The organism is Lentzea albidocapillata subsp. violacea (genome assembly GCF_900100275.1).
In the GTDB taxonomy this organism is placed as follows: Bacteria; Actinomycetota; Actinomycetes; order Mycobacteriales; family Pseudonocardiaceae; genus Lentzea; species Lentzea violacea.
Genome location: NZ_FNET01000008.1, coordinates 168,799 through 281,063 on the forward strand (window position 1 = coordinate 168,799; position 112,265 = coordinate 281,063).

A 112,265-nucleotide genomic window follows, 5' to 3' on the forward strand; every position below is an offset into this window, starting at 1 on the left:
ATGGGCGCACGATGTGCGAACGCCGGACAGACCCCTGCCTGGGACGAGGGGTCTCACCACCCACCTTAGCTCGTTCCGCGACCACTTATCGGGTGGCTTGAGCGCGGCTGTGGTGGCCACCATGTGCGCGTGTCAAAGAGAGAGATCAGGGCTGACTACGACGATCAGTCCATCGTGGTCTACCAGGCCTATTCGCCCGCGATCGCCGACCCCGCCGTGGCCGCGCAGCGGTTCGTGCCGCCGTTCAGGCTGGAACGGATGACGTGGATCAAGCCGTCGTTCCTCTGGATGATGTACCGCTGCGGCTACGCCCGGAAGGAAGGCCAGGAACGGGTGCTGGCCGTCCGCATCACCCGTTCGGGGTTCGATTGGGCCGTCTCCAACGCGGTCGAGAGCAGCATCAGGGGCAAGCCGCCGGTGCGCGTGCAGTGGGATCCCGAGCGCGGGCTGAACCACGAGGCGCTGGAGCACCGCTCCATCCAGATCGGGCTGACGCGCGAAGCCGTGGACATCTACGTCAACGAGTGGACGATCGGCATCACCGACGTGACGGCCCTCGCGCGCGAGATTCACGAGAAGGTGCGTGCGCGTGATCTGGACGGAGCGCGCGCGTTGCTGCCCGTGGAGCGGCCTTACGGAACCTCCACGGCACAAAACGCATAGTTAGGACATGCGCGCACTCGTTGCTGCTGGGTTGGTGCTGGTCGTCGCGGCGTGCTCGTCGCCGGAACCGGGCGGCAACGCGCCGTCGAAGGCGCCGGCGCCGCAGGGCCTGAAGGTCGAGGAGATCGCGGGCGGCTTCCAGCACGCCTGGGACATCGGGTTCCTGCCCGACGGCTCGATGCTCGTCACCGAACGCCCCGGCGGCGTCAAGCTGGTCAGGAACGGCCAGGTCACGCCCGTCGACATCGACCTGGGCGACCTGCAGGCGCGTGGTGAGGGCGGCCTGATGGGGCTGGTGATCCACCCGGACAACGAGCGCTTCACCGTTTGCTACAACACCTCGCGGGACGTGCGGCTGGTGACGTTCCGCCTCGACGGCACGAAGGCGACCAGGACGAAGGACCTGCTCACCGGCATGCCGTCGAACTCCAGCGGGCGGCACTCCGGCTGCCGGCCGACGCTGGCGCCGGACGGCTCGATGTTCGTCGCGACCGGGGACATCGCGCAGGCCCGCAACCCGCAGGACCGCACGAGCCTTGGTGGCAAGGTGCTGCGGATCGACCCGGAGACGGGTGAGGGCGCGGCCGGCAACCCCTTCATCACCTCGGCGAACGCCAACGAGCGCCGCGTCTACTCCTACGGTCATCGCAACGTGCAGGGTGTGGTGTTCCGGCCGGGTGGCGACCAGATCTTCTCCAGCGAGCACGGCCCTGACGTCGACGACGAGGTCAACCTGGTGCGGAAGGGCGCCAACTACGGCTGGGACCCGTCCCAGGGCGGCACGCAGACCCGGTACGACGAGAGCGTGCCGATGACCGACCTGGAACGGTTCCCGGACGCGGTGCCGGCGGTGTGGTCGTCGGGGTCGACGACCGAGGCGATCTGCCAGGCGGCGTTCTGGAACGGCAAGCTCGCGATCACCGCGCTGAAGGGCTCGAAGCTGCTGCTCTTCACGCTCGACGCCGCCGGCAAGGTGCAGAACGTGAGCATCCCCGAGGAGCTGAACGACACGTACGGCCGGCTGCGCGCCGCCCGCACCGGGCCGGACGGGGCGCTCTACCTCACGTCGTCGAACGGGACGAACGACAAGCTGCTCAGGCTCACCGGGAACGGCTGAGCCCGGCCGAGCCAGGCTTCACTGGAAACCATCGCGCCGGCATCGCCGAGGTCGGCGCACTTGTCGTGATCCTCGAACGTGCACCGCGCTGAGGTGGATGCGGATGTGACGCACCGCCGGCACGCGATCATCGAACAGAGGCGATCAGAGCCACCCACTCCAGGACGTCGAGCGCGAGCGGCAGGTCGAGGACCGCTATCGCCTGTTCAACGCTGCCAGCACCGACCGAACGGCCTTCTGGTCGTCGTTCATGCCGCCGGGAAACGCCTGACACTCCACGCTGGAGCCGTCCAGAAGGAAGATGTGCAGACCGTTTCTCCACCTGGGCAGCACGTTGGGGCGCAGGTACTCGACCCGCGCGATGTCCTGCCAACGCAGTTCGACGGTCTCGATCAGGTTTCGCACCACGACGCCATCAGGACCGATCTCGACTCCGATGTGCCACACCCGCCACATGCCGAGCCCGGAGAGGGGAGCGGCGATGCACAGGAAAGCCACCTGACCGAAGCCAGGTGTGCCGAATATGACGAAGAACAGCGCCGCCAGCACCGGCATCCCGGTCACGAACAGTCCTGTGCTGCGGTAGCGCGGCTGGACGTGGTTGACCCTTTCCCCCACACCGGGACCGTACCACCGAGTCCACCGTCTAAGTGGTCGGCGACAGATCGCGATCACCAAGGCCGCTGGTGTCATCAGCTGTTGTCACGGCCTCGCCCTCGCGGCATGGAACCCCGGTGTCCGGTTCATCGAGGGAGCTTCACTACGACTGGAACAAGTACCGCACGCTGGTCCGTGACAAGAGCATCACACCCGTGATCGCCCGCCGTGGAACCGAACATGGCTCCGGGTCGACTCCGTAGTTAGGAGTTCTAGGAACGGCTGCGCAGCTTCGGCTTGTGCTCCATCGCCGACAACCCGTTCCACGCCAGGTTCACCAGGTGCGCCGCGACCTCGTCCTTCTTGGGCTTGCGCGCCTCCAGCCACCACTGCCCGGTCAGCGCGACCATCCCGACCAGCGCCTGCGCGTAGAGCGCGGCGAGCTTGCGGTCGTAGCCCTGCCTGGCGAAGTGCAGCCCGAGGATGTGCTCGACCTGCGACGCGATGTCGTTCAGCAGGGACGAGAACGTGCCGGAGGACGACGCGACGGGCGAGTCGCGCACCAGGATGCGGAACCCGTCGGTCGAGCCCTCGATGTAGTCGAGCAACGCGCAGGCGGCCTGTTCGAGCAGCTCACGCGGGTGCGATCCGCCGTCCAGCGCGTCGACGATCTGGTCCATCAGGCGCTGCATCTCGCGGTCCACGACGACGGCGTAGATGCCTTCCTTGCCGCCGAAGTGCTCGTAGACGACGGGCTTCGACACGCTGGCGCGGGCGGCGATCTCCTCGACCGAGGTCGCGTCGAAGCCCTTCTCGGCGAACAGGGCCCGGGAGACGTCCAGGAGCTGCTCTCGGCGTTCCTTGCCCGTCATCCTGACCCTGGCCATCGAGTCAGCCTACAAAGGTCACTTCCTGGCGGTGATCCTGGCCAGGCGCTGTTCGCTCGGCCAGCGGACGTGCGTCGCCCAGCCGAGCTTCTCGAACGTCCAGATCACGCGGGCCGAGATGTCGATCTGGCCGCGCCTCACGCCGTGCCGTGCGGAGGTCGGGTCGGCGTGGTGCAGGTTGTGCCATGACTCGCCGAAGCTCAGGATCGCGAGCGCCCAGACGTTGGCCGACCGGTCGCGGGCGGCGAACGGGCGGTCGCCCACCATGTGGCAGACCGAGTTCACCGACCACGTCAGGTGGTGCAGGAACGCGACGCGCACCAGGCCGGCCCAGAAGAACGCCGTCACGCCGCCCCAGACCGACCACGTGACGAGGCCGCCGAGAACGCCCGGCGCGGCCAGCGAGATCGTCGTCCACAGCACGAAGTGCTTGTCGACCCACACGATGTCCTTGTCGGCCAGCAGGTCCGGCGCGAAGCGCTGGTGGTTGGTCTTGTTGCGCTCGAACAGCCAGCCCATGTGCGCATGCCAGAAGCCCTTGGCCAGCGCCGCGGGTCCGGTGCCGAACAGCCACGGCGAGTGCGGGTCGCCCTCGCGGTCGGAGAACGCGTGGTGGCGGCGGTGGTCGGCCACCCAGTCGATGACGGGACCCTGCAAGGCCATCGAGCCGGCGATCGCGAGCGCGATCTTCAGCGGGCGCTTGGCCTTGAACGAGCCGTGCGTGAAGTAGCGGTGGTAGCCGGTCGTCACGCCGAGGCCCGAGAGGTAGTAGAACGCGACGAAGAGCGCCACGTCGACCCAGCCGAGGCCCCAGCCCCAGGCGAAGGGAACGGCGGCCAGCAGCGCGAGGAGCGGAACGACGACGAACACGTACACGCCGAACTGTTCGGCGTGGTTGCGCCGTTTTCCGAGCAGGGGTTTCGGGCCGAGGTCCGCGGCCCGGTCCATGGTCGAAGTCATCCGGAAACCTCTGGGGGGTGAGGGGTTGACGTACCTACGCGACCGTAACTTACGCAAGCGTAAGTTAGGCTCCCCTGCTTCGCTACACCCGGCGTGGAAACTCATGGACAGTTCTCAGGAACAGCCCGCTGTGTCGCCTGGAATCGAGACCTCGACCCGGCATCATCGAACGATGGCCAGCCGCAAGATCATCCGGATCACCGTGACCTCGTTGCTCGTCGTGCTCGTGCTGGTCACAGCGGCTCTGGGCGGCGTCGGCTGGTACTACAGCGGCGAGCTGCTCGAACCGGAGGAGGTGCCGCGGCGCTACCCCGAGACGGCGCTGGGGGTGGACGACAGGAACGTCGTCCTCGCCGAATCGAAGCTCACGCTGCAACGCGGCACGTTCGGCATCGTCTGGCCCGGCGGCACCGCGAAGGTCGGCGACATCGCGTCGACCAGGAACGGCCGCGTGGAGCGCCCTCTGCTGGAGGGCACCGCACCGCCCGAGGGCACCAAGGTGCGCATGGAGACCGGCGTCTACGAGGGCAACCCGAAGACGTCGCTCGGCCTGGTCTTCAGCGACGTCGCGGTGCCGGGCGAGCTCGGCGACATGCCCGCGTGGTTCGTTCCGGCGGCGAAACCGGACACGTGGGTCATCACCGTGCACGGCCGTGGCGCGTCGCGTGAAGAGGCACTGCGGGTGGTTCCGCAGTTGCACGGCGCGGGGTTGCCCGTCCTGCTGATCACCTACCGCAACGACCCCGGCGTCCCGAAGTCGCCGGACGGCCTCTACCACCTCGGCGACACCGAATGGCGCGACGTCGAGGCCGCGATCAGGTACGCGCAGGGCCAGGGCGCGCAGAAGGTCGTGCTCTACGGCTGGTCGATGGGCGGCGCGATCGTCGGCCAGACGCTCGCCCGGTCCGGCCTCGCGGCGGCCGTGAGCGGCGTCGTGCTCGACTCCCCCGTCACGAACTGGACGCAGACGCTGAACCTGCAGGCGGAGAACCGGGGCGTGCCGACGTGGCTCACGCCGGTGGCCGAGGTCGTGTCCGGCTGGCGCGCGGACATCGACTTCGACCGGTTCGACCTGGTCCGCAACCCGCCCGCGCTCAAGCCGCCGACGCTGCTCATCCACGGCTCGGCGGACGGCACAGTGCCCGCCCAGTCGTCGCGCGACCTCGCGACCGCGGCGAACGGGCTCGGGTGGCCGCTGCAGTACGTGGAGATCCCTGGCGCCGACCACACGTCGGGGTGGAATGTGGCGACGGACACGTATCGCACCGCCCTGGGTGACTTCCTGACCAGGTCAATCGGCGCGAAGCCGTGATCTTGAACTGAGCCGAGTGAGTGGTGGTTGGACACGAAGAGGACCACTCGTGACAACATGTGCCCTGAGCGGACGTGAGTTCGCTCATTCCGCCATGGTGTAAAGGCAGCACCTCTGATTTTGGTTCAGATGGTCCAGGTTCGAATCCTGGTGGCGGAGCTGGGCACGAGTCAGTGTGGTCTTTGGGAGGTGCGAAGCTGCCCGAGGAAACGGTCGACGAGCAGGGCAACGTGGGCCACCGCCATCACGAGATGTCCGACGCGTGGCTGGTGGGTCGCGCGAGCGAACTCGTCGCCGTGGCCCAGAGCAGCCACCTCGCCGCGCAACTGGACGCGGCCGCCGAGATCGACCGCATCCTCGCCGAGGCGCAGGGCCGCGGTGAGCCCCGCATCGTCGCGCAGCTGCTCAGAGCCGCGGCCGTGGTCAGGCTGGTCACGCCGGGCCTCGTCGACATGTCCGATCCGCAGCTCGACGAGATGCTCGCCCACTGCCGCCGCCACGGCCTGATCGTGCTGGAGGCGGACGCGCGGGCGTTGCGCGGCCGCCGGTTCCTGCTGGGCAACGCCGAGGACAAGGCGCTGACCGAGATCGCGTCGGCCCTGGCGATGATGCTCGACGAGGTACCCGAGGTCGACCCGGTCTTCGACAAGCGGATCTGGGACCAGCTGCTCGCCACGACGCTGCAGGACATCGCCCTGGTGCTGACCCAGCTCGGCGTCTACGAGATGGCCGACGACGTGCTGGCGGGCGCGAACAACGCGCTGCGCGAGAGCGGCCAGCCGCACCAGATCTACGTCCACCTGGTCAACCGCGCCCGGCTGCGGATCGGCTGGGGCCTGCGCCTCGAACGGGTGAACCTGCACGACGCCGCGCACGAGCAGTTCAAGGTCGCCTCCGGGCTCGCCGAGGCCGCCGAGGTGCCGTTCCGGCAGTCGCTGCACCCCGGCCGGCGTGACCTCGACGCCGCCGAGCAGGTGCCGATCCTCGGTGCCGCCCACGCGCTGACGAACCCCAGGGAAGGCCACCTCGACCGGCTGTGGTCGTTGCGCGGCCTGTCGATGTACGCGCGGGAACTGATCATCGTCGCGATCGCGCTGGCCCGGTGCCTGGTCGAGGCGAACCGGCTGGACGACGCGCTCAAGGTCCTCGACGACACGCGCACGCAGATGGAGCACGACACGTCGGAACCGTCGCTGGTGCTGTCGCTGGAGCGCGAGTACGCACACCTGCACGGTCCACACACGACGTCGGCGCTGCAGGCCTACAACGCGGCCTTGGAGCTGGAGCTGTGGCAGATGCGGGAGTCCCGCGTGGCCACGCTGCAGACGCGCCGTGAGCACGAACGGCTGACGCGGGCGCACGGCCAGATCGCGCAGCAGGCGTTGCAGGACCCGTTGACCGGGCTGCCGAACCGCCGCGCGCTCGACGACAAGATGGGCGAGCTCATCGCCGGTCAGGTCGATCCGTTCTCCATCGCGCTGGTGGACCTCGACGGGTTCAAGGGCGTGAACGACCGGCATTCACATGCCGACGGTGATGATGTTCTCCGGGTGATTGCCAGCACACTCCGGCAGGCCCTGCGGGGTGACGACATGGTGGCCCGCTACGGCGGTGACGAGTTCGTCGTACTGCTGCCGGGCGCCCCTCTGCACGCCGCGGAAGCGGCACTCGGCCGGGCCGTGGATGCCGTGGCGGGCTTGCCAATCGACCTCTCCCGGGGAGTGACGCTGTCGGTCGGTGTCATCTCGCTGCGGCCACGCGAATCCGCCAACCAGGCCCTGTCAAGGGCGGACTCGGCGATGTACGTGGCGAAGCGCCAAGGTGGCTGCCAGGTTGCGGCCGTGGCCGGGGAGCCCTCCGCGGAGGCTTAGGCTGGTCGCGGACTTCGAAACACCCAGCCTGTTAGGGAGAGCATTGATGCTCGAGGGCCCTGTCAGCACGGTCGTGCTCGCCGCCGGGGAAGGCACCCGCATGCGGTCGTCCACGCCCAAGGTGCTGCACCGGATCGCCGGCCGCTCACTCGTCGAACACGCGGTGCGCGCCGCGGCCGGCACAGACCCCGACCACCTGGCCGTCGTGGTCGGTCACGGCCGAGAAGCCGTCACCGAGCATCTGGAGACCCTCGCCGCGACGCTGGGCCGCAAGGTCACCGTCGCGGTGCAGGCCGAGCAGAAGGGCACCGGGCACGCCGTCTCGTGCGGCCTGGCCGAGCTGCCGCACGACCTGGCCGGCACGGTGATCGTCAGCTACGGCGACGTGCCGCTGCTCGACACCCAGACGTTCACCGCGCTGCTCGCCGAGCACCGGTCCGCCGGCAACGCGGTCACCGTCCTGACGGCCGTGGTGGAGAACCCCACCGGATACGGCCGGATCGTCCGCGACGCCGACGGCACCGTGCAGCGGATCGTGGAGCAGAAGGACGCCGACCAAGCCGAGCAGCTGATCAACGAGATCAACTCCGGCGTCTACGCGTTCGACGCGGCCGTGCTGCGAGACGGCCTCTCGCGGTTGTCCACCGACAACGCGCAGGGCGAGCTCTACCTGACCGACGTCCTGGGCATCGCCCGCGGCGACGGCAAGCGCGTGGGCGCGCTGATCGCGTCCGACCGCTGGCTGGTCGAGGGCATCAACGACCGCGTGCAGCTCTCGGCCGTCGGCGCCGAGATGAACCGCCGCATCGTCGAGGGCCTCATGCGCTCCGGCGTGACCGTCGTGGACCCCGCCTCGGTGTGGGTGGACGCGGACGTGCAGGTGGGCCAGGACGCCCTGATCGAGCCGAACGTGCAGCTCCGCGCGGGCACGGTGATCGGCTCCCAGGCGACCGTCGGCCCGGACACCACACTCTCCGGCGTGACGGTCGGTGCCGGTGCCTCCGTCGTGCGAACCCACGGCAGCGACTCGGTGATCGGCGACGGCGCGTCCGTCGGCCCGTTCGCCTACCTCCGCCCCGGCACCTCCCTGGGCGTGAAGGGCAAGATCGGCACGTTCGTCGAGACGAAGAACTCGCAGATCGGCGACGGCTCGAAGGTCCCCCACCTGTCCTACATCGGCGACGCCACGATCGGCGATCACAGCAACATCGGGGCAGCATCGGTGACCGTCAACTACGACGGCGTGAACAAGCACCGCACGATCGTCGGATCCCACTGCCGCACCGGCTCGGACAACATGTTCGTAGCGCCGGTGACCGTGGGCGACGGCGCGTACACCGGCGCGGGCACCGTCCTGCGCCGCAACGTCCCACCGGGCGCGCTGGCCGTGTCCGGAGGCCCACAGCGCAACCTCGAAGGCTGGGTAATCAGCCGTCGTGAAGGCACGGCGGCCGCTCAGGCGGCAGCCGAGGCCCTGGCGAAGCAGAATGCCGACGAGAACACAAAGGAGGGTCGCTGACCGTGAACCCGCAGATGCCCGGCACACCGAAGAAGAACCTGATGCTCTTCGGCGGGCGCGCCTACCCGGAGTTGACGGAAGAGGTCTCGAAGCACCTCAACGTCACGGTGACCCCTCAGTCGGCCTACGACTTCGCGAACGGCGAGATCTTCGTCCGCTTCGAGGAGTCCGTCCGAGGCTGTGACGCCTTCGTCATCCAGTCGCACACCGCACCCATCAACCAGTGGCTGATGGAACAGCTGATCATGGTCGACGCCCTGAAGCGGGCCTCCGCCAAGCGCATCACCGTGATCATGCCGTTCTACCCGTACAGCCGCCAGGACAAGAAGCACCGCGGCCGCGAGCCCATCTCCGCCCGCCTGGTAGCCGACCTGTTCAAAACCGCAGGCGCCGACCGCCTAGTGTCAGTCGACCTGCACACCGCCCAGATCCAGGGCTTCTTCGACGGCCCGGTAGACCACCTGTGGGCCATGCCGCTCCTGGCGGACCACATCCGCGGCAAGTACGCGGGCCACGAGATCACCGTCGTCTCCCCCGACTCAGGCCGCACCAAGCTGGCCGAGAAGTGGGCGGACACCCTGGGCGGCACCCCCATCGCGTTCATCCACAAGACCCGCGACCCCCTCCGCCCGAACGAGGTCGTCTCCAACCGCGTGGTCGGCAAGGTAGAGGGCCGCCTCTGCATCGTGATCGACGACATGGTCGACACCGGCGGCACAATCGCAGGCGCGGTGAAGCAACTCCTCAACGAGGGCGCCTCCGACGTCGTCATCGCCGCCACACACGGCATCCTCTCCGGCCCCGCAACCCAACGCCTGCAGGACTCGGGCGCCCGCGAGGTCGTGTTCACCGACACGCTGCCAATCCCAGCGGAGAAGCGCTTCCCGAACATGACCGTCCTGTCCATCGCACCGCTCTTGGCACGAGTGATCCAGGAAGTGTTCGAGGACGGCTCCGTAACGTCACTGTTCGACGGCAACGCCTAACCCAACGGCTTAACGCGACGCCGGAGGCGAGCCGTCCTTACCGCGCGGGCCAGGCGGTGGGGTCCCATCACGAGTCGCGCCATAGCTCTTGCTGCACCCAAGAAGGGAGGTCAACCCGACACGCTTTTCGTCCACTTGACACCCCTCCTTGCATGTGGCCCGCTCTTGGCTCGGCTCGTGATGGGACCCCACCGCCAACGCAACCCTCTAAGCAACAGGCAGCCGCCCAAAGCAACAGGCGTGCCATCAACCCGCCCGTGGCGTGGACCCCCTGATCAGATTGCCGGGGTCTGGGGCAGAGCCCCAGGGAAAGCACGCAACGCAAGGTCGCCGCCCGCAAGGTGACCACCCACAAGAGTCGCGGCACGCAAAGGTGACCACCCGCCCGGTCGCGTATCGCAGGCCCCCCCGTCCGGTCGCACGTCGCAAGCTCGCCGCCCGCAAGGCGACCACTCCCGCCCGGTCGCGCCCCGCACACCGACCACCCGCAAGGTCGCCGCCCGCAAGGCGACCACCCGCAAGCCCGCCACCCGCAAGCCCGCCGCTCACAAGGTCGCGGCCCACTAGCCGCCCACTAGCCGCCCACTCGCCGACCCCGCAAGCCCACCAATCACCCACCCCACAAACAACCCACCCCCCGACTTAGCACCCCACCCACCCCCTCACCTACACTGGTCGGGTTGCCTCGGCGAGGGCGAGCTTTCCAGCTCAACGTGATCGACGCGGTGGCTCGATGCCGCGCGTGTTGAAGTCATCCGTGTGCTGCTCGCCACCGCTGGCCACCCCCCTAGCTGATCCGCTCATACTTGTGCACCGCCCCGACGTACAAGGCCAGACTTGTAAGGAGTACCCCACCGTGTCCGAGGTCCGTCTCGCCGCTGAGCAGCGCACTGAATTCGGCAAGGGCGCCGCCCGCCGTACCCGTCGCGCCGGCAAGATCCCCGCGGTGCTCTACGGCCACGGTTCCGACCCGAAGCACCTGGCCCTGCCGGCGCTCGAGTTCGCCCGTGTCGTCCGTGAGCACGGCCAGAACGCTGTCCTCACCCTCGCCCTTGACGGCGAAGCTGAGCTGGCGCTCACCAAGACCGTCACCACGCACCCGATCAAGAACTACATCGAGCACGTCGACCTGCTGCTCGTGAAGCGCGGCGAGAAGGTCACCGTCGAGGTGCCGCTGGTCATCTCGGGCGAGCCCGCTTCGGGCACGCTGCTGACGCAGGACCTCAGCACGATCCAGATCGAGTCCGACGCCATGAACATCCCGGAGCAGATCGAGCTGTCGATCGCCGGGGTCACCGCGGGCACGCAGATCCACGCCAGCGACCTGATCCTGCCGGCCGGTGCCGTGCTGATCACCGACGCCGACGCGCTCGTCGTCGCCGTGAACGAGGCGCCGTCCGCGGCGCAGCTCGAGGGTGACGAGGCCGCTCCGGCCGAGGCCACCGAGGAAAGCTGAGCCCCATCACGTCGGGCCGAAACGACGGCGCGTCACCTCCTCACAAGGGGGGCGGCGCGCCGTTGCCGTACCTGCGGCCCGCGGACGTCCGGTCGAAGACCTTCCGCCGCAAGCGGCAGGGTTACGACCCGGACCAGGTGAACGAGTTCCTGCAGATCATCGCCGACGCCCTGGCAGGTCGTCTCCGCCTCAACCCGGACCACGTGCGCACCGTCAGGTTCGCCACGGTCCCGAACGGCTACGACCCGCTCAGCGTCGACGGCGTCCTGCATCTGCTGGAGTTCCAGGTCCGCAACGGCATCGTGCCGCCGACGGGCCTGAGCACCGGCGAGGACCTGCGCGCACGCAAGCTCCCCAAGTCCAGCACCGGTTACGATCGTGCCGAAGTCGACGCCTTCGTCATCCGTGCCGCGGCCAACCTGGACGGCCGGGGTGCCATGACCTCCACGGAGGTCCGCAACACCCGGTTCAGCACCACGTCCGGCCTGCTGGGCAAGGGGTACCAGGTGCAGGCCGTGGACACGTTGCTGGACGATCTCGAGCAGGAGTTGCGGTTCCGTGGACGCTGACCTCGCCCTCATCGTCGGGCTGGGCAACCCAGGCCCCCGGTACGAGGGCAACCGTCACAACATCGGCTTCCTGGTCCTCGACGAACTGGCCGCCCGCGTCGGCGGCAAGTTCAAGGCCCACAAGTCAGGCGCCGAGATCGTCGAGGGCAGGCTGAGCGGCCACCGGGTCGTGCTCGCCAAGCCGCGCAGCTTCATGAACCTCTCCGGCGGCCCCGTCGCGAGCGCCGTGAAGTTCTTCAAGCCCACCACCATCGTCGTGATCCACGACGAGCTGGACCTCCCGTTCGCCGCCATCCGCATGAAGCTCGGCGGCGGCGACAACGGCCACAACGGACTCCGCTCCATCACGAAGTCCCTGGGCACCAAGGACTACCACCGCGTCCGCTTCGGCGTGGACCGTCCGTCCGGCCGCCAGGACCCGGCCGACTACGTCCTGAAGGACTTCTCGACCGTCGAGCGCAAGCAGCTCGCACTGGAGATCGACCGGGCGGCGGACGCGGCCGAGGCCCTCGTGACCAAGGGCCTCGAAGCCGCGCAGAACAGCTTCCACTGAGCAGCTACACCAGAGCGGCCGCCGCCGACCGCCTGAGCTTGCCGGACGGCGTCTTCGGCAGCGTCCCCGGCGGCTGCACCACCACCGCGAACGGCCGCAGCCCCACGGCGTCCACCACCCGAGCCGTGACCTGCTTGGCCAGATCCTTCTCGGCCTCGGCGTCCCCGGCCCGCTTCGACTCCACCACGACGGCGAACCGTTCGCGCTGCGTCCCGGCGTCCAGTCGCACGGCGACGGCGTTGCCGGCGCGCACCCCGTCCACCGAGCAGGCGGCACGCTCCACATCGGTCGGATAGATGTTCCGGCCGCCCATGATGATGACGTCCTTGCGGCGCCCGCAGACGACCACCTGGCCGTCCTCCACCACGTACCCCAGGTCCCCGGTGGACAGCCACCCTTCGGCGTCCTGTGTCGCCAGTGGACCGTTCACGGTCAGGTAGCCGGGGGTGACGGCCTCGCCGCGGATCTGGAGCTCACCGACGTCCCGGACGCCCAGCACCTCACCGGAGTCGGACACCACCCGCAGTTCCAGCCCCGGCAACGGCGGCCCCAGCAACGGGAACGCACGCCCGTCCGGTGCGGGCACGGCCTTCTTGTCCGCCTCCACCGCGTCGGCGTCCACCACGTCCACCGACAGTCCGGTGAACAGAGGCGCGAAAGCCACACCCAGGGTGGTCTCCGCCATGCCGTAGGCCGCGAGGATCGACTCCGGCCGCAGCCCGAACCGCTCCCCGGCGTCCACGAACGACCGCACGGCCGCCGGGTCGATCGGCTCGGCGCCGTTCAGCGCCAGCCTCAACGAGGACAGGTCGAAGGAATCGGACGAGGAAGCGAGCCGGCGCGCCACGATCGCGTAGGCGAAGTTCGGCGCGGCCGTGATCGTGCCGCGGTGCCGGGTGATCAGGTCGGCCCACAACGTCGGGCGGGACAGGAAGTCGACGGGTGTGACCTTCACCAGTTCCAGACCGAACAGCATCGGGACGGTCAGGAACCCGACCATGCCCATGTCGTGGAACAGCGGCAGCCACGAAACCATGACGTCAGAGGCGGGATCCAGCGCCGCCGCGACGCGCATGCCCTCGGCGTTCGACATGAGATTGCGGTGCGTGATGCGCACCGCCTTCGGATCGGCGGTCGATCCACTCGTCAACTGCAGCAGTGCCGTGGCATCCTCGGGGGTGGGAACAGGAGCAGCGATCGGTTCCGCATCGAGTTCGGAGAGCAGTCTGTAGGGCACTCCGTGCTGGTCAAGGACGGCAGCCAGAGCATCGAACGGGCTGCCGAGCAGGACCAGATGCGAATCGATCATGGCAAGCACCCGCAGCGTGTCCTCGGCCCACTCGGCCAGGTCGGTGCGTGGTGTGGGTTGATGCAACATCGTGACGCTGCCACCACACAGCCATGCGGCCTGCACGGCTGGGGCGATCACGGCTGGTTCGGCGGCGAGCACGGCGATCGCGGTGCCCGGCGCCACGTCGAGCGCACCGGCCATCCGCCGGGCGCGTTCGTGCACCTCGGCCCAGGTCCGGCGGACCGGCACGGCGGGTTCACCCGTCGTCATGCCCCTGTCCCCGCCGCTGGTGGCCGTCGCCAGCATCACATCCACGAACTGACTCATGTTCGCGATCGTAGTGGCGCCGTTTGGTCCATCAGGGCGAAACGTTATGCCACATGAAACGCGATACTCCCCAGTACAGGTACGCAGGAGGAGGTCATTGGTGGATCGGGGCGGCCCCGGAGCGCAACATCGTCTACCCGCGCATCCGGCACCTCTGCTCTCCGCGCAGGACGTGGCCCTGGTCGCGTTCCACCGTCCCCCGCAAGGTCAGCGCGGGTACGACGCGGCTGAGGTGGACGCGTTCCTCGACCGGGTCGAGGGCACCATGAAGAGCAAGGACATCCTCACGCGCGAAGACGTGCTCAACGTCAAGTTCAGCACCGCGACCCGGGACCCGGGCTACGACGTGAACGAGGTCAACGTCTTCATGGAACTCGTGGCGGACACACTGCGGTCCACTCCGCAACGCCGGCAGGCCTCAGCGCCCGCCCAGGGCGCGCACGCCACGTCGCAGGCGATGAGACCCGCGGTGCGGTTGTCGCCCGACGACGTGGCCGCTGTGCGCTTCCACAAGCCGAGACCGGGGACCCGCGGCTACCACGAGGGACAGATCGACGCGTTCCTCGACCGCATCGAGCAGACCCTGCGCGGCAGGGACAACCTGACCGCACAACAGGTGCAGGACGCCGTGTTCGGCGAGACCGCGCCCGGCACGTTCGGCTACGACGAGGAAGACGTCGACACGTTCCTCGACCTCGTGGTGCTGATGTTCGAGACCGCGCCACCGCCCCGCAACCCCGGCCCCCCGACGACGCAGCTCCCGCAGCAGCAGCAACGGCCGCAGCAGCGTCAGCCGGATCCGAAGCCGCAGCAACGCACTCAGCAGCCGCCCCAGCAGCTTCCGCCCGCCCAGCAGCCCGCGCTGCAGAAGGCCATCGACTCGCCGAAGCTCACCGCGGCGGACATCCGCAACATCGCGTTCCACCGCCCTCCCCGCGGCCGCCGCGGCTACCAGGAGTCCCAGGTGGACGCGTTCCTCGACCGCATCGAGGCGACGCTGCTCGGCCAGGACAACCTGACCGCGAAGGACGTCCGCGACATCAGGTTCTCCCGTCCGTTGATCGGCCGGCGCGGCTACGACGAGACCGAGGTGGACGGGTTCCTCGGCCAGATCGAGCAGCAGCTCTCCGGACCGGTGCGCAGCAGCATGCCGTCGGTCAAGTCGTGGAAGGACCTGCGCCAGCTGCGGATCCCGCAGGCGGCGTCCGGGCAGCGCGGCTACCGCACCGCGCAGGTCGACCGGATGCTGGAGGAGATCGGCGTCGCGCTCGACGGCATGCTCGGGGCGACCGCCGAGGAGGTCATGAAGGCGCGCTTCAGCTACGCGCTGCTCTCCGGCCAGGGCTACGACACGTCGTTCATCGACGAGCTGCTGCCCCTGCTCGCCGCCGAACTACGCCGCAAGGGCAAGTAGACGCCGTCAGCCCTCGACGGCCTCGGCCGCGGCCATCCACTGAGCCTCCACGTCGGACTCCTCCGCCAGCACGGCACGGAGCTCGGCGTCGAGCTTCAGCAGCCTGGCGGAGTCGGTCGCGGCGTCGGCGAGCGCCGCGTGCAGCTCGGCTTCCTTCTTGTGCAGCACCTCGAGGCGCCGCTCCAGCCGTGCCAGCTCCTTGCGGGCGGCACGCTGGTCGGCGGCGTTCGAGGGCGCCTTGTCCGGGCTCGCGCCGACAGCGGACTCCCTGTCGCGCATCGAGTCGCGGCGCTTCAGGTACTCCTCGATGCCACCGGGCAGCTCGGTCAGCCCGCCGTCGCCGAACAGCGCGACGACCTTGTCGCACACGCGCTCGACCAGGTAGCGGTCGTGCGAGATCACGACGAGCGTGCCGGCCCACGAGTCGAGCAGGTCTTCCAGCTGCTGCAACGTGTCGATGTCCAGGTCGTTCGTCGGTTCGTCGAGCAGCAGGACGTTCGGCTCGGCCATGAGCAGCCGGCACAGCTGCAGCCGGCGCCGTTCGCCACCGGACAGGTCGGAGACCGGCGTCCACTGCTTCTGCGACGAGAACCCGAACCGCTCGCCCAGCTGCGACGCCGACATCTCGTACTTGCCGAGCACGACGCGGCGCGCGATCTCCTCGATCGCCTCTAGCACGCGCATCGACCCGTTGAGGTCGAGCAGCTCCTGCGAAAGGTGCGCGATCTTGACCGTCGAGCCCTGGATCCGCTTGCCCGTCTCGGGTTCGCGCTCACCGGCCAGCAGCTTCAGCAGCGTCGTCTTGCCCGATCCGTTGACGCCGACGAGCCCGATCCGCTCGCCCGGCCCGATCCGCCACGTCAGGTCGCGCACCAGCACCCGGTCCGGAATGGACAGTGTGGCGTCCTCGACCTCGATGACCGTGCGGCCCAGGCGCTTCTTCGCGAACGCCAGCAGCTCGACGTTGTCCCGCAACGGAGGCACGTCGGCAATCAACGCCTCCGCCGCCTCGATCCGGTAGCGGGGCTTCGAGGTGCGCGCGGGCGCGCCGCGGCGCAGCCAGGCGAGTTCCTTGCGCGCCAGGTTCTGCCGCTTCTCCTCCAGCGTGTCCGCGAGCCGCTGCCGCTCGGCGCGCGCGTAGATCCAGTCGGCGTAGCCGCCCTCGTACTGCTCGACCTTGCCGTTCACCACTTCCCACGTGCGGTTGCAGACGGTGTCGAGGAACCACCGGTCGTGGGTGACGACGACGAGCGCGCACCTGCGGGCCAGCAGATGCTCCGCGAGCCACCGCACGCCCTCGACGTCGAGGTGGTTGGTCGGCTCGTCCAGCACGAGGAGCTCGAGGTCCTGGATCAACGCCGCCGCGAGCACGACTCGGCGCCGCTCGCCACCGGACATCCGCGACACCACGGAGTCGAGGCCCAGCGCCGTGATGCCGAGTCCGTCCAAAATGGACCGGACGCGGGCGTCGGCCGCCCACTCGTGCTCGGCGTCGAACCCGAGCGGGTCGATCACCGCGTTGCGCACGGTCGACCCGTCCGGCAGTTCGGTGCGCTGCGTCACGACGGCCATCCGCAGGTCGCGCGACCGCGACACGCGGCCGTCGTCGGCGGGCTCCACCCCGGCCAGCACCTCGAGCAGTGTCGTCTTGCCACCGCCGTTCAGGCCGACGACACCGATGCGGTCGCCTTCGTTGACGCCGAGCGACACGCCGTCGAGCAGCGGCCGGACGCCGAACGACTTCGACACGGACTCCAGGTTGACCAGGTTGGCCATCAAAACCTCACGACTAGTAAGAAACTGCCCGATGCAGGCTACCCAGCGGGACCGAAGCCCTCGGTCACGCGTGTACCTCGGGCGGCGTCGGCTTGGGCTCTTCAGTCGCGATCACCCGCGCTCCGGGCACCGGTCCGTGCGCCACGCGCACCGTCCGGCACACGCCCGCACCGGCAAGCTCCGCGGCCACGCGGACCGCCGCGTCGCCGTCCTCGCACAGGAACGCCGTCGTGGGGCCGGAACCGGACACGATGCCGGCCAGCGCGCCCGCGTCGACACCCGCGCGGAGCGTCCGGCGCAGGTTCGGGCGCAGCGAGACCGCGGCGGCCTGCAGGTCGTTGCCCAGCAGCAGGGCGAGTTGCCTCGGGTCACCGGAGGACAGACCCTCCAGCACCGCCTCGACCGCGCCGACGCGCGGCGGGTCTCCGTCCGCGCGCAGGCGGTCCAGCTCGTCGAAGACGTCCGGAGTGGACAGTCCGCGGCGGTCGAACGCCAGCACCCAGTGGAACTGGTGGCGGCCCAGCACGGGCACGATCCGCTCGCCGCGGCCGGTGCCCAGGGCGGTGCTGCCGTAGAGGGCGAAGGGGACGTCCGCGCCGAGCTTCCCGGCCAGCGCGGCCAGTTCGTCGCGGCTGATGTCCAGGCGCCACAAGGACGACAGGCCGACCAGCGCCGCCGCCGCGTCCGCGCTGCCGCCCGCCATGCCGCCCGCGACGGGGATGGCCTTGCGGATGACGACGCGGACCTTGGGGTCGTCCGCGTCCTTGCCGACGTGCGTGGCGAGCAGCTGGACCGCACGCCAGGCGAGGTTCGAGGCTCCGGTGGGCACCTGGTCGGCGCCCTCGCCGTGGACCTCGACGCCTGGCTCGTCGGCGACCGCGACCGTGACCTCGTCGACCAGCGACAGCGCCTGGAAGATCGTCACCAGGTCGTGGTAACCGTCCGGGCGCACGTCACCTACGGCCAGGTGCAGGTTGACCTTGGCCGGGACGCGAACTGTGACCGGGGGAGGAACGACTGCGAGCACCATGTCAGCGTACGGGCGTTCTGGGGTCCCGGACTCCTCCCCCGGTCACTGTCGCGGTCAGACCGGGATGACCGAGCCGTTGAAGTTCTGCTTGATGTAGTCCTTGACCTGCTGCGATCCGAGCAGTTCCGCCAGGTCGCGGACGCGCTTGTCGTCCTTGAGCTCGGTGCGGGTGACCAGGCCGTTCGCGTTGGGGTTGCCCTCGGCCTTCTCCAGCGCGAGCGAGTCGGTGGCCGGCTTGAGGCCCGCGTCGATGGCGTAGTTGCCGTTGATCACGGACGCGTCGGTGTCCTCCAGCGACCTGGGCAGCTGGGCGGCCTCCAGGGGCACGAACTGCAGGTTCCTGGGGTTCTCCGCGAGGTCGCGCACGGTCGGCTGGTCGACGGCCTCGAGCTTGATCAGGCCGCCTGCCTCCAGCAGCTTCAGGCCGCGCGCCTCGTTGGTGGCGTCGTTGGCCACCGCGATCTTGGCCCCGTTCGGGAGCTCGTCGAGCTTCTTGACCTTCTTCGAGTACAGACCGAGCGGCTCGACGTGGACCGGCTGCACCCACTCGACCTTGGCGCCGCTCTCGTTGGTGAACGTCTCCAGGTACGGGACGGTCTGGAAGTAGTTGGCGTCGAGCGACCCGTCGACCAGCGCCGTGTTCGGCTGCACGTAGTCGGTGAACTCGACGACCTCGATCTTCAGACCCTTCGACGCGGCGAGGTTGTCGGCCACGTACTTGAGGATCTGGGCGTGCGGGACCGGCGAGACGCCGACCTTCAGCGTGTCGGACGCGCTGCCACCAGACGAGCAAGCGGACAGAGCGGTCAAACCGGTCAAAGCAACTGCGATCAGGGCAGCACGAATACGCATGACGTTCCTTTTGAGAAATTGCTACGGGTCAGACGGAGGCGTGCCGGCGCCGGTCGGCGGCAGCGGCGGCACGGGTGAAACCGAGCTGGATCACGGTGGTGAGCACGGCGAGCCACGCCACGGTGCTCCACAGGATCCGGTCGTTGAAGCGCTGGTAGCCCTCGCGGATGGCCAGGTCACCGAGGCCACCGCCACCGATCACGCCCGCCATCGCCGAGTACCCGATCAGGGCGATCACGGTGACGCCGATGGCGTTGATCAGCGCGGGCAGCGACTCGCGGATGAGCACGCTGCGCACGATCTTCAACGTCGAGGCGCCGGTCGTGATCGCGGCCTCGACCACGGTCACGTGCACCTCGGACAGGATGTTCTGCACGAGCCGCCCCACGAACGGGATCGCTCCCACGGCCAGCGGCACGATGACCGCCGTGCTGCCGATGGAGCCGCCGACGACGAGGCGGGTGACCGACGTGAGCGCGACGAGCAGCACGATGAACGGCATCGAGCGGCCCAGGTCGGTGACGAAGCCGAGGACCCTGTGCACCGCGGCGTTCGGCCGCAACCCACCCTTGGCGGTGAGCTGCAGCCAGACACCTACGGGAACTCCGAAAACTGTGGCGATGACGGTCGAGACGCCGACCATGTAGAGCGTCTCGCCGGTGGCCTCGACGAGGAAGCTGACGACGTCGGACCAGGGTGTTGCAGACCTCACGCAGCTACTCCCTGGGGGCCCTTCAAGGACCTCTGCACGGAGCCGCCGGCCTCACCGATCCACTCCAGAGCGGAGTCCGAGCGCTCGCCGTTCAGGCCGAGCCGGAACCGCGCGACCGGCGTCTCGCCCAGCCGCGTGAGGCCGCCACCGACGATGTTCAGCTCGACGCCGAACCGGTGCGAGGCCTCGGGCAGCAGCGCGCCGACCGCGGCGAACCCGACGAGCACGACGTCCGCGACGCGGTCGTAGCTGCTCTCGTTGATGGGGTTGAGGTCGACCGCGGGCAGCAACGCACTGCTCGTGCGGCTCGCGACGTCGTTGACCAGGTCGAGCACCTTGCCGTGCTCGACGACACGACCCTGCTCCAGCACTGCGACGTCATCGCAGATCTTCCGGACCACGCCCATGTCGTGCGTGACGACGAGCACGGTCACACCCAGCTCAGCGCGCGCACGGTCGAGCACGGCCAGCACGGAACCGGTGGTCTCCGGGTCCAGGGCGGACGTGGGTTCGTCGGCGAGGAGAACGCTGGGGTTGGCGGCGAGGGCGCGCGCCACGGCGATGCGCTGACGCTGCCCGCCGGACAGCTGGTCGGGGTACGAGGCGGCCTTGTCGGTGAGCCCGACGAGGTCCAGCAGCTCGCCGACCCTCGTCCGACGCTGCGGCCCCGGGATGCCCGCGGACTCCAGCGGCAGTGCGATGTTGCCGGCCGCCGTCCGCTGACGGAGAAGCGAATCCCCTTGCGGCACAACGCCGATCTGCCGGCGAGCGGCCCTGAGGGCCGACCCGTCGAGGCTGGTGATGTCAGTGCCGTCGACGCGGATCGCACCCGAGTCGGGCCGCTCCAGCAACGCGACGCAACGAGCGAGCGTCGACTTGCCGGCGCCGCTCGGGCCGACCACGCCCAGCACGGTGCCGGACTCGACGTCGAGGGTCACGCCGTTGAGGGCACTGACGCCCTGGAAGGACTTGGTGAGGTTTTCGACAGTGATCACGTCTGCTCCACGGCTGCGCGCGACGGCACACATTCCGTTCGTGACGGACGTGCGCGGTCGAAGGTTCTGCTCAGGTGTGTGCGCCACTCGATGACTGAGTGCGCGTCAGAGGACTTTGAGAAGGCGCCTTAGACGAGGTGGCGACGACATGCAGAAGACGAGCGACGGCACTGGTCGATGACTCGACGGCGCGTCAGCATTCGCACGGTACCCATGGTGCTCCTCCATCGGTCCTGGCGTTAGCACCTGCCCGCATCCAGCGGGTGGTTGCTGCGACGTCGTAGAGCCAGGTCTCTCAGTCGCTCCGGATGGCAAGTAGCAGTCAACCGGACGGACGTTCGGTTGCGCAAGCCAAAACCGGATTCGTTCGACAGATCACACTGTTGGCCGATGGATCCCCGGCCTAGACCTCGGCGATCCGGATGAAGTCGATCACGCTCAGCTGCTCGCCCCTGACCTGGGGATCGATGCCCGCTTTCGCGAGCAGCTCGTCGATGTTCCCGGGGTTGCCAGCCCAGCCCCTGAGCGCGGCCCGCATCGTCTTGCGGCGCTGGGCGAACGCGGCGTCGACGATCTGGAAGAGCTTCTTCCGATCCACTGTGGACAACGGCTTCTCGTGCCGCTGGAACGAAACGAGCCCCGAGTCGACGTTGGGCGCGGGCCAGAACACGTTCTTGCCGACCGCGCCGGCCTTCTTCGCCTCGGCGTACCAGGCGAGCTTCACACTGGGCACGCCGTAGATCTTGTTGCCGGGCTTGGCCGCCATGCGGTCGGCCACCTCCGCCTGCACCATCACCAGACCCTTTTGCAGGCTGGGGAGCTCGGCCAAGAGGTGCAGCACGACCGGGACCGCGATGTTGTAGGGCAGGTTCGCGACGATCGCGGTGGGTTGCGCCGGCAGGTCTTCTTGGGTGACTTTCATGGCGTCCTTGAGGACGACGTGGAGCTTGCCTGCGTTCTCCGGGTCCATCTCTTGGACCGTTTGCGGGAGGCGGTGGGCCAGGGGCGGGTCGATTTCGACTGCGACGACCTTTTTGGCGCTGGGGAGCAGGGCGAGGGTCAGGGAGCCCAGGCCTGGGCCTACCTCCAGGACTATGTCGTCTTGGGTCAGGCCTGCTGCGGTGACGATCTTGCGGACGGTGTTCGGGTCGTGCACGAAGTTCTGGCCCAGCTTCTTGGTCGGGCGGATGTCCAGCTCTGCGGCTAGACGGCGGACTTCGGCAGGTCCCAGCAGGCTCACTTGGGCATTCTCTCAGGCTTGGTGGTGGAGGGGTGGGCTGGGACCTTGCTGGTGGGCGCTGGTGGATGTCTGGGCGCCTGGCGGGTCGGCTTGCGGGGGCGGGCGGGTGTCGCCCTGCGGGGCGGGCGGGTTGGGACCGTGCGGGTCGTCTTGCGGGGACGGACGGGTGGGCATCGCGCGGGTCGGCTTGTGTGGGCATGTCACGTTCCAGCGGGGTGGTCACCTGCCCTGGGAGTGGTCGCCTTGCGTGGGTGGTCCCTCGGGCAGTACCGGGCCGGTGCCGGTCATCGCCGCTGCGCGTCGATAGCGATTGGGGCTTGACCTTGAGCCTCTGGCGGGATGCTTGACGGCCGGAAAAGGCCGGGCTGAAAAGCGCCCGGCCGTGCCCATGAGGGGAGCATCCCGCCCACTCAAGGTCAAGCCCCAATCGCCGGGGTTGGTTGCGTCATCACCGCTTCACCAGCAAGGAGAGGTTCACACGCCTCGGCTCCGCCATCGCCGTGGGCGGCAGGGCGGCTCGGCTCCGCCGTTGCCCGTTGTGTGCGGAGGGACGCCTCGGCTCCGCCATTGCGTTGCGCGGCAGGGTGGCTCGGCTCCGCCGTTGCCCTTCGCGCGCGGAGGGACGCCTCGGCTTCGCCGTTGCGTTGGGCGGCAGGGTGGCTCGGCTCCGCCATCGCCCTGCGCGAGTCTGCGAGCCGCATCCGCCTGCCGCATCTCGCCCGCCGCTTGCCCGCCCCCTCTGCCACACCTTGCCCGCTACTCGCTCTACTCCGCCGCGCGCCCGATACCCGCTCTGCCCCGCCTGATCTCGCCGTGTGCCCAGCAACGACTAAGGCCGCCCGTGGCGAACCAGGGCGGCCTCAGTCAGGGGGATGGAGAGAGCGTTTACGGCAGGCCGAGCTTTGCGCGGCAGCCCGGCCATGCGCCGTACGTGCCGCCTGCGCGGTCGCGCAGCTTGGTCGCGGTGGCGATCTGCTGTTCGCGGGTCGCCTGGTGCGGCAGCTGCGCGTAGGCGGTGCCGCCGTTCGCGGCCCAGGTGCTGGCCGAGAACTGGAGGCCGCCGTAGTAGCCGTTGCCGGTGTTGATGGCCCAGTTGCCGCCCGCTTCGCACTTGGCGAGGCGGTCCCAGACTTCGCCGTCCGGGATCGGCTTGGTGCCTACGGTGATCTTCTTGGGCTTCGGCTCCTTGGTGATCTTGCCGCCGATCTTCTCGCGGCTGATCTCCTTGCCGTTCTTCACCGTCACGCGGTAGGTGCTGGTCTGCTCGCCCGGCGTGCCGGGGTCGGTGACGGTCTGCTGGCCGCTGGCCATGTTCGGGTCGTTGGTCTTCTCGACCGGCGGGGCTACCGGCTCGTTCACGTTGATGACCGTGACGCCGGTGCGGGAGATGTAGACCTCGGCGCCCGTGGCCAGCTTGACGTCCGTGCCCGAGGCGACGGCGTCTTCCGGGCCGAGGGAGAGGTTCTCGCTCTTGAGCAGTTCGTCGACGGTCAGTGCGGTCGTCTGGACCTCGCGGACCGGGTTCGCGCCGTCGAACAGCTTGATGTTCTTGCGGGTCTTGACCTCGACGCTCATGCCTTCCAGCGGCACGTCGTGCGTGCCGGGGGCGGACATCCAGGCGCCTTCGAGCGGCACGCCGAGTTGCTTGGCGGCCTCCTCGACGGTGACGGAGCGGACCCAGTCCTCGCGGGCCTGGCCGTCGATGCTCATCTTGAGCAGCCGGCCGCGGTCGAGGCTGATCTTGCCGCCGTCGGAGATCGGGGCGTTCAGCGACGGGGACAGGGCGTCGTGCTCACCGACGACGATGCCTTCCTCCGCCAGGACCTCGCCGACCGTGCCCTCGTAGGAGTGGACGGTCTGCATCGCGCCGTCGACCTCGACGGTCAGCGACTTGTCCATCGCCATGGCGGTCACGCCGCCGCCGGAGATGGACACGAGGACCGCCGCGACGGTGCCCTTGAGGAAGCGGCGCTTCCACGTCGAGGCTGCCTTGACGAGGACCTGCGGGTCGTTGAGCTCCTCTTCCTCCGACGGGAGGACGAGGGGCGGCATGATCGTCGTCTCGGCGTTGATGAGACGGATCAGCTCGTCCACGTCGACGTTGGCCGAGGCGAGCAGGTCGTCGGCGTCCGGGCCGAGCACCTCGAGCACGTCCGCGGGCGTGATGGTCAGCGCACCGGCGGGGAAGCTCGGGTGGGGATCAACGACGCCGACGGCCGTGCCGCCGACCGGCGTGAACCAGTCGGTGTCGTCGTTGAAGTCGTACGGAGCAGCAGCTCTGTCGCTACCAGACAAGGGTCGATACCTCCATTGCGGAAGCTGTGAGGCCACCGCACAGTTGGCGTTGACAAGATCATTCGAGTTGGAGCTCGAAGGTTCCCGGCAACTCCTCCTACGTGGTCTCGCTTCTTCGCGCTTCTGGCTTCGGTCCCGCCCCGACTGCGGGCGTGCTCCGAACCGACAAGGTCGGCTCAGGTGGCACGGTCACGGGACAGTAACGGGGTCACCGACGTTGCGCAAACACCCCCGCCGATGTTGTGACCTCAGTCACCCCATGGAGGTAGGAACCCTGTACTCCGTTCGCTCTAAGTCGCATTTCAGTGCTCAAGCCCGAACACTCGTTGAGCAGTACGGGTGACGGCGACGCAGAGTTCAGAAAGATCTTCGCCACGCAGCGTAGCGAGATCGCGGACTGTGTAATTCACACAATAAGGTTCATTTGGACGTCCACGATAGGGATGGGGCGTCAGGAACGGCGCGTCCGTCTCGACCAGGAGCTGATCCTGCGGGACCAGCGCGGCCGCTTCCCGCAGCGCACGGGCGTTCCTGAACGTCACCGGGCCCGCGAACGACAGCACGTACCCCGCGTCGACGCACCGCCGGGCGAAGTCCGCGTCGCCGGAGAAGCAGTGGAACACCACAGTGGACGGTGCGCCCTCGGAGTCGAGGATCTTGAGGATGTCCTCGTGCGCGTCCCTGTCGTGGATCATCAACGGCTTCCCGACGCGCTTGGAAAGGTCGATGTGCCAACGGAAGGCCTCGTGCTGCGCGGCCGGCGGCGAGTAGTCCCAGTAGTAGTCCAGACCGGTCTCGCCGATCGCGACCACGCGGGGCAGCACGGCCAGCCGCTCCAGTTCGGCCTTCTCCTCGTCACCGAACGAAGAGGTGCGCGTCGGGTGCACGGCGACCGCCGCGTAGACCCGCGAGTCCCAAGTGGACGCCTCGGCGGCCCACTGCGCGGCCTTCAGATCGTCCGCCACGGTGATCACGTGCGAGACGCCGGCGGCCTCTGCCCGATCGAGCAGGACGGCCACGTCCGCGGCATCGGAGGCACCACACGCGTCGAGGTGTGTGTGGGCGTCGATCACCGGTGCCGGAAGAGCTTCCGGCACCGGTGGTCGTTCACGCTTGTCCGCCACTACTCGGTGACGATCGGGGCCCACTCGGGCCCGGTCTCGCCCAGCGTCACGTCGAGCTTCGAGAACAGCGGCGACGGCTTCTGCAACGGCCGGCCGACCTCGAGCGGCATGGACTCCCACTTGGCCTGCTCACCGGCGTAGTCACCGGTCAGCACCGGGTACGAGCGCTCGGGGATGTCCAGGTCGGTGACCTCGGTCATCTCCGGCTGCGCGGCCCACACGCCCGTGCCACCCAACGCCTCATGCACCTTCTGCGCCGAGTGCGGCAGGAACGGCGTCATGAGCGTGTTCGCGTCCTGCACGACCTGCAGTGCCGTGTGCAGCACCGAGTCGCGGCGGTCCAGATCGTCCTTGAGCTTCCACGGCTCCTGGTCGGACAGGTACTTGTTCGCCAGCGAGATCACGCGCATGGCCTCGCCGGAGGCCTGCTTGAACCGCGAGCGGCGCAGGTGCGCGCCCACCGTGTCGAACGCCGCCTTGGACTGCGCGAGCAGTTCGTGGTCGGCGGGGGTCAGCGCCGTGGCCTTCGGGATCGCGCCGACGTTCTTGTGCGCCATGGAGATCGAGCGGTTCACGAGGTTGCCCCACTCGTTCGCCAGCTCGAAGTTCGTCCGGCGGACGAACTCCTCCCAGGTGAAGTCGGTGTCCTGGTTCTCGGGGCCCGCGACGGAGATGAAGTACCGCAGCGCGTCCGGCCCGAACTCCTTGAGGAAGTCGCCGACGTAGATCACGGTGCCGCGCGAGGTCGAGAACTTCGAGCCGCTCATCGTCAGGTACTCCGACGACACGACCTCGGTCGGCAGGTTCAGCGTGCCGAACCGGCCGGGCTCGCCGCCCTTGTCGCCCGCGCCGTTCTGCCCGAGCAGCAGCGACGGCCAGATGAGCGAGTGGAAGACGATGTTGTCCTTGCCCATGAAGTAGTAGCTCTGGGCGTCGCCCGTCCAGAACTCCTTCCAGGCGTCGGGGTTCCCGGTGCGCCGCGCCCACTCGACGGAGGCGCTCAGGTACCCGATCACGGCGTCGAACCACACGTAGAACCGCTTCATCGGCTGGTCGCTCCACCCGTCGAGCGGGATCGGCACACCCCAGTCGAGGTCGCGGGTGATGGCGCGCGGCCGCAGGTCCTTGATCAGGTTCTGCGAGAACTTGAGCACGTTCGGACGCCAGTCCGACCGCGTGCCCATCCAGCTGCCCAGCGAGTCGATGAACGCGGACAGGTCGAGGAACAGGTGCTCGGTCTCGACGAACTTCGGCGTCTCGCCGTTGATCTTCGAACGCGGGTTGATCAGCTCCGACGGGTCGAGCTGGTTGCCGCAGTTGTCGCACTGGTCGCCGCGCGCGCCCTCGTAACCGCAGATCGGGCAGGTGCCCTCGATGTAGCGGTCGGGAAGGGTGCGGCCGGTCGACGGGCTGATGGCGCCCATCTCGGTCTTGGGGACGACGTAGCCGTTCTTCCACAGCGCGGCGAACAGGTCCTGCACCACCTGGTAGTGGTTGCCGGTGGTGGTGCGGGTGAAGAGGTCGTAGGACAGGCCGAGGCCCTGCAGGTCGGACGCGATCACACGGTTGTACTTGTCGGCGAGCTCACGAGCCGTGAGCCCTTCCTTCTCGGCCTGCACCTGGATGGGTGTGCCGTGCTCGTCCGTGCCGCTGACCATGAGCACCCGGTGTCCGGACATTCGCATGTAGCGGGAGAAGACGTCGGACGGGACACCGAAACCGGAGACGTGACCGATGTGCCTGGGGCCATTGGCGTAAGGCCAGGCCACCGCGGTCAGTACGGAGGCACTCATGGCAATAGCCTACGGAGGCGGTGCCAGGGGGTTTTCACCGAGTGGGAGGTCTGTTTGTCCGCGACCAGAATGCTGGTGCTCGGCGTGGTGAAGCTCGTCGGCGAGGCACACGGTTACGTGGTGCGCCGCGAGCTGAAGTCGTGGTCGGCGGACAGCTGGGCGAACGTGCAGCCGGGTTCGATCTACCACGCGCTGAAGTCGCTGACCAAGGACGGCCTGCTGGAGCCGGTCGGCACCGAGGAGTCCGGCGAGGGCCCCGCCCGCACCACCTACCGGATCACCGCGGCCGGCGAGCAGGAGCTGGACGACCTGCTGGGCCGCGCGCTGGCCACCGCGGACGCCGGCTACGACGAGGTCTCCGCGAGCGTGGCGATGCTCAACCTCATCCCCCGCAAACGGGCGATCGTGCTGCTGAAGAACCGGCTGGCCGACCTCGAAGGGCGACTCACCCCGACTCGGCACGGCGTCGGGTCGATGCCGGACATGGGCAAGCCCGCGCACGTCAGCGAGCTGTTTCGACTCTGGCTCGTCCATCTCGAAGGCCAGGTGCGCTGGACTCAGGAGCTGATCGAACGCCTAGAGGCCGGTGCGTACGAGCTGACGGACTAGTCAAACTTGATTAGTTCTCGCTAGCCTCTAGTCAAAGTTGACTAGAGGGGACTCCGTCATGATCAAGGCACGCGGCCTCGCGCGCCGATTCACCACGAAGACCGGTCCGGTGGACGCGGTCAGAGGGGTGGACATCGACGTCGCCGAGGGTGAACTCGTCGGGTTCCTCGGCCCGAACGGCGCAGGCAAGTCCACGACGTTGCGCATGCTCACCACGCTGCTGCAACCGACCGCCGGCGAGGCGACGATCGGCGGGCACGACCTGCTGACCGACCCGGCCGGGGTGCGGCGCAACATCGGCTACGTGGGCCAGAAGAACGGCTCGGGCCTGGACCAGCGCGTCGCCGACGAACTGGAGTTCCAGGCCCGCTTCTACGGCCTGTCCCGGCACGACGCCCGTAAGAAGGTCGCCGACCTGCTCGAACGGTTCGACCTCCAGGGCCTGGAGAAGCGCGGCGTCATCACGTTGTCGGGCGGCCAGCAGCGCCGGCTCGACATCGCGATGGGCATGCTGCACGATCCGCGGCTGCTGTTCCTGGACGAGCCGTCCACGGCCCTCGACCCGCAGAGCCGCCGCAACCTGTGGGACCACATCAGGCAGCTCAAGGCCGATGGCGTCACGGTCTTCCTGACCACTCACTACCTGGACGAGGCCGACTTCCTCAGCGACCGGCTGCTGGTGATCGACCACGGCTCGATCGTCGGCGAGGGCTCACCGGACGAGCTCAAGCACCGCGTGTCCGGCGACCTCGTCGTGCTCGGCACGCCGCAGGCCTCGATCGTCGCCTCGAAGTTCGAGAACGCCGTCGTCGAGGGTGAGCAGGTCAGCTTCCGGATCCCGAACGGCGACCGCGCGTTGCCGGGGCTGCTGCGCGACCTCGACAACATCGGCGTCGAACTGCACTCGGTGCAGGTGCACCGGCCGACGCTCGACGACGTGTTCCTGACCATGACCGGTCGTTCGTTGCGGGAGGAAGCCAATGCTGCGTGACACCTGGCTCGTGTTCTGCCGTGTGATGCTGCCCGTGCTGCGCAACCCGGTCGCCGTCGTGTTCGGGATCGCCCAGCCGTTGCTCTACCTCGGGCTCTTCGGGCCGCTGCTCGGCGACACGGGCTGGCAGTGGTTCGTGCCGGGCCTGCTGGTGCAGATGGCGTTGTTCGGCACCGCGTACGCGGGCTTCTCGCTGCTGCCCGAGGTGCGCACGGGCGTGATGGAACGGCTGCGGGTCACCCCGGTCAGCCGGATCGCGCTGCTCGTCGGCAGGGTCGGCAAGGACGTGGTGCTGCTGGTCGTGCAGAGCCTGCTGATCATGCTCGCCGCGATGCTGTTCGGCTTCCGGGCCACGGCCGGGCAGATGCTGCTCGGGCTCGGACTGGTGGCGTTGCTGGGCGTCGCGATCGGGTCGGTGTCGTACGCGATCGCGCTGAAGGTGAAACTGGAGTACGTCTTCGCGTCCGTGCTGTCGGCGTCGATCGTGCCGTTGATGCTGCTCTCCGGCGTGCTGCTGCCGATGTCGAACGGCCCGCAGTGGCTCTACTGGCTGTCGCGGCTCAACCCGCTGGCGCACGTCGTCGACGCCGAGCGGTCGATCTTCAACCCCGGCACGATGCTGTACGGGCTGATCTCCGTGGCGGCGTTGGTCCTGGTCGGCGTGTTCTACGGCGTCCGCACGTTCAACAAGGAATCAGCTTGACTTGATCGCCGCGTCGTAGAGCGTCTTCTTGCTGATCCCGGCCGCCTCCGCGACCTCGGCGGCGGCCGACTTCATCCGCTCCCCGTCGGCGACGCGCTGCCTGACCTCGGCGACGAGCGTGTCGAGGTCGGGCGTGTTCGCGACGGGAGCAGGACCGAGCACCACGGTGATCTCGCCGCGTGCGCCTTCCACGGCCCACTCGGCGAGTTCGGCCAGTGAGCCGCGCACGACCTCTTCGTACTTCTTCGTCAGTTCGCGGCACACGGCGGCACGTCGGTCCGGCCCGAGCACCTCGACGGCGTCCGCGAGCGTGTCCGCGAGCCGATGGGGTGCCTCGAAGAAGACGACCGTGCGTTGTTCGGTGGTCAAAGGGGCGAACCAACGCTTGCGCTCACCAGACTTGCGCGGTGGGAAGCCGTCGAACGCGAACCTGTCGCTCGGCAGGCCGGACAGGGCGAGCGCCGTCGTCACCGCGGACGGCCCCGGCAGGCACGTGACCGTGAGGTCCTGCTCGACGCACGCGGCGACGAGCCGGTAGCCCGGATCGGAAACGGACGGCATTCCGGCGTCCGTCACGAGCAGCACGGTCGCGCCGCCGTGGAGCGATTCGAGCAGTCCCGGCAGGCGCCCGACCTCGTTCTGGTCGTAGAAGCTGATCACCCGCCCGGACGGTTTGACCTGCAACGCGGCCGCGAGGCTGTGCAGCCTTCTGGTGTCCTCGGCGGCGATCACGTCGGCCGTCCCGAGTGCCTCGATCAGGCGTGCGGAAGCGTCGCGAATATCCCCGAGAGGGGTGGCTGCCAGGACCAGACGGCCTGAACCGGATACAGGACTCACAAGCTTCACCCTACGATCGGCGGCGTGACAGTCCTCGTGCAGCCAGGAGAGGCGCCCGTCGTCGTCGAGGAGCCGCCTACGGATCGTGCGGCGGTACTAGACCCGCCTCCGTCCGGAGACCGCATGCGCGGGTGGCTCATGACGGCCGTCGTGACGCTGATCGGTGCCGTCGTGCGCTTCTGGAACGTCGGGTATCCGACGGACAAGGGCACGCCGATCTTCGACGAGAAGCATTACGTGCCGCAGACGGCGCAGGTGCTGCGCAACGGCGGCTACGAGGACAACCCGGGCTACGAGCTGATCGTCCACCCGCCGCTCGCCAAACAGCTGATGGCGATCGGCCAGGAGCTCTTCGGCTACGACGGCATCGGCTGGCGGTTCGCCTCGGCGCTCGCCGGCGCGATCACGATCCTGCTCATCGTCCGGATCGCCCGCCGCCTGACCCGGTCGGACCTGCTGGGCGCGCTGGCCGGTGTCCTGCTCATCGCCGACGGCGTCTCGCACGTCCAGTCGCGGATGGGCATGCTCGACATCTTCATCGCGCTGTTCGTCGTGGCCGCGTTCGGCTGTCTGGTCGCCGACCGCGAACAGATGCGCGCCCGACTCGCCGTGGCCGTGCGCGAGGGCTTCATCAACAACTCGGCGTTCGGGCCGTGGATGGGCTTCCGCTGGTGGCGCTTCGGTGCGGGCGTGATGCTTGGTGCGGCGTGCGGCATCAAGTGGTCCGGCGTCTGGTACATCGCCGCGTTCGGTCTGCTGACGGTCATCTGGAGCGCGCTGGCACGGCGTGCCGCGGGCGTCGAGCAGCCGTGGCTGGGCGCGCTGGTGAAGGACGTCCTGCCGTCGCTGGGCGGCCTGGTCGCGGTCCCCGTGCTGGTCTACGTCGCGACGTGGTTCCCGTGGATGGCCAGCGAGACCGGCATCGACCGGCACGTGGTCGGCGGCAAGGTCCAGGACATCGCGTACATCCCCGACGTCCTGCAGTCGCTTTGGTACAACGCGAAGAACGTCTACAAGTTCCACGTCGAGCTGGTCACCTCGGAGACCAACCGGCACCCGTGGGAGTCGAAGCCGTGGACGTGGCCGATGGGCCTGCGTCCGATGCTCTACTACTACGACAACTCCGTCACCGGCTGCGGCGCGGCGTCGTGCCTCGGCGCGATCATGCTCATCGGCACGCCCGCGATGTGGTGGCTCGCGTTCCCGGTGATCGGCTGGGCGCTGTACCGCAGCATCGGCCGCATGGACTGGCGTTACGCCGGCGTCCTGGTCGGCTACGCCGCCGGCCTGCTGCCGTGGTTCCTCAACCTCGACCGGCAGATGTACTTCTTCTACGTCACGCCGATGGCGCCGTTCCTGGTGCTGCTGATCGTGCTGGCGCTGGGCGAGATCCTGGGCCGGCGCACCGCGGGTTCGGAACGCCGTGGCACCGGGCTGCTGGTCGTGGCGCTGTACGTGGGCATCGTGGTGGCGAACTTCGTGTGGCTGTGGCCGATCCTGAACGGCAACCCGATCACACCGGAGATGTGGCAACAGCAGCTGTGGCTGCCTAGCTGGCGCTGATCTCGAGGGCTTTCTCCTTGGTCAGGTCACCTTCGAGTCTCATGGTGACCTGACCTCGTTGCCAGATCAGGGTTTGGCCTGTCTTGTTCGGTTCCTCGGCATGCCAGTGGCCGTCGCGGTCGATGTAGAAGAACACGTGCGGGTACGGGATCCAGATCTTGTCGCCGATCTGCTCGACGCCCTCCTGGTGGACGAGCTTGCCGACAGCCGAGCTGATGGTGCCGTCGAACTGGTCGAGCCTCAGGCCGCCGTAGTGCAGGCTGACGAACCGTCCTTCGTGGACGGTGATGTGGTCCGGCGTGCCGAGCTTCGCCGGCAGGTGGATCTCGAACGGCATCTTCTTCCGGGCTTCGTCGAGTGAGACGTCCTGGCTGGGCAACGGAGGGGCGACCGATCGCGGTGCCTCCGCGCGGAACTCGACGCCGGCGAACTCCAGGAGCTGCTGCACGCCCGCCCGCACCGCCGGGGACACCGCGAAGGCGATCGCCGACGCGGTGATCGCGGCCACCAGCGCCTTGAGCCAGCGGCTTCTTCTCCGGGGCGCGTTGATCCTGGTCAACACCTGCGCGGTGACGTCCGGCGGTTCCGGCACGTGGATCTGCCGGCCCAGATCGCGGAGGGCGGCCTCTGCCCGGTCATCGATCATGGGCCACCTCCTCCAGCATCGGGCGCAGCCTGGCCAGGGCGCGCGACAGCCTCGACTTCACGGTTCCCTTGGCCACGTTGAGGGTCTGCGCGGTCTCGGCCTCGCTCAGGTCCAGCAGGTACCGGCACGTGACGACCTGGCGGTCGGCCTCGTTCAGGCTCTGGACGGCCTTCAGGAGCTTGGCGCGGGAGTCGTCCACGAGCGTGCCGGGGTCGTCGTGGTCGACGGTCTCGGTGACGGCGGCGAGTCTGAGCTCCATCAGGTTGCGCCGCCGTCTGCCGCGATGCAGGTTCTTCGTCTCGTTGGCGACGATCTTGAGCAGCCACGGCTTGAAGTCGGCCTCGGGCTTGAACGTGTGGAGCTTCCGGTACGCCTTCACGAACGCCTCCTGCACCACGTCACCGGCGTCCGCACCGGCCCCGAGCAGGTACGCCGTCCGGTGCGCGAGCGCGGTGTACCGGGCGACCAGCTCGCCGTAGGCCGCCTGGTCGCCTGCGATCGCCCGTGCCACCGCTTCGTCCGTGATGCCCTCTCTACACCGGGAACCTCACGTTGGTTCCCGGTGTATTCGCGTCATGAGGATTCTCGCCTTGTTATGCGCTTTCCTGCTGATCAGCACACCAAGTGCGCTCGCGGGCGGCTGGGCGGTCACGTACGTCGACCCGGTGCCGTCGATCCAGCCCTCCGTGACCCACACGGTCGGCTACTGGGTGCTGCAGCACGGCACCCATCCGTTCTCCGGCGACCTGGGCGGAACCGGGCTGCGCTTCAAGTCCGGGGCGGACTCACGGGAGTTCGTCGGCGTCGCGCTGCGCGAACCCGCGCACTACGCCGTGACGTTCTCCCTGCCCGCCGGCTCGTACGAGGTGTTCGGCATGCAGGGCGTGTTCCCGGAGCACCCGCTGGGCACGCTGACCGTGCCGGGCACGTTGCTGGTGAAACCCGTGGACCCGCAGATGGTGCGGGGAACGGTCGACGGTCCGTCGCCGTGGCAGGAGATCGCACCGCCACTGGCGAAAACCGCGGTCTCCGCCTCGCCCGCCCCGGCTGCCGCGGTGGTGCCTTCCGAACCTTCCGGAAAGCCCTTGCCCGTGTGGATCGCAGGACTCGTCGTCGCCGGCGCGGCCGGTGTGTTCCTGCTGCTGCGCAGGAGGTTCCGGCCAAACGCCCGGAGGTGAGTGGTGAGGCGATCGGCGGAACCGCCCCACCACTCTTCGCGTGGCATCCCGTGAGATGCCGAGGCTTTCCGGGTGGACCACGGCTTAGGTCGTTGAACGGTGAACCACCGTTACCGCCGGCCCTCACGTTCACCCGTTCGCCTATGCGTCGACCGGAACCTCCTGCGGAACCGGTATCGCGACGTCGGCGGGAACCTCCTGCCCGGGCACCGCCACCGGCCCGAGCTCGGGTCCGTCCTGGGACGACGGTGCCGTCGACACCAGCGCCACCGGAACGTCCGCAGGCGGCACGAACGTCGCCTCCGACCTGATCTTCGGCGGCGTGGCGGACCACGGCTTGAGGTTCTGCACGATCTCCTCGTAGAACGACGAGACCGCGTTCAGCACCGAGTCGATGAACGAGTTGCGCCCGGTGCCGCGTTTCGAGCCCATCTGGACCGAGATCTCGACCCTGAACCCGCGGATCTCCCTCTGCGGATCGGCGATCAGCAGCGCGGGATTCGCCCGGACCGCACCCAGCAACTCCGACGCGCCGGCCCCTCTGGCGTGCGCGACGAACGCCTCCAGCCGGACCGAGTCAGGCGCGTTCTTCAGCTGCCGGAGCAGCCAGTTGATCCGGGTCGCCGGCCGTCCTTCCCTGGGACCTTCGACGTCGACACCGCAGATCACCCTGCCTGCCCGCAGATCGGCGACGACGTGCAGCGTGCCGACCGTGTCGGGAATGCGAATCCCACCGGACAGCTTCCCGTCGGCCACCAACTGCGCGAGCTGACGGGAAAGGCGGGCCTGCGGTTCGGCGAGATCCTTGCGGGACAACGCCGGGGTGACGTCCGTGCCGAGGCGCCTGCCGAGCTGCAGTCCGGCGAACCGGAGCAGAGCCTCGAACCGGAGCACCACATCGGGTGCGATCTTGTCGGTCGTCCGCAGCGTGCGAGCCTCGACCGCGTCGCGCAGCGGAACCCACGACTGGCCCATGTCCTCGAACGCCATCGCGCCCGACCGCGGATGCTCGAGGTACCTGATCAGCTCACCGAGGATCCACGCCTGGTCGGGGTCGGCCACGCCGCGGTGTTCCTTCTGCATCACGGCTTCGCAGAGCACCTCGCTCCACGACCAGTGGTGCAGCGCGACCTTCTTGAGCTTCTTGCGGTCCACCGGCGTCGGGTGCTGGCCGGGCAACGGCGAGATCTCGTTCGAGATCGTGATGACCGCGTCGAACCCGAACTCCCGCGCGACGTCGAGGTAGTTCTCCAACTGCTCCACCTGGAGCTCGTTGGACCCGGTCTTGACCTCGACCAGCGCCGTCCACGACTTCTGCCCGCGGGTGACCCGGACCAACCCGTCCGGGATGAGCTTGCGGCCGTCGAGTTCGAACGGGACCTCGATGAAGGTCTGCACAGCGGCAGCGGGTGCTCCCAGCGGCTGGGTCAACGCCCGCCCGAACTCGCGCACCGCTGACATGACAGCCAGCAATGCCGATGTCGCCCGTCGTTCTTGTTCTTCAGCACCGTTGATGCCCGAAGTCGGAATCAGGCGTGCGGAATGCCAACTCTCTTCAGCGGTCATAGTTCCCTCGCATGGCGGCTTTGCGGTCAGGAAACAACAACGCTGTCGTCGTTGAACTCTTTATGACCGTTACCCGCCTGCGAGGTGTTCACCCGTTCGCCTACATCGGCATGTGCCTCGTGGGCGGCGGCGTCGGCTTGCTGATCATCTTGGTGACCGGGCCTTCTTTGCTCATGCCCTGCTGGTCGAGGAACTGCGACAGCTGCCCGCGCACCTGGGCCAGCGACGGACGGCGCCCCGGTTCGGGATCCATCGCCGCGAGCAGGAGCCTCGCGTGCTTGCTGTTCTGCGGCAGCTTGGTGATCGGTTCGCCCTGGGCAGCGGCCATCAGCGAGGAGATCGGGTTCTCCCGGGAGCCGCGCGGCGGGTGGCCGGTCAGGGCGTAGGAGACCGTGGCGGCCAGCTGCCAGGAGTCCGACGCCGGGGACGCCGTTTCGCCGCGGGCCGTCTCCGGGGCCAGGAAGTCCGGGGTGCCGACCATCATGCCGGTGGCCGTGAGGGTGCTGTCGCCCTTGGAGCGGGCGATGCCGAAGTCGATCAGGTGCGCGGTGCCCTGGTTGTCGACGATCACGTTGGACGGCTTCACGTCGCGGTGCAGGACGCCTCGGTCGTGGGCCGCCGCCAACGCGTCGGCCATGTTCAGCCAGAGCCGGGCGGCGAGCTTGTCGTCGATCAGGCCGTTCTTCAGGACCGTCTCGGACAGCGAGGCGCCCTCGATGTACTCCATGACCAGGGCGAGGCCGTCCGGGTCCTGGACGATGTCGAAGACCCGCACGCAGTTCGGGTGGCGGACCGCGGCCAGGGCTCGCGCCTCGCGGAGCATGCGCGCCTCGGTCTCGTTGTCCGGGGCATGCGCGAGCTTCACCGCCACGGTGCGGTCGAGCTGCTCGTCCACGGCCAGCCAGACCGTGCCGAAACCGCCGGAACCGAGCTGGCGGACGCGGCGGAACCTGCCGTTGCCGGGGTTCCAGACCTTGCCCGACTTCTGCACCGGCGCGGGCGACTCGGCGTTGGCCGCGCCCGGACCGAACGGCAGCGGACCCGGCGTGTCCGCGAGCACCGCCGGGTTCGACGGCTGCGGGGGACCCGGCTGCGGCATGACCTCGGCGACGCGGGTCGGCGGGTACTGGCGCGGCGGCTGGTGCTGCGGCTGCTGCGGTTGCGTCACGGGGCGCATCGGCCGGTTCATCGGCGCCGGCTGGTACTTCGGCACCTGCGCCGGCTGGTACGGCGGCGGGTTCTGCCCCGGGTTCTGCGGCGGCGGCTGGTGCTGCGCGGCCGTGATCGGCTTGGTCGGCGTCTTCTTCTGGGGCTGACCAGCCGGAAGCTGGTTGTTCTTCTGCTGGGGCGTGCGTGCCACCGGCTGCGGTGGCGGCGAGTTCTGCGAGTTCCGGTCCTGGGACCGGTCGCGGCCGGGGCGGTTCAGCATGGCGGTAGTCAACCCGAAAATCCGCACCACGAGTGAGCCGATTATCGCAATCGGCAGAAACCCGAGGAGCACATGGCCGACGAGCGTTACGGGGAATGCCGACGTAGTCACCAGCAGTACCAGGAACATCGGCCAGAACACCCGGCGCGGCCAGTTCGGCCCGAGCCGGAACGCCGAACCGGACTGCAGCATGACGAACAGCAGGCACAGCAGCGCGAGCGCCGCGGTGATGCCCGCGGCGGCCAGGAACAGGGGCTGCTCCGTCGGACGCTGGATCACACCGATGATCGACGGCGCACCGTCGACCAGGTAGCTGCCCTGTGAGAACGTGCCGAAGCAGGTGTCCTGGTCGAGGGACTGCGATCCGGGCGTTGCCCGCTCGGACAGCCCCAGCACGGTGCCGCGCATGACGAGCCACGGCAGCACCAGGCAGCTGGCGACGCCGAGCACGGTGAAGATGGCACCGGTCACGGGTCCGTAGGAGTTGCCGACCACGCGGCGCACCGCGATGGACAGCAGCGCCCCGATCGTCGGGAACAACCCGAGCACCGCACCGAGCGCCGTGGTGGTCCATACCCAGTCACCGGGGCAGACACTCGCGCCCACGAAGCCGTGCAGCCACGTGAGCAAGGACTCAGCGAGCCCCACGACTCACACCACCCCTTCCGAGATCACCCCCAGCCTAGGCGGTCTGTCAGCCTACGGTGCGTGATTGGTTTGCGGTTGACGCCACAGCAACCCTTTCCTTGATCACTGCGTTGTACCTCCGTCCGGCACGCGTTGAGCCTGTTGGCTCTTACACGTCGCGATGGACGGCTCCGTTGACAGGAGTCGGCCGTTCTGCGCGATTCGTTATCGAGACAGCACGAACGAACACCTGGCGAACGGGTGGAAAAAACGACGTCAGCCGGCGGAGACCTGGTGATCGGAGATGGTGCGCGAACTGCCCCTGCCCGCCGACGCGCTGGAAGTCTGCGCCGCCGGATCGAGCGCCACCGGCAGATCACCCAGGCCCGCGACGAACTCGACGGTCCACAGGTGCCGCGCGGCCGGGTTGCGCTCCGTGTAGGAGTCGCCGAGGCCGTAGGTGGCGACGCGGGTGTCCTGCTGGTCGTGCATCTCGACGGTGATCTGCGAGCCGAGCAGGCCCTTCTCACCGGGTGCGCAGGCCAGTTCCAGGCGGGCGCGGATCCACTGCGGCTCGGTGGCCGGGTCCGCTTCGAGTTCCTCGGAGACCGCGGTGCAGGCAGTGCCGTGGGCACGGAAGGTCAGGGCGGCCCGGAAGACGACGAGCTCACCGGCCGTGCAGCCGGTGAGAACGCGTGCTTCTACAGCTGTCTCCGTGCTGGAGACGACGGGACGGGCGGCCGTGCACCGGGCGGTGGGGGCTTCGGTCGACGCCGCCGCACCGCTGGAGGTGACGGCCCCGAGTAATAACGCGGCGACCACAGATCTCATAAGAGAAAACTATTTGTGGACGCCGCGTTATTCACTCAACTTCACCCCATAGATGGGTGAGCGCGAGATTTGTTGCGGGCACCGGCCTGTCAGTGGTCGTGGTCGTGCTCAGGAGCGAACGGCTGGTAGACGTAGAACATCGTGACCGGCTCGTCGCCCGCCACGGTCTCGTGGTCGACGCCCGGCGGCACGAACGCGTACGAGCCCGCGGTCGCCTCCACCCCGCCGATGCTCACGGTGCCGTCGATGACCCACGTGTGCTGCGTCGCCGACGGGTGGTTGTGGCCGACGTCGCGCGCGCCCGGCGCCATCTGGATCAGGCCGACGATGGTGTCGCCGCTGGGCGACTTCCACAGCAGCTTGTTCTGCAGCCGTTCGTCGCCGTGCAGCGGGAACGCCTTCAGCTGGGCGAGGGCTTCGGCGGACAGGACCGTGACCTTGTCCTGCGGCACGTCGCTCATGGGAACAGCCTTTCGGGAGCCGAACGAGCTTACGGCCGTTATATACGCGAAAGGGCCGCCCACATTACCGCAGACGCCCCAAAAGCATTCAAACGCGCCGTCACCTTTACAGAATGGAACCCCGACCCGACAAGCAACCTACCGGGGGTCCGGGGGCTTGCCCCCGGCTGGGGTCTGGGGGCTCGGCCCCCAGAAAAACACCGAGGGCCGAGAAGATCTGCGCTTTTTGCAGATACTTCTCGGCCCTCGGAACGAGTGGACCTGACTACACAGCATGAGAACTCTGTTGTAGCAGCTCAGGGGCCTGAACTGGCCATCAAGGCCGTTGGAGGCCGGGCCTCCGGCCGGTGACAGAGTGCTCCGAGGGGTGCCTACGTCGCCCCTCGGAGCTTGCCAGCTTGCTCTACCCCCGCAGGTTCACCAGCAGCTTTTCTGCTTCTGCCTTCGCGGGCTCCGAGAACTGCGTCGGGGCTCCACGCCTGTCGGCAATCCTTATCGCATTGGCGCAGTGCATGAGCTGCGACAACTTGCCCGATCGAGTCTGGAGATCATCGGCGAAAGCCGTCTCGACGCGCGCGAGCAACTCGGGGTCGGGCAACGATGCCTGCCACAAGGTGGCCGCGTCGTGGCCTCGCGGTGCGAGGCCCCAGTCCTGCCAGTCGATCAGCAGGCCAGACACGGTCACGTTGCCCCAGTGCAGGTCAGCGTGCGCCGTTCGCCATTCGTCCACCGCCGTGTCCACTCGCTCGAACACCTGACCGATTCGAAGTGTCAGGTGCTCCTGACTCACGCCCACACGCTCGGTCGGATGCTGGCCAAGAGAACTGAGTGACCGGTCCAACCCGCTCCACCACTCGTCCGGCAGATCCTTGGCAGCGTCCAAGCCGCCCGCCACCCTCACCGACGGCGACGAGACGAACTCCACCTCGTCGGCACGCCACACAAGGTCACGAGCCGGATCGGCCCACGTCGTGCTCTGAAACCAGCCGGGAATCGGCACGCCCTCGATCGCGGATGCAGCTTCCAGCCCAACCCACGCGGCGCTCTTGATCCGCCACGGAACACGCTGCTCGATACGTGCCCATGTTCCGCGACTGGTACGGAATCCCTCGGTTACCCCTCCGACCCCATGCACGACTGTCGTTCGATCCAACGCAAGGCCCAACGCGCGTTCGACGTGCTCCAGCACATCGTCATGCTCGTTCGCGCTCGTGTCGAAAATGGCGATGGGCCGAGCCTGAGCCGGTTGCGCTGCTGACACCGAACCAAATCCTTCCTGACGAACCGGACGACATCCTCTCGAACCTGAGGGCGCTAGTCCGAACCGGTAATCAGTTCGCGGTACTGGTCGACCGCTCCGGCATCCACGTCGAGTTGCGTCGCGCCGAACAGTTCGGCGAGGTGCTGTTCACTGCTCGTGCCTACGGCCAGTCTGGTGCACTGCGGCAGTTCGAACGCGAGCCTCACCGCCGCCTGAACCGGGGTATGAGTCTGGTCCGGTTCGAGGAACGGGGTGAAGTTGGTCGACGTCCACACAGGGTCGCTTGTGTTTCCGGCGAACGGACTCATCCCCCAACGCCGATCAGGCTTGACGTCGAACTCCCACGCCAGCCGCTCGGCCGCGTTCAGTTGTCCGGCGCTGAGGGTTAGGCCCGCACGGACCATCAGAGTGCTAGGCGTTGGACAGCCATTGCCAGCTTGCAGGACGTCGAGCAGTGGACCGGGCTCCCATGAGGAGATTCCCCAGGCATCGCAGAGTCCCAGCTTGGCGGCGCTTTCAAGCTCGGCGCAGGCATCGGCGAAGTAGTCGAACGCCTGCGCCCGGTGAAGTGGCCGGAGACTCTCCTCGGGGTTGTGCAGTAGCACCACCGCAGGCGGTACCGAGAGGTCGCACACGGTCTTCTCCATCGCTTGCCTCAGCCCCCATCGCCGAAGCGAATGGCGGCTGACGCCTCCGGCTCGGAAGAACCCCACCTTGGTCGAGATCGCGAACTCGTGGATGAGGTCGCCGGCCGCCTGCGCCAGCGCTCGATGCCCGTCGAAAGCCTGATAGTTGAACGCCGTGTCGACGTCCGTGACTCCGAGCGTCAGAGCTCGCTCAAGCAGCTCGCGGCTGGGACGAGTCCGGTGAAACCCGAGTGCAATGCGTCGGTCAGCTCTGCGCACAACCCCTCCTTCATGAAGATTTCCGCGAGGGGTGCGGCGTCGATGCCGGTCAGCTCGGAGACGCGCGAAAGGGACACGGGGTAGCCCGAGAGCAACAGCCTCGCCGCGGCCTCGGCGCGGAGGTTGAGCCGAAGTCGTTTACCGACGCTCGTCACAGTGACTTCGTTGGCGTCCACCTCGATGTCCGGGGGGAACGGGCTGACACAGACGATGTCGGTCACCGGGCCGAACAGCCCTCCGGTGTGGACGTATCGACAGGGCGGCTGTTCCGCTTCGCGTGCGGCGAGGTAGGTCGGAAGGTTGAGGGACTCGACGTGGCGCAGCATCGCGGCGTACAACGCGTTGTGCTGAAGACCTTGCTCTTCCTTCGTGCCGAAGCGGTCGAGGTCCTGGCGGAACAATAGGTCCGTTCGCGTCTTGTCAGCGAGCCAGGCCATCCAGTCCACGCCGGTGCGCTTCACGAAGCCGAACGTCACGTGAAGACTGAAACCCTTGTCGTCTCGATCGTTCCGAGTGGCGGTGTGCCAGTACCCACGAGGGATGTGCATGACATCGCCCGGCCGCATGGTGCCGGACCAGACAACTTCCTCGCTGGGGTTGGAGTTCTGCGCAGCGTCCCGATACATCGGCGCTTCGCGCGACGCACCCCGTACTTCCCAGGACTTCTCGCCGGCGAGCTGCACGACGATCACGTCGTGGTCGTCCCAGTGCAGGCCGAACCCTGCAGCGTCCGCAGTCGTGAGGTAGGTGTTCACCTGGACGAGTTCGTGCGACCACCACTGAAGCGCACGGCAGGCCGCCTCCATCGTCGGGTCGAACGTGTCCATCGCGTCCACGACGAGCGTGCAGCCGGTACGCATGAGGCGCGACAGGGTGTCCATGTTGGCCATCGGCAGGCTCTGGCCACGCCTGGTGACTGAGGACGTGAGGAACTGGTTGGGACGCAGTTCCTCACCGTTCTGGAAGCAACGAAGCTGAGGTGGTGCGAGGCTCCTACGCATCGCAGCGTCCAACAAGCGTTGGGGCGTGAGCAATCGCCTGTACAGCTCGGGGTCGTCGAACGAGCCGCGGGCGAACCCACGCCCCAACGGCGCTGCACCACTCCACCCGAGCGCCTTCTCGATCATCTCGATCAATCGGTGTTCCACGGTGACCTCCTCGGCGTCGTGAGAACCCGGTGGGGCGCCACCCGTCATGGCACCCCACCGAATGAATGGACTTCAGAACCGAGCCACGATCAGCCCGCGCTTTCGGCGGGGATGTTCAGACCGTCGCCGACGTAGCCGTCGCCGCCCGCGTCCTCCGACGCGTCGGAGTGGGAAGCGTCCATGCGACCACGCACCACCGACAGGTCTTCGACCGCCAGCACAAGCGAGCTCACGGTGTCCATGCCGTACCTCCTTTCGTTGTTGAGTAGGGACAGGCCGGTGTGGAGGTGCGTGAAGGCACCTCGTCAGAGAAGTTCGATTCGCGTGCGCGCGGCTATTCCTGCCTGTGCTTCGCGCCTGGATAGCCGCAGTACGGGGACAAGGTTGCAAGTCCCGTGACGGCTTGGTCCAGGGTTCCGACACAGCGAAAGATGACTGGCGACGGCGTGAATGGGTCTGACCAGTTCCGCTGCCTCGGTACTCGCAGCGCGACGGCGTAGTTCTCGGCCCATGCAGCCACGGTGTCGATGTGGTGAGGGAACGCCCTGTGCCAGAGAAGCCCGTCGTCACTTCCCGTCGAGTTGGGCAACGGCAAGGGTCTCAGGCCCATCTCGTGCATGCGCATGAAAAGGCCTTCGAGCCCGTGGCTTGCGCTCGTGGCCGCAAGGAGACTCATCGCCGCAACGCAGTCTGAGCGCACGCGATGACAGTCGCTACCAACGGAAGCATCGTCGTGCCAGGGACGGGGGGACAGATCCAGCGGAGGCAGTTGGAGCTGCAGATCGGATCTGGCGGCAGCTGGTACAGGGCGGCCCCGCCGTGGTGCGTCACGCCAAGCAGCTCCAAGGTTCCCAGGCTTGTGATGCTCGGCGGCTGTGCCTGACAGAAGAAGGCCCAACGGCGGCCGGTCGTCCCCGTGATCTCCAGTACGGCGGCGTCCAGCCAAAGCTGTTTCAGGGAATTGTTGACCTCACCTGCGAGGCCGCTCGGCATCGAGATGACATCCACACGCTGCCCGCACACGAGGAAGGTGCCCTCGGCGCCTTTGATGGTGGGCCAGCTGACCCCATCTGCATAGTCGTGGGTTACGAGATTCGGGGGGTGAGGTGCCACCGCGCCGCTGCGACGCACCTCACCCCCCGAGGAGGCCGGTGATGCCGCAGTCGGGGTGCACCTCACGGCCTCAGAACGCAGCACCGACCGCGTGCCCGCAGGAGGGTGGACGGCAACGCGCCTGGCGTCGGTCTGCGTGGTCATGTGAACTTCCCCGTCGTCTGTTTCCGGTGGAAGTCAGAGGTCTTGTCGCAGCCGTTGGTGATGCGCGCCACAAGTCGCTGACAGGACACAAAGATGGTCGTTTGGGCCGATCATCGGCAGATCATGAACCGATCACCTGGTGGTCATCTGCTGGTCATGACGCCGAGGAGGGCAGAAGAACTGCCAATCGCCGCTTACTGTTGAAGCGACGACGGAGGTCAGAACATGGCGCAGCCTGAACCGCGCACGCGGCTTGAGCAGCTTGTACGAGGTGCCAGCCTGACCGTGGCCGACTTCATGGCGGGCTATGCAGCCGCCGCCGTCGAGATCGGCGAGACAGCGACGGTCAGCGAGCCGCAGGCAAGACGCTGGTTGCGGGGTGGCTCATCGAGTCCACTGCCGGTCGCCCGCCGCGTGCTTCAGCACTGGTGGAAGGAACCGGTCGGCCGACTGCTCGGGCCACCTGACCACGGCACCGCGAGTGCGGTGCTGATCGTCGAGCTGAGCGAGGAGGAACAGATTGTGAAGGCTGGCCGGGATTCCATGGAGCACGCTATCCACGCTGCGTCTGCGTTGGACCCGTCCGCTCTTGAACAGCTTCACGCGGATGCGCGCCGAGCGGCACACGCCTACTACGTCACGCCACCGTTCGAGATGTTCACCGACCTGATGCGGCTGCGGAACGTGGTCTACACCCAGCTGGACCGCATCGAAAAGCCACGCCAAAAGGCAGAGCTCTACCTGATCGCCGGCCAGGTGTGCGGCCTTCTCTCGTCCGTCTCTTGGGACCTCGGTCATCCGGATGTCGCCGAAGAGCATGCCCGCGCTGCACACACTTATGGGTCAGTAATCGACCAACTGTCGTTGCAAGCGTGGGCGCGAGCACATCAGGTGACATGCGCCTTCTGGTCTGATCAGCCACGCCGGGCGGTCCGAATCGCGGAGGCTGCGTTGACCACGGCGCCGGGCGGAACCGCCCGTGCCCGCCTGCTCTCGGTTCAGGCACGGGCGCTTTCGTTGATTGGCGCGCGTGACGAAGCAGCGAGCGCACTCGATGCCGCATCGGACGAACTTGATCGCGCGGGCAGTGATCCTCTTCTTGACGATGTCGGCGGCGAGCTTGGGTTTGACCGCGCTCGCCGTGCTCTGTGTGCCGGGGCGGTCTACGTGGCACTCGGCGACGGCAACCGCGCCGAAGCAGAGGCGACAACAGCTCTTGAGCTGTTCGGTCACATGCCTGACGAGGTCAGGTGGGGTGCTGGAGAACAGGGCGCACGGATCGATCTCGGAACTGCGCGAGTTCTTCGTGGCGACCTAGCGGGAGCCGAAGACGCATTGTCGGCCGTGTTCGACCTCGGACCCGACCTCCGCACCGAAGCGTTGGTTCGGCGATTGAGCCGTCTCGGCGGCGTACTGGGCACTGGACGATTCCGCGGCGCGGTTGAAGCCGGAAGGATCGGCGAAGCCATCGAGGATTTCGCGGAGCGAAGCTTGCCGCGCACCACCGCGCGCCGTGCCATCGGTCCGTGAGCCGACCTATCGGTTGCTCCGGCGGTCGATCCATGCCCTTAGAACAGCGGCTTCTCGCTCCGGGGTGATCCCCAATTCGCCCGCGCGCTCGTGTTCAACCAGTTCGCCTTCGTGCATCCAGTTCCACGTGTCCATGACCGTGTCTCGCAGCGGCCTTGTGATGAGCCCATTGGCCCGAGCGCGTGAGGCGTCGACATCCCAGGCACCGGCGTAAGTACGCCACAAGGGGAGCTCAGTCCACTGCTTGAGGCCTTGATCGATCAGATAGTCCTCGTCGACCCACACGGGCTCGGCCGACGACTTGGTGACTTCGGCACACGCGCCCAGAAACGAGCCGAAGGTATCCGTGCCTGGGGCAGTCACGTTGAAGACGCCAGCCGGAGCAGCGAAAGCGAATTGCGCGACGTCGCGAACGTCAATCGGCTGAATTGACCGGCCAGGATCGCCTGGGCACAGAACTTGCCCGCCACGCTCGAAACGCCGCAACCACCAGGGCAACCGACCGACGTACTCGCGTGGGCCGAGGATCACGCCTGGGCGGAGAATCGTAGTCCGCTCCGCCCCGAAGGTCTCCAAGATCGCGCGCTCACAACCGGCCTTGCCGAACCCGTAGGTGGACGGGCCCGGATCACCGTCGTACCCGTAATCCGGGCCTGCGTCCGAAGGACAATCGAGCACCTGAGAGTCGTCGGTCAGTGGCTCAGTAGGCCAGCCCTCGTAGACGGACACCGTACTGATGAAGACATAGCGGGCCGCTGCGGGCTCCAAAGCCCGAGCCACCGCGAGCGCCTCACGAGGAACGTAACCAGTCGTGTCCAGCACAAGGTCCCACGGGCCTTCGCCGGCCAACTGCGCCATGTCCGCCGCGTTGGTTCGGTCGCCACGAATCAGCTTCACGCCGGATGCGCCTTCGCCTGACTGGCCACGGCGGAACGTAGTCACGTCCAGATGCGCAGCCAGCGCCGCCTCAACGAGGGCACGACCAAGAAACCAACTGCCGCCCAGCACCAGTACGCGCATACCGCCATCCTCGCGAAGATCAGCCGGTCACGTCCAGCCGTAGTCAGCGTCAGCCGAACGCTAGCTGTCCTCGGCGCACAGCTCCTGGAAGCGCCGGAACCACGCGTCGGTTGCGCGTCGCGGCATCGGAACGTTGGATTTCTGCGGATCAAGCAGTTGCGGCAGCTCGCTGACGAGGCCTCGTTGTGCGGCCAGTTCGCCGATCAGGTTGTAGAGGAACGCGGTAAGGGGTGCGCCCTGCCGGATGCGCAGGACACGGTTGCCGTACCGGTCGGTGCTGATCTTCCAGTGCGGTCTCTGGCCTGGCTCGAACGTGACGACCGGCTCCACAAAGAACATCCCCCATCTCGCGGCCGACGAGGTTGTCATCGGACCGCTTCCGTCAGCGCGTCGTCTTGTCCTCCCCGACGAGTAGACGCGCTAGATCAGCCGTCGTTGGCTGATCGTTCATATATCCGATGCTCGACACCGTACAACGGACGCCGACGCGTCCGCCCGAGCAAGCTCAGGAGGCGGTCTCAGGTGAGGGCGGGGCCGGAGCGGGGAAGGTGTTGTGCAGTGCCTGGGCCATCGCCAGCAGGGCGACGCGGCCGTCGGGGGTGAGCTTGTCGTAGAAGTCCAGGAGGTTGGCTTCTTCGATCTTGAGCGGGCGGCCTTGAAGGGGGAACTCGGAGTCGAGTGCGAAGGCCTCGCTGACCTCGTCGATGCTCGCCCCGAGCGCGGCGGCCAGGCGCTCCATCGCGTCCAGACTGAGGTTGCGGTGATCCCACTTGCCACGGACGTAGCGCGAGAGGCTGTCGTGCGGCAGGTTGTTGTCCCGCTCGATCGATCTGACCGATCGTCCGCCCGCGTACTTCTTCACGAGTCTGCCGATGTGGGTCTCACGATCGCCGGAGCTGTCTTTGCCCGGTGCGTCTGTCGTCATGGTGTTCCCCTCGCGCCGTCCTGCGCCGTGCGTCCCCTGAGGCAGTCGGCGGCACCCAGTTGCGAAGTGCGCCATTCCTACCAACCGGCGCACCCATAGGCCAATTTTTGACCATCCAGTGGACGACTGCGACCCGCCGTTGGTCTCGTGATGAACAGCTCGACCGTTGTTCGGGACCGAATCGTAGAGGAGATCGTGCCGTACTGACGGCCAGATCACCCGCCTGACCCACCTTCGCATGTCGCATGCGGCCCGACAATCTGAGCGGATGTCGCGTTTTCGCTTGACGGGCTGGTGGAGTTCGGGCAACGTGGAATGTGCAAGGTCAACTACTTCCGTCACGAGATCTTGGGGGGCCTCATGAGGAAGCGACGCGGTCGAGGACGCGTGTCGGCTGATGTGGAAGCGATGCTGTCGGCGTGGATGGCGGAGCTATCGAGGGCCGGATACCTGCGGGTGTCCGGCCGCGAGGGCCGCTGACCACCACAGCCCGCTTGCCGACCGCCCAGGGAGGGCGGTCATCGCGATGACCGAGAACAGCATCACCGTGTCCACCGTAGAAACGATCGCCCTGGACAACCAGGTGCACGACATCACCCTGCTCCGCATCGTCGAGGAGCAGATCAGCAAGCTCACCAGCCTGCGCAACACCTTGCGCGGCACCGTCAAGGACCGCCTTGGCGATCGGGAGTTCGGCACCGTCAACGGTGTTCCCGTCGTCCGCTGGTCCAACGAGTTGCGCGTGACGATCTCGCCGAAGCTGCTCAGAGCACGGCATCCTGAGGTCGCGCGTGAGTGCGAGGAGATCGCACCCGTCCGGAAGTTCTGGTTGCTGGACGCGGCGTGAGCACCCGGAGGAAGTCCGGCCGGTCACGGGAGACCGGCCGGGCTCGCCCTGGGAACGCCCCGACCGTGCTGGGTGATCTCGCTGCCGAGGTTGCCGAGCACTTGATCGGCCTGCCGCTGGACTACGGCACCACCGTCGAGCAGATCGCCGCCCTGTTGGCGGCCGAGCCGCGTAACCGCCCGAGCGTGTGCGGTGACGGCCGTGATCGTGGACGACGCGCTGCGCGACCCCTTCCGTGAGACCACCGCGAACCGTTGGCGCGCTGGGATTCCGTCCTGGGTCGCGCCTCAAATGGTCGGCGTGACCGTGCGGCGGATGGTGTCGCTGGATGTGCTGGTGCCGACCGGCCGTTACGTGCGCTCCGATGACACCAAGGGCAGAAACGGCGGGAAGCTGATGCGCGTCTACGCGCTCAACCTCGCCGCGCCCGCTCTGCTGCATCCGCGCACCGCCGCCGGGCAGCCCGCCGCCTGACGCTCTGTCCTTCGTTGCCGCGCACCGTCGCGCGGCCATCTCGTGCTGACCGCACACCATGACCTTGTTTTGGGGGACCGTTTCCGTGGCTCGTGACCACGCTCGCTTTTACCTGTCCATGTGGGACGACGATGACTTCATCGCCTTGTCCGCGCTCGCCAAGCTCGTCTATGTCCAGCTGTGCATGCAACGCAAGCTGGAGTACTCCGGGGAACTGACCGTGTCGGTGAAGCGCTGGAGCAAGGCGCACCCGGATCAGGACACCGACACCATCCGGGCGGCGCTGGCCGAACTGGACGCCGCCCGGTTCGTGGTGGTCGACCAGGACACCGATGAGCTGCTGATCCGCTCGTTCATCCGCAGTGACCAGCTCTACAAGCAGCCCAACGTCCTGCGGGCGGCGCTGCGCTCGGCGTTCGAGATCTCCTCGCCGCTGCTGCGCCGTGCGCTGGCGTCCGAGCTGCGCCGCCTGCCGGTCGAGATCACCGGCCCGGCCCCGGCGGTCGCGGCGATCGAGCTGGAGGCGGGCGCCCGCGAGCTTCCCGCGTCGGTGAAGGCCGCCATGTCCGTTCGCGGCTCGACCCGCACCGCACCAACCCCCGCACCGCCCGCGCCCGCCGTCCACGGCCATGACGACGCGCACGCCGAGCCGTTCGAGCCTGTGCCCGCACCTGCGGTGAACCCTTCCCCGAACCCTTCCGGCAACCCCTCGCCGAACCCTTCCGCGAACCCTTCGCCGCGAGGCAGGGGAGAAGGGAGTAGGGAGATGGAGCTTGGAGTAGTTCCTCTTACGCTGGTTAAAACTCAAGTGGGTGTTCCCGCGCCTGCGCCCACGCACACGAGCGCGGACATGCCCGCCCGTACACGCGAGGCCGCTCCGCTCGCCAGGGTTTCCGCCGAGGTCTCCGCCGTCGCCGGCGTGGATGGCGAACTCGAGGCGTCTTCGGTACGGCAGTTGCGCCGCCGTGAAGCCGAGAGGCTGGTGTCCACCCACTGCCCCCGCCAGCCCCGGCAGGTTCTCGACCGCTTGCGCGGCGAGGTGATCGGGCTGTTGCGGGACGACGTCGAGCCCGCGGCCATCGCGTCGGGGTTGCGGTTGTGGGCAGGAAAGCAGCTTTCGACGTCGATGCTGGCCGAGCTGGTCGGCGAGGCGATGCGCGCTCGCTGCACCGCCGCATCGCCTGAGGCGCGTCGGCGTGAGCAGGTGGCGGCGGCGAACTGGGAGGCGATCCGGGCCGATGCCATCGCCGATGACGACACGAGCCCGATCGGGCTGGCCGTGCGCGGGGAGCTTCCCGGCCACGCCGATGCCGCGACACTGGACGCGATCCTGGAGCGCGCGCTGCACCAGGCCGTAGGGCTCGACACGTCAGCAGGCGAGAACCTGGCCGATGAGCCCGCACACGACGGCGCGGAGAACGCGTTGACGGGGGCTGCGGCGTGAGCGAGCACGGAACCCAGCAGCTCAACCGCAGCGCCATGCGGGCGCTGTTGGCGCACTACCGGATCACCGCCGACGACACCGCGCCCGAGGACGTGATCACCGACTGGCTGCGAGAGCTGCGCGGGCGCAGCGTCGGCGAGTGCCACGCGGCGTTGAGCTCGATGGCACCGGGCCGGGTCCAGCGCGCCACGGCCGCCGAGGTCGCCCGGCTGATCACGCTCGCACGGTCCCGGCCGGCCGGGACGACCGCACCGGGCTCGGCGCGCCCGCCGCTGCCACGCGACCGGGCCGCCGACCAGCAGGCAGGCGCGCGGGGCGTCGGCAAGGTCTACGCGGCGATGGGCTGGAGCGGGCACGAGAAGCACACGCTCGCCCGTTCGGTGCCGTGCCCGTTCTGCAGGGCGCTGGCCGGTGTCCCGTGCAGCCCGTTGACCCGCAACCGCCTGCGCCAGCGCGAGGTCCGCGACCGGGAGACCCGGATGCACCCGTCCCGGCTCAAGGCCGCGACCGAGCGCCAGCACACCCACTCGACTTCGTCCGGCGCTGCCGCGTCCGGCACCGCCACGCAGGGAGCTTCCGCATGACCGCCGCACGCCACTTCATCGCCGACGAGGTTGTCCACACTGACACGGACGCTGTCCACACGGTTGTCCCCAGCCGCGACGAGGCCGCGACCGCGCGCCTGTCCTGGGAAGTCGCCGTGGACCAGCTCGTCCGGCCCGGCCTGCACGTCGTGCGCCGCGCGAACGGCACCACCGAGACCGCCGAGGTGCTGACCCTGCTGCGCCAGGTCGAGGAAGCCGTCTTGCCCGGCTCGGCGGTCTCCGGCAGGCCATCACAGGGTTCCCGTCCCCCGGCGAGCCTGGGCGCGCTGTCGCTGCTCGCCTCGATCCGGGCCGAGGTCAAGCAGTGCTGCCGCACCCACGGCCACGAGAGGTGGACGACGCTGACCGAGCAGGTGCAGGCATGGGGTGAGCACGCCGGGCACTGGCAGCACGCCGCACCGGACTACGTGGTGTGGGCCGCGCAGGAGTCCACGCGCTGGGTCGCGCAGGCCCGGCAGATCCTCGACCCCGAACCGCGGCTTCCGCTGCGCGGCCGGGCCTGCCCGGTCTGCCGCGTCGACGTCGTACAGGTCTGGTCCGACGACGAAGGCGACTTCGTGCGCCGCCCGGCCCTGCGCATCGACGCCGAGCACGTAGAAGCCGTGTGCGCCGCCTGCGGGCAGCGTTGGGGCCTGGACGTGTGGGCGCAGCTCAACACGATGCTCGATCAGCAACTCACCCACGAAACCCTGGCAGTGACCGGGATCACGCACGGCGAGGGTCCGGCGTAGTTGACCTTCACTCGTTTCAGTGCGCATAATGGTCGGCACTGGGACACGTATGCCCAGACCCCTTACCCGATGCCCGTCGCGCCTCCCCCCGGTGCGGCGGGCATCGTGGCGTTTCGGGACCACCTCAGGCTTTCCAGTCCACGAAGACGCTGGCGCCCGTCCCCCGCCGCCGTCTTCGTCACTGCGGGCGGTGGCGCACCGCCGCACGACGCGACCATTCCCCAGTCCCGTCGAGCGCGACGCCGCCGCCCGCACCCCTGCGCCTCGTCCCGCGAACCCATGCCGGCCGCCGCGCCCAGGCTCGTTGGTCACCGAGCTGCCCGCCGACGCAGGCCACGGACAGCCCTCGCCGACCACGCCGTGCCGACAAGATCAGCTTTCCGGCACGTGGGCAGACCGAGAATTTCTTTTCAGCACGACGACACATTTTCGCAGGTAGATAATGTGCACGAAAAAGCGCGCGAAATAGTTTTCCGCTCGCATTCCATTTCCTTGCCCTATGGTCCCAAAAGGGGGATCATGAGGGGGTAATCAGTTGTGCCGGTGGTGAGACACCGATTCAGCAGAGAACCGAAAGGACCATGGGTTATGTCCATGCTTTACCCGAGTACCGCCGTCCAAGTAAGAGGTAGTGGCCCTGACTTCCGGAGGTTTGGTGCCCAGTGCTTCTCTACTGCCTCAGTGGCCCATGTGGGCATGTTGTGCTTCAAGATCTTGGAACACCTGGACAGCATGAGCAGCAACCGGCACAGCATCCGGTTTGCCCCAGGCAATCACCTGACTCTGGTAGTGGCCGACGTGTTTATCGCAGAGCCGTCTGAAATCGAAGTCGTGATCGAGGCGGAGAACTACGCCTTCGCACTGGAAGAGTTCAATTGGGACAACCAGTTGAACCCCTACGACCGGCGTTTTCACCTGTGCCAGGTGATGATTCTGGGTCCGGCTGCCTCACAGGCAATGGAGCAATCCGGGGTGGTAATGCAGGCCACCACCGTGACCTGCCCGTCCTGTAAGAGCCCTGGCCCTGTCTCAGGCCGCTAGCCGCCCTGGTGTCCGGGGTGCTGTACCGGCATCCCGGACCCCTTGATTCACACAAGCCGGGCACACGACCGCATGGAAAAGCCCTGGCGGCTGGTGAGACAGCCCCAGGGCGGCGGTCGGGTGTCCGCCCGGAGCAACCGAAAGCAATCTCCGAGAGGACGCCTGACATGGGCGAGAGTACTCCACCGCTGGACGCGTTGTCTGCCGCCGAGGCGGGCCAACGCTACCTCTACGCGGTCAACCTGACCGACACGCAACTGACCGCTCTGCACCAAACCCTCAGCCTGGACACGCACGTGATGAACGTGCTGTGCCTGCTGTACCTGGATTTGGGGACCGACATGGTGCGGGAGCGCACCGACCCGATGGCCGTCTACCAGTGCCGTGAGTACGGCTGGGTGGTCGGCGATGGCCGACTCCAGCTCACCTCCGAGGGCCTGGCGGCGTGGTGGCAGTGGAAGAACGCCGTCACCCCGCACAGGCGTGACTCGCGCTTTCAGCAGTTGTGGCGGGACGTGACGGGATGGTGAGGAAGCCGACCGCCACCGAACGCGGCGCCGCCGTAGCCGCACTGGAGAAAGAACAGGCCGTCTACCGGGTGGCGTACCTGATCGCCAGGGGTGATGGTCGCCCGGCCGAGCTGACGCGCTTGTCCACGATGGACAGTGTCATGCAGGCGATGAGCCGGGGATGGGTGGCCGCGCCGATCACGGCCGGTTTCCCTTACCAGCTCACCGATTCCGGCCGTGTGGCGCTGGCCCGCTGGTTCCGGATCGTGGCCGACTACAGCGGCGTGGACCCGGTGTGCGCGGCGCTGTACGAGGCGGTGACGACCCCGTGACCGAGATCCCGGACGCCACCACGGCCCCGAAGCCGCACACCGACGGCATCGCGTCGATGCGGGGCGGCTTCGCGCGCCATGCGTTGGTGCGCGATGCGCTGCCCGTCAGTCCTGGTCCGCTCACCCGTGACTCGGAGGCGTTCAAACGCCTGGCCGACGATCTCCCGGTGCGTCGCGTGCTGTGGATGCTGGCCTCCGGCTGGACCTGGCCGTGGCTGCTGGACGACGCCACGACACCGGCCGCGCGGAACCGGGCGATCAGACGCGGGCTGATGGCCCCGCCTGTGGGCGAGCCGGACGCCGTACTGGTGCCGTATCACCTCACCGACGCGGGCCGCGCCGAACTCCTGAACTGGGTCGAGCGCATCACCCCGCACCGGCATCTGCCCGAGGTGGACGCGCTCTGGCGTGTCGTGACCTGGAAGTAGTCCCGCTCGGCGGCGACCAGTCCTGGCCGCCGCCGAGCTTTCACCGATCACATTTCCGTTGACGTACAAGGGGAAAGTCGTTGACTGACAGGGTTGTCTACATGCGGATCAGCCGGGAGTCCCGGCCGGGGTGTGCGTGCGGGCTGTTTCACAGCGTCGAGGCGCAGCAGACGTGGGCGGATCGCGCGGCCGAGCTGACCGGATACGGCGCGGGCGTGCACGGGACGATGGACGAGCGCGCGAAGATGCTGCGCGCACAGATCGAGCGCGACCGCAGGGCCGTGAACCTCCTGCGGCACATCGCGCAGCTCGACGGGAACGCCGTCCTGGTGAAGCTCTCCACCACAGCCGAAGACGTGATGGACCTGCTGACCCGCGACATGGCCGCCTACTGCCGCGAACACAACCGTTTCTCCGTGACGATGGTCGGCTACGCCGTCTGCCAGACATGGACGCTGACGGAGTTCGAGCTGGCGCGCATCGAAAGCAGCCTCAAGGTGCGCAAGGCAGTGCATCAGGCGTTGAAGCGGATGCGGGACAACCGCGCGCGCAACGACGGCTGATCCAGGGCCGCCCAGAGTGCTCGACAGCACACGGGTTGTCCGGCAGGATGACACGCGTTCCTCTGGGATTTGGTGACACGATTTTCACGAGGACAGGAAGGCCTGCGAACTCCGGTTCGCAGGCCTTTTCTCATTACGTGATTACTCGCGCAAGATCGAAAAAGAATACGTTAGCCCGTTCGTAGTCTCTTTGTTCAGAATTCCTCTGAATTGCTTGCAGGACAGTGGTTCACCAGTAATGTTTTTGGTGTCACCAACTCCAGCACCGAACAGCACCGTGAATGAGTGCTGTCCGACTCTCAGAGGACACAAGCAATGACCGAACCGGTTACCCCTGCCCAGAACACTCCGGCACCCGCCAAGGCTGCTCAGGTTGCCGCCAAGGCCCCGGCTTCCAAGGCTCCCGCCAAGGCCCCTGCCGCCAAGCCTGCACCTGCCAAGGCCCCGGCAACCAAGGCCGCTGCCCCCAAGGCCGCTGCCCCCAAGGCCGCTGCCCCCAAGGCCGCTGCCCCCAAGGCCGCTGCCCCCAAGGCCGCTGCCCCCAAGGCCGCTGCCAAGGCTCCGGCCGTCAAGGCTGACAGCACTAAGGCCACCACTCCGGCCAAGGACAAGCCCAAGGAGGCCAAGGCTCCCGAGAAGGCAGGGGCCAAGCCTGTCCCCGTGGTGCCGGAGCCGATCAAGCCGGGGAAGGACTCGTGGGCGCGGATCTCAACCCGCAACAACGGGTCCCGATCGATTTCCGACCTGCTGAACAAGGCTGGATTGTCCGGCTGGGACGTGAAGCCGGAAGGCGTGGTGGCCCTCGCGCCGACCGGATTGTGCATTGACTGCGAAAGGGCGGTCGGGGAGCTGCACAAGAAGGAATGCCCGAGCCTGGACGAGCCGGACGCGGAACCCCGCGTCAGCAAGGATGACACCTGCATTCCGGTCCCGATGTTCGGATCGTTCGCGCTCATGCGGAAGAACCCGGACTCGGAGTTCGGATTCGACGTGCTCGGACACACCAAGTCCGAAAGGGTTCCGGTCCCGATCGAGGTCCGGGCGGAGATGCTCACCTCGATCATGAAGGAGACCAAGGCCAAGACCGGACCGGCCGGACCGCTCTGGGAAGGACGGGGAGCGTTCGCCAGCATCCGCCTGCCCGAACCGATCATGGTGGGAGGCAAGGACCCCGTGGAACTCCGCCTGGTCCTGGTCAACTCCGTGGTTCCTGGCCGCCCGTCCCAGGTCATGATCAGCCCCGTCCGGCTGGCAAGCCAGACCACGTTCCCGTTCGACCTGGGGCAGGACTGCAAGCACGTGTACGACCTGGTTGCCGCCGATGACAAGGACGCGCGGATCTCCGAGACCAGTGATGCCCTGAGCCTGCTGCACATCTACGGCGAGCGGTTCGCCCAGGTGGCCAATGAGCTGATGGGCCGCAAGATCACCGATGCCGAGTTCTCCGGGCTCACGAACACCCTGTTCCCGTTCCCCGGTGATGCCGCACCCAAGGACAAGCGCGAGCGGCACGGCATCCTCTACGCGGGCATGAAGGCCCTGACCTACGGCAAGCTGGACGTCACCGCCGACATTGACGGGACGTGGTGGGCCGCTCTCCAGGCCGTCATGATCCTGGCCGAGCACGCGGACCCGGCCAAGAAGCTGGAGAACGGGGACCTGGACTACCAGGGCCGTGCCCTGGATGTGCTGTTCAGCTCCAAGCACTACGTACACGACGCGTTCCGCTTGGCCCGTAAGGCAATCAAGCCCGCCAAGTAGCCACCGCCCGACAACTCAACACCCGACAGCCCCAGCACACCCCGTGCTGGGGCTGTCCTCTGTCCGGGGTGAGGCCGTGCCGTCCCGTGCCGCCCGCCCGTGCACCCGTCCGGGCTGCCCGAACACCACTGCCACCGGTGGCCACTGCCCGCCCTGCCGTTCCCGTGGCCGCAGGGCCTACGGGACCAGCGCGCAGCGTGGCTACACCGCTGGCCACCGATCCCGGTTCCGTCCCGCTGTGCTGGCCCGTGACCGGGTGTGCCGCTGTGACCGCCTGGACTGTGCCGCCCACACCAACCGGCCGTGCCCTGCTCCGTCCACCGTGGCCGATCACTGGCCGCTCACCCGCAGGGAGCTGGTGGCCGCTGGCCTGGACCCTGACCAGCCTGCCCGTGGCCGTGGCCTGTGTGCCCCATGCCATGCCAAGGCCACAGCCCTGGACCCACGCACCCGAGGAGGGTGGAACCACCCGTGAGCCACGCCGCCGACGCCGCCCGCTCCGGCCGCACGCCCCACCCAGGGGGAGGACCCTTCCGCCGCGCAACGGGGCACAAGCCACTGAGGGCCGTTGGTGTCCTGCCAGGTTTTGCCGACGGCCCAACCCACGTCCGCGGAGCTGGTGGGTGAGCACCGACACCGGCCGCGACCCGGACGAATTGCTCGACGAGATCGAGCAGGCAGCCGACCAGGTGGCCGCGTGGACCGCGCGCTGGGAATCCCTTGTGCGCCAAGCCGTCGAACGCGGCGTGCCGCAACGCCGGATCGCGCCACACGCGAACGTCGACCAGTCCACGGTCTCCCGGCTCGCCGCTCGCGACCGCACCCCTGCCGACCGCCGTTCGTGATGCACCGCGCATCACGTGATGCAGCCTGCATCACGCACCTGGAGGTGACCCGCTGCCCATCGAGATCGACGGCATCGCCAGCTCGGAGCAGATCCGCGCCGAGCTCGCCGCCGACGGAAACCCGGTTCTGCTCGGCTTCAGCCGGGGCAAGGACTCGCTGGCCGCGTGGCTGGCGATGCGTGAAGCCGGGATCACCGTCGTGCCCTACCACCTGTACCTGATCCCGAACCTGCGGTTCGTCGAGGACTCCCGAAAGTTCTACGAGGACTTCTTCCAGACGCCCATTCTGAACCTGCCGCACCCCTCGCTGTACCGCTGGCTCAACGGCCTGCTCTTCCAGCCCCCGGAGCGCGCCGCGGTGATCGAGGCCGCGCAGCTCCCCGAACCGACGTATGAAGAGCTGGCCGACATGCTCCGGGAAGACCTGGGGCTCGCCGGCGTGTGGAACGCCGACGGTGTGCGCGCCGCGGACTCGCCGAACCGGCGCATGGCGATGGTCACCCACGGACCGAAGCGCGAGCAGCTGCGCAAGGTGTCGATCGTGTGGGACTGGCGCATCGCCGACGTCCGCGACGTGCTCAAGCGCCACAACTGCCCGCTACCACCCGAATACGAGTGGTTCGGCCGCTCGTTCGACGGCCTGGACTTCCGGTTCCTCGACCCGATCCGCCAGCACGCGCCCGACGACTACGAGCGGATCTTGCAGTGGTTCCCGCTCGCCGACCTGGAGGTGTTCCGCCGTAACCTCGCCGCCTGACCCCAACGCCGATCTCCTGGCACAACTCAAGTCCACCGCCGTGCTCGGCGGCCCGTCCTCGAACGCGGATCTGCTCGCGCAGCTCAACGCCGAGCCGCTGCCCGATCCCCTGGCCGACGTCGAGTACACCGGCGACCTGGCCGCCGACGCCGGCGCGGAGCTCGACGCGCTGGCGATCGGGTTCCGCGAACGCACCAAGCGCGAGGACGAACGGTTCCGTCTCGCCACGGACTCCGAGTTCTGGTTCGCCCTGTGCTTCAAGTCCCGCGACGAAAAGGATGCATTCCTCAAGGCCGCGCGCCTGATGCACATCGGAGACAAGTACCTCGACGGCCGAGCCGCCGCCGTAGTCCTCGGCGTCGACATGCCCACCACCGACATCGGAGAGGAGTGATCACCATGCGAAGCCGTATCGGCCGACTGATCGCAGGCGCCCGCCGCGCAATCTCGCGCCGCGCCGCCAGCCCCTCACGGGGCCGCAGTTCCGGCACGTAGCCACAGCTGGGGCCGTGTGTGTCACGGCCCCAGCCGTCAGTCCGTAATCTTTCGGGCATGGCCAACATCAACTGGGGCAGCGTGCCTGATTGGTTCGCAGGCAGCGGCGCGGTCCTCGCATTGTTCTTTGCCCGCCGGGCCGTGAAAGCTGCGCATGCAACAAACGAACAGCAGAATAAGCAACTCAGGCAGCTCGAAGCGGCAGAACAGCGACGCGACGACGACGAGCGACGGCGACAAGCCTCCCAGTTGGCCGTTTGGCTAGTGCGGGACGGTGATTCCGTATTGGTTCGGTTTGCGAACACCAGCAGCCAGCCTGTCTATCGATTGACGATTACTTCACCCCTCCTGACTGGTGATTTCAACCAGGTCAAGACCGTACCTGTTGTGCCTCCCACCTCTGAACCATCGACACTCCATGACACCTCCCGCGAACTCACGAGTCACCTGCAGTACCTCACCAGAGAAGTGAAGTATTTCAACGATGCCGACGGAAACCAAATAGCATCCGGAGAGTGGCGCCGCCAGGTTGCAAAAATCGTGTCCACCGCCATCGAGGAGGGCATCAACATTCACTACCTTGATTCGTCGGGAAACTGGTGGCGCCGGAATTCACACGGACAGCTACACGAAGGCGAGAAGCTCGTTATTGCGAGCCAGGAGGAAGACTAAGGCTCCAGATACGTCGGCCCCCTGACCAACGGAGGTAGGTCACGATAGGCAAGCGGGGACCTGCTGCAAAACCAACCAAACTGCGGATCCTGCACGGTGACCGCGCGGACCGGATCAATGCCGACGAACCCGAGCCGCCCGAGGAGGACGTCCGTTGCCCTGACTGGGCCTCCGACGACGCCCGTGCCATCTGGCAACGACTCGCCCCCGGCCTCGAAGACCGTGGGGTGTTGACTACGTGGGACGTGGACGCGTTCCTGGTGCTGTGTGAAGCACTGGCCCGCTACCGCTCCGCGACGCAGCTCGTGAACGGCTCGGCGCTGCTGGTGCAGGGTGGGTCGGGGCTGATGAAGAACCCGGCGTTGCAGGTGCAGGCCGAGGCCGAGCGCACCTTCTTGCAGGTCGCCGCCCGGTTCGGGCTAACGCCGTCTGATCGGCAGTCCATCAAGGTCGAGGTGGGCCGCGATGGCAACAAGGGCGGCGCGGACCGGCTCCTCTCGTAAAACTCCCAGCAGCTCGCCGAACTCGTCCCCGCGGCTTCCTGTGTGCGGCCGCGAGTTCGACGGCCGCCGCTGCCGCAAACGCGGCACCCACTTCTGTACTCCGCGCGCCGACCACGCGCAGGCCTTCGCCGAGGAAATCTGCGTCCACACCAAGGACCGATGGGCACGCAAGCCGTTCATCCTCGCGCCGTGGCAACGGGACGACATCGTCCGGCCGTTGTTCGGCGAGGTCCGCTGGGACCCTGAAGCCGCCTGCTACGTGCGGCGGTTCCGTATCGCGTGGATCGAGATCGCCCGCAAGAACGGCAAGTCCGAACTCCTGGCATTCGTCGCGCTGTACATGCTGTGCGGCGACGGCGTGGAGTCCGCGGAGATCTACGGCTGCGCCCGCGACACCGAGCAAGCCAAATTGGTGTTCAACGTCGCGGCCCGCATGGTCCGGCTCTCCCCTGTGCTGTCTCGCCGGCTGCGAGTGGTCGAGCACTCGGCGCGCATCGTGGACGAGAAGACGAACTCGGTCTACGTGGTCGTACCCTCCGACGCACTGGGCAACCTCGGCTCCAACCCGTCAGGCGTGATCTTCGACGAGGTGCTGACCCAGCCCAACGGCGACTTCTGGCACGCAATGCGCACCGGCATGGGTACCCGCCTTGAGCCGCTGCTGATCGCCGCGACCACAGCGGGCAACGACCCGACGTCGTTCGCCAAGGCCGAGCACGACGAGTGTGTGAAGATCGCCGACGACCCGGCCCGCGCACCTCACCGGTTCGTGTACCTCCGCAACCTGGCCGAGGATGCGGACCCGTGGGACGAAGCGAACTGGCACCTGGCAAACCCCGCGCTGGGCGACTTCCTCTCACTCGAGGCGCTGCGGGAAGAAGCTCTCGAAGCCCGCAATGACCCGGCCAAAGAGAACGTCTTCCGCCAGTTCAGGCTGAACCAGTGGGTGAGCCAGTCGTCCCGGTGGATGCCGATGCACCTCTACTTGCTGTGCTGCGGCACCGACTCGACGCCACCAGCCCGGCTACGCGAACTGCACGCCGGCCGCCCCGCGTGGGGCGGCCTCGACCTCGCGTCCAAGATGGACCTGACCGCGTGGTGCCTGATCGTGCCCAACGGGATCGACGGGCACGCCTCGGCGCTGTGGCGGTTCTGGCTCCCGGAAACGGCGGTCACGGCGCTGGACAAGCACACTGAGGGCAAGATCTCCCAGTGGGTCGACCGGGGCTGGATCACGGCCACCGACGGCGAGATCATCGACTACGACGTGATCGAGGACGACATCACCTCGGACACCGGTCTGGTGCGCGTCGCGGACATTTCTTACGACGAGTGGTCCGGTGAGCCCGTCCGTCAGCGTCTCGAACGCCGCACTGGCGTTCCGATGTACCCGGTTGCCCAGACCTACAAGGGCATGACCCACGGCATGACGGAACTGATGGCGCTGACCAAGTCACGCGGCTGGTCCCACCACGGCAACCCCGTCGCCGAGTTCTGCTTCGACAGCGTGGAAGTCCGCCACCCACCCGGCGAACCCGATCTCATCCGGCCGGACAAACCCGAACGCGGCAAGACCGGCAAGCGCATCGACGCTGTCCCTACGGCCGCGATGGCGGTGGGCGGCTGGAAGCTGCGTGGCGGGAAGGTCAAGAAGTCGGGACGGATGGTGGTGCTGGGATGAGAGGCAACAGCGACTGAATATCGCGCTGCGCGGCCTTTCGCAGCTCCTGGAATGTGGTGCTGCTCTCGATGAAGTGTTCTTCCGCTTCCTCCGTGAGCTCGCCTCGCTCAGCACACTCCTCCAGCACGCCGAGGTACTCCGTAACGTCGATAATCGCCTTTCTGGAGGCTGCCTCGACCTGTGGATCAGCGACCAACTCGACAACGGCAGCAGCGTCATAGACCGCCGTCACGAGAGTATCGATCTTCTGCCTGTCAGGCTCAACGGTCACTCCCGAAGCGATGTCGTGCCGCAGAGCCGACAAGTAGAGCATGAGGCCAGAAGCGGCTGTGATTACGTGAGCGTAGGCAAGCTTGCGCTCCTCGAAGAACTTCAACTCGCGATCACGTTGACGTTCGCGATGCCAGCGATCGTCCTGCGACTTCTGGTCCCGTGCCCACCGCGTGTCCTCGCGCTTAGCCAAAAGGGATCCCTGAACCCACGCTGCGATCGAAGGTGCACCAAGCGCTAGAACCGCGAGTATCACGGCCAGCCAAGCGGGAAGTTGGACGTTCGGCATGTGCCGGACGGTACATGCTGGCGTTCGCTCCTGATGGTGGTGGTCCTCCTGCACACCACCAAGTTCGAGCTGCCTCCCGATCAATGGGTGACCCGCTTGGCGCGGCTACACAACAGGCAATTGCCGGAGCTGGAGTTGCTAGACGCCTACTATGAAGGCGAACAGCCGCTGTCCTACATGCACCCCGAGCTGTTGCGGCGCTTGGACTCCCGCCTGCGCTCCGTCGTCATCAACTGGCCCCAATTGATCGTGGACAGCCTGGACGAACGCCTGGACGTAACCGGGTTCCGGCTCGGCGGCGAGGCGGCGGCCGATCGGGAGCTGTGGCACATCTGGCAGGCCAACCGGTTGGACCTGCATTCCGAGCAGGCGCATGTGGACGCGCTCGCGCTCGGCCGCTCCTACGCCATCGTCGGCAGCAACGAGAAGAACCCATCCACCCCGCTGGTGACGGTCGAGTCCCCGCTGGAGGTCCACGTTGACCTGGACCCGCGCACGCGCGAGGTCCGGGCCGCGCTGAAACGGCAGTACGAGGAGGACGGCGACGGCTACACCGAGGCCTACGCCACGCTCTACCTGCCCAATGAAACCGTCTGGTACAGCAGCGACAACGGCGGCGGCACCTGGTCGGAGATCGACCGCGACGAGCACGGCATGGGCACCGTGCCGGTGGTGCCGGTCATCAACCGGCCGCGCATCCGGCGACGTCGCACCGCGCCTCCGCGGCTCGGTCGCTCGGAGCTGATCAGCGTTCTCCCGCTGTCCGACGCGGCCTGCAAGATCGCCACGGACATGATGATCAGCGCCGAGTACCACGCGATGCCGCGCCGGTACGCACTCGGCTTCGACAAAGACGACTTCGTTGACGCGCAAGGGCGTCAGCTCACGCCGTGGGAGTCCGTGGCCGGTGTGCTGTGGGCGTCCCCGAAGTCGCCCAAGGAAGACGGCGTTGCGGTCGGCCAGTTCCCCGAAGCGAACCTCTCGAACTTCCACGACACGCTCAACACCCTGGCGCGCGTGGTGTCGTCGCTGTCCGGCCTGCCGCCGCACTACCTCGGCTACGCGACCGAGAACCCCGCGTCAGCGGACGGTATCCGCTCGTCGGAGTCGCGGCACATCAAGCGCGCGGAACGCCGACAGCGCACGTTCGGCGACTCGTGGGAACAGATCATGCGCATCGTGCTGATGGTGCGCGACGGCCGCATTCCCGCCGAAGCACTGCGGATGGAATCGCAGTGGGCCGACGCCGCCACACCCACGTTCGCCGCGCAGGCCGACGCCGCCGTCAAGCTGTACTCGGCGGACAGGCTGCTGCCGCGCCGCTTCGCTCGCCGGTCGCTCGGCTACTCCGACACCGACATCCGGGACATGGAAGCCGAGGACGCCGAGGCGTACTCGCGTGTCGCGGGTGGCGACCAGGCCGCCGAGTTCGGCCCGAAGCCCGTTCCCGAGCCACGCCGGCCGGAGCCTGCGGCCCCGTCGTTGTCGTCGCCGCGTCGTCCGGTCGGGCGGCTCGGCGGCCAGGTCCTCCCGCCACCCGCCGTGCAGTTCGAGGAGCCGGTCCTCGCCAGGAGGTAGCCGCTGGCCGTAGTTGGCCTGGCATGACTACGACATCACCGACAGCTGCGCGCTACTCGTCCTTGCCCTGACGTACCTGAGCCTCAATCCAGCGAAGTTGCGCCTCCATGCCCACGGCATGGGGAAGGGCGTCGAAGATCCATGAGTTGATCTGGACGAGGGTGTACATAATGCCCCTTGCCGTGTCGATCAGTTCGTTCAAGGTGATCGGCTGAAACGACAGATCCTTGGTGCCGCGCTTACTACGCATCAACTCAGTCTGGCCATCGAGTCCACCGGCCCATACATCATGGACGAAGCGGTTGCGCCGCTCAGACAGTCGCTTGAGTTCGCCGAGCAGGTCAAGGATCTTGGTCTTGCCCTCCGTCGTGAGATCCAGCCTGACTTCGATTAGTGCTCGACAATCCGTGATCAACTGATTCGTCATCTGCCCGGCAGCAATCACTGCGGCGTAGGGGCTACCGACCAGTGCGCAGTACAGCGTTCGAAGCTCGTGGTCAGCCTGGGAGGCCGCGCGCACAACAGCACCCAGGCCGACCAACATGCGCGCATCTTCGTCAAGATCGGGCCCGTTCAGTTGGATTCCCATCGGGACCTCGATGGTTGGCCAGTACGGCCGCTCGTCACTCATGCAGTCCAGTTTCGTTGAGACGCAGGCCAACCGGGCACGACACACCGGTGCGCCGAGCCCGCCAATCCGTTCTGACGCCGTGATCCGATGACGGTGGTGCCGTTGACCGCACCCATTACCGCTGTGGACGCCGAGTTCTACACCGCCCAGCAACGCATCGTCCGCACCACCGTCAACGAGGCACAGGCCGCCTGGCGGCAACTCGACAGCCCCGCGATCGACTCGGCCACCGCCGCCGCTCTCCGTCTGCAGGTCGTCGCGACCGTGGAGGAGGCGCAGGCCGAGGCAGCCGCGTTGGCACCGCTGTACATCGCCGCCACGCTCGCCGCGCTCGGCGCCGTGTCCAACCCGGTCGGCGCGCTCGTGTCCGCCATGTTCTCCGGGATCGCCGCCAACGGCCTGCCCTTGGCCGCCTTGGTGGACTTCGCGTTGCGCCGCTACCGGCTGGCGCTGCTCGCCGGCGTGCCCCCGTCCGAGGCGCACGCGCTCGGCCTGGCCAAGCTGCTGACCTACGTCAGCACAGAGACCGCCGACGCCGGCCGCATCGCCCGCCACACGACCGCGATCCTCGAACCCGAGCTCGCCGGATACGAACGCGTCGTGACACTGCCCGCGTGCGGGCGCTGCATCCTGCTCGCCGGACGCCTCTACACCTTCTCCACCGGCTTCCTGCGGCATCCGCGCTGTGACTGCGACATGCGGCCCGTCACCCACGACCAGTGGCACGACGACCGGCCCGGCAACAACCCACGCGACCTGTTCGACTCCATGACCACCGAGCAGCAGAACAAGGCCTTCGGCGTCGGTGACGCCGAGGCGATCCGGGCCGGTGCCGACATCTCGCGCGTGGTCAACGCCCGCCGGAAGAACGCCGTCTACGTCGCGGCCGGGCACGAGTACACCCACGACGCCACCACCGTGCGCGGTCATGGCCGTCAGCTCGGCGAGCTGGCCAAGCAAGGCGGCCAGTACAGCCGCTCCCGCGTACCGCGCCCGACCGCCGCCCAACTCGTCAACACCGTCCCCGACCGCGCCGAGCTGATCCGTCAGCTCCGCAGGTTCGGCTACCTGCGCTGACCTGAGGGTTTCCTGTTTCCTTCTCGCCCCGGAAAGGGGGTTTCTCCTCCCGTTGTCCCAGCCGACCAACTCACCCGCCACCCCTGCCGAGAACCCGCCCAACGCCCCCGCACAGGCCTCGGCCGCCCCGCCAGTCCAGCCACCAGCCCCCGTCACCGAGCCGCCCGCCGACACGTCCACCCCGGACTACAAGGCGCTCTACGAGCAGGCACAGACGAAGCTGGCCAAGGCCGAGACCACGGCGCGGGAGCACCGCGACAAGGCCAAGCGGCTGGACGAGATCGAGGCCTCCCAGCAGAGCGAGACCGAACGCGCCACCGCCCGCGCCACGGCGATGGAACAGCAGTTCGCCACGATGCGCCGCACCGCCGTGGATGCGGAGATCCGCGCCGCCGCGACCGGCTGGGCCGACCCGTCTGACGCGCCGCGCTACCTCGACGACCGCGACCGCTACCTCACCGAGGACGGCACCGTCGACACCGCCGCCATCGCAGCGGACCTCGCCGCGGTCCTCACGCAGCGCCCGCACCTCGCCCGCGTCGACGGCCCACGACGACCGGCTCCCGACCCGTCACAGGGCCAGCGCAACGGCCCGTCCGGTGTCGCGGAGCAGATCCGCGACGCCGAGGCCCGAGGCGACTGGGCAACGGCCATCTCCCTGAAGAACCAGCGGCTCGCCGCGATGGCGCGCGAGCAGCGCTGACCTGGCACAACTTCCCCTATTCACCGTGAATACTCGGCACCGCCTGACGGCGACTCTCGCGCACACGCGCACGTAGGGACGGGCGGCCGAGAACACCCACAACCACATACTCGCGATGCCGCCCGCTCTCCTGCGCTGCGGCAGGTCCCCGGACGGTGGCACGCCGAGGAATCCCCTACACCCCAAGGATTCCATGCCTGGCATTGCTGCCATCGCGAACACCTACAACAGTCCGAACTACGTCGGCGAGCTCTTCGCCCTCACCCCCTCCGACACGCCGTTTCTGTCCAGCATCGGCGGCCTGACCGGCGGCAAGCGCGCGAACGGCGTCGTGCACACCTGGTCGGTGTACGACCTGCGCCCACCGGACGCCAACCGCCAGCGCCTCGAAGGCGGAGACGCCCCGGCCGCAGAGACCCGCGTCCGTGGCCAGGACCGCAACGTCCTGGAAATCCACCAGGAAACGGTGGGCGTCTCCTACACCCGGCAGGCATCCCAGAACATGTTCGCCGGCACGGGCTCGGCGAACCCGAACGCCGCGAGCATCGGCGGCACGAACGCCGTCCTCAACGAGATGGACTGGCAGACCCGCCAGGCCCTCGTCCAGATCGGCCGTGACGTCGAACTCGGCTTCATCACGGGCAAGTTCCAGGAGCCCACCGACAACAGCACGGTGCGCAAGACGCGCGGCATCCTGGAGGCCACCAAGACCAACGTCATCACCAACGCCACCGCCAAGGCTTTGACCGAGGCGATTATCCTCGACCTGTTGCAGAAGGTCTGGGAGAACGGCGGCATCCAGGTCAGCGAGACCGCCACGTTGATGTGTGCTGCGTGGCAGAAGCGTCAGCTCACCAACGAGTTCGTCACGAAGAAGAATTATCAGGAGCAGAGCCGCAATGTCGGCGGCGTGTCCGTCTCCACGATCGAGACGGACTTCGGACGCCTCAACATCATGTTGAACCGCTACATGCCCGCCGACACCGTGCAAGTGGTCAGCCTCGACCAGTGCGCCCCCGTGCTCCTCGAAACGCCCGGCAAGGGCTTCCTGTTCTCCGAACCGTTGGCGCGCACCGGTTCCACCGACAAGGCGCAGATCTACGGAGAGATCAGCTTGGAGTACGGACCGGAGATCGCGCACGGCAAGATCACCGGCCTGACCACCACGGCCCCGGCCGGAGGTGGTGGCGCATGAGGTTCACATCCAGCGTCTACAAGCAACTCGTCGTGCACGACCTCGGCGTCACCTTCGTCGACGGCGAGGCCGAGGTCACCGACAAGGCCACCGCCGACCTGCTGCGCGGACTGCCCGCAGAGCTTGGCGTGCGCGCGGTCGGCGGTCGCCCCCCGAGGGAATCGACCAACGAATCCTGAACAGCTCGTCACTTTCGGCGAAACAGCGCCTTCACCAGTTCAGCCAGATGGAGAAGGCCCTCGGTCTTCCCGGTTTTGCGCACGATGTACCAACCGAGCGCGAGCGCGACGAGACCGAGGATGCCGAAGGTGATCGCGGCGGCGGTCAACGAGTCAGCGAGTGCAGCAGGCACGACAACTCCGAAGGTCAGTCCGTCGGTCCCGATTCCGGCAGACGCTTCGGCGGTGTGGCCGCTCTTCTCGTTGGGGTGTTCGCCAGCGGGTAACCGGGTCACTAGGACACCTATCGTGGCTACCGCCTCCGCGTTCTTCAGAGAACCAGACCCACCCCGTTGATCGGGCAACGGTAGGGCCTTTTCGCAGCTGAAGAACCGGTCGAACGAGGTTTGGTCACACTAACGGTCTCGTCCGTCTGGCTACGGCCTCGCGGCCATACAGCAGCCTCCACAACCGGGGATACTGCTGCGCGGACAAAGAGACTTGCCCCTACGGGCCTGTCTCTGCGCACCGCCCGAAAGCGATGCTTCCACGTCCAGCATACAGCCAGATCCGCCAGACCTCACCAAAGGCCGTTCCGAGGAGGTGGTTGATGCCCTCGCCACCTCCAGAGGCGCTGGCCACCGTTGACGACGTCCAGGCCCGCACCGAGCAGGAGTTCACACCCGCCGAGCGCGCCCGCGTCACGATCCTGTGCACGGACGCCTCGGCGATGGCGCGCACCCTCGTTCCCTCGATGACCGACCCACCGCCCGCCACGGCGGTCGGGGTGGTCAGCGCCGCCGTCCTGCGCGCACTCGCAACCCCGCCCGAGGGGCTGAAGGACGAGGCGATCGGCGGGCACGCCCGCACGCTCGCCCACGATGGCGGCGGCCTGTACTTCACCGCCGATGAGCTGAAACTCCTGCGTCCACCCGTCCCGGTGCCGCGCGGGGCGTTCTCGATCTGGACGTAAAGGCTGCCGTTGCCCAGGCCGTCACGCCGGCGGCGGCACCCCGCCACACCACGGCGGCGATCAGCGGCCACCACGCCGACTCGGTGACGGCGAGCAGCACATTGCCTACCGCGCAGGACAGCAACACGAGCACCGACACCACGAGCACCGCGCGTGCTCTACCGCTCGTCATATCCCGCCCGGTCATGCATGTCCTCGCCTTCCCCCTGGTCCCCGTGCATCGCCCGCCGACCTGCGCTGTTACCGAAGGAGGTGAGGGTGCAGCTCCCTCACATCGTCACACTCGTTGACCCCTTGGAGGTCGAAGACCAATACGGAAACCCCTCCCCCGCACAGGACTACGGCCCTGGCGCACCCCGTCGCGACGTGCGCGGCTACATGCAGCCCCACACCTCCACCGAACCGGTGGAGACCGGCCGCCAGCCCGTGATCACGCGCTGGCGGCTGTTCACCTACGACCAGGTCGGCCCGCGCGAGCAGGTCGAGTGGCGCGGCCGGACCTTCCGCGTCGACGGCACGCCGGAGATGTGGGAACCGGCGTTCGGCCGGACCCGGTTCTGGGTGCGGCTCGTGGAAGTGGAGGGCTGACCATGCGAGCGTTCACCGGCTTCCGCGTCGACCGTGACGGCGTCGCCGAAATCCTCCAGTCGCCTGAACTGGCCGCGCACCTCAAGGCCCTGGCCGAGGAGGTCGCGACCGGCGCCCGCTCGCAGGGGCACCGGGTCACCTCCGGCGACCTGCTGCCCGTCGACGTCCTGCACGACCCCGCACCCGATCGCGTCGCCTACACCGTGGCGGTCAAGCACCCGGCAGGGATGGGCATGGAGGCCAAGCACGGCGTCCTGACCCGCGCGGCCGAAGCGCTCGGCCTGGACGTGCACGGCATCGACACCCGCCGCGACACATGACCGGCCCGATTCCCGTCCCCGTCGACGCGGTGGAACTCGTCCTCGCGGTGCTGCGCCCGCTGCTGGCCGCCCGCCCCGAACCCGTCCTGTCCGGGCTGAAGGTCGGCACCGAGACCGGCCACGGCCAGCAGGGTGGGCCGCCGTCGCTGCCGTGGCTGCGCCTCACCGAGGAAGGCCACACCTGGCGGTGGCCCGCCGTGCAACGCGTCGTGATCCGGCTGACCTGCTGGCACCGCACCGACCACGACGCCAAGGCCGCGGCCGGTCTCGCCCTCGCCGTGCTGTGTTCCCTGCGCGGTACGCGCGGCGTTCTCGACGTCGAGCCGATCGTGGGTCCGATCGCCGCACCGGACCCGCACACCCGCAAGCCGCTCGCGACCGCCACGGCCGCTGTCCGTATCCGGACACCTGCCCGCCCCTGACTCGTCCGCTACGGAGGCCGCCGCCGTAACTCGAGACGATTCCCGCGAGTACGTACCGGGGGCCTCCTGCCCGCATCCCCGGAGGCACTCCCGCTTGAGCCTGCACCCGACCCTTGTCCGAGTCCCCGGAACCGGGGAACTGTCCCTCGCCCCACCCGGCGCACCCGAACCACCCGACGCCACCGCCGCACTGCCCGCCGCCTGGACCGGCCTCGGCCTGTCCACAGAAGACGGTGTGACGGTCAAGCGGACGATCGAGAAGTCCGGTACCACGCACTGGCAGCAGATCACCCCCGCGCGCTACATCTACACCTCCCAGGAACTTACGGTTGCCAGCGTGTTTCAGGAGTCCAAGGGCGCGGTGCTCGGCGTCTACTTCGGCGGCATGACTTTCGCCGAGGTCGGCACCGGCAGCAAGAAGTACCGGGCCGAGATCAGCTCTGTCCCCAAGGGTGATGAGCGCGCGTTGTGCGTGGACTGGACCGACCAGATCAGCGCCACCGAGATCTACCACCACCGGCTCTACGTGCCCCGCGTCGAGGTCTCCGAGACCGCCGACGCCCAGTGGACCCGCACCCAAGAAGCCCGCTGGGGCCTTACGTTCGCGGCGCTCTCGCCCGCCTCGGGGACCACGCTCGCGGTATGGCTGACCGATGACCCCGCCGTCCTGCTCGCGACTCCCACAGTCACCGCGTCCAAGACCGTGAGCTGATCCGAAGCGGTCACGTGGACTCTCTACGTTCGCCGGGTCGGCAGATCCAGCTCAGTCGCCGCCATCACCACCAGCGGCTCCCATACCCGAAACAGGCGAATCATCGCTTCCTCTGTGTCCCCGCTGTGTGCGAACGCCACCGCGTCGCGCAGTTCCGCGACCAACTCCGGGTGCAGGCCACGCAACCAGGGCTCCACCGCAGTGATCAGGATCGCGGCACGGTCCCACGCGGTGAGCTCCGCCCGAGGCACGCAGTAGGGATCGGCATGGGGCGCGCACGCCTCATCGTTGATCAGCGCCGCCAGCACGTCACACACGGCGGTTTGCAGAACCCATGCCGCCGTGCACTCGTCTTCCAGCGGAGTTGCCATCTCCGCAGCCTAACGAGCCACCACGTGGCGGGCTGCGTGACGCGTCGTCTCACCATGACATTGAAGGAGATCACTTGTGAGCAACCGCCAACGCCGTGAGGCAAACGGCCAGCCCGCGACGGCGACCAGGTCAGCGGTGATATGGCGGGGCAAGCGGTTCGGCCTGCCCGCCCCACAGGACTACCCGCTCGACGCGATCGAGGCCGAGGAACAGGGCCACACCCTGACCGCCCTGCGGCTCATCCTCGGTGAGGACCAGTACTCCACGTTCCGGGAGCTGGCCAAGACCACAGGCGATGCGGACGACTTCAGCAAGGCGATCATGCGGGAGCTGGGGCGGGGAAACCGGTAGTCGTCGGCCGCCTGCTGGCCGACGACACCACCGCCGAAGCCCTCGAAACCGACCTACTCCGGTACGGGGTCGACCTGCTCGACCTCTACCGGGGAACCCTGTCCTACCGACGCGTATGCGCGCTCGTCGCCAACCTCCCCGAGGACGCGGCCGTCTGGCGCTCGGCGGGGACCGACGCCGGCTGGACTCGCGCGGATCTCGCGCTGGCCGCGCTGGAACGCCGGGTCACGCTGCTGTGGGCCACGGTCGCCACTGCGCTCGGGCACAAGGTCACCGACACCGACGTTGTCGGCCCGTTCGACCAGCCCGCCACCTCCACCGCCACGGCGGCCGGAGGAGGTGAACCAGCCACCGAACCGACGACCATGCGCGAGATCGCGCTGTGGATGCGTGGCGGGTGATCGCCCCTGACCTACGTCGGCCACACCTACCTCAAGGTTCTGCCCAGCCTCGTCGGCCTCGGCGCGGCCGTGAAGAAGGCCATCAACGAGGAAGAGCGCGGCGCACCGAACATCAGCCTCGGCGCGCAGATCCAGACCGCGCTGGCCCGCGCGCAGCTCCAGCAGCTCGCCGCCCAGGGCGACCAGACCGCCATGCGGCTGCTCGCCCAGCTCGACACCCTGCCCGCCGAACGCGAAGCCAACGCCCTGCGCGAACGCCAGAGCCGCAAGGCGATCCAGATTCGCGCGGTCCTGGACCGCTCGTTCACCACGAGCCTTGCCGGGCTCGGGCAGCTCGACCGAGCACTCACCGGAACCACCGCCTCCATCGTCGGCAACACCGCCAGCGTCGGCGCGGCCACCCTGAAGTACGGGGCGTTCGCCGCTGCCCTGGCGCAGGCCATCAGCCTCACGGGCGGCCTGGGCGCGGCAGCGGCCACCGCGTCGGGCTCGCTGCTGGTACTCCCGGCCGTGGGCATCGCCGCGGCGATCGCGGTCCGCACGCTCAAGCTCGGCGTGGAAGGGCTGTCCGAGGCGTTCGACGCGGAGTCTGCGGAGGACTACGCCAAGGCGGTCAAGGACTTCCCGCCCGCGATGCGCGAGACCACCGACGCCGTGCGGGCGTTGCGGCCGCAACTCGACGGCCTCCAGCTCGACATCCGAGCCAGGTTGTTCGAGGGGCTTGGAAAGGAGGTCGAGCAGCTCGGCGGCACCTACCTGCCGGTGCTGCGCGGCGGCCTGGCCGACGTCGCCGGAGGCTTCAACCAGGCCGCCCGCAACGCCGCGACGTTCGCCCGCGACGGCCGCACCGTCGACGACGTCCGGCTGATCCTCGACCAGACCGGCCAGTCCGTCCGCGCCCTGTCCGGCGGGGCCGCGCCGCTGCTCCAGATCATCCGGGACCTGGCGGCGGTCGGCTCCGAGTTCCTGCCCGGCTTCGCGTCCGGTTTTGCTGACGGTGCAACGAGTCTGGCCGACTTCGTCAGCCGGGCTCGGGAAACCGGGCAGCTTCACGAGTGGATGAGCGCCGGGCTGTCTGCGGTCGGCGACTTCGTGACCACGATCGGGAATCTGGCCCGGATCGTGTTCACGATCTTCGGGGCCGCGAACACCCACGGCGCAAGCCTGTTCGCCACCCTGTCCGCCCTGACCGGGTCCATGCTCACGTTCCTCCGCTCTGCGGAAGGAACCGTTGCCCTGCAACAGTTCTTCGGCGGCCTGCACGCTGCCGCCTCGGGCCTGCTCACGCTGCTGGAGGCCGTAGGCCGCGCGTTCGCCTCCGACACGATCCCCGCTGTCGGCCAGCTCGGCACGAGCCTCGGGCAGGCCTTCACCATCCTGGCCGCCGGGGCGAAGCCTGCGGCCGAGATCCTGGGCGTGCTCGCACCTCTGGCGGGGGTCGCTGCTCAGGCGCTCGCCTCCGTGCTCGTGCCGGCATTGGGCGCCGTCTCCGGCATCGTCGCCGAGCTCGCGCCCGTCGTCGGCGAGCTCGTGCAGGAGCTCGTCGGCGGCGCGCTTGCCGACGGCATCCGCGAACTGACCCCTGACCTGCTCGAACTCGCCCGTGCGGCCAAGCCGTTGATCTCCGCTGTCGGTCAACTGCTGGTCCAGGCGCTCCGCGCGGCCGTGCCCGCCCTGTCGGCGCTGCTCGGTGCGTTGACCCCGATCGCTACCGAGCTGGGCGGCGCGTTCGTGCAGGCGATCGAGGCCGCGCTACCGCTCGTCACGATCCTGGCCGAGATCTTCTCGGACGTCCTGTTGGCTGCCTGGGAGCAGGCCCGGCCCGTCCTGCCTGTGCTGGTCGAGTCGATCCGTCAGCTCGTGACCGCCCTCGACCTGTCGGCCGCCACGCCGTCGCTGGTCGAAACCGGAATGCTGCTGGGCAAGATCCTGGCCGAGGCGCTGCGCAACCTCGTTCCGCTGATCCCGCCGCTCGCCGCCGCGTGGATTCAGTTCTGGTCCGAGGGCCTGTTGCCGATGACGCCGCTGTTGCTGCGCATCGTCTCCGAGCTGCTGCCCGAGCTGCTCCCGCTGCTCGGCGAACTCGTGCCCGTGATCACGCAAGCCTTGATGATCATGACCGTCTGGAACGCGGCACTGCTGAAGCTGGCCGCGCTGTTCGTCGAGCACGTGATCCCCGTGCTGAAGCTGTTCATCAACGACGGCGTGAAACCGGTCTTCCGCAACGCGCTGGAGATCATCTCCGCCGCGCTCGCGCTCATCCAGGGCGTGATCAACACTGGCCTCGCGCTGCTGTCGGGCGACTGGTCGCGGGCCTGGCGCGGCGTGCAGGACATCGCGTCGGCCGCCTGGCGGCTGCTGGCCTCCGGAGCGGAACTCGGAATCCGTTCCCTGCTCGGGTTCTTCGGTGGCCTGCCCGGACAGATCCTGTCCAGCTTCGGCAACGTCGGCTCCCTGCTGCTGGAGGCCGGAAAGAACCTGATTCGCGGCTTCCTGCGCGGCATCGAGTCCATGATCAGCGCCGTGCGCGCCAAGCTGCGTGAGCTGACCAACCTGTTGCCCGACTGGAAGGGGCCGCCCGAGCGAGACGCGAAGCTGTTGCGCGCCAACGGTGTGCTCATCATGCGCTCGCTCGTGGACGGTTTCGAGGACGAGGAACCGGCTGTGCGCCGCTACCTCACCGACCTGACCGACCGCATCCCCGCCGCCACGCTCGCCGTCGAGACCGGACCCGTTGCCGCGCAACGACTCGCCGCCCAGGCCACTGCCACGGCCGGCCGAGACGACTCCTCCGGTACGGATCTCGCCGCGCTGGTCGAGGCGATCGAACGCCTTGCCGCACGGCCCGTTGTGGTGCAGGTCGGCGCAACCGAGATCGCCCGCGCCACCGCCGAAGGCCAGCACGCACTGTCTCGGAGGTGACGCCGTTGGCCTCGTTGTGGATCGGCCCGCTCGGAGGACTGCGCGAGGTCCGCGACGCGGCCACCGACCTGGACCGCTCCATCAGCCTGGGCGTCCAGGAGTTCGCGGCGTTGTCGGGCGGGATCACCACCACCCGCCTGGCAACGCCACCCCGCCGCCTCGCACTGTCCTGGTCCGCGATGGCTCCGGCCGAAGCCGGGTGGGTGGAGGCGCTGGCGCGCGGCGTGTTCGGTCCCGGCCCGCTGGCCGTGATCGACCCCGCCGCCCGCAACCTGCTCGATGGCGGGCAGTCGCAGGGCTACGGGCCGCGCGCGGCCTACCTGATGTCCGGGTGGGGCACGCTCACCGAGCGGGCCGACCGGGTCATCACCGTCACCGACCCACGCGACAACGACGGCATCTGGCTCCTGCACCCGCACTGGTTCGGCTGGCCCGTCGCCCCCGGCCTGCCCGTCCACATGGCCACCAGCCTGCCCGACGTGCGCTGCGCCTTCACGTTCTACACAGCCGATCAAAGCTTCGTCGGCGAAGCCGGACCATCCTCACTGCTGACCGCCGTCCCACCCGCCGGGGCCGTGTTCGTCCTGCCGCGCCTCATCCTGCGCGCCTGGACCGGCACGAAACCCCTCGGTCCGGCGCTGCTGCGCATGGGCGACCCCGTCACCGCCGACGAGGTCGGCACCCTCGGCGACGGCTGCCCCGCCATGACCGTCACCGGCTACACCGACAAGGCCCGGCCACCACACCGCGACCTGTCCCTGACCCTCGTGGAGGTGCGCCGTACTCCCCGCTAGCCCGCAACTCACCACCGCCCTGCAGAACGCCGAGCGCACCAACACCAGCCTGACCCGGCTCGCCGGACGCGACCTCACCGACCAAGTCACCTCGTGGACCCTCGATCGCGCCTACGACTCCGATCTGCCCGAGCAGATGCGCGCCGTGAACGGCAGTGCCGCCGCGGAACTGCGGCTCGACCTGACCGGAGCGGACGGCAAGAGCGCCGCGCAGCTCTACAGCCCCTATGCGCCGCACAGCACGGGTGACATCGCCCGGCCCGGCCAGTCCGTCACCCACAGCTGGGGCCTGGCGGGCGAGACCCTGCCCGGCTTCCGGGGTTCGATCCGGGACCGGGCCGCCGACAGCGGCACCGGCACCGTGGCCGTGTCCGCGCTCGACGGCGCCGAGAAGCTCCGCGACGCCGCACGCCTGCCCGCGGTGCTCTCCGCGAACGCCAACCCCATCGCCTCCGGCACGTGGGTGGTCGACCACCTCCTACGGGAAGCGGGCATCCACAGCGCCCCGCCACCGCGCGCGGACTGCACCCTCTACGCCTCCATGCACGGCGGCGTCGTGCCGGATGTTGGGTTCTACCGCGACCACACCCACAACTCCCTGACCTACCGGCGCGACCGCGCACCGTGGGAGATCGCCGCCATGCCCGGCTCCCAGCCCTTCACCGTGCGCTGGGACCCACGCACCCGCACCACCGTGGGCGGACGCGGGTTGTTCGTGGAGTTCTGGGTGGACCGCACCAGCCTGGCCGCGTCGGGGAACCGGGTCGAGATGAAGCTGGTGTTCCAGGCGGACAACAGCATCAACGACATCTACTTCTGGTTCGACTTCAGCGAAGACCAGATGAACATCGGCGCGACCGGCACCGGCGGCTCCGTCAAGGGTGACGCCGCGATGGGCATCCGGTTCGCCAGCGTCTACCACGTCGGCGTGCACTGGACGTGGTCCGGCCGCACCCCGTCCGCCCGCTACTTCATCACCGGGTCCGCGTTCGACACCTACCGCGAGACCGACATGGGCGCGTTCACCGAACTCGGTTTCTCCCAGCTCAACTACATCGAGATGTCCTCGGCGCTGCCGATCGAGGCCGTGCAGGTGTCATTGCGCGAGAACCGCATGACCCGCCAGGAGTTCACCCAGGCCTGGACGCGCGGCGCGGTGCTCGACCAGATCACCTCCGAGTTGCGCGCGATCCCGCCCGTGCAGGGCTCCGCCTGGGACGTCATCACGAGCGTGGCCAAGGCCGAACAGGCGACCGCCGAGTTCGACCCCTACGGGGTGTGCCGCTACCGCAACAACACCCGCTTCACCACGCCCGGCCAGACGTTCAACCAGGTGACCTCCGCGCGTGAGATCGCCAGCCTGCGCGTCTCCGAGGCGATCGACTCGATCCGCAACACCATCGACGTGCCGTATCAGCTCTACACCACCGGCACGCCGGCCGAGCGGTTCACCGAAACCACGGTCCGCTCCATCGGCGCGTTCCAGACGATGACGTTCACCTACGACTACGACGTCTCCGAATACGACAGCCCACCCCCGGTCGTCTACGCCACCACCCTGCCCACCAACACCAGCCGGGTGCGGTTCTCCCCAACGCTCAACGGACAGCTCGGCATCCACGGCTCGATCGAGTCCACCACCGAACGCGACGGCGCCACCCTGCGCGTGACCTTCCGCAACCTGTCCAGCAGCACATGTTTCATCGTCACCAGCGGCGGCCTGCCGTCGCTGTCGATCTGGTCGCAACGCCTCGCCATGAACAGCCCGACCCGGCTGTCCACCCGCCGCTACGACACCACCAGCCGCACCCGCTACGGCGCCCAGGTCTACCAAGTCCCCGCAACACCGTGGATTCAGACCCTCGGCACCGCCGGACGCATCGCCAACTACCTGCTCTCCGTTGCCGCGCAACCACTTCCGGTCATCGGGGATATCGAGATCCTGCCCGATCCCCGCATCACCCTGGGCGACCTCGTCCGCGTCGTCGACGACATCGGCGCAGCCCTGGACACCTCCGCCTGGGTCATCGGCATCCGCACCAGCGGCGACAACACCGGCCGCATCCGCCAAATCCTCACCCTGCGCGCCACCACCAGCCCAGGCGTCCCCACCGACACCGGCCTATTCCCCGACCCCGCCGTCGACCCCGCCGCTCGTGACGCGCTCGTGCGCGAAGGCATCCGGGTTCCCTGACCACCCGGGACGGAGGTTCATGGACCCCACCCTGCTGCCCCAACTCGGCGTGTCCGCAGCGCTGGTGATCGTCGTGGGCTACCTGCTCACCGCCAACCACAGGTTGATGACCGCCAACCGGTCCGACCGCGCCGAGTACCTCAAAGCCCTGGCCGCGCGCGAAACCGCGCACGCCGCCGAGATGACCGCGCTCCGCGCTCGCGTCGCCGTGCTCGAAGACCGCATCGGCGAACTGGAAGACGAACTCGACCGCGAACGCGACCGCCGCCGCCAGGCCGAGGACATCGCCGCCGCCGTGCGACGCCACACCTGACCACCCACACCCCCAAAGCGAACGGCCGTCACCACCCGGTGACGGCCGTTTTTTGTTGCCCACCAACAGAAAGAGAACACCTTGGCCTGGCGTGTAGCCAACTCCCTGCTCACCCTGCGAAACCAGATCAACGCCAAGTTCCCCAACAGGAACAAGGCATCCGACGGCACCATCGGCGACGCCAACCACGACGTCACCAGCGACCACTCTCCCTGGTACGGCCCCGGCATCGTCACCGCCCTGGACGTCACCCACGACCCCCGCGCCGGATTCGACATCGACAAGTTCACCGACGAACTCCAGACCTCGCGCGACAACAGGATCAAGTACGTGATCGCCAATGGGTTGATCATGGACAGCCGCGCGCAGTTCTCGCCGTGGCAGTGGGTCCGCTACTCCGGCAGCAACCCCCACACCTCGCACGTGCACATCAGCGTCGTGGCCTCCAGCCTGTGCGACGACACCCGGCCGTGGAACCTGCCGATGCTCGGCGGCGCCAGCACCCCGCCACCGACCCGGCCGCCGACAAAGCCACGGTTCCCGCTGCCCCAGAACCACTACTTCGGACTCATCAGCGGCCCCAACGAGTCCCACGGCGGCGCGCCCGTGTCGATGGGCGGCATCCCCGATGAGCAGTACTACGTCCGCCTCATCCAAGAGGAACTCCAGCGCCGCGGCTTCGCCCCGAACACGCCCGGCTGGGCCGACGGCATCTTCGAGCAGCCCACTAAGGACGCCGTCGCCGCTTGGCAGCGCGCCCACCGCCCCCACAGCACGTCCCGGTGGGGCGAGGTCTGGTGGGACGACTGGGCCGACCTTATCCGCCCATGACCGCCGAACCGGTGCCCGCCGCGCCCATGACCGGCGGGCACTGGGTCGTCTCCCTTGCTCTCGTCGTCTGGCTGCTGATCAAGGGCAGCCGGGCCGCCGTGCTGTGGATCGAACGCCACGACGGCACCCAACCCACCCTGGAGGAACACCCCGTGACCGATCCCCGCCCCCGCCCGCTGCGCACCGTCGCGACCTGGGTAGGCCTGCTCACCGCCCTGGTCTCCTGGCTCGTCGGCTCCGGCCTGCTCACCACCGGCCAGGCCGACGCCATCACCGGCACCGCCGCCGCAGTCCTCGCCCTGCTCGGCGCGTTCGGCGTCGCCCTCGCCGGAGAGCGCAAGGTCACCCCGACCTTGGACCCGCGCGACGACGCCGGCCGCCCCCTCGTCCCGCTCGACGCCGACTAATCGAGCAGCACACCTAGCCAACGCCCACCAGCGCGGGGAGCCCCCGAGCCTCGCGCTGGCCTGGGGGCTCCCCGCGCCCACACCCGGAGAGCCCCGCGAATGCAGTCAGCAGCCCGCCAGCCCGAGGCCTGGACGGTCGACCACATCGAGACCGAGGACCTGAGTGCGGCGCAGCGCGAGGACGCGGTGAGCGCCCTCGCCACGCTCATCAATACCTGGAATGAATTGCAGCATGCCGCGTAAATCCCAGGCCTAATAAAAGGCCGCCGAGAATGCTACATTCCAGGGCATGACCGAAAGAAATACCGGAATGGGCAGAGCCTTGCCGGAAACCGCGCCTATTCACACACGTGCGGATATCAATTGGGGGATTTGTTTTGTCTAGGCGGACGAGGGCCAAGAAGGTAGGCGCCGCTGCGGCGGAGCTTGACCTCGACACCGTGCGGGTCGGGATCTACACGCGGCGCAGCACCGACGACGAGAACCAGCCCTACACGCTGGAGGCGCAGGACACCCGGCTGGAGGCCTACGTCCAGTCGCAACCGGGCTGGAAGATCGTCAAGAAGTTCAGCGATGACGCGTCCGGAAAGAACACCGACCGGCCCGGCCTGAAAAAGGCGATGCAGTGGGCAAGGTCGAACATGATTGACGTGTTGCTCGTGTATCGAGTGGACCGGTTCTCCCGCAACCTGCGTGACACCGTGACGCTGCTGGACGAGTTGGAGAGCGTCGGCGTGGCGTTCCGGTCCGCCACCGAGCCGTTCGACACCTCGACCCCGGTCGGCCGGATGATGCTTCAGCTGCTGTCGATGTTCGCGCAGTTCGAGCGGGACCTGATCGTGGACCGCGTCACGGCGGGCATGGAGAAGAAGGCCGAGGCCGGACAGTGGAAGGGCGGCTACGCCCCGCCCGGCTACATGATGGACCCGGTCACCCACAAGCTCGTCGTGGTCGAGGCCGAGGCCACCGTGATCCGGCTGATGTTCGACCTGTACACAAAGGACCGTCTCGGCTCCCGGGCCATCGCCAACGAGCTGAACGAACGCGGATACCGCACCCGAAGCGGCGGACTCTGGGCCTTCAAACGGATTCTCACCATCCTGGAGAACCGCGTCTACCTCGGAGAGATCCACTACCGCGACGTCATCAAACTGGACTCGCACCCCGGGATCATCGCCCCCGAGCAGTTCGACGAAGCCGAACGCATCATGGACTCGCGCGGCGACAGCCATTCGCGCCGCGCCTCGAACAGCTCCGACTACATGGTTACCGGCCGCCTGCCCTGCCCCAAGTGCGGCCGCGCGATGATCGGCACCAGCGCCACCGGCAAGACCAAGACCTACCGCTACTACACGTGCATGAAGCGCATGAAGTACGGCACAGACGCCTGCGACCAAGACCGCATCAACGCAGACGCCCTCGACCAAGCCGTACTCGACTCCGTCGCCAGCTTCTACGGCAACCAGCACCAACTCATCCGCGACGCCGTCGGCGCCGCCCGCAAGGTCTACGAATCCAGCCACGACACGGTGGCCGCCGAACTCAAGACCGTGAAAACGAAACTCACCGCCGTCACCGCGAAGATCGACAAGTACCTCGACGCATTCGAAGCCGACACCTTCGACGCCGACGACGACACCGTCAAGGAACGGATGCGCGGACACCGCACCACCCAGAAACAACTACAGGCACGAGAAGCCGAACTCCTGGAAGACCTGGAGAACGAGCCGACCATGCCCGACGCCGCCACCCTCACCCAGGTCAACAACAACATCCGCACCATCATCAACGCGGGCAACCCCAACCAACGCAAGGCCGTCGTAGAGACCTTCGTAGTCAAGATCAAAATCACCGGACCGGGCCGCATGGTCCCCGTCTTCCGAGTGCCGCAGGCAGCTACACAGGCCGATGTCGTGAATGCAGAAGGGGCGGAATCCGGTAGACCGGATTCCGCCCCTCTGAGTGTTCGTGCATGTAGTTCTTTGGTGGAGCTGAGGGGAATCGAACCCCTGACCTTCTCGATGCGAACGAGACGCGCTACCAACTGTGCTACAGCCCCTTGCGGTGTTACGCGAGAACTATAGCAGTCGCGGAAGGGGTGTTTCACCACCCCCTCCTATGCCCCCACAGCACCTCGGTACCGCAGCGACTCCAGTCCCTCTAACTCGACGAAGACCGGGTCCTCGTCGTCGGAGTCGACCGGGATGGTGCCCGGCCGCACGTGGTGTTCGAAGCGCGGCAGCGGCGGCAGCGCGGGCCTGTCGTCGACGACCTCGACCTGCGTGGTCTCGGGCTCTCCGGCGACCTGCCGCGGGATCTCGGCGGCGGCCGGGGTCTCCTGCTGCTGCGGGCCCGTCTCACGGCGGCGGCGCACCTGCTGCAGGCGGGCGAGCCGGCGGCCGCGGATCTCCTCTTCGATCCGCACCTGCCGGCGCAGGTACGTCAGGTAGCCGACGAGCAGCAGGTCGAGCGCGGCGTGTCCGTACCAGAGCTTCGCGTAGAACACTCCGGCGACGATTCCCGACGCCACGGCGGCGACCAGCAGGAACGCCACCACTCTGCGGCGGAACGCGTACTTGGCCTGTGCGACCAGCACGGCGGCTTCCGGGTCGTAGCCACCGCGGCCACGCCGGAACGGGCGCTCGACGTACTCCTCCTCGTCGAAGTAGTCGTCGTCGATGTCGTGGATGTCGTCGTACTCGGCGTCTGGCATGGCGTCGTACTCCTCCCCCACGCTGCGCGCACTCTCCTGGCGCTTGCGGGCCATCATGGGGACGAGGACCACGAGCCAGGCGACGACCAGCGCAACGATGATCAGCGAACTCGGCATTCCCCGTTCACCTCCCCCGGCCCACGCGTGGTGCTGACAACCACGCTAGTCACAACAGTCACACCTGTCTCGGAGGCACGCCGAACTCGGTGCGTACCAAAGTGTGGTGTATCACCCACTTTTGGGTGAAGTGATTACGACGAACGGAAGCGGATGTCAGGGAAGACGGGCCTCTCCGCGTGCGACCAAACGGTGCACTAGGCCGTCCGGGATCTCTTCGGTCGTAAGCGCGAAGCAGAGGTGGTCGCGCCACTGTCCGGCAACATCCAGATAACGCTTGAAGAGGCCTTCCTCGCGATAGCCGGACTTCGTGAGCACACGGATCGAGGCGGCGTTCTCGGGACGGACGGTGGCTTCGAGCCGGTGCAGACCAGCGTCGCGGAATGCATGATCCGTGAGCAACGCCACGGCCGCCGTTGCGACGCCGCCTCCCGCCCGATCGGCGGCTACCCAGTAGCCGATCCACGCGGACAGCAACGAGCCGCGCACGATGTTGCCGACGGTGATCTGACCGGCGACCTCGCCGTCCACGAGGATCATGAACGGGAGCGTGGTGCCGCGCCGGGCCATGCCGCGCAACGACGACCACTGCGCGGGCCAGGACAGCGTCGCGTTGCGCTCGTCCCAGCCCTCCTGCGCCGTCGGTTCCCATTGTTCGAGGTAGGCGCGGTCACGGATGCGCAGCCTCGACCACTTACCGCCGTCGAAGAATCTCGGCCCGCGCAGCTCGACGGTGCCCGCGCGCACCTGGAGAGGCCCCAGCCGGGCCGGCCAGCCGGGGTGTCTGCCCAGATCGGCGAAAACGCTCATCCACGCTGCGCAAGGAAGCTGACCAGCACCTCTTCGCCGACGGAGACCTCGGTGACGTCCTCGTCGACCATGATCAGGCAGTTGGCCTCGGCCAGTGACGCGAGCAGGTGCGACCCGGACGTGCCGAGCGGCTGCACCAGATACTCGCCGTTGTCCGCGTCGCGCAGCAGCTGGCCGCGCAGGAAGCCCCTGCGGCCCTTGGTCGACTGCAGTGGCGACAGCAGGCGTGCGCTGACGGCGCGGCGGTACGGGTTCTTCTTGCCCAGCGCGGCCCTGATCAGGGGCCTGACCAGCACCTCGAACACCACGAGCGCGCTCATCGGGTTCGCGGGCAGCAGGAACGTCGGCACGGCGTCCGGGCCGAGCCGGCCGAAGCCCTGCGCGGAGCCGGGGTGCATGCCGACGCGGGTGACGTCCATGTCGCCCAGGTCCGTGATCGCGGCCCTGACCTCGTCGCCGACCGTGCCGCCCACGCCACCGGCGATGACGACGATCTCGGAGAGCAGCAGCCTGCCCTCGATCACCTCGCGCAGCCGGCGCGGGTCGGCCGACATGATGCCGACCCGGCTGACCTCGGCGCCCGCGTCGCGTGCGGCGGCGGCCAGTGCGTACGAGTTCACGTCGTAGACCTGGCCCTGACCGGGCGTGCGGTCGACGTCGACGAGCTCCTCGCCGAGCGAGATGACGGACACGCGCGGACGTGGGTGCACGAGGACCTTGTTGCGTCCGACGGCGGCCAGCAGACCCACCTGAGCAGCACCGATGGACGCGCCGCGGCGCACGGCGACGTCGCCGGTCTGCACGTCCTCGCCGGTGCGGCGGACGAACCCGGCGGACGGCACGCTGCGGTTGACCGTCACCTTGGCCTGGTGACCGTCGGTGTATCCGAGCGGCACGACCGCGTCGGCCAGCGTGGGCAGCGGCGCGCCGGTCGCGATCCGCACGGCCTGGCCGGGCTGCAGCCTGCGCGGCTGCCGGGAGCCGGCCGGGATCTCACCCACGACCGGCAGCTGCACGGGGTTCCCGTTCGCACCGGACACGTCGACACTGCGCACCGCGTAACCGTCCACGGCGGCCTGGTCGAAGCCGGGCAACGCGCGTTCCGCCACGACCTCTTCGGCGCAGAGCAGGCCCTGCGACTCCGAGATCGCCACCCGCACGGGTGCGGGCCGCACCGCGGCCGCGATCACCCGAGCGAGCTGCTCGTCCACTGACCTCATGTGATTGGTCCTCGCGCTCAGGAGTTGTCGAGGCGTTCCCGCAACCACTCACGCAGATCGGGTCCGTACTCCGGGGTGTTGAGTGCGAAGTCAACCGCAGCCCGCAGGAATCCGGCGGGATTGCCGAGATCGTGTCGCCCGCCGCGGTGGACCACGACGTGCACCGGATGACCCTCGTTGATCAGCAGCGCGATGGCGTCGGTGAGCTGCAGCTCCCCGCCCGCGCCGGGCGTGATGCGCTTGAGCGCGTCGAAGATCGCCCGGTCGAGGAGGTAGCGCCCGGCCGCCGCGAACGTCGACGGGGCGTCCTCCGGCTTCGGCTTCTCGACCATGCCGACGACCTGCTTGACGTCGTCGTTGCCGGTGTCGCGGACGTCGAACACGCCGTACGCGGAGATCTGCTCACGCGGGATGTCGAACGCGAGCAGGACGCTGCCGCCCTTCTCCTCGCGGACCTCCGCCATCCTCTTCAGTGCGCCGGTCGGCAGGATGATGTCGTCGGGGAGCAGCACCGCGACGGCCTCGTCCTCGCCGGTCAGGTTCCCCTCGGCACAGCCCACGGCGTGGCCGAGGCCGAGGGCCTGCTCCTGGATCGCGGTCTCCGCCTTGATCAGCCTGGGAGCGCGCTGGATCTTCTCGACGAGGTCGGCCTTGCCGCGCGCGGCCAGTGTCTCCTCGAGCTCGGGGTTCGCGTCGAAGTAGCTCGCGACCGCCGCCTTCTCCGGCGACGTCACGATGACCAGCCGCTTCGCGCCTGCCTCGGCCGCCTCGCGCGCCACGTACTCGATGGCGGGGGTGTCGACGAGGGGCAGCAGTTCCTTCGGCACGGCTTTGGTCGTGGGGAGGAAACGGGTGCCCAGACCGGCCGCGGGCACGATAGCGGTGTGGAAGGCGCTGCTCATGGGCTGCGATGCTAACGACATACCGGGGGATACCCATCATGACGTCCGATCTTCGTGACCGTAAGGCCACGTTGCGTTCACGGTTGCTGGCCGCACGGCGTTCCCTGCCGGCCGAAGTTCGCGCTCTGGAGGCCGCCGCGCTGGCCGCGCACGTCGCCGCTCTGGACGTCACGCCTGATCAGACGGTGTGCGCGTTCCTGCCGGTCGGATCGGAGCCCGGTGACGCGTCGTGGCTCACCGGGCTGCGGTGCCGGGTGCTGCTCCCGGTCGTGACGGGCGACTCGCCGCTGGACTGGGCGGTGTACGACGGGCCGTCCGCGCTCGCGCCCGCCGGGTTCGGGCTGCTGGAGCCCACCGGTCCCCGGCTCGGCGCCTCGGCGATCGCTGGAGCCTCGCTGGTGCTCGTGCCCGCGCTGGCCGTGTCGGTGGACGGCGTCCGGATCGGGAAGGGGCAGGGCCACTACGATCGCTCGTTGCCGCTGGTCAAGGCCCCGCTGGTCGGCGTCGTGCGGGACTGCGAGGTGCTCGCCGAGGTGCCTGGCGAGCCGCATGACGTGCGGATGAACGGCGTGCTGACACCGTCCGTGGGCCTGCGCTGGCTGTGACTTTGACCTGGGGTGTTTGCGCTCCGGGAAGGTCCTGAGCGAAAATCGTGTTGGCACTCACAAAGGTCGAGTGCCAGAGCTAGGAGCAAACCCAGTGCCTACGTACCAGTACGCCTGCACCGCGTGTGAGCACCGGTTCGAGGCTGTGCAGTCGTTCAGCGACTCCTCCCTCTCCGAGTGCCCCGAGTGCTCGGGCAAGCTGCGCAAGCTCTTCGGCGCCGTCGGCGTCGTCTTCAAGGGCAGCGGGTTCTACCGCACCGACAGCCGGTCGGGTTCGTCCACGAGCGCGGCCGCCACGACGTCCTCATCGGACTCGAAGTCCTCGACGAGCGCTCCGGCGGCCGCCGCGTCCTGAAGATCGCGAGTTGTCCACAACTTGCGCTCAGCCCCGTCCACCCTGCCTCCGACCGCCCTACGGTCGGAGGCATGAGCCTTTCCGCGACCGTTCTGGACCGAGTCCGCACGCTGTCCCGCCGCCGCCCTTCCGTTGCGTGGCGCCGTTTTCTGGCCCTGGGCCTGGCCCTGATGGCGGCGTCGACGTTCTTCTGGCCCGACGTGGGCCATCCGGCGGTGGTCGCCGCGAGGGATCTGCCGGCAGGCGTGTCGTTGTCCGCCTCGGACCTCCGGCTGGCATCGCTGGCCTCACCCGTACCGGGGACCTTTCCCGATTCCGCCGAACTGGTGGGCAGACCGCTGGCGTCTCCGACGCGCGCGGGCGTCCCGTTGACGGACTTCGACCTCGCGAGCACCTCGGAGGAGCAGGCCTCGGTCGCCGTCCGGGTGGCTGACCAGGGCCTTGCCGACGTGGTGCGGCTGGGCAGCCGGGTCGACGTGGTGTCGTCGTCCGGCGAGGTGCTCGCCGAGAACGCGGCGGTGCGCGAGACGCGCGGCCAAGTCGTCGTGCTCACGTTGCCGAGACTTAATGCAACTCGTGTGGCCGCGATGTCACTGGATCACGCATTAGCCGTTACTCTCCGCTGATGCTGAAGGGATTCAAAGACTTTCTGATGCGTGGGAACGTCGTCGACCTGGCTGTGGCCGTGGTCATCGGCACGGCGTTCACCGCGATCGTCACCGCGTTCACCACGAGCCTCATCAAGCCGCTCATCGCCTCGCTCGGCAGCACCGAGACGAAGGGCCTCGGCTTCTACATCCGGTCTGGCAAGGAGGACACGTACCTCGACTTCAGCAACGTCATCAACGCCGCGATCAACTTCGCGATCGTGGCCGCTGTCGTCTACTTCGTCCTGGTGCTGCCGATCCAGAAGATCCAGGAGCGCCGCAAGAGGGGCGAGGAGGCCGGCCCGGCCGAGCCGACGAACGTCGAACTGCTCATCGAGATCCGCGACCTGCTCGCCGCCCAGCAGCAGACCACCCCGGCGCAGAACACCGCGCAGGACCGCCGCGGTCCCGCGATCTGATCTCCACCCGTCCGCCGAGACGAAGCGCGCACCCGCCGCCCCACCGCGCGCTTTGTCCCGGCCAAGCGACCTGCCGGCTGCCACCGCACGAGACCAAGCGCGCACCCATCACCCCACCGCGCGCTTTGTCCCGGCCAAGCGACCTGCCCGGCCGCCACCGCACCAGACCAAGCACGCACCCATCACCCCACCGCGCGCTTAGTCCCAGCCGAGCGACCTGCCCGGCTGCCACCGCACCAGACCAAGCGCGCACCCGCCGCCCCACCACGCGCTTAGTCCCAGCCAAGCAACCAGCCCGGCTGCCACCGCACCAGACCAAGCGCGCACCCGCCACCCCACCACGCGCCTAGTCCCAGCCAAGCAACATGCCCGGCTGCCACCGCACGAGACGAAGTCGAAGTCAGGCAGCAGCAACGCGTCAAAGCCCCAACAGCGTCAACCGCCGTGATGCGGTGGCCTGTTCTCGCGGTACCAGGCCTCGCGGTCGTCCGGGGAGCCCCCGCCGCCGCGCTCGTCCGACGTCGTCTCCGGGAGCACGTCGCCGAACACCTCGGCCAACCGGCGACGACGCTCTGCGGCGTCGTCGTCGGCCGGCTTCGGCGACTCACTCTTCGTCAAGACCGCTCAGCTGTTCGATCACGTAGGGCACCAGAGCCGACAGCGTTGCCATGCCGTCGCGGACCGCGGAGCGTGAGCCCGCGAGGTTCACGACGAGCGTGCTGCCGGAAACGCCGGAAAGGCCACGCGAGATACCCGCGTCGACCGCGCCCGCGGCCAGCCCGGACGCCCTGAGGGCCTCCGCGATGCCGTGGATCGGACGGTCGAGCACGCCCTGCGTGGCGTCGGGGGTGACGTCGCGCGGGGACACGCCTGTACCGCCCACGGTGACCACGAGGTCGACGCCACCGATGACGGCCGTGTTGAGGGCGGCCCGGATGTCGACCACCTCTCCCTCGACCGCGACGGTGCCGTCGACGATGAAGCCCACTTCTTCCAGAAGTTCGGTGACGAGAGGCCCGGAGTTGTCGTCCTGCTCGCCGTGCGCCACCCGGTCGTCCACGATCACGACCAAAGCGCGGCCAAGGCGCTGCGCGCTGCGTTCCATACCGATCACCGTAGCGGGAGTCTGACCTCGAAGCGGCAGCCAGGACCGTGGTTCTGAGCGTCAATTCGCCCGTGGTGCGCCTCGACGAGGCCGCGCGCGATCGAAAGGCCCAGTCCGGCGCCGGAGGGATTGCGTGCGGACGAGCCGCGGAATCCCACGTCGAAGACCTGTGGCAGCACGTCATCGGGTATGCCGCCGCACGCGTCGTCCACCCGCACCACCGCCTCGGGTCCGTCCACATCGACCTGGACGGCGACCGAGCCGCCCTCCGGTGTGTGGCGGATGGCGTTGGACACAAGGTTGCGCACAACACGCATAAGTTCCGGATCGGAGCCCTTCACGACCGGCCACGCGCGGGCATCGGCGCGCAACTCGACGCCCTGGCGCGCGGCGACCGGACGGGAGGCCGCGACCACGTCGCTGACCACATCGGCCAGGGCCACGTCGTGCATCGGCAGGTTCAACGCGCCCGCGGTGATCCGCGAGAGCTGGAACAGGTCGTCCACCAGCTTCGAGAGGTGGTCGGCCTCCAGGGCGATCTGCTTGGCGTAGACGGCGACCTCGCCCGGCTCGGCGACGACCCCGTCCTCCAGTGCCTCGGTCATCGCCCGGATCCCGGCCAACGGCGTCCGCAGGTCGTGGCTGATCCACGCCACCAGCTGCCGCCGCGCCGCCTCGGCCTCGCGCTCCCACATGGTGCGCCGCGCGATCGCCCGGCCCAGCATGATCGAGAACGGCACGGTGACCAGCCCGACGACCAGGCACGCCATGAGCGTGGCGTTGAGCATCGGCGTGAACATGAACCCGCTGACCATCAGCACGCCGGCGATGGTCGCGACCACCGGCACGATGACCATGACGGTCATCGCGGTGGTGAGGGAGACGCGGCTCAGTCGATCGAACACGGGTCATACCGGTAGCCGACGCCCCACACCGTGCTCAGCCGCCGGGGCTTCGCCGGATCTTCCTCGATCTTCTCCCGCAACCGTCGCACGTGGACGGTCACGGTCGACTGGTCGCCGAACTGCCAGCCCCACACCCGTTCCAGCAGCTCCGCCCGCCCGAACGCCTTGCCCGCGTTGCCGATGAAGAACGCCAGCAGGTCGAACTCGCGCGTCGTCAGCTGCAACGGCTGCCCGTCCAGCGTCGCGGTGTGCGCGGCCACGTCCAGCACGAGGTTCCCGTCCCGGACCACCCGCGGCTCATAGGCCCGATGCGCGCGCCGCAGCACCGACGAGACGCGCAACGCCAACTCACGCGGGCTGAAGGGCTTCGTGACGTAGTCGTCCGCGCCGATCTGCAACCCGGCGATGCGGTCTTCTTCCTCGCCCAGCGCCGTCAGCATGACGACGGGCGTGCTGCCGCGTTCCCGGATCCGCCGGCACACCTCGAGGCCGTCGATGCCGGGCAACATCAGATCCAGCACCACGATGTCCGGCTCGGCGGCGGCCATCAGCCGCAGCGCCTGCTCCCCGTCACCGGCGAGCTCGACCTCGTACCCGGCGTGTTCGAGGTAGCGGCGCACCACGTCGCGCACCGTCGTGTCGTCGTCGACGACCAGGACCCGTTCCACCACGTCACCACGCTAAGCCAAGAACGCCGGCCTGGCCCGCATCTGTCACGAGGACGTAAGAAGAGGCCTCTACCTGTGTGCGGGGCAGGTGCGCACAGCCAGAGGCCTCTCCGGGGTCGTCACGCTCGGTTTCCGGCGGGCGGCGGATGCCGGAAACCGAGCGGCCCCCGACCTATCCCACCTCGACGCCGTCGAGGGTGGCTTCCACCATCCTGTTGTCGGACAGCGTGATCGTGACCTTGTCGCCGGGAGCCTTGGACCGCACGGCGGCCACCAGCGTGTCCGACTCGTCGATGCGGCGGTCACCGAACTTCGTGATCACGTCGCCGGCCTTGAGCCCGGCCTTCTCCGCGGCACCGCCGGAGGTGATCTCGGAGATGCGGGCGCCCTGGTCGACCGACTCGACCTTCACGCCGAGCACCGTCTGCCTGGGCTTGCCGCTCTTCACGATCTCGTCGATCGTGCGGCGTGCCTGGTCCATCGGGATCGCGAAGCCGATGCCGACGGAACCGGCCTGGCCCTGACCCTGGCTCGGGCTGTAGATCGCGGAGTTGATGCCGACGACCTGGCCCTGCATGTTGACGAGCGGTCCACCCGAGTTGCCGGGGTTGATCGCGGCGTCGGTCTGGATGGCGTTGAGGACGGTCGCCTGCGAGGTGCGGTCACCTCCGGCGGAGACGGGGCGGTTCACCGAGCTGACGATGCCGGAGGTGACCGTGCCGGACAGTTCGAACGGCGAGCCGATCGCGACGACGGCCTGGCCGGTCCTCATGTCACCGGAGTTGCCGAGTTGCACGACCGGGAGGTTCGAGACGCCGTCGGCCTGGATGACGGCGATGTCGGAGCTCGGGTCGCGGCCGAGGATCTTGGCCGACGCCGTCCTGCCGTCGTGGAAGACGACCTTGATCTCGCCACCGGCCGCGGCACCCTCGATGACGTGGTTGTTCGTCACGATCTGGCCGTTGCCGGAGATGATGAAGCCGGAGCCTTCGCCGGCGCCGGACCGGGTGGTGACCTGGATCTGGACGACGGACGGCAGCAGCTTGTTCGCCACGTCCTCGACCGAACCCGCGGGCGCGTTCGAGGTCTGCGAGGCCGGGCGGGGTGTGTCGAGCGAGCTCACGGACGACGAGTCGTTCGCGAAGTTGTAGCCCAGGTAGCCGCCGAGGCCACCGGAGAGCCCGCCCACGAGCAGCACGAGCGCCGCGACGCCCGCGACGACCTTCCCGCGGCCCTTGGGGCGCTGCGGGACGGGCGGCGGCTGGTAGCCGGGCGGGAGGTAGTACTGACCCGTCTGAGGCCCCGTGAAGGGGCCCGGTTCCGCGCCGAACTGCGCGGTCGTGGCGCCGAGGCCGAGCGGGTGAGGTTGGCCGGACCCTGAAGGGGGAAGCTGCTGGCCGGGTCCGGACCCGCCGAGCTGCGTCTGGCCCGCGTCAGGTGAGGGCACCTGCGGCTGGGCCGAAGAGTAGGAGGCGGGCAGGTCACCCAGGCCCGCGGGAGCGCTGTAGGCCCCGGCCTGGCCGGATCCCCCCTGCAAAGGATCCGGCTGGCCGGGATCCGGCAGCGACGGGCCCTGCTCCCGCGCGCCGGAGTCTGTCTGACCGGCGCTCGTCGGCACGGAGTTGGACTCTTCCGGCTGCGGCGCTGGCTTGTTGCTCTCGGTCATGGGCCTAGTCTCGCGGCCCGTCCTGAGAGAACCCTTAGACCAGCCTGGGAGCTAGTTGTGTGTTCCCCGGAGGCGCTCGGCGATCTGCTCGGGCGTCACGTCGTTGATCCACACGGCCTCACCGGACTCCGAGCCCGCGAGGTACTTGAGCTTGTCCTTCGTCCTGAGCACCGAGAAGACCTGCAGGTGCAGCCACATCTCGTCGCGGCCCGCGTGGACCGGCGCCTGGTGCCAGGCGGCGATGTAGGGCAGCGGCCGGTCGTAGAGCGCGTCCAGCCGGTGCAGCACCAGCAGGTAGAGCGCCGCGAAGTCGTCGCGCTCCACAGAGGACAGTGCGGCGATGTCGGGCACCTGCCGCCGTGGCGCCAGCACGACCTCGACGGGCCAGCGGGCGGCGGCGGGCACGAAGGCGACCCAGTGCGGGGACTCTTCGATCACGCGCGCGCCCGCGCGTAGCTCGGCCTCCAGCACGTCACCGAACAACGGGCGCCCGTGCTCGGCGTAGTAGTCCAGAGCCGCGCTGAGCATGCGTTCGGTACGAGGTGTCACGAACGGATAGGCGTAGATCTGGCCGTGCGGGTGCGAGAGCGTCACGCCGATCTCTTCGCCGCGGTTCTCGAACGGGAAGACCTGTTCGACCCCTGGCAACGTTGACAAGTAGGCGACGCGGTCCGCCCAGGCGTCCACGACAGTGCGCACGCGCGACTCGGAAAGCTCGCCGAACGACTTGTTGTGGTCCGACGTGAAGCACACGACCTCACACCGCCCACGGCCCGGTGCGCGCGCGAACAGCGACTCACCATCCACAGTGGACGGCACGTCCGGCACGTTCTGGGCCAGCGAGGGGAACCTGTTCTCGAACACCACGACGTCGTAGTCGGCCTCGGGGACCTCCGTGGGCCGGCCCGGTGTCGACGGGCACAGCGGGCAGAGATCCGCCGGCGGCTTGTACGTGCGTGTCTGGCGATGAGCCGCCATGGCGACCCACTCGCGGGTCAACGGGTCCAGCCGGACTTCGGACATCGGCTGGGTCTCGGGAAGGTCCCGGGTGTCCACCGCAACTCGCGGTGGCGCCTCAGCGCTGTCGTCGAAGTAGATGATCTCCCGGCCGTCCGCCAGTTTGCCCGCGGTACGCCTCACGCCAACTCCTCGCCACTTCCCGATACATGAGCCAACACCAACTCGCCGACCTGCTCGGAGAGGATCGCCCGTGCGTCGTCGGGCAAACCCTCGTCCGTCACCAGGACGTGCGCCTCGTCGAGGTCCGCGATCGTGGAAATGCCGACCGTGCCCCACTTCTCGTGGTCCGCGACCACGACGACGCGTCCTGCCGCGTCGACGAGCGCGCGGTCCGTCTCACTCTCGTTGAGGTTCGGGGTCGTGAAGCCCGAACGCTCGGCCATGCCGTGCACGCCCAGGAACACCACGTCCAGGTGCAACGACCGCAGCGCCTGCACGGCCACGGGGCCCACCAGCGCGTCGGACGGCGTGCGCACGCCACCGGTCAGCACGACCGTGCGGTCCGTGCGCCCGCTCTGTTGCAGTACGTCCGCGACGCGGATCGAGTTCGTGACGACGGTCAGGTCCGGGATGTCGTCCAGGAACCGGGCCAGCGTCCACGTCGTCGTGCCGGCGGACAGACCGATGGCGGTGCCGGGACGCACGAGGCCCGCGGCGGCGGCCGCGATCGCCTCCTTCTCGGGCAGCTGCCGCACCGACTTGGCCTCGAAACCGGGCTCGTCGGTCGAGCGCCCGACGACGGACGTCGCGCCGCCGTAGACCTTCTCCACCAGGCCACGTGCGGCGAGCACGTCGAGATCGCGGCGCACGGTCATGTCCGAGACGCCGAGCCGCACGACGAGGTCGCTGACGCGCACCGCTCCCGTACGACGGACCTCTTCGATGATTACCGCTTGCCGCTGACGTGCCAGCACCTCACACCTCTTCCCTGAGGACGACGACGTCCCCGGCTCGCACGGTGAGGTGCCCGGAGACCTGCGCGCCGGACAACACGTCGACACCGGACGCCTCGATCTGCACGTCGGTGCCGGTGTGGTTGACGGCGAAGAGGAACGATACGTCGCCCTTGCGCCGCACGAGCTCGATCGGCGAAGGCGACACCGCCACGCCCGCGCCGGAAAGCGCGTTTTCCACCGTTCGGCCGAGACCGCCCTCGTCGAGATCGCACGCCACGTACCAGGCGACACCGTTGCCGAACGCGTTGCGCGTCACCGCCGCGACGCCGGGCAACGGCCCGTCCGCATAGGAGACAACGGTGTCAGCGGTGCGCGTGTGCAGGTGCTCCGTCCACAGTGCGGCGGTCGAGCCGTCGGTCAACGAGACCATCTCGTCCTCCCGCAGCGGATAGAACTCCTCGGACCACACGCCCAGCACGTCCCGGAACGCGCCGGGGTAGCCACCGAGCCGCACTCGCGTGAACTCGTCGGCGACACCGGACAGGTAGGTGACCACGACATGACCGCCGCCCGCGACGTAGTCCGCGATCACGGCCGCGTGCGCGTCGGACACTGTGTAGAACGCCGGCACGACCACCAGCGAGTAAGCCGAGAGGTTCGTGCCCGGCGCCACGAAGTCGACCGTGACACCGGCCTGCCAGAGCGCCTTGTAGTACCCGAGAACGTGCTTGCGGTAGTCGAAGTCGTTGGTCGGGTGGGCGTCCTGGCGCAGCGCCCAGCCGGACTGGAAGTCGTACAGGACCGCGACGGAGGCGTCCACAGTGGAACCGATGACCTCGGTCAGCCTCGCGTACTCGGCGCCGACCTCGCAGACCTCGCGGTACACCTTGGTGTCCGTACCGGCGTGCGGGACCATCGCCGAGTGGTAGCGCTCGCTGCCACCGCGCGACTGCCGCCACTGGAAGAACAACGTGCCGTCCGCGCCGCGCGCGATGTTCTGGAACGAGTGCCGCCGCTGCTCCCCCGGCAGCTTGGCGATGTTGCGCCGCTGCCAGTTCACCGCCGACGTCGAGTTCTCCATCAGCAGCCACGGCTTGCCGCCGGCGAGGCCGCGCACGAGGTCCGCGGACATGGCGAGCTCGATGTGCCGGTCCGGCGACTGGGACTCGGTGTAGTGGTCGTTCGAGACGAAGTCGACCTCGCGGGCCCACTTCCAGTAGTCGAGGTCGCCGAACGTCCAGCCGACCATGAAGTTCGTGGTGACCGGCACGCCGGGCGTGATCATGCGCAGCACGTCGCGCTCGGCCTTGTACAGCTCCAGGATCGCGTCGTCGGAGAACCTGTCGTAGTCCAGCACGTGCGCCGGGTTCGAGAACGTCGGCGTCACGCGCGGAGGCAGGACCTGCGCGAAGTCGGTGTAGCCCTGGCTCCAGAACGCCGTCGACCACGCGTCGTTGAGCTGGTCGAGCGTGTAGCGGCTCTGCAGCCACTCGCGGAACGACGCGGCGCACGTGTCGCAGTAGCAGCGCTTCACGTGGCACGCGTACTCGTTGCCGACGTGCCACGCGGCCAGCGCGGGGTGGTCGCGGTAGTGCGAGGCCATCTCGGCCGCGAGCGCCGTCGCCCGGTCGCGGTAGATGGGCGACGACGGGCAGTACGCCTGCCGTGAGCCGTGCGAGAGCCGCACACCGTCCGCGCGGACGGGCAGCATCTCGGGGTACTCGGTGGTGAGCCACGGCGGGGGCGCGGCGGTCGCGGTCGCGAGGTCGACGCGGATGCCGCCGGCGTGCAGCAGGTCCATCACGCGGTCGAGCCACTCGAACCGGTACTCGCCCTTGCTGACCTCGATCTTCGCCCAGCTGAAGATGCCCAGGCTGACCATGGTCACGCCGGCGCGCCGCATGAGCTCGACATCCTCGGCCCACACGTGTTCCGGCCACTGCTCGGGGTTGTAGTCAGCGCCCCAGCCGAGGCCCGGCATATCAGTCGGCCATGTCGTCACGGCCGCAAGCGTGGCCGACAACGACCCCAACGTCAACACAAGCAAACACAACTTCGCGTTCGAGTCTGTTCGACGATCGACCGGGAAAAGTACCGGGATCCGCCCACATACAGGCCGTGGTGCGGTTTAACAGCTGCGTAACGGGACTTGACAGGATGTGTGCCTGCGACCACATTATGCGCAACTTTGTTGGAGTCCTGTTCGGTTCGTACGAGCGAGTGTCACCCGTAGGAGCGATGATGGTTCTGCACACGCCTGGTTCCACTCCGTTACTTGGTCGGCGCGCGATGCTGCGGATCATGCTGGCCGGTGCGGGCGTCGCCGCGACCGGTGGACTTGCGGCGTGCGGCGGCGGTTCGGGCTCCGGCGGTGACGCCAAGGTCGTCACCTTCGGCAACAACCTGTCCGACCAGGTGCCGAAGGACGCGATCACCGCCGCGATCAAGGCGTTCGAGGGCCAGTCCGGCGGCCTCTCGGTCACGATCAACACCAAGCAGCACGAGCAGTACCAGGAGCAGATCAACAACTACCTGCAGGGCAAGCCGGACGACGTGCTCGCGTGGTTCGCCGGCTACCGCATGCGGTTCTTCGCCGACCAGGGCCTCACCAGCGACCTCTCCGACCTGTGGGGCAAGGTCGGCGGCAACTACTCCGACGCGCTCAAGCAGGCGTCCACGGGCACGGACGGCAAGCAGTACTTCGTGCCGTTCACCCAGTACGCGTGGGGCATGTTCTACCGCAAGAGCGTGTGGCAGGAACGCGGTTACGCGGTGCCGAAGACGCTCGACGAGATGGTCACGCTCGCCACCAAGATGAAGTCCGACGGCCTGATCCCGATCGCCTTCGCGCAGAAGCAGGGCTGGCCGGGCATGGGCACGTTCGACCAGCTGAACTTCCGCATCAACGGCTACCAGTTCCACGTGGACCTGCTGGCGGGCAAGGAAGACTGGCAGGACAAGCGGGTCAAGGACGTGTTCGACACCTGGAAGCGGCTGCTGCCGTTCCACCAGGAGAACGCTCTCGGCCGCGAGTGGCAGGAAGCCGCGCAGACGTTGCAGCAGAAGAAGTCCGGCATGTACCTGCTCGGCGCGTTCGTGGGCCAGCAGTTCCCGGACGCGGAGAAGGAGGACCTCGACTTCTTCCCGTTCCCGGAGATCAACCCCGAGCACGGCACCGACACGGTCGAGGCGCCGATCGACGGCTACATGATGGCCAAGAAGCCGTCCAACTCCGAGGGCGGGCTCAAGCTCCTCGAGTACCTGGCCTCCGCCGAGCCGCAGCTCGCCTACCTCAAGGCCGACCCGACCGCGGTCGCGACCAACCAGAAGGCGGACCAGGCCGGTTACAGCCCGCTGCAGAAGAAGGTGGCGGACACCATCAAGAACGCCAAGCACATCACGCAGTTCCTCGACCGCGACACCGATCCCGGCTTCGCGAGCGAGGCGGCCACCAACGGCCTCATCGAGTTCATCAAGGACCCGAACAACGTCGACTCCGTGCTCAAGGGCATGGCTGATCAGGCGAAGAACATCTTCAAGTGACCGCGTTGCAGGAGAAGCCGAAGGCGGTGGCCCCCAACGGGCCGCCGCCTCGTCGGCGTGGAAAGCGTGCCACGGCCCTCGCCGGCACGGACAAACTGGTGCTGGCGCTCATGCTCGGCGTTCCCACGGTCGTGCACCTGCTGTTCGTGTGGATTCCGACGCTGGGCTCGGTCGCGTTGTCGTTCAGCGAGTGGAACGGCATCGGCGGCTTCGAGGACATCGAGTGGATCGGTGTCGGGAACTACGTCGAGATCTTCACCGAGTACCCGCGGTTCTGGCCTGCGGTGCAGCACAACCTGATCTGGTTGCTGTTCCTGCTGGTCGTGCCGACCTCGGCGGGTCTGCTGCTAGCCGTGCTGCTGGACCGCGAACTCCGGTTCAGCCGGATCTACCAGAGCGCGCTGTACATGCCGATGGTGCTGTCGCTCGCGCTGGTCGGGTTCATCTGGCAGCTGATCTACACGCCGGACGGCGGGCTGCTGAACTCGGTGCTGGGCCTCGACAAACCGGTCGACTGGATCGGCGACTCGGACATCAACCTCTACGCGGTGCTGGTCGCGGCGGCGTGGCGGCACACCGGCTACATCATGCTGCTGTACTTGGCGGGCCTGAAGTCGGTGGACCCGGCGCTGAAGGAAGCCGCGGCACTGGACGGCGCCTCGGCCTCGCAGACGTTCTTCCGCGTCACCTTCCCGGTGATGAAACCGGTGAACATCGTGGTCGCCGTGGTGACGGTGATCGAGGCGCTGCGGGCGTTCGACATCGTGTACGTCATCAACAAGGGACGCAACGGCCTGGAGCTGCTGTCGGTGCTGGTGACCGACAACATCATCGGTGAGGCTTCGCGCATCGGCCGTGGTTCCGCCGTCGCGGTGATCCTGCTGACGATCTCGCTCGGCGTCATCATCCCGTACCTGTACCAGGTGTTCAGCAAGGAGAACCGGACGTGACGGCCACGCTGGAACGGCCCTCGGTGCCGGCGAAGAAGACCAGGCCGGTCACACCGGCACGGATCGCGCTGCACGTCTTCCTGATCCTGACGTGCCTGATGACGCTGGCGCCTCTGCTGTGGGCGGTCTACGCGTCGCTGCGGACGTACGACGACACGTCGGTCAACGGCTACTTCTCCATCGCGAAGTCGCTCACGTTCGACAACTTCGCGAAGGCGTGGGAGATCGGCGACCTGCCGCACTTCTACTGGAACACGTTCCTGATCACCGTGCCCGCCCTGATCATCACGCTGGTGCTGAGCTCCATGGTGGCGTTCGGGGTGTCGCGGTTCAGCTTCAAGTTCAACATCGCGCTGCTGATGCTGTTCACCGCGGGCAACCTGTTGCCGCAGCAGGTGATCGTGACGCCGCTGTGGCGGCTGTACCGGCTGATCGAACTGCCGGTGTGGATGTCGGAGAGCGAGTCGCTGATCGACTCGCCGCTCGGCGTCATCCTGATCCACATCGCGTTCCAGATGGGCTTCTGCACGTTCGTGCTGTCGAACTACATGAAGACCATCCCGTACGAGCTGACCGAGGCCGCCAGGGTCGACGGGGCCTCGGTGTTCCGGCAGTACTGGCAGCTGACCCTGCCGTTGTGCCGGCCGGTGCTCGCCGCGCTGGCGACGCTGGAGTTCACCTGGATCTACAACGACTTCCTGTGGGCGTTGGTGCTGATCCAGGACGGCGACAAGATGCCGGTCACCTCGGCGTTGCAGAACCTGAAGGGCACGTTCTTCACCGACAACAACCTGATCGCAGCCGGCTCTCTCCTGGTCGCGCTGCCCACCCTGGTGGTGTTCTTCGTGCTGCAGCGGCAGTTCGTGGGCGGACTGACGCTGGGATCCACGAAGGGCTGATGCGCAACGGGGCGGAGACCACGTGGTCCCCGCCCCTTTCGCGTTGCTCGAAGAGTTACTTCCCGCCGGTCTGCGGGTTGTAGTCGGAGATCGAACCCCAGCGCCCCACCGGGATCACGATCACGCGGGCCTTGCCGATGACGTTCGCGACCGGGATCGCGCCGTCGGCCGGCGTCGGGTCGCCGTGCTTGCGCGAGTCCGACGAGTTGTTGCGGTTGTCGCCCATCACCCACAGCGTGCCCGCGGGAACGGTGACCTTCTCGAACGAGTCCTGCTGGCGCGGGCCGCCACCGAAGTTCAGGTACGGCTCGTCCAGCGGCTTGCCGTCGACCATCACGCGGCCCTCTTCGTCGCAGCACTCGACGGTCTGGCCGCCGACCGCGATGACGCGCTTGATGAAGTCGGTGCCGCTGGGCTCGGAGAGGTTCACCATCGAGCCGAGGTCCTGCAGGGTGCCGACCACGAAGTTCGGGGGCTGCTTGCCGCCGGTCCAGTTCGGCGGGCCGCGGAAGACGATGACGTCGCCGGGGCGCGGGTCGTTGAACAGGTACGTGATCTTCTCGACCAGCACCTTGTCGTTCACGCAGCCCGTGCAGCCGTGCAGCGTCGTCTCCATCGAGGCCGACGGGATGACGAACACGCGCGCGACGAACGTCTGGATGACGACGGTCAGCAGCAGCGCGACGCTGAAGATGACCAGAAGCTCTTTCCAGAACGGCTGCTTCTTCTTCGGCTTCTTCCTGGAGAACCGCGGCGCCCCGTCTTCGTCGTGCGCGGAGGAACGCGACGCGCGGACCTCGTACGACGGAGCCGACGCAGCGGGCGAACCGGACGTCGAGAAACGCGACGTGGGTTCGGGGCCGTCTCCGGAGGGAGGGGTCGTCTCCCAGGTCGACGAAGAATCGTCGTTCACGCGATGACTCACACGCTCCACCTTACGGACGTCCGGGTAGGCGCAACGTGAACAGGGCCCCGCCGTCGGGGGCTCTGCCCGCCGTGGCCGTGCCGCCGTGCCGTTGCGCCACCTGCTTGACGATGGCGAGTCCCAGGCCGGAACCCGGCAGGGTCCGCGCCTCGGACGAACGGTAGAACCGCTCGAAAACGTGAGGTAGATCGGCATCCGCGATACCTGGGCCCGCGTCCGCCACCTCCACCACGGCGCTGCCGTCGCCCATCTGACGGAGGTTCAGCCGCACCGCCGAACCCGAGGGACTGAACTTCACCGCGTTGTCGAGGAGGTTCAGCACCGCGCGCTCCAGGGCACTGGAATCACCCAGAAGTGTCCACGGTTGCAGCTGCACGTCGAACGTGACGTTCGTGGCGCGACGGCGCGCGCGGTCCAGCGACCGTTCCACCACCTCGTGCAGGTCGACCGGCTCGTGGATGACCTGCGGCGCGTCCTCGCGGGCCAGTTCGACCAGGTCACCGATCAACGTGGTCAGTTCGTCGATCTGGGCGCGCACATCGGCCTGGATCTCCGTTTTGTCCTCTTGCGACAACGTCGGGGCGTCCGGGCGTTCCGAGGCGAGTAGCAGCTCCAGGTTCGTGCGCATGGACGTCAGCGGCGTGCGCAGCTCGTGGCCCGCGTCGGCGACCAGGCGGCGTTGCCGTTCCTGCGACTCGGCGACGGCGCCGAGCATCGCGTTGAAGCTGTGCGTCAACCGCGCCAGCTCGTCGTCACCCGCGACCGGGATCGGGGTCAGGTCACCCGTGTTCGCGACACGTTCGGTGGCTTCGGTGAGCCGCTGCACGGGCCGCAGACTCGTGCGTGCGACGGCCGTGCCCGCGATCGCCGCGAGCAGCACGCCGGCACCGCCGATCAGCAGCAGGACCACGCTGAGCTTCGCGAGCGTCGTCCGTTGCGGCACCATCGACTGGGCGATGATGATCGCCTGGCCAGGCTGGTACGCGACGGCGATGACCCGCGTCTCGGTCTTGTGGTCGGTCCAGATGAACTCCTCCCGGTCGCCGTCCGCGACGTCCCAGGCCTCCTGGACGCTGGGCGGCGGGGTGGAGTCCTTCGGGTAGATGATCTTGCCGGGGTCCGCGAGCAGCACGCCCATCTTGACGTCGCCCGCCGCGAGGAACGCCGCCGGATAGTTCGCGACCTCGTCCGGTGTGGTGACCTTCGTGCCGTTCGCGACCGTGGCGGCACGCTGGCGCAGGCCCTCGTCGAGCGCGTCGTACGTGCTCTTGCGCACGACCATGTACGCACCGAGAGACACCAACGCGACGGCTCCGGCCACGCAGAACGCCGCGAGCCAGGTGACCCGCGCCCGCAACGACGCCCGTTGCAGGCGCCCCTGTGGTTCACCGATCACGGAGGGGTCTCCCGCAGGACGTAGCCCACCCCCCGCACCGTGTGGATCAGCCTCGGCTCGCCCTCCAGCTCCGTCTTGCGGCGCAGATACCCCACGTAGACCTCGAGAGCGTTGCCCGAGGTCGGGAAGTCGTATCCCCACACGTCCTCCAGGATGCGGCTGCGGGTGAGCACCTGGCGCGGGTGCGCCAGCAGGAGCTCGAGCAGCGCGAACTCGGTGCGGGTGAGGCTGATCGGACGCTCGCCGCGGCGGACGTCGCGGGTCGACGGGTCCAGCTCCAGGTCGGAGAACTTCAGGGCGGCGGCGGACTTCTGGGCGGCGTCGTCGTCGTGGGCGGCCCTGCGCAGCAGCGCACGCAACCGGGCCAGCAACTCCTCCAGCGCGAACGGCTTGGGCAGGTAGTCGTCGGCGCCGGCGTCCAACCCGGACACCCGGTCGCTCACGGCGTCCCGTGCGGTCAGCACGAGGATCGGCAGGTCGTCACCGGTGCTGCGCAGCCTGCGGCACACCTCGAGGCCGTCGAGGCGGGGCATCATCACGTCGAGCACCATCGCGTCCGGCCTGGCGGCGGTCACCGACTCCAGGGCCTGCATGCCGTCTCCGGCAGTCTCGACCTGGTAGCCGTTGAACTGGAGCGAGCGGCGGAGTGACTCCCGGACCGCCCGATCGTCATCGACAACGAGGATGCGCATGGGGGCAGTCTTGCCGAGGGATCTGAGAAGTGCCTGAGAAGGGCCCTAACTGCGGGTGTGAGTTCGGCGTTAACCTTCCAAGCCCCGCGCGACGGGTGCGTTCCACTTCCGCCAGAGAGCGATCAGCCTGATGGTGATGATCATTGCCGCACCGGTCAGCGAGACCAGGCCTTTCGGCAGCCCTGCCCATTCACCCACCGCCACGACGACCGCGCCGCACAGCGCTGCCACGGCGTAGATCTCTCTCCTCAGGACCAGAGGGATCTCACGGAGGAGCAGGTCACGTAGTGCGCCACCGCCGATGCCCGTCGTCATGCCGATGAGGCACGCCGCGTAGGGGGTCGCGCCGAGTGACAACGCCGTCGACGTGCCGGACGTGACGAACAGGCCGAGGCCCACGGCGTCGAGCAGCAGCACGCTGCGGCGAAGCTTGGCGACGTGCGGGTGGAACCAGAAGACGATCAGGCCCGTACCGCCCGCGACCAGCAGGTACGGCCAGTGCCGCAGGCTCGTCGGCGGGTGCACGCCGAGCAGCACGTCACGGATGATGCCGCCGCCGAGCGCCGTGGTGAGCGCCAGGATGATCACGCCGAACACGTCGAGGCGAGCGCGGACCGCGGCCACCGCCCCGGAGGCGGCGAAGACCGCGAGACCGATCAACTCCAGGACGATGAGCAGCACGAACGGAGAGAGTAGTGCCGCTTATCGAGGAGGCGCCGCGCGGCGGTAACCGGCGTCCAGCCGCCCACCCGCGGACACCAGGACGGCCTCCACGACGGCGATGAACCGCTCGGCGCCCTCGCCCCGCACTAACGCCCGGTAGGCGTCCACGAGCTCGTCCTCCTTGGCGTCGCGCAGCCGGCGCAGCAGCCACTTGCCGTGCCCGAGCCACCGGTTCTGCATGACCAGGGCGAGCTCTCCCGCGCAGCTCAGCAGTCGAGCGGCAACGAACAGACGCTCGTCCTCGTCCCGTGCGCCGATCAGGTCCTCAAGCAGGTCCGTAGTGCCGTAGCGACGGTCTTCCAGCTCGGTGACCGTCGCAGGTGGAGGGCCCGCATCGAGCAGAACGCGTGCCTCGGACCGCATGCGCTGACCGGTGCCGTCGGCGTCGAGCATGAGGAACCCCTCGGCGCACATGTGCAGCAACGGAGGCCGCCGGCCCTCGGTGTCCCGGGCCACGAAGTCGTGGAACGACTCGATCGTGTGACAGAACAGCTCGACCGGCCAGCCGCGGTACCGCAGCGTCTCGCGGAACGCGCCGGGCAGGTCGTCGACGATCACGACCATGTCCAGGTCGGAGTTCGCCGTGTAGTTGCCCGCCGCCACGCTGCCGCCGAGGAACGCCGCCCTCGCGAGCGGGTACTTGACGTCGAGCAGGTCCCGCGCGACCTGCACCGGGTCCTTGTCCCAGTCCAGCGGGTGGCCGGTGACGTAGTAGTCCTCGTCGGGGTTCAGCGGGCCGAGCACGTGCTCGATGATCGGCCGGATCGCGGGGAGCACCTCGTGGAGGTCCACCAGCCACGGGTTGTCCGCGGCGTCGAAGAACGGCCTGATCGTCAGGAACTGGGCCCGCGAGATCTCCCGCACGCTGACCGGTGACCCGCTGCGGTGCCTCGCGTAGCCCTTCAGGCGCCAACCCATGTTGTCGCCGAAGGCATGCCTGACCTCGTCCTGGTCCCCCGCCACGCGTCCATTGTGACCGAAGGACAGGTGAGGATCCCGTTGTGAACGCCCGGTCGTCAGAAGAAGTCCGCGAGCCGGGGCGTGCCGGACGAGCCGGTGAGCTGGTCGAGCACCACCGCGTCGGCCGGGTCGCCCTCCAGCAAACCCCCGCGCCGCAACGCATGCGTGGTCTGCGCGCCGGAGAACCACGGTCCGAGCGCCCGCGCGTGCAACCGCACCGCGCCGGTGCCGCCGGGTTCGACGCGCACCGAGCCGTCCTCCACGACGACACGCTGGAGACCGGCATGCCACGGGGCGTGGTCGTCGATGATCTCCAGGTCGACGGCGGCGTTCGCTAGGCGCGGCCAGCCCCGGGCGGCCACGGCGGCGGGCAGGTCGACGACGCGCTGCATCCAGGTCGAGGTCCACACCGAGTGGCGCATCGGCGTACTGCCCAGGAAGCCGATCGTCGCCGGGTCGGTGATCCGCAGGTCGATCGCCTCGAGCGTGCCCGCCCACGAGGCCAGCGAGGCGAGGAGGTTGAGCTGGGCCTCGACGTCGACGCCGATGAGGTCGTGGACCTTGAGCCGGCCCATGTCGCCGCCGGGCTCGCGCTGGGCCGTCAGGTAGCCGCGCAGGCCGTTCGGGCCGGGCAGCACGCTCACCAGGTCCATCTCCAGGACCTCGTCGACGTCCATGCGCGGCGGCCTGCGGTCGGCCATGCCGTCGATCGTCCGCGCCACCTCCAGGTAGCACGCGTGCAGGGCGGGGAGGTCGCTCTTCTGCGCCGGGCGCGAGGGAATCAGCTCGGCGGGCTTCGGCACGGTGAGCAGCCGGTCCATCGGCAGCTCGACCCACTCGAAGACCCCGGCACGTTCCCAGCCACGGCGCCGGTACAACGTCGGCACGGTCGCGTAGAGCGCCGAGAGCGGCTGGCCGTGCTCCCGCATCGTGCTCAACGCGGCGTCGAGCAGCGCATTCGCGATCCCCCGGCCGCGATAGGCCCCGTCGACGGCGACACCGCCGATCCCGCCCATCGGGACCGCGGCGCCGCCGTAGAACTGCGCGTACGAGCCGATGCCGAGCACGCCCGCGACCCGGCCGTCGATCTCGGCGAGAAGTCCATGCGTACCGGGCCTCAGCAACGGTCCCGACGGCTTGGCGCCGTTGAACGCGACCTTGCGCAGCCGGAACACGGCGTCGCGGTCGTCCTCGGTGAACTCACGGATGTGCACGAACAACTATCTACCAGGAAAAGAAGCCCTGGCCCGTCTTCTTCCCCAGCTCACCCCTGGCGACCTTGTCCCGCAGCAGCTGCGGCGGATCGAACCGCGGCCCGAGCTCGGCCGCGAGGTGCTCGGCGATCGCCAGCCGCACGTCGAGTCCGACCAGGTCGGTGAGCTCCAGCGGGCCCATCGGCCAGCGGTAGCCGAGCTTCATGCCGGTGTCGATGTCCGCGGCGGAGGCGACGCCCTCCTCCAGCATGCGAATCGCTTCCATGCCGACGGCGACGCCCAGCCGTGAGGTCGCGAACCCCGGCGAGTCGCGCACCTCGATGACGGTCTTGCCCATCTGCTCGGCCCAGGCCCGCGCCCTGGCCACGTTCGCGGGGTCGACGCCCTCGTGGTGGACGAGCTCGACGAGCTGCTGCACCGGCACGGGGTTGAAGAAGTGCATGCCCAGCACGCGTTCGCCGGGCAGGCCGGCGGCGATCTCGGAGATCGACAGCGACGACGTGTTGGAGGCGAGGACCGCGTCCGGGCACTTCTCGGCCGCGAACCCCAGGACCTTCTGCTTCAGCGGCACGTTCTCCGGCACGGCCTCGACGACGAGCTCGGCGTCCGCGGGAAGCTCACCCGTGGAGAGCTTCGCGAACACCGCGTCGGCGTCGGCGAGCTTGCCCTTCTCCTGCGCCCTGCCGAGCGACCGCCGGACGGCGAGCCTGCCCTGTTCGGCGCGATCGGCGTCGGCCTCCGAGAGCGTGACGTCGTGGCCGTTCGCGAGCAGGAGGTGTGCGATGCCCGCGCCCATGGTGCCGCCACCGATGACGACGGCCTTCACGACACCACCTCGGCGCTGAACATGGCGACGAGTTCCATGCCGCCGATCTCAGCGAGGTTCGCTCCGGACGAGGCCCACTCGGGCGTCTTGAAGGCGGCCTTCATCGCCGCCTCGGACTCGAAGTACAGCTCCGCGATCAGGTGCAGCTCGGTGTCGCCGAGGAACCCCGCGAGGAACACCCGCTGCACCTTGGCGACCTCGGCGCGCACGAGTCCCGGCACCGAGTCGGCGATCGGCATGTGCGTGCCGAAGTACTTCTCGTCGAAGCCCTCGGGGTCGGCGGGCTTCTTGTACAGCGCGATGTACTTGATCATGTGACACCATCCTCCTCGACTCGCCGAGCACTGTAACGCCCGGAGCACCCGCGGAGCTGAGGCACGATGGTGGGGTGCGGATCATCCTGCTGCGCCACGGACAGAGCCTCGGCAACGTCGACGAGCTCGCCTACTGCCGCATCCCCGACCACGCCCTGCCGCTCACCGGGACCGGCGAGGACGAGGCGCGCGCCGCCGGACCGACGATCAAGACCCTGATCGGCGACAGCCCGGTCGCGGCCTACGTCTCTCCGTACACGAGGACGAGGCACACGTTCGACCTGCTCGGCATCGAGGCGGAACGGATCGTCACCGAGCCGAGGGTGCGTGAGCAGGACTGGGGCAACCTCCAGGACCCGGTGCAGCAGGAGGTGCTCAAGCACCAGCGGCACGCGTTCGGCCACTTCTTCTTCCGGCTGCCCAACGGCGAGTCCGGAGCGGACGTGGACGACCGGGTGGCGGCGTTCCTCGACGGCCTGGAGGTGCGGCTGCACCAGGACGAGTCGCATCCCAAGACGGTGCTGGTCGTGTCACATGGCCTGACGATCAGGTTGCTGTGCCGCAGGCTCTTCGACTGGAGCATCGACCTGTTCGAGTCACTGTCCAATCCGGACACGTGCGAGAACCGCGTGCTCGACCACGACGGCACGGGGTGGAGGCTGGACCGCCCTTTCGACCAGTGGCGCGACGCACCGGACGGAACGGTCCAGCAGCCCCTTTAGAGCAGCCCGCGCTTGTAGGCCGCGACAAGCCTGCGCGGCACGAGAAGCTCCTTGCCGTCCAACGTCCGCACGCGCACCAGATCCGGTGCGGTGGCCTTCCACTGCGAACGCCGGTGGCGGGTGTTGGACCTGGACGTCTTGCGCTTGGGAACGGCCATCAGCGCTCTCGCTTTCCATAGCGGCGGTTGAACTTCTCGACCCGGCCGGCGGTGTCCACGAGCCGTTGCGTGCCCGTCCAGAACGGGTGCGAGTCGGCGGTGATGTCGACGACGAGCAACGGGTAGGAGTTGCCGTCCTCCCACTCGATCGTCCTGGACGACTTCGCGGTCGAGCGGGTCAGGAACGTCTTGCCGGTGGACGCGTCCTGGAAGACGACCGGGTGGTAGTCGGGGTGGATTCCGGGCTTCATATCGCCAGCTTTCGGATCGAGTCCACGAAGGACAGTTCGTCGTCGGTGAGCAGCGCTTCGGTGAACGCCGCGGTGATGGAGTCCGGTTCGCCCAGGGTGATCGCCACGATCTGGGTGGTCCTGCCGCCGAGCGGCCCGCCCTCGCCGACGTGCAGGCCGCAGCCCGCGGATTCCAGGTGCAGCGCGACGTCCGGCTCGTCCGCCACCCAGAGCCGGCCGCGCGAGCGCACGACCGTTCCGTCCAGCAACGAGTCGAGCGCGTCGTTCAGCCGTGCCGGGTGGAACGGCCGGTCCGCCGTGAAAACCGCTGTCGAGACACCACATTCGGGCGTCAGGGGCATCAGCCGTGGCCGGGTGCTCTTGCGCACGACCACCGTCTCGGGCGTGCAGCGGTGTGCGCCCGGAGCGAGCCGGTCGAGCACGGCGAGCGTGCGTTCGTCCGCGTCTCCCTGCAGCACCAGCACATCCGCGGCCTCGGCCTGCGCGACGACGACCTGAGCCACCGTGCGTTGGTCGCTGACCATCGACGCGTCACCCAGGGCATCGTCCAGCCAGGTCGCCGCGTCGAGCACGGTGATCACGCACTCGACGTCGACGCCGAGCTTGCGGCGCACGGCGTCCGGTTCCAGCAGCGGGTCCAGGTGCAGCACGACCGTGTGGCCCTTCAGGGCGGCCAGCAGCTCGCGCAGGTCCTCCCGCACGGTGCAGGACGCACAGCCGTGCAGCAGGTCGATGTCGGTCGCAATGCCGTCGACCCAGCGCCGCACGCACGTTTCCGCAGCTACGTGACGCACGAGCACCGAACCGGGCCGGTCACGCCACACCCGCACGGCGACGTCGTGGTCGACCAGCCCCGCCACCATAACGACAACGGTTTCCATGTGAGGTACCGTAGATGAAAACGAAAGTCGTTTCAATCTGAGTCCATCTTTCTGGAGGTACTCGTGCGCTGCCAGCTGACCGGCCGTGAGCCGGGCTTCGGCAACCGCGTCTCGCACTCGCAACGCAAGACGCGGCGCCGGTGGAACCCGAACGTCCAGCGCAAGCGGTACTTCGTGCCGTCGCTGAACAGGTTCGTGACGCTGACGCTGTCCGTGAAGGGCATCAAGACCGTCGACAAGGTGGGCATCGAGGCCGCCGTGGCCCAGCTCCGCGCGCAGGGGGTGAAGGTCTGATGGCCAAGAGCACCGATGTCCGGCCGATCATCAAGATGAGGTCGACCGCCGGAACCGGCTACACCTACGTGACCCGCAAGAACCGCCGCAACGACCCGGACCGGATGGTGCTGCGCAAGTACGACCCGGTGGCGCGCAGGCACGTCGAGTTCAAAGAGGAGCGCTGAGGACGTGGCGAAGAAGTCGAAGATCGCGGCGGACCTGCGCAGGCGCGAGGTCGTGGCGCGTTACGCGGAACGACGGGCGGAGCTCAAGGAGATGCTGCGGCACCCGGAGACGCGCGCGGAAGCGTTGCAGGGCCTGCAGAAGCTGCCGCGGGACGCGTCGCCGACCCGGTTGCGCAACCGCGACGTCGTGGACGGACGGCCGCGCGCCTACAACCGGAAGTTCGGCCTGTCCCGCGTCCGGCTGCGGGAGATGGCCCACCGCGGTGAGCTGCCCGGCGTCTCGAAGGCGAGCTGGTGATGCGCGAGAAGAGGCCGCTCAAGCGCAGGGTCAACCTGCTCGCGAAGGAGGGCATCACCGTCGTCGACTGGAAGGACGTCACGCTGCTGCGCAAGTTCCTCTCGGACCGGGGCAAGATCCGGTCCCGCCGGGTGACCGGCCTGACGCCGCAACAGCAGCGTCAGGTCGCCACGGCGATCAGGAACGCACGGGAGATGGCCCTGTTGCCGTACCCGTCACAAGCGCGATGACCCGCACCGCCGCGCTGGCCAGGCAGGCCAGCGCGGCGAGCTGCACCAGCAACGCGAGCACCCAGGTCGTGTGTTCGTCGACCGTCAGATCGCCTCGAACACCTACCAGGAAGGTCGCGTAGAGGCCCCAGCACTGCAGCGCGGCCAGGCCGGCGCCGACGATCGTGGTCCGCAGCGAGACGACCACCACGACGGCGGCGAGCAGGAACAGGGCGAGCAGCGGCCAGGCGCCGGTGAACGTGGTCACGCCTACTCCGCCGCCGAATCCGAGCGCCGAGCCGTAACCGCCTTTCATTCTTCGCATCCGATCGGTGTAGCGCCTCAGGTGAGATCAGCGCCACCTCTCCAGCGTGAAGTTGGTGCTTTCGAGTGAGGCACCATCGCACGAATGAACCTGTACGACGTGGTCCACCGCCGCAGGGACACCCGCGCCGAGTTCTCCGGTGAGGAGATTCCCGCCGACGTGCTGCGCCGGGTGCTGACCGCCGCACACGCCGCCCCCAGCGTCGGGCTGTCCCAGCCGTGGGACTTCGTGCTCGTGCGCGACGAGTCCACCCGGCGTGCCTTCCGGGACCACGTCCAGGCCGAACGCAGCGTCTTCGCAGCTCAGCTCGATCAGGAACGGGCGGACACCTTCGCCCGCATCAAGGTCGAGGGAGTCATGGAGTCGACCCTCGGCATCGTGGTCACCTACGACCCGGACCGGGGCTCGCCGGCGGTGCTCGGCAGGCACGCGATCGCGGACGCCGGCCTGTACTCCGTGTGCCTCGCCATCCAGAACCTGTGGCTGGCCGCGACGGAGGAGGGACTCGGTGTGGGCTGGGTGAGCTTCTACCGGGAAGATGTGCTGCGCCGTCTGCTGGACATCCCCACCAGGGTCCGTCCGGTTGCGTGGCTGTGCGTCGGTCCGGTTCGATCACTGCCCGAAACTCCCGATCTGGAACGTCACGGTTGGCGCAACCGACTACCCCTCGATGACGTCCTGCACCACGATCGGTACGGGGCGCGACCGACCCGGTAGCCTGTGCGGGCCGCTCGGCCAGTCGGAACGGAGTCGATGAACGAGTGGAGCAACGCGATCCGCTGGTAGCGGGCCAGATTCCGCGGCTGGACCGAGAGGTCCGCGCGTTGCTCAACGCTGGCCGCTTGCCGGAGGCGAACAGTCTTTTCGACGAGGTGGTCACCAAGGTGTCCCCCGGCGCCGACCGCTGGGTTCGATCGGCGGTGCTGGTCAACCGGGCGGTGATGGCCTGGCGCCTCGGCCGCATCCCCCTCGCCCTGGAGCTGGCCGCCGAGGGGTGGACCGACCTCGACGCCGACCGTTCGGACAGCCCCGCCGTGGCCCACACGATGGGCTCCCTCGGCTATCTGATGGAGGGCATCGGCAACCGGCGCGCGGCCCTGGACATGCTGCGGCTGTCGGTGCAGGTGGCGCGTCGCGCGGGCAACACCGACGTGCTGGCCCACTGCCTGCAGCGGCTCGGCGGTTCGCTCAACTTCCGCGCCTGTTCCGGACCGCCCGCGGCCGCCCCGGCGATCTTCGAGGAGGCGCTGGCGTACCTCGACGAGGGCCTCGGCATCGTCAAGGACGAGGTGCTCCGGCGCGCGCTCCTGGGCGCGTGCGGACGGTCCCTGGCCGGCGTCGGTCAGCTGGACAAGGCCGAGGAGATGGGCGAGGAGACGCTGCGGCTGGCCCTGGACGCCGACGACCTCTGGGGCATCTCGGTCGGCAACTGGGTTCTCGCCGTCGTACGCCGCGAGAAGGGCGATTTCGACGAGGCGCGCACACTCGCGTCCCGTGCCGTGACCAGCGCCGAACGCATCAACGACACATCACTGCTGCTGCGGTTCTCGACCGAACTGGCGGACATCTGCCACTCGCTGGGTGACGCCGTGGGCGAGGCCGAGGCGTTGCGCCGGTCGATGGCCGCGTCCCGCACGGCCAGGGAGACGTTGCAGGAAGGCCTGGGCCAGGCGCTGGAGCAGCGCCGGGTGGCCGTTCAGGCGCAACGGCTCGCGGTGGCGGCGCAGGAGGCCGCGGCGCGCGATCCGTTGACGGGCCTGGCGAACCGGCTCGGGCTGGAACGCGCGGCCGCCGCGTTGCTGGAGTCGACGGCGGCCCGCGGGCGGGTGCCGTGGCTGGTGCTGGTCGACGTGGACTGGTTCAAGAACGTCAACGACGACGCCGGGCACGCGACGGGCGACGCGGCGTTGCGCGAGATCGCGGCGTTGCTGCGGCGCGAGTGCCGGTCGGACGACCTGGTGGCGCGCTGGGCCGGTGACGAGTTCGTGGTGCTGCTCGGGGACACCGGGCCGAACATGGACGTCGGCCCGAACGTGGCCGAGCGGATCCGTGCGGCCGTCGACGGGCACGACTGGACGATGGTGCTCGGCGCGGTCCGCCGCCCGACGGTCAGCATCGGCGTGGCGGCGGGACCGGCCAAACTGGACCAGCTGTTCGCGGCCGCCGACATGGCGCTCTACCGCGCCAAGCGGCACGGCCGCAACAGGGTCGAGGTCGAGCCCTCGGTGGACGAGGTGCCCGGGATCGTGTCCGGGAACTAGGGGGTCTCGGCTTCCGGGGGGTTCTCGGCGTCTAGGCGATCAGGCCGCCGCGGTAGGCCACCAGTGCGGCCTGCACGCGGTTGACCGCGCCGATCTTGCCGAGCACGGACGAGACGTAGCCCTTCACCGTCGCCTCCGACAGGTGCAGGGTGCCGCCGATCTCCGCGTTGGACATGCCCTGGCCGATCAGCACGAGCACCTCGCGCTCGCGTTCGGACAGGCTCTGGAGAAGCCTTCGGGCCGGCTCCGCCATTCGTTCGCCGTCGGCGACGGCCGCGAGAACTCTCGCCGCCACACCGGGGTCGAGAACAGCGCCTCCGCGCGCGAGATCACGCACGGCTTTGACGAGCTGTTCCGGTTCGGTGTCCTTGAGAAGGAAGCCGGCCGCGCCGAGACGCAGTGCTTCCGAAACGTATTCGTCGACGTCGAACGTGGTCAGGATGCAGACTCTCGGTGGGTCCGGCAGGGTCCGCAGTCTCCTCAGGGCCACGAGTCCGTCCGAGGTGCGCATCCGGATGTCGAGCAGAACAACGTGCGGACGATGCTGGCGTGCCAGGTCGGCTACCAGATGTCCGTCATCGGCCTCAGCAACAACTTCGATGTCTCCGACGCTGCTCAGGATCATGCGAAGGCCGGAGCGGACGAGGTCCTCGTCGTCGGCCAGCAGAACCTTGATCACGACGCCTCCCGCATTGGCGTTCCGTGCTCCCTCATGTGCGCGATCTTGGCGTACGCACGCCGAAGGTCGCGTTAATTCTCAGTTATCTCATCATGTGGTTACAGATTTTCGAGATCGGCGACGGCGTTCACAGTTACCGGAATTGAGCGCCGACTTCGCTGCGTAGGCAGGCCGCCAGGAGTCAGGAGGGGCCATCGGAACACTGAGTGACGAAACATCAATATCCCACTCAGTGGAATGTCGTACCAGAAAACAGGGATATGGCCTCGGTAATCCGATTCAGATGTCTCGTTTGATCTCGTTTCTGCCCATATGGCTCTGCAACGGGTTTCGGTATCGATACAGGTCCTGTTGTCCGCGATTGGAAAACGCGAAGGTCTTTCGCAATAGCCCTACCGGAAAGTAACGTGCATCACAACAGCCCTGCCCTGCACGGAGAGGAGCTTCGCGCGATGCGGAGAGCCAATCCGGTGACGACCCTGCTGGCGACCGCCGCCGTCACCGCCTCCCTTCTGATCCTTCCGGCGGCCAACGCCGAGGAACCCCCACGCGCGGCCGCGTTCGCCGCGGACGACTACTGCCTCGGGCAGTGCAACGACATCCTGCCGCCCGGCAACAACGGCAACGCGACGCTCGCCGAGATCCTCACGCACAAAGCGTTCGGCACCAGGCCCGCGCATTCGGCCGACCAGCTCGGTAAATACGACGCCCTGGTCGGCGGCTACGGCGGACTGACGAACTCGCAGCTGACGGACTTCTTCAACGACGCGTCGTTCGGCGTGCCGTCCGACCAGGTCGAGAGCACCATCAAGCCGCGGTCCGACGTGACGATCGTGCGCGACAAGAAGATCGGCATGCCGCACATCACCGGGACCACGCGGTCCGGCACGATGTTCGGCGCCGGTTTCGCGGCCGCGCAGGACCGCCTGTGGCTGATGGACGTGTTCCGCCACCTCGGGCGCGGCCAGCTGACCGGTTTCGCCGGTGGCGCGCCCGGCAACCGCGTGCTGGAGCAGAGCTTCTTCAACCAGATCCCGTACACCGAGGCGGACCTGCAGAAGCAGATCGACAGTGCGACGGCGAACGGCGGTGAGCGCGGCCGGCAGGCGCTGGCCGACGTCAACGACTACACCGCGGGCATCAACGCGTACATCACGCAGTCTGTCTCCGCACGGAACTTCCCCGGCGAGTACGTGCTGACCGGGCACGCCGACTCGATCACGAACTGGAACGACATCCAGCCGTTCAAGTCGACCGACATGGTGGCGATCGCGTCCGTGGTCGGTGGCCTGTTCGGTGCCGGCGGTGGCGGTGAGGTCCAGTCGGCGCTGGTGAAGCTGGCCGCGCAGAACAAGTACGGCGCTGCCACCGGCGAGCAGGTGTGGAAGGCGTTCCGGGCGCAGAACGACCCCGAGGCCGTGCTGACCCTCCACGACGGACAGTCGTTCCCGTACTCCGCCTCGCCCGCTTCGCCTCAGGGCGTGGCGCTTCCCGACGGTGGCGTCGTCACGCCGG

General features: G+C 68.3%; 123 protein-coding genes, 2 tRNA genes, 1 pseudogene and 1 riboswitch (1 of these 127 running past the window's edge). Of the genes and pseudogenes, 69 read left to right on the forward strand and 57 right to left on the reverse strand.

The features are described from left to right. Nucleotides 1–129: 129 nt before the first annotated feature. On the forward strand, nt 130–663 hold the full coding sequence (locus BLR21_RS19730; protein WP_218130909.1) for a DUF4291 domain-containing protein: 534 nt from the start codon (nt 130–132) through the stop codon (nt 661–663). A gap of 7 nt (nt 664–670) precedes the next feature. Further along, the gene (locus BLR21_RS19735) at nt 671–1,780 is read left to right on the forward strand and encodes a PQQ-dependent sugar dehydrogenase (RefSeq protein WP_090007297.1); all 1,110 of its coding nucleotides are present in this window, start codon (nt 671–673) and stop codon (nt 1,778–1,780) included. A 195-nt stretch (nt 1,781–1,975) separates the two neighbouring features. Here the strand turns inward: BLR21_RS19735 and BLR21_RS19740 are convergent, their stop codons facing one another. The 3 genes from BLR21_RS19740 to BLR21_RS19750 all read right to left on the reverse strand — a co-directional run bounded on the left by BLR21_RS19740 (nt 1,976) and on the right by BLR21_RS19750 (nt 4,224). Then, the gene (locus BLR21_RS19740) at nt 1,976–2,398 is read right to left on the reverse strand and encodes a PH domain-containing protein (RefSeq protein WP_176929709.1); all 423 of its coding nucleotides are present in this window, start codon (nt 2,396–2,398) and stop codon (nt 1,976–1,978) included. 251 nt (nt 2,399–2,649) lie between these two features. Beyond that, nucleotides 2,650–3,249 carry a TetR/AcrR family transcriptional regulator gene (locus BLR21_RS19745; RefSeq protein WP_143027795.1) on the reverse strand — a complete coding sequence of 200 codons (600 nt, stop codon included), beginning with the start codon at nt 3,247–3,249 and terminating at the stop codon, nt 2,650–2,652. 33 nt (nt 3,250–3,282) lie between these two features. Next, nucleotides 3,283–4,224 (reverse strand): acyl-CoA desaturase, encoded by a 942-nt coding sequence (locus BLR21_RS19750; RefSeq protein WP_090007300.1) that lies wholly within the window; start codon nt 4,222–4,224, stop codon nt 3,283–3,285. 172 nt (nt 4,225–4,396) lie between these two features. Between BLR21_RS19750 and BLR21_RS19755 the strand changes: the two genes are divergently transcribed. From BLR21_RS19755 to pth, 8 genes are all read left to right on the forward strand, one after another. Then, the gene (locus BLR21_RS19755) at nt 4,397–5,536 is read left to right on the forward strand and encodes an alpha/beta hydrolase family protein (RefSeq protein ID WP_090007301.1); all 1,140 of its coding nucleotides are present in this window, start codon (nt 4,397–4,399) and stop codon (nt 5,534–5,536) included. An 88-nt stretch (nt 5,537–5,624) separates the two neighbouring features. After that, a tRNA-Gln gene (locus tag BLR21_RS19760) sits at nt 5,625–5,695 on the forward strand. Nucleotides 5,696–5,709: 14 nt separating this feature from the next. Then, nucleotides 5,710–7,407, forward strand: a complete 1,698-nt coding sequence (locus BLR21_RS19765) for a GGDEF domain-containing protein (RefSeq protein WP_256334799.1) — start codon at nt 5,710–5,712, stop codon at nt 7,405–7,407. Between the two features lie 46 nt (nt 7,408–7,453). Beyond that, entirely contained in the window at nt 7,454–8,926 is a 1,473-nt protein-coding gene (gene glmU / locus BLR21_RS19770; protein WP_090007302.1) for a bifunctional UDP-N-acetylglucosamine diphosphorylase/glucosamine-1-phosphate N-acetyltransferase GlmU, read from the forward strand. A 14-nt stretch (nt 8,927–8,940) separates the two neighbouring features. Next, nucleotides 8,941–9,912: a ribose-phosphate diphosphokinase gene (locus BLR21_RS19775; RefSeq protein ID WP_030482093.1), complete on the forward strand. Its 972-nt coding sequence runs from the start codon at nt 8,941–8,943 to the stop codon at nt 9,910–9,912. Nucleotides 9,913–10,768: 856 nt separating this feature from the next. Further along, nucleotides 10,769–11,368, forward strand: a complete 600-nt coding sequence (locus BLR21_RS19780) for a 50S ribosomal protein L25/general stress protein Ctc (protein WP_090007303.1) — start codon at nt 10,769–10,771, stop codon at nt 11,366–11,368. Nucleotides 11,369–11,430: 62 nt separating this feature from the next. Then, complete coding sequence (locus BLR21_RS19785; protein WP_090007304.1) at nt 11,431–11,937, forward strand: DivIVA domain-containing protein; 507 nt, start codon at nt 11,431–11,433, stop codon at nt 11,935–11,937. Continuing rightward, nucleotides 11,927–12,490: an aminoacyl-tRNA hydrolase gene (pth, locus tag BLR21_RS19790; protein WP_090007305.1), complete on the forward strand. Its 564-nt coding sequence runs from the start codon at nt 11,927–11,929 to the stop codon at nt 12,488–12,490. Before BLR21_RS19785 ends, pth begins: the two co-directional genes overlap by 11 nt. A gap of 4 nt (nt 12,491–12,494) precedes the next feature. Here the strand turns inward: pth and BLR21_RS19795 are convergent, their stop codons facing one another. Further along, a complete protein-coding gene (locus BLR21_RS19795) occupies nt 12,495–14,108 on the reverse strand; it encodes a fatty acyl-AMP ligase (RefSeq protein WP_090007306.1) in 1,614 nt (537 codons plus the stop codon). Nucleotides 14,109–14,208: 100 nt separating this feature from the next. Here BLR21_RS19795 and BLR21_RS44415 point away from each other — a divergent pair, with 100 nt between their 5' ends. Beyond that, nucleotides 14,209–15,522 carry a DivIVA domain-containing protein gene (locus BLR21_RS44415; RefSeq protein WP_276526497.1) on the forward strand — a complete coding sequence of 438 codons (1,314 nt, stop codon included), beginning with the start codon at nt 14,209–14,211 and terminating at the stop codon, nt 15,520–15,522. Between the two features lie 6 nt (nt 15,523–15,528). Here BLR21_RS44415 and BLR21_RS19815 read toward each other — a convergent pair whose 3' ends face one another. The 9 genes from BLR21_RS19815 to metG form a co-directional block, all read right to left on the reverse strand. Further along, on the reverse strand, nt 15,529–17,298 hold the full coding sequence (locus tag BLR21_RS19815; protein WP_090007307.1) for an ABC-F family ATP-binding cassette domain-containing protein: 1,770 nt from the start codon (nt 17,296–17,298) through the stop codon (nt 15,529–15,531). Between the two features lie 64 nt (nt 17,299–17,362). Next, nucleotides 17,363–18,325: a 4-(cytidine 5'-diphospho)-2-C-methyl-D-erythritol kinase gene (locus tag BLR21_RS19820; RefSeq protein WP_090007450.1), complete on the reverse strand. Its 963-nt coding sequence runs from the start codon at nt 18,323–18,325 to the stop codon at nt 17,363–17,365. Between the two features lie 57 nt (nt 18,326–18,382). Then, nucleotides 18,383–19,180: a MetQ/NlpA family ABC transporter substrate-binding protein gene (locus tag BLR21_RS19825; RefSeq protein WP_090007308.1), complete on the reverse strand. Its 798-nt coding sequence runs from the start codon at nt 19,178–19,180 to the stop codon at nt 18,383–18,385. Nucleotides 19,181–19,208: 28 nt separating this feature from the next. Continuing rightward, nucleotides 19,209–19,892, reverse strand: coding sequence for a methionine ABC transporter permease (locus BLR21_RS19830; RefSeq protein ID WP_030482101.1), 684 nt, complete (start codon nt 19,890–19,892; stop codon nt 19,209–19,211). Continuing rightward, a complete protein-coding gene (locus BLR21_RS19835; RefSeq protein ID WP_030482102.1) occupies nt 19,889–20,887 on the reverse strand; it encodes a methionine ABC transporter ATP-binding protein in 999 nt (332 codons plus the stop codon). Before BLR21_RS19835 ends, BLR21_RS19830 begins: the two co-directional genes overlap by 4 nt. Before the next feature lie 221 nt (nt 20,888–21,108). Beyond that, a riboswitch (SAM riboswitch) is annotated at nt 21,109–21,202 on the reverse strand. An 88-nt stretch (nt 21,203–21,290) separates the two neighbouring features. Continuing rightward, on the reverse strand, nt 21,291–22,121 hold the full coding sequence (rsmA, locus tag BLR21_RS19840; protein WP_090007451.1) for a 16S rRNA (adenine(1518)-N(6)/adenine(1519)-N(6))-dimethyltransferase RsmA: 831 nt from the start codon (nt 22,119–22,121) through the stop codon (nt 21,291–21,293). A gap of 891 nt (nt 22,122–23,012) precedes the next feature. After that, nucleotides 23,013–24,422, reverse strand: a complete 1,410-nt coding sequence (locus tag BLR21_RS44420) for a resuscitation-promoting factor (protein ID WP_090007309.1) — start codon at nt 24,420–24,422, stop codon at nt 23,013–23,015. Between the two features lie 302 nt (nt 24,423–24,724). After that, nucleotides 24,725–25,519 carry a TatD family hydrolase gene (locus BLR21_RS19850; protein ID WP_090007452.1) on the reverse strand — a complete coding sequence of 265 codons (795 nt, stop codon included), beginning with the start codon at nt 25,517–25,519 and terminating at the stop codon, nt 24,725–24,727. Between the two features lie 26 nt (nt 25,520–25,545). Next, entirely contained in the window at nt 25,546–27,339 is a 1,794-nt protein-coding gene (gene metG, locus BLR21_RS19855) for a methionine--tRNA ligase (protein WP_090007310.1), read from the reverse strand. A gap of 54 nt (nt 27,340–27,393) precedes the next feature. On the opposite strand from metG, the gene BLR21_RS19860 reads away from it, so the two are divergent. The 3 genes from BLR21_RS19860 to BLR21_RS19870 are packed head-to-tail and all read left to right on the forward strand — an operon-like array spanning nt 27,394 to nt 29,642. After that, entirely contained in the window at nt 27,394–27,948 is a 555-nt protein-coding gene (locus BLR21_RS19860) for a PadR family transcriptional regulator (protein WP_090007311.1), read from the forward strand. Between the two features lie 58 nt (nt 27,949–28,006). Continuing rightward, on the forward strand, nt 28,007–28,939 hold the full coding sequence (locus BLR21_RS19865; RefSeq protein WP_090007312.1) for an ATP-binding cassette domain-containing protein: 933 nt from the start codon (nt 28,007–28,009) through the stop codon (nt 28,937–28,939). Continuing rightward, nucleotides 28,929–29,642 (forward strand): ABC transporter permease, encoded by a 714-nt coding sequence (locus tag BLR21_RS19870; RefSeq protein WP_090007313.1) that lies wholly within the window; start codon nt 28,929–28,931, stop codon nt 29,640–29,642. The genes BLR21_RS19865 and BLR21_RS19870 overlap by 11 nt, the downstream gene beginning before the upstream one ends. On the opposite strand, the gene rsmI is transcribed toward BLR21_RS19870, so the two are convergent. Beyond that, nucleotides 29,634–30,479 (reverse strand): 16S rRNA (cytidine(1402)-2'-O)-methyltransferase, encoded by an 846-nt coding sequence (gene rsmI / locus BLR21_RS19875; RefSeq protein WP_090007314.1) that lies wholly within the window; start codon nt 30,477–30,479, stop codon nt 29,634–29,636. The two genes, BLR21_RS19870 and rsmI, sit on opposite strands and share 9 nt — an antisense overlap. Before the next feature lie 24 nt (nt 30,480–30,503). Between rsmI and BLR21_RS19880 the strand changes: the two genes are divergently transcribed. Beyond that, entirely contained in the window at nt 30,504–32,042 is a 1,539-nt protein-coding gene (locus tag BLR21_RS19880) for a dolichyl-phosphate-mannose--protein mannosyltransferase (protein WP_256334800.1), read from the forward strand. On the opposite strand, the gene BLR21_RS19885 is transcribed toward BLR21_RS19880, so the two are convergent. Together BLR21_RS19885 and BLR21_RS19890 are read right to left on the reverse strand one after the other, a co-directional pair. Beyond that, a complete protein-coding gene (locus tag BLR21_RS19885; RefSeq protein WP_090007316.1) occupies nt 32,029–32,688 on the reverse strand; it encodes a hypothetical protein in 660 nt (219 codons plus the stop codon). The genes BLR21_RS19880 and BLR21_RS19885 overlap by 14 nt on opposite strands. Then, entirely contained in the window at nt 32,678–33,199 is a 522-nt protein-coding gene (locus BLR21_RS19890) for an RNA polymerase sigma factor (protein WP_218130910.1), read from the reverse strand. Before BLR21_RS19890 ends, BLR21_RS19885 begins: the two co-directional genes overlap by 11 nt. Nucleotides 33,200–33,263: 64 nt before the next feature. On the opposite strand from BLR21_RS19890, the gene BLR21_RS19895 reads away from it, so the two are divergent. Beyond that, nucleotides 33,264–33,866 carry a hypothetical protein gene (locus tag BLR21_RS19895; RefSeq protein ID WP_090007318.1) on the forward strand — a complete coding sequence of 201 codons (603 nt, stop codon included), beginning with the start codon at nt 33,264–33,266 and terminating at the stop codon, nt 33,864–33,866. A 141-nt stretch (nt 33,867–34,007) separates the two neighbouring features. Here BLR21_RS19895 and BLR21_RS19900 read toward each other — a convergent pair whose 3' ends face one another. From BLR21_RS19900 to BLR21_RS42590, 8 genes are all read right to left on the reverse strand, one after another. After that, nucleotides 34,008–35,327, reverse strand: coding sequence for a hypothetical protein (locus BLR21_RS19900; protein WP_218130911.1), 1,320 nt, complete (start codon nt 35,325–35,327; stop codon nt 34,008–34,010). Between the two features lie 205 nt (nt 35,328–35,532). Then, nucleotides 35,533–37,509, reverse strand: coding sequence for a serine/threonine-protein kinase (locus BLR21_RS19905; RefSeq protein WP_256334801.1), 1,977 nt, complete (start codon nt 37,507–37,509; stop codon nt 35,533–35,535). 255 nt (nt 37,510–37,764) lie between these two features. Continuing rightward, on the reverse strand, nt 37,765–38,319 hold the full coding sequence (locus BLR21_RS19910) for a hypothetical protein (RefSeq protein WP_143027776.1): 555 nt from the start codon (nt 38,317–38,319) through the stop codon (nt 37,765–37,767). Nucleotides 38,320–38,408: 89 nt separating this feature from the next. After that, complete coding sequence (locus BLR21_RS19915) at nt 38,409–38,780, reverse strand: cupin domain-containing protein (RefSeq protein ID WP_090007321.1); 372 nt, start codon at nt 38,778–38,780, stop codon at nt 38,409–38,411. 403 nt (nt 38,781–39,183) lie between these two features. Next, the gene (locus tag BLR21_RS19920; protein WP_256334802.1) at nt 39,184–40,041 is read right to left on the reverse strand and encodes a phosphotransferase; all 858 of its coding nucleotides are present in this window, start codon (nt 40,039–40,041) and stop codon (nt 39,184–39,186) included. A 53-nt stretch (nt 40,042–40,094) separates the two neighbouring features. Continuing rightward, nucleotides 40,095–40,946: an aldo/keto reductase gene (locus tag BLR21_RS19925; protein ID WP_090007322.1), complete on the reverse strand. Its 852-nt coding sequence runs from the start codon at nt 40,944–40,946 to the stop codon at nt 40,095–40,097. Further along, nucleotides 40,868–42,094 (reverse strand): JmjC domain-containing protein, encoded by a 1,227-nt coding sequence (locus tag BLR21_RS19930; protein WP_090007455.1) that lies wholly within the window; start codon nt 42,092–42,094, stop codon nt 40,868–40,870. Before BLR21_RS19930 ends, BLR21_RS19925 begins: the two co-directional genes overlap by 79 nt. An 89-nt stretch (nt 42,095–42,183) precedes the next feature. Beyond that, nucleotides 42,184–42,336: a hypothetical protein gene (locus tag BLR21_RS42590; protein WP_176929712.1), complete on the reverse strand. Its 153-nt coding sequence runs from the start codon at nt 42,334–42,336 to the stop codon at nt 42,184–42,186. A gap of 1,240 nt (nt 42,337–43,576) precedes the next feature. Between BLR21_RS42590 and BLR21_RS41695 the strand changes: the two genes are divergently transcribed. Continuing rightward, complete coding sequence (locus BLR21_RS41695) at nt 43,577–44,881, forward strand: NsdA family TPR-like regulatory protein (RefSeq protein ID WP_143027777.1); 1,305 nt, start codon at nt 43,577–43,579, stop codon at nt 44,879–44,881. Nucleotides 44,882–44,887: 6 nt separating this feature from the next. Here the strand turns inward: BLR21_RS41695 and BLR21_RS19955 are convergent, their stop codons facing one another. The 3 genes from BLR21_RS19955 to BLR21_RS19965 form a co-directional block, all read right to left on the reverse strand. After that, nucleotides 44,888–45,901: an NAD-dependent epimerase/dehydratase family protein gene (locus BLR21_RS19955; protein ID WP_090007327.1), complete on the reverse strand. Its 1,014-nt coding sequence runs from the start codon at nt 45,899–45,901 to the stop codon at nt 44,888–44,890. A gap of 60 nt (nt 45,902–45,961) precedes the next feature. Further along, nucleotides 45,962–46,270: a hypothetical protein gene (locus BLR21_RS19960; RefSeq protein ID WP_143027778.1), complete on the reverse strand. Its 309-nt coding sequence runs from the start codon at nt 46,268–46,270 to the stop codon at nt 45,962–45,964. A 136-nt stretch (nt 46,271–46,406) separates the two neighbouring features. Continuing rightward, entirely contained in the window at nt 46,407–46,826 is a 420-nt protein-coding gene (locus BLR21_RS19965; RefSeq protein ID WP_090007329.1) for a helix-turn-helix domain-containing protein, read from the reverse strand. Nucleotides 46,827–47,352: 526 nt separating this feature from the next. Here BLR21_RS19965 and BLR21_RS19970 point away from each other — a divergent pair. The 18 genes from BLR21_RS19970 (at nt 47,353) to BLR21_RS20055 (ending at nt 60,514) form a co-directional block, all read left to right on the forward strand. Continuing rightward, nucleotides 47,353–47,673 (forward strand): hypothetical protein, encoded by a 321-nt coding sequence (locus tag BLR21_RS19970; RefSeq protein ID WP_090007330.1) that lies wholly within the window; start codon nt 47,353–47,355, stop codon nt 47,671–47,673. Then, nucleotides 47,670–47,912 (forward strand): hypothetical protein, encoded by a 243-nt coding sequence (locus BLR21_RS41700; protein ID WP_143027779.1) that lies wholly within the window; start codon nt 47,670–47,672, stop codon nt 47,910–47,912. Before BLR21_RS19970 ends, BLR21_RS41700 begins: the two co-directional genes overlap by 4 nt. Then, nucleotides 47,875–48,147, forward strand: a complete 273-nt coding sequence (locus tag BLR21_RS19975) for a hypothetical protein (RefSeq protein WP_143027780.1) — start codon at nt 47,875–47,877, stop codon at nt 48,145–48,147. The genes BLR21_RS41700 and BLR21_RS19975 overlap by 38 nt, the downstream gene beginning before the upstream one ends. A 118-nt stretch (nt 48,148–48,265) precedes the next feature. After that, nucleotides 48,266–49,591 carry a hypothetical protein gene (locus BLR21_RS19980; RefSeq protein WP_090007332.1) on the forward strand — a complete coding sequence of 442 codons (1,326 nt, stop codon included), beginning with the start codon at nt 48,266–48,268 and terminating at the stop codon, nt 49,589–49,591. Beyond that, complete coding sequence (locus BLR21_RS19985) at nt 49,588–50,175, forward strand: zinc finger domain-containing protein (protein WP_090007333.1); 588 nt, start codon at nt 49,588–49,590, stop codon at nt 50,173–50,175. The genes BLR21_RS19980 and BLR21_RS19985 overlap by 4 nt, the downstream gene beginning before the upstream one ends. Further along, nucleotides 50,172–50,927: a DUF7341 domain-containing protein gene (locus tag BLR21_RS19990; RefSeq protein ID WP_090007334.1), complete on the forward strand. Its 756-nt coding sequence runs from the start codon at nt 50,172–50,174 to the stop codon at nt 50,925–50,927. The genes BLR21_RS19985 and BLR21_RS19990 overlap by 4 nt, the downstream gene beginning before the upstream one ends. Nucleotides 50,928–51,608: 681 nt before the next feature. Beyond that, nucleotides 51,609–51,968, forward strand: a complete 360-nt coding sequence (locus tag BLR21_RS19995) for a hypothetical protein (protein ID WP_090007335.1) — start codon at nt 51,609–51,611, stop codon at nt 51,966–51,968. 167 nt (nt 51,969–52,135) lie between these two features. Next, on the forward strand, nt 52,136–52,498 hold the full coding sequence (locus BLR21_RS20000) for a hypothetical protein (protein ID WP_090007336.1): 363 nt from the start codon (nt 52,136–52,138) through the stop codon (nt 52,496–52,498). Continuing rightward, a complete protein-coding gene (locus BLR21_RS20005; RefSeq protein WP_143027781.1) occupies nt 52,495–52,809 on the forward strand; it encodes a hypothetical protein in 315 nt (104 codons plus the stop codon). Before BLR21_RS20000 ends, BLR21_RS20005 begins: the two co-directional genes overlap by 4 nt. Beyond that, nucleotides 52,806–53,237, forward strand: a complete 432-nt coding sequence (locus BLR21_RS20010) for a hypothetical protein (RefSeq protein WP_090007338.1) — start codon at nt 52,806–52,808, stop codon at nt 53,235–53,237. The genes BLR21_RS20005 and BLR21_RS20010 overlap by 4 nt, the downstream gene beginning before the upstream one ends. A gap of 80 nt (nt 53,238–53,317) precedes the next feature. Continuing rightward, on the forward strand, nt 53,318–53,800 hold the full coding sequence (locus tag BLR21_RS20015) for a hypothetical protein (RefSeq protein WP_143027782.1): 483 nt from the start codon (nt 53,318–53,320) through the stop codon (nt 53,798–53,800). A 315-nt stretch (nt 53,801–54,115) separates the two neighbouring features. After that, nucleotides 54,116–55,561 carry a DUF932 domain-containing protein gene (locus tag BLR21_RS20025; protein WP_143027783.1) on the forward strand — a complete coding sequence of 482 codons (1,446 nt, stop codon included), beginning with the start codon at nt 54,116–54,118 and terminating at the stop codon, nt 55,559–55,561. Nucleotides 55,562–56,184: 623 nt separating this feature from the next. Continuing rightward, nucleotides 56,185–56,406 carry a hypothetical protein gene (locus BLR21_RS20035; protein WP_090007342.1) on the forward strand — a complete coding sequence of 74 codons (222 nt, stop codon included), beginning with the start codon at nt 56,185–56,187 and terminating at the stop codon, nt 56,404–56,406. 175 nt (nt 56,407–56,581) lie between these two features. Further along, nucleotides 56,582–57,163, forward strand: a complete 582-nt coding sequence (locus BLR21_RS20040; protein ID WP_218130912.1) for a hypothetical protein — start codon at nt 56,582–56,584, stop codon at nt 57,161–57,163. Between the two features lie 40 nt (nt 57,164–57,203). Further along, nucleotides 57,204–57,557, forward strand: a complete 354-nt coding sequence (locus BLR21_RS20045) for a hypothetical protein (protein ID WP_256334803.1) — start codon at nt 57,204–57,206, stop codon at nt 57,555–57,557. Between the two features lie 158 nt (nt 57,558–57,715). Further along, the gene (locus BLR21_RS41705) at nt 57,716–58,330 is read left to right on the forward strand and encodes a hypothetical protein (RefSeq protein ID WP_143027784.1); all 615 of its coding nucleotides are present in this window, start codon (nt 57,716–57,718) and stop codon (nt 58,328–58,330) included. 188 nt (nt 58,331–58,518) lie between these two features. Further along, nucleotides 58,519–58,833: a phage terminase small subunit P27 family gene (locus BLR21_RS20050; protein ID WP_256334822.1), complete on the forward strand. Its 315-nt coding sequence runs from the start codon at nt 58,519–58,521 to the stop codon at nt 58,831–58,833. Next, the gene (locus tag BLR21_RS20055) at nt 58,796–60,514 is read left to right on the forward strand and encodes a terminase large subunit (protein ID WP_256334804.1); all 1,719 of its coding nucleotides are present in this window, start codon (nt 58,796–58,798) and stop codon (nt 60,512–60,514) included. Before BLR21_RS20050 ends, BLR21_RS20055 begins: the two co-directional genes overlap by 38 nt. On the opposite strand, the gene BLR21_RS20060 is transcribed toward BLR21_RS20055, so the two are convergent. Next, entirely contained in the window at nt 60,480–61,073 is a 594-nt protein-coding gene (locus tag BLR21_RS20060) for a hypothetical protein (RefSeq protein ID WP_143027785.1), read from the reverse strand. The genes BLR21_RS20055 and BLR21_RS20060 overlap by 35 nt on opposite strands. Before the next feature lie 33 nt (nt 61,074–61,106). Here BLR21_RS20060 and BLR21_RS20065 point away from each other — a divergent pair, with 33 nt between their 5' ends. Next, nucleotides 61,107–62,651 carry a phage portal protein gene (locus BLR21_RS20065; RefSeq protein WP_256334805.1) on the forward strand — a complete coding sequence of 515 codons (1,545 nt, stop codon included), beginning with the start codon at nt 61,107–61,109 and terminating at the stop codon, nt 62,649–62,651. A gap of 52 nt (nt 62,652–62,703) precedes the next feature. Here the strand turns inward: BLR21_RS20065 and BLR21_RS20070 are convergent, their stop codons facing one another. Continuing rightward, nucleotides 62,704–63,282 (reverse strand): hypothetical protein, encoded by a 579-nt coding sequence (locus tag BLR21_RS20070; protein WP_090007347.1) that lies wholly within the window; start codon nt 63,280–63,282, stop codon nt 62,704–62,706. Nucleotides 63,283–63,384: 102 nt separating this feature from the next. Here BLR21_RS20070 and BLR21_RS20075 point away from each other — a divergent pair, with 102 nt between their 5' ends. The 4 genes from BLR21_RS20075 (at nt 63,385) to BLR21_RS20090 (ending at nt 66,436) form a co-directional block, all read left to right on the forward strand. After that, nucleotides 63,385–64,359, forward strand: a complete 975-nt coding sequence (locus BLR21_RS20075) for a VG15 protein (protein ID WP_143027786.1) — start codon at nt 63,385–63,387, stop codon at nt 64,357–64,359. Nucleotides 64,360–64,411: 52 nt separating this feature from the next. Continuing rightward, nucleotides 64,412–65,062 (forward strand): hypothetical protein, encoded by a 651-nt coding sequence (locus BLR21_RS20080; protein ID WP_090007349.1) that lies wholly within the window; start codon nt 64,412–64,414, stop codon nt 65,060–65,062. A 193-nt stretch (nt 65,063–65,255) separates the two neighbouring features. Then, complete coding sequence (locus BLR21_RS20085; RefSeq protein WP_090007350.1) at nt 65,256–66,257, forward strand: SU10 major capsid protein; 1,002 nt, start codon at nt 65,256–65,258, stop codon at nt 66,255–66,257. Beyond that, nucleotides 66,254–66,436: a hypothetical protein gene (locus tag BLR21_RS20090; RefSeq protein WP_090007351.1), complete on the forward strand. Its 183-nt coding sequence runs from the start codon at nt 66,254–66,256 to the stop codon at nt 66,434–66,436. The genes BLR21_RS20085 and BLR21_RS20090 overlap by 4 nt, the downstream gene beginning before the upstream one ends. Before the next feature lie 8 nt (nt 66,437–66,444). Here BLR21_RS20090 and BLR21_RS20095 read toward each other — a convergent pair whose 3' ends face one another. Then, entirely contained in the window at nt 66,445–66,711 is a 267-nt protein-coding gene (locus BLR21_RS20095) for a hypothetical protein (protein WP_090007352.1), read from the reverse strand. Between the two features lie 314 nt (nt 66,712–67,025). On the opposite strand from BLR21_RS20095, the gene BLR21_RS20100 reads away from it, so the two are divergent. The 5 genes from BLR21_RS20100 (at nt 67,026) to BLR21_RS20120 (ending at nt 69,430) form a co-directional block, all read left to right on the forward strand. Beyond that, nucleotides 67,026–67,388, forward strand: a complete 363-nt coding sequence (locus BLR21_RS20100; RefSeq protein WP_090007353.1) for a hypothetical protein — start codon at nt 67,026–67,028, stop codon at nt 67,386–67,388. A gap of 258 nt (nt 67,389–67,646) precedes the next feature. Next, the gene (locus BLR21_RS20105; protein WP_143027787.1) at nt 67,647–67,976 is read left to right on the forward strand and encodes a hypothetical protein; all 330 of its coding nucleotides are present in this window, start codon (nt 67,647–67,649) and stop codon (nt 67,974–67,976) included. Nucleotides 67,977–67,978: 2 nt separating this feature from the next. Continuing rightward, nucleotides 67,979–68,296: a hypothetical protein gene (locus BLR21_RS20110; protein WP_090007355.1), complete on the forward strand. Its 318-nt coding sequence runs from the start codon at nt 67,979–67,981 to the stop codon at nt 68,294–68,296. Beyond that, a complete protein-coding gene (locus BLR21_RS42595; protein WP_090007356.1) occupies nt 68,293–68,718 on the forward strand; it encodes a hypothetical protein in 426 nt (141 codons plus the stop codon). The genes BLR21_RS20110 and BLR21_RS42595 overlap by 4 nt, the downstream gene beginning before the upstream one ends. A 94-nt stretch (nt 68,719–68,812) precedes the next feature. Beyond that, nucleotides 68,813–69,430 (forward strand): phage tail tube protein, encoded by a 618-nt coding sequence (locus tag BLR21_RS20120; protein ID WP_143027789.1) that lies wholly within the window; start codon nt 68,813–68,815, stop codon nt 69,428–69,430. 23 nt (nt 69,431–69,453) lie between these two features. Here BLR21_RS20120 and BLR21_RS20125 read toward each other — a convergent pair whose 3' ends face one another. Next, on the reverse strand, nt 69,454–69,801 hold the full coding sequence (locus BLR21_RS20125; RefSeq protein ID WP_090007358.1) for a hypothetical protein: 348 nt from the start codon (nt 69,799–69,801) through the stop codon (nt 69,454–69,456). A 76-nt stretch (nt 69,802–69,877) separates the two neighbouring features. Between BLR21_RS20125 and BLR21_RS20130 the strand changes: the two genes are divergently transcribed. The 9 genes and pseudogenes from BLR21_RS20130 to BLR21_RS44700 form a co-directional block, all read left to right on the forward strand. Further along, entirely contained in the window at nt 69,878–70,153 is a 276-nt protein-coding gene (locus BLR21_RS20130) for a hypothetical protein (protein WP_090007359.1), read from the forward strand. A gap of 470 nt (nt 70,154–70,623) precedes the next feature. Then, nucleotides 70,624–73,476: a phage tail protein gene (locus BLR21_RS20135; protein WP_090007360.1), complete on the forward strand. Its 2,853-nt coding sequence runs from the start codon at nt 70,624–70,626 to the stop codon at nt 73,474–73,476. Then, nucleotides 73,473–74,270 (forward strand): hypothetical protein, encoded by a 798-nt coding sequence (locus BLR21_RS20140; RefSeq protein WP_090007361.1) that lies wholly within the window; start codon nt 73,473–73,475, stop codon nt 74,268–74,270. Before BLR21_RS20135 ends, BLR21_RS20140 begins: the two co-directional genes overlap by 4 nt. 145 nt (nt 74,271–74,415) lie before the next feature. Beyond that, entirely contained in the window at nt 74,416–76,464 is a 2,049-nt protein-coding gene (locus tag BLR21_RS20145) for a hypothetical protein (RefSeq protein WP_143027790.1), read from the forward strand. Nucleotides 76,465–76,483: 19 nt separating this feature from the next. Next, nucleotides 76,484–76,777: a hypothetical protein gene (locus tag BLR21_RS20150; protein WP_090007363.1), complete on the forward strand. Its 294-nt coding sequence runs from the start codon at nt 76,484–76,486 to the stop codon at nt 76,775–76,777. Nucleotides 76,778–76,858: 81 nt separating this feature from the next. Further along, entirely contained in the window at nt 76,859–77,608 is a 750-nt protein-coding gene (locus BLR21_RS20155; RefSeq protein WP_090007364.1) for a peptidoglycan-binding domain-containing protein, read from the forward strand. Further along, complete coding sequence (locus tag BLR21_RS43870) at nt 77,605–78,015, forward strand: hypothetical protein (RefSeq protein ID WP_256334806.1); 411 nt, start codon at nt 77,605–77,607, stop codon at nt 78,013–78,015. Before BLR21_RS20155 ends, BLR21_RS43870 begins: the two co-directional genes overlap by 4 nt. Before the next feature lie 99 nt (nt 78,016–78,114). Next, nucleotides 78,115–78,258 carry a hypothetical protein gene (locus BLR21_RS42600; RefSeq protein ID WP_176929713.1) on the forward strand — a complete coding sequence of 48 codons (144 nt, stop codon included), beginning with the start codon at nt 78,115–78,117 and terminating at the stop codon, nt 78,256–78,258. 197 nt (nt 78,259–78,455) lie between these two features. Beyond that, nucleotides 78,456–79,400 (forward strand): annotated as a pseudogene (locus BLR21_RS44700) (recombinase family protein); the annotation flags it as partial. A 598-nt stretch (nt 79,401–79,998) separates the two neighbouring features. On the opposite strand, the gene BLR21_RS20185 reads toward BLR21_RS44700, so the two are convergent. The 5 genes from BLR21_RS20185 to BLR21_RS20205 form a co-directional block, all read right to left on the reverse strand. After that, a tRNA-Ala gene (locus BLR21_RS20185) sits at nt 79,999–80,074 on the reverse strand. Nucleotides 80,075–80,131: 57 nt separating this feature from the next. Next, nucleotides 80,132–80,845: a divisome protein SepX/GlpR gene (gene sepX / locus BLR21_RS42605; RefSeq protein ID WP_090007367.1), complete on the reverse strand. Its 714-nt coding sequence runs from the start codon at nt 80,843–80,845 to the stop codon at nt 80,132–80,134. Nucleotides 80,846–81,001: 156 nt separating this feature from the next. Further along, entirely contained in the window at nt 81,002–81,655 is a 654-nt protein-coding gene (locus tag BLR21_RS20195; protein ID WP_090007368.1) for a GNAT family N-acetyltransferase, read from the reverse strand. Beyond that, the gene (glp, locus tag BLR21_RS20200) at nt 81,652–82,875 is read right to left on the reverse strand and encodes a molybdotransferase-like divisome protein Glp (RefSeq protein ID WP_090007369.1); all 1,224 of its coding nucleotides are present in this window, start codon (nt 82,873–82,875) and stop codon (nt 81,652–81,654) included. The genes BLR21_RS20195 and glp overlap by 4 nt, the downstream gene beginning before the upstream one ends. Before the next feature lie 17 nt (nt 82,876–82,892). After that, on the reverse strand, nt 82,893–83,777 hold the full coding sequence (locus BLR21_RS20205; protein ID WP_090007370.1) for a UTP--glucose-1-phosphate uridylyltransferase: 885 nt from the start codon (nt 83,775–83,777) through the stop codon (nt 82,893–82,895). A gap of 38 nt (nt 83,778–83,815) precedes the next feature. Here BLR21_RS20205 and BLR21_RS20210 point away from each other — a divergent pair, with 38 nt between their 5' ends. The 4 genes from BLR21_RS20210 to mscL all read left to right on the forward strand — a co-directional run bounded on the left by BLR21_RS20210 (nt 83,816) and on the right by mscL (nt 85,803). Next, on the forward strand, nt 83,816–84,382 hold the full coding sequence (locus BLR21_RS20210) for a 5-formyltetrahydrofolate cyclo-ligase (RefSeq protein WP_090007371.1): 567 nt from the start codon (nt 83,816–83,818) through the stop codon (nt 84,380–84,382). A gap of 94 nt (nt 84,383–84,476) precedes the next feature. Beyond that, on the forward strand, nt 84,477–84,737 hold the full coding sequence (locus BLR21_RS20215) for an FmdB family zinc ribbon protein (RefSeq protein ID WP_090007372.1): 261 nt from the start codon (nt 84,477–84,479) through the stop codon (nt 84,735–84,737). Between the two features lie 71 nt (nt 84,738–84,808). Next, on the forward strand, nt 84,809–85,363 hold the full coding sequence (locus BLR21_RS20220; protein WP_090007373.1) for an SAF domain-containing protein: 555 nt from the start codon (nt 84,809–84,811) through the stop codon (nt 85,361–85,363). Next, entirely contained in the window at nt 85,363–85,803 is a 441-nt protein-coding gene (gene mscL / locus BLR21_RS20225; RefSeq protein ID WP_090007374.1) for a large-conductance mechanosensitive channel protein MscL, read from the forward strand. The genes BLR21_RS20220 and mscL overlap by 1 nt, the downstream gene beginning before the upstream one ends. Before the next feature lie 435 nt (nt 85,804–86,238). On the opposite strand, the gene BLR21_RS20230 is transcribed toward mscL, so the two are convergent. The 8 genes from BLR21_RS20230 to BLR21_RS20265 form a co-directional block, all read right to left on the reverse strand. Further along, the gene (locus BLR21_RS20230; RefSeq protein ID WP_090007375.1) at nt 86,239–86,421 is read right to left on the reverse strand and encodes a hypothetical protein; all 183 of its coding nucleotides are present in this window, start codon (nt 86,419–86,421) and stop codon (nt 86,239–86,241) included. Further along, nucleotides 86,408–86,908: a MogA/MoaB family molybdenum cofactor biosynthesis protein gene (locus BLR21_RS20235; RefSeq protein ID WP_030481337.1), complete on the reverse strand. Its 501-nt coding sequence runs from the start codon at nt 86,906–86,908 to the stop codon at nt 86,408–86,410. Before BLR21_RS20235 ends, BLR21_RS20230 begins: the two co-directional genes overlap by 14 nt. Nucleotides 86,909–86,913: 5 nt before the next feature. Then, complete coding sequence (locus tag BLR21_RS20240) at nt 86,914–87,774, reverse strand: sensor histidine kinase (RefSeq protein WP_090007376.1); 861 nt, start codon at nt 87,772–87,774, stop codon at nt 86,914–86,916. Between the two features lie 23 nt (nt 87,775–87,797). Next, nucleotides 87,798–88,484 (reverse strand): response regulator transcription factor, encoded by a 687-nt coding sequence (locus BLR21_RS20245; RefSeq protein ID WP_218130913.1) that lies wholly within the window; start codon nt 88,482–88,484, stop codon nt 87,798–87,800. A 169-nt stretch (nt 88,485–88,653) separates the two neighbouring features. Beyond that, a complete protein-coding gene (locus BLR21_RS20250; protein ID WP_090007377.1) occupies nt 88,654–90,147 on the reverse strand; it encodes a trypsin-like peptidase domain-containing protein in 1,494 nt (497 codons plus the stop codon). Between the two features lie 51 nt (nt 90,148–90,198). Then, nucleotides 90,199–91,287, reverse strand: a complete 1,089-nt coding sequence (gene galT, locus BLR21_RS20255; protein WP_090007378.1) for a galactose-1-phosphate uridylyltransferase — start codon at nt 91,285–91,287, stop codon at nt 90,199–90,201. Continuing rightward, on the reverse strand, nt 91,284–92,081 hold the full coding sequence (locus BLR21_RS20260) for a DeoR/GlpR family DNA-binding transcription regulator (RefSeq protein WP_030481343.1): 798 nt from the start codon (nt 92,079–92,081) through the stop codon (nt 91,284–91,286). Before BLR21_RS20260 ends, galT begins: the two co-directional genes overlap by 4 nt. 1 nt (nt 92,082) lies before the next feature. Continuing rightward, nucleotides 92,083–94,065 carry a beta-galactosidase gene (locus BLR21_RS20265; protein WP_218130914.1) on the reverse strand — a complete coding sequence of 661 codons (1,983 nt, stop codon included), beginning with the start codon at nt 94,063–94,065 and terminating at the stop codon, nt 92,083–92,085. A 287-nt stretch (nt 94,066–94,352) separates the two neighbouring features. Here BLR21_RS20265 and BLR21_RS20270 point away from each other — a divergent pair, with 287 nt between their 5' ends. The 3 genes from BLR21_RS20270 to BLR21_RS20280 are packed head-to-tail and all read left to right on the forward strand — an operon-like array spanning nt 94,353 to nt 97,455. Continuing rightward, nucleotides 94,353–95,606: an ABC transporter substrate-binding protein gene (locus BLR21_RS20270; RefSeq protein WP_256334808.1), complete on the forward strand. Its 1,254-nt coding sequence runs from the start codon at nt 94,353–94,355 to the stop codon at nt 95,604–95,606. Beyond that, nucleotides 95,603–96,556 (forward strand): carbohydrate ABC transporter permease, encoded by a 954-nt coding sequence (locus BLR21_RS20275; protein ID WP_256334809.1) that lies wholly within the window; start codon nt 95,603–95,605, stop codon nt 96,554–96,556. Before BLR21_RS20270 ends, BLR21_RS20275 begins: the two co-directional genes overlap by 4 nt. Next, a complete protein-coding gene (locus tag BLR21_RS20280) occupies nt 96,553–97,455 on the forward strand; it encodes a carbohydrate ABC transporter permease (RefSeq protein ID WP_256334810.1) in 903 nt (300 codons plus the stop codon). Before BLR21_RS20275 ends, BLR21_RS20280 begins: the two co-directional genes overlap by 4 nt. 55 nt (nt 97,456–97,510) lie before the next feature. On the opposite strand, the gene lepB is transcribed toward BLR21_RS20280, so the two are convergent. From lepB to BLR21_RS20320, 8 genes are all read right to left on the reverse strand, one after another. Next, a complete protein-coding gene (gene lepB / locus BLR21_RS20285) occupies nt 97,511–98,380 on the reverse strand; it encodes a signal peptidase I (RefSeq protein ID WP_256334811.1) in 870 nt (289 codons plus the stop codon). A 10-nt stretch (nt 98,381–98,390) separates the two neighbouring features. Continuing rightward, the gene (locus BLR21_RS20290; RefSeq protein ID WP_420843897.1) at nt 98,391–99,776 is read right to left on the reverse strand and encodes a sensor histidine kinase; all 1,386 of its coding nucleotides are present in this window, start codon (nt 99,774–99,776) and stop codon (nt 98,391–98,393) included. Then, the gene (locus BLR21_RS20295; RefSeq protein ID WP_090007381.1) at nt 99,773–100,468 is read right to left on the reverse strand and encodes a response regulator transcription factor; all 696 of its coding nucleotides are present in this window, start codon (nt 100,466–100,468) and stop codon (nt 99,773–99,775) included. Before BLR21_RS20295 ends, BLR21_RS20290 begins: the two co-directional genes overlap by 4 nt. Nucleotides 100,469–100,537: 69 nt before the next feature. Continuing rightward, nucleotides 100,538–101,149, reverse strand: a complete 612-nt coding sequence (locus BLR21_RS20300; RefSeq protein WP_090007382.1) for a trimeric intracellular cation channel family protein — start codon at nt 101,147–101,149, stop codon at nt 100,538–100,540. A 21-nt stretch (nt 101,150–101,170) separates the two neighbouring features. Further along, a complete protein-coding gene (locus tag BLR21_RS20305) occupies nt 101,171–102,154 on the reverse strand; it encodes a nucleotidyltransferase domain-containing protein (RefSeq protein ID WP_256334812.1) in 984 nt (327 codons plus the stop codon). Between the two features lie 53 nt (nt 102,155–102,207). Beyond that, nucleotides 102,208–103,365, reverse strand: a complete 1,158-nt coding sequence (locus BLR21_RS20310; RefSeq protein ID WP_090007466.1) for a GNAT family N-acetyltransferase — start codon at nt 103,363–103,365, stop codon at nt 102,208–102,210. Between the two features lie 10 nt (nt 103,366–103,375). Next, nucleotides 103,376–104,191 (reverse strand): 3-hydroxyacyl-CoA dehydrogenase family protein, encoded by an 816-nt coding sequence (locus BLR21_RS20315; RefSeq protein WP_090007383.1) that lies wholly within the window; start codon nt 104,189–104,191, stop codon nt 103,376–103,378. Next, nucleotides 104,188–104,505 (reverse strand): EthD family reductase, encoded by a 318-nt coding sequence (locus BLR21_RS20320; protein WP_090007384.1) that lies wholly within the window; start codon nt 104,503–104,505, stop codon nt 104,188–104,190. The genes BLR21_RS20315 and BLR21_RS20320 overlap by 4 nt, the downstream gene beginning before the upstream one ends. 74 nt (nt 104,506–104,579) lie before the next feature. Here BLR21_RS20320 and BLR21_RS20325 point away from each other — a divergent pair, with 74 nt between their 5' ends. After that, nucleotides 104,580–105,227 carry a histidine phosphatase family protein gene (locus tag BLR21_RS20325; protein ID WP_090007385.1) on the forward strand — a complete coding sequence of 216 codons (648 nt, stop codon included), beginning with the start codon at nt 104,580–104,582 and terminating at the stop codon, nt 105,225–105,227. On the opposite strand, the gene rpmF is transcribed toward BLR21_RS20325, so the two are convergent. The 3 genes from rpmF to BLR21_RS20340 are packed head-to-tail and all read right to left on the reverse strand — an operon-like array spanning nt 105,224 to nt 106,517. After that, complete coding sequence (gene rpmF, locus BLR21_RS20330; protein ID WP_071812574.1) at nt 105,224–105,385, reverse strand: 50S ribosomal protein L32; 162 nt, start codon at nt 105,383–105,385, stop codon at nt 105,224–105,226. The two genes, BLR21_RS20325 and rpmF, sit on opposite strands and share 4 nt — an antisense overlap. After that, nucleotides 105,385–105,636 (reverse strand): type B 50S ribosomal protein L31, encoded by a 252-nt coding sequence (locus BLR21_RS20335; protein ID WP_030481358.1) that lies wholly within the window; start codon nt 105,634–105,636, stop codon nt 105,385–105,387. Before BLR21_RS20335 ends, rpmF begins: the two co-directional genes overlap by 1 nt. Continuing rightward, complete coding sequence (locus BLR21_RS20340; RefSeq protein WP_090007386.1) at nt 105,633–106,517, reverse strand: GTP-binding protein; 885 nt, start codon at nt 106,515–106,517, stop codon at nt 105,633–105,635. Before BLR21_RS20340 ends, BLR21_RS20335 begins: the two co-directional genes overlap by 4 nt. Nucleotides 106,518–106,580: 63 nt before the next feature. Between BLR21_RS20340 and rpmB the strand changes: the two genes are divergently transcribed. From rpmB to rpsR, 4 genes are read left to right on the forward strand one after another with little or no spacing between them, the layout of a single operon-like run. Continuing rightward, nucleotides 106,581–106,811, forward strand: coding sequence for a 50S ribosomal protein L28 (gene rpmB, locus BLR21_RS20345; RefSeq protein ID WP_256334813.1), 231 nt, complete (start codon nt 106,581–106,583; stop codon nt 106,809–106,811). Then, on the forward strand, nt 106,811–106,978 hold the full coding sequence (gene rpmG / locus BLR21_RS20350) for a 50S ribosomal protein L33 (RefSeq protein WP_030481361.1): 168 nt from the start codon (nt 106,811–106,813) through the stop codon (nt 106,976–106,978). Before rpmB ends, rpmG begins: the two co-directional genes overlap by 1 nt. Nucleotides 106,979–106,982: 4 nt before the next feature. Next, the gene (gene rpsN / locus BLR21_RS20355) at nt 106,983–107,276 is read left to right on the forward strand and encodes a 30S ribosomal protein S14 (RefSeq protein WP_030481362.1); all 294 of its coding nucleotides are present in this window, start codon (nt 106,983–106,985) and stop codon (nt 107,274–107,276) included. Continuing rightward, nucleotides 107,276–107,506 carry a 30S ribosomal protein S18 gene (gene rpsR / locus BLR21_RS20360; RefSeq protein ID WP_090007388.1) on the forward strand — a complete coding sequence of 77 codons (231 nt, stop codon included), beginning with the start codon at nt 107,276–107,278 and terminating at the stop codon, nt 107,504–107,506. The genes rpsN and rpsR overlap by 1 nt, the downstream gene beginning before the upstream one ends. On the opposite strand, the gene BLR21_RS20365 is transcribed toward rpsR, so the two are convergent. Then, a complete protein-coding gene (locus tag BLR21_RS20365; RefSeq protein ID WP_143027791.1) occupies nt 107,454–107,810 on the reverse strand; it encodes a hypothetical protein in 357 nt (118 codons plus the stop codon). The two genes, rpsR and BLR21_RS20365, sit on opposite strands and share 53 nt — an antisense overlap. Before the next feature lie 84 nt (nt 107,811–107,894). Between BLR21_RS20365 and bluB the strand changes: the two genes are divergently transcribed. After that, complete coding sequence (bluB, locus tag BLR21_RS20370; RefSeq protein ID WP_090007390.1) at nt 107,895–108,527, forward strand: 5,6-dimethylbenzimidazole synthase; 633 nt, start codon at nt 107,895–107,897, stop codon at nt 108,525–108,527. Between the two features lie 44 nt (nt 108,528–108,571). Next, the gene (locus BLR21_RS20375) at nt 108,572–110,071 is read left to right on the forward strand and encodes a GGDEF domain-containing protein (protein WP_090007391.1); all 1,500 of its coding nucleotides are present in this window, start codon (nt 108,572–108,574) and stop codon (nt 110,069–110,071) included. A gap of 31 nt (nt 110,072–110,102) precedes the next feature. Here the strand turns inward: BLR21_RS20375 and BLR21_RS20380 are convergent, their stop codons facing one another. Further along, on the reverse strand, nt 110,103–110,750 hold the full coding sequence (locus BLR21_RS20380) for a response regulator (RefSeq protein WP_030481367.1): 648 nt from the start codon (nt 110,748–110,750) through the stop codon (nt 110,103–110,105). A 452-nt stretch (nt 110,751–111,202) separates the two neighbouring features. On the opposite strand from BLR21_RS20380, the gene BLR21_RS20385 reads away from it, so the two are divergent. Beyond that, on the forward strand, nt 111,203–112,265 hold the 5' end (the start) of the coding sequence (locus tag BLR21_RS20385; RefSeq protein WP_090007392.1) for a penicillin acylase family protein. It continues 2,138 nt past the right edge of the window; 1,063 of the gene's 3,201 nt are visible here — the first part of the coding sequence; it begins with the start codon at nt 111,203–111,205; the stop codon falls past the right edge of the window.

Excerpts from the sequence above, each read along its gene's own strand:
- BLR21_RS19990 (WP_090007334.1), top strand. The coding sequence starts at position 50,172 with ATGACCGCCGCACGCCACTTCATCGCCGACGAGGTTGTCCACACTGAC.
- BLR21_RS19755 (WP_090007301.1), top strand. The coding sequence starts at position 4,397 with ATGGCCAGCCGCAAGATCATCCGGATCACCGTGACCTCGTTGCTCGTC.
- BLR21_RS20335 (WP_030481358.1), bottom strand. The coding sequence starts at position 105,636 with ATGAAGCCCGGAATCCACCCCGACTACCACCCGGTCGTCTTCCAGGAC.
- BLR21_RS19815 (WP_090007307.1), bottom strand. The coding sequence starts at position 17,298 with ATGGCCAACCTGGTCAACCTGGAGTCCGTGTCGAAGTCGTTCGGCGTC.
- BLR21_RS42600 (WP_176929713.1), top strand. The coding sequence starts at position 78,115 with ATGCAGTCAGCAGCCCGCCAGCCCGAGGCCTGGACGGTCGACCACATC.
- BLR21_RS20000 (WP_090007336.1), top strand. The coding sequence starts at position 52,136 with ATGGGCGAGAGTACTCCACCGCTGGACGCGTTGTCTGCCGCCGAGGCG.
- BLR21_RS42590 (WP_176929712.1), bottom strand. The coding sequence starts at position 42,336 with ATGGACACCGTGAGCTCGCTTGTGCTGGCGGTCGAAGACCTGTCGGTG.
- BLR21_RS20270 (WP_256334808.1), top strand. The coding sequence starts at position 94,353 with ATGCTGCGGATCATGCTGGCCGGTGCGGGCGTCGCCGCGACCGGTGGA.
- metG (WP_090007310.1), bottom strand. The coding sequence starts at position 27,339 with ATGAGTGCCTCCGTACTGACCGCGGTGGCCTGGCCTTACGCCAATGGC.
- BLR21_RS20055 (WP_256334804.1), top strand. The coding sequence starts at position 58,796 with ATGGCAACAAGGGCGGCGCGGACCGGCTCCTCTCGTAAAACTCCCAGC.
- mscL (WP_090007374.1), top strand. The coding sequence starts at position 85,363 with ATGCTGAAGGGATTCAAAGACTTTCTGATGCGTGGGAACGTCGTCGAC.
- BLR21_RS20090 (WP_090007351.1), top strand. The coding sequence starts at position 66,254 with ATGAGGTTCACATCCAGCGTCTACAAGCAACTCGTCGTGCACGACCTC.
- BLR21_RS20070 (WP_090007347.1), bottom strand. The coding sequence starts at position 63,282 with ATGAGTGACGAGCGGCCGTACTGGCCAACCATCGAGGTCCCGATGGGA.
- BLR21_RS20235 (WP_030481337.1), bottom strand. The coding sequence starts at position 86,908 with ATGGAACGCAGCGCGCAGCGCCTTGGCCGCGCTTTGGTCGTGATCGTG.
- BLR21_RS20320 (WP_090007384.1), bottom strand. The coding sequence starts at position 104,505 with ATGATCAAGTACATCGCGCTGTACAAGAAGCCCGCCGACCCCGAGGGC.
- BLR21_RS20110 (WP_090007355.1), top strand. The coding sequence starts at position 67,979 with ATGCGAGCGTTCACCGGCTTCCGCGTCGACCGTGACGGCGTCGCCGAA.
- rpmG (WP_030481361.1), top strand. The coding sequence starts at position 106,811 with ATGGCCAAGAGCACCGATGTCCGGCCGATCATCAAGATGAGGTCGACC.
- BLR21_RS42595 (WP_090007356.1), top strand. The coding sequence starts at position 68,293 with ATGACCGGCCCGATTCCCGTCCCCGTCGACGCGGTGGAACTCGTCCTC.
- BLR21_RS19895 (WP_090007318.1), top strand. The coding sequence starts at position 33,264 with ATGAGGATTCTCGCCTTGTTATGCGCTTTCCTGCTGATCAGCACACCA.
- BLR21_RS19775 (WP_030482093.1), top strand. The coding sequence starts at position 8,941 with ATGCCCGGCACACCGAAGAAGAACCTGATGCTCTTCGGCGGGCGCGCC.
- glp (WP_090007369.1), bottom strand. The coding sequence starts at position 82,875 with ATGAGGTCAGTGGACGAGCAGCTCGCTCGGGTGATCGCGGCCGCGGTG.
- BLR21_RS20340 (WP_090007386.1), bottom strand. The coding sequence starts at position 106,517 with ATGGAAACCGTTGTCGTTATGGTGGCGGGGCTGGTCGACCACGACGTC.
- BLR21_RS20210 (WP_090007371.1), top strand. The coding sequence starts at position 83,816 with ATGACGTCCGATCTTCGTGACCGTAAGGCCACGTTGCGTTCACGGTTG.
- BLR21_RS20220 (WP_090007373.1), top strand. The coding sequence starts at position 84,809 with ATGAGCCTTTCCGCGACCGTTCTGGACCGAGTCCGCACGCTGTCCCGC.
- BLR21_RS19745 (WP_143027795.1), bottom strand. The coding sequence starts at position 3,249 with ATGACGGGCAAGGAACGCCGAGAGCAGCTCCTGGACGTCTCCCGGGCC.
- glmU (WP_090007302.1), top strand. The coding sequence starts at position 7,454 with ATGCTCGAGGGCCCTGTCAGCACGGTCGTGCTCGCCGCCGGGGAAGGC.
- BLR21_RS19795 (WP_090007306.1), bottom strand. The coding sequence starts at position 14,108 with ATGAGTCAGTTCGTGGATGTGATGCTGGCGACGGCCACCAGCGGCGGG.
- BLR21_RS20240 (WP_090007376.1), bottom strand. The coding sequence starts at position 87,774 with ATGACCGTCATGGTCATCGTGCCGGTGGTCGCGACCATCGCCGGCGTG.
- BLR21_RS19965 (WP_090007329.1), bottom strand. The coding sequence starts at position 46,826 with ATGACGACAGACGCACCGGGCAAAGACAGCTCCGGCGATCGTGAGACC.
- BLR21_RS19870 (WP_090007313.1), top strand. The coding sequence starts at position 28,929 with ATGCTGCGTGACACCTGGCTCGTGTTCTGCCGTGTGATGCTGCCCGTG.
- BLR21_RS19960 (WP_143027778.1), bottom strand. The coding sequence starts at position 46,270 with ATGACAACCTCGTCGGCCGCGAGATGGGGGATGTTCTTTGTGGAGCCG.
- rpmF (WP_071812574.1), bottom strand. The coding sequence starts at position 105,385 with ATGGCCGTTCCCAAGCGCAAGACGTCCAGGTCCAACACCCGCCACCGG.
- BLR21_RS20250 (WP_090007377.1), bottom strand. The coding sequence starts at position 90,147 with ATGACCGAGAGCAACAAGCCAGCGCCGCAGCCGGAAGAGTCCAACTCC.
- BLR21_RS20365 (WP_143027791.1), bottom strand. The coding sequence starts at position 107,810 with ATGCGAAGAATGAAAGGCGGTTACGGCTCGGCGCTCGGATTCGGCGGC.
- BLR21_RS19900 (WP_218130911.1), bottom strand. The coding sequence starts at position 35,327 with ATGTCAGCGGTGCGCGAGTTCGGGCGGGCGTTGACCCAGCCGCTGGGA.
- BLR21_RS20085 (WP_090007350.1), top strand. The coding sequence starts at position 65,256 with ATGCCTGGCATTGCTGCCATCGCGAACACCTACAACAGTCCGAACTAC.
- BLR21_RS19750 (WP_090007300.1), bottom strand. The coding sequence starts at position 4,224 with ATGACTTCGACCATGGACCGGGCCGCGGACCTCGGCCCGAAACCCCTG.
- BLR21_RS19825 (WP_090007308.1), bottom strand. The coding sequence starts at position 19,180 with ATGCGTATTCGTGCTGCCCTGATCGCAGTTGCTTTGACCGGTTTGACC.
- BLR21_RS20040 (WP_218130912.1), top strand. The coding sequence starts at position 56,582 with ATGCGTGAAGCCGGGATCACCGTCGTGCCCTACCACCTGTACCTGATC.
- BLR21_RS19970 (WP_090007330.1), top strand. The coding sequence starts at position 47,353 with ATGACCGAGAACAGCATCACCGTGTCCACCGTAGAAACGATCGCCCTG.
- BLR21_RS19865 (WP_090007312.1), top strand. The coding sequence starts at position 28,007 with ATGATCAAGGCACGCGGCCTCGCGCGCCGATTCACCACGAAGACCGGT.
- BLR21_RS43870 (WP_256334806.1), top strand. The coding sequence starts at position 77,605 with ATGACCGCCGAACCGGTGCCCGCCGCGCCCATGACCGGCGGGCACTGG.
- BLR21_RS20060 (WP_143027785.1), bottom strand. The coding sequence starts at position 61,073 with ATGCCGAACGTCCAACTTCCCGCTTGGCTGGCCGTGATACTCGCGGTT.
- BLR21_RS20195 (WP_090007368.1), bottom strand. The coding sequence starts at position 81,655 with ATGAGCGTTTTCGCCGATCTGGGCAGACACCCCGGCTGGCCGGCCCGG.
- BLR21_RS41695 (WP_143027777.1), top strand. The coding sequence starts at position 43,577 with ATGGCGCAGCCTGAACCGCGCACGCGGCTTGAGCAGCTTGTACGAGGT.
- BLR21_RS41705 (WP_143027784.1), top strand. The coding sequence starts at position 57,716 with ATGGCCAACATCAACTGGGGCAGCGTGCCTGATTGGTTCGCAGGCAGC.
- BLR21_RS19955 (WP_090007327.1), bottom strand. The coding sequence starts at position 45,901 with ATGCGCGTACTGGTGCTGGGCGGCAGTTGGTTTCTTGGTCGTGCCCTC.
- BLR21_RS20125 (WP_090007358.1), bottom strand. The coding sequence starts at position 69,801 with ATGGCAACTCCGCTGGAAGACGAGTGCACGGCGGCATGGGTTCTGCAA.
- BLR21_RS20025 (WP_143027783.1), top strand. The coding sequence starts at position 54,116 with ATGACCGAACCGGTTACCCCTGCCCAGAACACTCCGGCACCCGCCAAG.
- BLR21_RS19735 (WP_090007297.1), top strand. The coding sequence starts at position 671 with ATGCGCGCACTCGTTGCTGCTGGGTTGGTGCTGGTCGTCGCGGCGTGC.
- BLR21_RS20295 (WP_090007381.1), bottom strand. The coding sequence starts at position 100,468 with ATGCGCATCCTCGTTGTCGATGACGATCGGGCGGTCCGGGAGTCACTC.
- BLR21_RS19910 (WP_143027776.1), bottom strand. The coding sequence starts at position 38,319 with ATGAGATCTGTGGTCGCCGCGTTATTACTCGGGGCCGTCACCTCCAGC.
- sepX (WP_090007367.1), bottom strand. The coding sequence starts at position 80,845 with ATGCCGAGTTCGCTGATCATCGTTGCGCTGGTCGTCGCCTGGCTCGTG.
- BLR21_RS20150 (WP_090007363.1), top strand. The coding sequence starts at position 76,484 with ATGGACCCCACCCTGCTGCCCCAACTCGGCGTGTCCGCAGCGCTGGTG.
- bluB (WP_090007390.1), top strand. The coding sequence starts at position 107,895 with ATGAACCTGTACGACGTGGTCCACCGCCGCAGGGACACCCGCGCCGAG.
- BLR21_RS20100 (WP_090007353.1), top strand. The coding sequence starts at position 67,026 with ATGCCCTCGCCACCTCCAGAGGCGCTGGCCACCGTTGACGACGTCCAG.
- BLR21_RS19980 (WP_090007332.1), top strand. The coding sequence starts at position 48,266 with ATGTGGGACGACGATGACTTCATCGCCTTGTCCGCGCTCGCCAAGCTC.
- BLR21_RS19885 (WP_090007316.1), bottom strand. The coding sequence starts at position 32,688 with ATGATCGATGACCGGGCAGAGGCCGCCCTCCGCGATCTGGGCCGGCAG.
- BLR21_RS20205 (WP_090007370.1), bottom strand. The coding sequence starts at position 83,777 with ATGAGCAGCGCCTTCCACACCGCTATCGTGCCCGCGGCCGGTCTGGGC.
- BLR21_RS19915 (WP_090007321.1), bottom strand. The coding sequence starts at position 38,780 with ATGAGCGACGTGCCGCAGGACAAGGTCACGGTCCTGTCCGCCGAAGCC.
- BLR21_RS20065 (WP_256334805.1), top strand. The coding sequence starts at position 61,107 with ATGGTGGTGGTCCTCCTGCACACCACCAAGTTCGAGCTGCCTCCCGAT.
- rpsR (WP_090007388.1), top strand. The coding sequence starts at position 107,276 with ATGCGCGAGAAGAGGCCGCTCAAGCGCAGGGTCAACCTGCTCGCGAAG.